This window comes from Jingyaoa shaoxingensis, from assembly GCF_014385005.1.
In the GTDB taxonomy this organism is placed as follows: Bacteria; Bacillota; Clostridia; order Lachnospirales; family Lachnospiraceae; genus Marvinbryantia; species Marvinbryantia shaoxingensis.
The window spans coordinates 1-100,683 of record NZ_JACRSZ010000014.1; the positions used below are offsets into that span (position 1 = coordinate 1).

Sequence of the window (100,683 nt, forward strand, 5' to 3'; positions counted from 1 at the left end):
AATAAATCCCTTAATTTCTGTGAGTTCCTATTCATGCGATTTCCTCCTTGTAAATAGATGTTTTCTAATTACAAGGGCCGCTTTAGCTACTGAGAACTTTGAGAAGTAGCTAAAGCGGCTGCATTTTATGACTGATTTGTCAATAGTTTATTAAAAAAAATCCCACACCACATTTCTGTGATGTGAGATTTTCTTAACTTAATGCCATTGAGTATAACCTTCGGTCTTTTCTCTCTGACTGTATTCTGTTATCAGTTTTCCAGATTCAGTACTTTCACCACGTTGGCTTTTTCCAGCACCAGTCCAATTGCGTAAAATATTACCATACCAATGACGCCTTCCAATGTCAGTCCCGGCACCTGTGTCCATCCGGTATAGATACTGCCATTCATGATGGCTCCTGCTGCAAAGTATCCAAAGATCATAATGACAATGCCTGCCACTGATCCGAGAAATGTTCTGACAGATACCATGTGAAGATTGTTTCCTTTTTTATATGCAATTGCTCCGATCGCAAATCCCATAATGCTTTTGATAATCAGTGTCGGAATGATCCACTGTGCATATCCGGTAAGCATATCTGCCAGTGCGGATCCGATGCCGCCTGCCAGCAGCCCTGTAACTGGTCCGAACAATGCCGCTACCAGAAGTATGCAGGTATTTCCCAGATGCATATATCCCAGTGGAATCGGGATCTGAATTGCCATGGTTGCAATACAGACTAATGCAATTGAAAGTGCATTGACAGTAACATTTTTTGCTGTATTCTTTTTCATAATGCCTCTCCTTCCGGTCAGCTCTGGCTGACCCTGTGCAGTTCTTTTTGCATTCGCTTTATAATAGAAGAAATAACATTATTTTTAAAGAACCAGTTTCTTATTTTTTTCAAATGTCAGTTTTTTTCTCTGGTCTGTTATCGCCTTCCTCTGCGATCTTCCTTTTACTGTCTTCTCTTACCTGATCACGGAGCTGGGTAAGATATTCGGAAAATGTCACTTTGTCATTGCCATAGGTCATCTGAAGATCATATTCCAGAGGAATCCAGGTGCTGAGGTCGGATTCGTTATGAGAAATCAATGCTTCCAGATTGTCCAGTGCCTTGTATATGCGTGCTTCCAGTGTCTGCCGTTCTTCCATCTCATGATACAGTGCTGTCATCTCGGATGCAAACGGCTCCGGTAGTAAGCCGGTCCACTCATATAGTAATTCTGCTTCCTGTTTTTCATTCGCCTGGGTCTTTTCAAAGCTTGGTATATCCCCGGTGAATGCTTCGCCCAGATCATGAATCAGACACATCTTGAATAATTTCTCCAGATTAGCCTCAGGGAATTCATCACTCACCCAGTATGCCATCAGGGTCATACGCCAGGAATGTTCTGCCACACTCTCATGTCTGCCACCGGATGTATAGCAGTGCCTGGTGGCATCCTTCAATCTTTCTGCCACTGCAAGATTCTGTATCAAAGTTTTTGGATTCATAATTGCTTCTCCTTCATGTGTTTCTTCTGTATATTTTAACACATAAAAGGAGCCCGATCGATTCTTTTTTCTCTCGACCGGGCTCTTAATGAATTTCCTGTAATTTCATTGTCTACACCTTCAACTTTCATTGTCTGTGAATTTGGTACCTTATGTTCCTTTTGGACTATACCTCCTGTCTTAGTATTTTTCTTCTGTGTCCATTCGTTATGGATCTCTGCCTTTCATCTTCATCATCTTCCTTCAGATATTCTTCTTATTCTGTAAGGTTCCCATTGGCTAAAGATTCTTATCTCATTGGACTGTACCTCTTTCTTGGATTTTCTTTTTTATTTGTCTTTTCTTTTGATAATTGTATAATATCATAATATTTTTTATTTGTCAACTTTATTTCTGATCTTTTTTATATTTTCATCAAATTGTCAGAATAGTTAGTTTATCATACTTTTTCTGCTTATTGAAAAGGCATTGGCAAGATGGTACGATAGATATAACATTTTTTTATTTAAGGAGATTATTATGAACGATTACAGAATGGGTACCAAATGTGTCCAGGCAGGATATACCCCTGGCAACGGTGAACCGAGACAGATCCCGATTGTACAGTCTACAACTTTCAAGTACAGCACCAGCGAAGATATGGGTAAGCTTTTTGACCTGGAGGCTTCCGGATACTTTTATTCCAGACTCCAGAACCCTACCAATGACCATGTTGCAGCCAAGATCGCCGCTATGGAAGGTGGTACTGCTGCCATGCTCACATCTTCCGGACAGGCTGCCAACTTCTTTGCATTGTTTAATATTTGTGAATGCGGAGATCACATCGTAGCATCTTCTTCTATCTATGGTGGAACTTTTAATCTGATTGCCGTCACTTTGAAAAAGATGGGAATCTCTGCTACATTTGTTTCTCCTGATGCTACAGAAGAGGAACTGAATGCCGCATTCCAGCCAAATACTAAGTTGATGTTTGGTGAGACCATTGCCAATCCTGCTCTTACTGTTCTGGATATTGAGTTATTTGCCAGAGTTGCCCATGCACATGGCGTTCCGCTGATCGTGGACAATACCTTCCCGACTCCGGTAAACTGCCGTCCTTTTGAATGGGGTGCCGATATCGTGACTCATTCCACTACCAAATATATGGATGGCCATGGAGCTGCTCTGGGCGGAGCTATCGTAGACAGCGGACGCTTTGACTGGATGGCTTATGCAGATAAGTATCCGGGACTGTGCACGCCGGATGAGAGCTATCATGGTATCACTTATGCTGAGAAATTCGGCAAAGAAGGTGCTTTCATTACCAAATGTACCTCACAGCTGATGCGTGATCTGGGCTGTATGCAGTCTCCACAGAATGCATTTATCCTGAATCTTGGTCTGGAATCTCTTCATGTCCGTATGCCAAAACACGTGGAAAACGGACAGGCTGTAGCTGAATTCCTGGAAGCGCATCCAAAGGTTGCTTATGTGAATTATTCAGGACTTCCATCCAGCAAATATTACGCCCGCGCCCAGAAGTATCTGCCAAATGGGGGCTGCGGTGTCGTATCTTTCGGACTAAAGGGTGGACGTGAAGCGGCTTCTGTATTTATGCAGAATCTGAAGCTGGGTGCCATTGAGACACATGTGGCTGATGCCCGTACCTGCTGCCTGAATCCTGCCACCTCCACACACCGCCAGATGACAGATGAACAGCTGATTGAAGCAGGTGTACCTGCCGAACTGATCCGCATCAGTCTGGGACTGGAAGACAAAGAGGATCTGATTGCAGATATCTCCAACGCTCTGGATGCAATCAAATAAACAGGACACAAAAAGGAAGAGGATCACTGCGCTGTCAGATGACAGACAGATCTCTCTTCCTTTTCCATTCTTCTTTTTGTTCATTATGACTCAAAAAATAATTGTGATACCTATCAATGATGTTTTTTCTTCCACGCACACGAATCGGTACTGTGGTATCATCGGCCAGAATAAAATCATCCTGTGCATCACGAATATAATCCATGTTCACAAGATAACTCTGATGACAATGCAGGAATCTGTTGTCTCCAATTCGTTTCTTCAGATCTCCCAGCTTCTCCTGCGTAATAATCTCGGTGCCATCCTTCATATGGAGTGTCACCATATGGCGGTCACTGTCAATATACATAATATCATCTATGTATGGATAACGGTACTGGCGCTTGCTTTTGACTGCTATCCGTCTCTTGCTGTCATCCTTCAGAAGTCTGGCTGTCAGTTCCTTGATCTTCTCTGCATCGTAGGGCTTCAGCAGATAGCCGGATGCCTGTACTTCATAACTCTCTATGGCAAAATCCGGAGACGCAGTTAAAAATACAATCGGTCCTTTTCGTTTCATTTCTCTTAACCTTCTGGCGGTCTCCATGCCATTCATATTCTTCATAAAAATATCCAGAAATAACAGGTCCGCTTCCAGAAGACCTTCTTCCACATCTGTAATCAGTGCTTCACCTGATTCGTATTCAATAACTGAGATCTCCTCTCCCATTTCTTCAAAATATAACGTTAATAACTCTTTCAGAATCTGCCGTTCCAATTCCACATCATCACATAGGACAATTCTCTTCATCTAAGATCCTCTTATTGCTCATTTGTTGCTTTTGTCTTTTTTATAGTCTACATTTTAACATGACAGGTTTTTTCCCGCAAGTTCAAAAAGCCGGACGGTCAAAATAATTTCTGATGCTTATGAAATAATTTTGTGTCAATTTTGTCCACATTTTGGTAAACTATCTCTATAGACCATTCCTGTTACAGAGCAGACAGGATTCTGAATTTATGTTGTATGGGAGGATATTTCATGAAAAAGAAAAACCCTGTCTATATCACCGGGCACCGGCATCCGGATACAGATTCCATTGCTTCTTCCATTGCCTATGCATTTTTTAAGAAATCTATGGGAATTCCGACGATTCCATGCCGCCTGGGTTCTCTGAATGCAGAGACCAGTTATCTGCTGGATCGTTTTGGTTTTGAAGCCCCGATGCTGCTGCAGGATGCCCGGATGAAGTTGTCCGAGATCGAGATGGATTCACCGGTATCCATTACTCCGGATACTACTATTTATGAGACTTTGCAGATCATGCAGCAAAACAACCGCGCCTACTGCGGCGTGGTAGATGAGGAGAAGCATCTGCTGGGAATGGTCACAAAGTCCGATGTAGCTGTCGTTGGTCTGGATGACACAGCCAGATCCATTGATATTCTGGCGCATACTTCCTCTGAAAATATCCGTAAGACATTAAACGGCCAGATTCTCTATGACGACGCTGACGCTGTGATCAACGGTAAAGTAAGCATCATTGCCATGACTATGCCGGAACGTCTGGACCGCTATGATGTGGAAAAACGAATTGTCATCGTAGGTGCCGATACCATGGCACAGAAGAAGTGTATCCAGCTCGGTGCCGGCATGCTGATCATTGTATGGGCTGATAAGGTGGATGAAAGTGTCATTGAAGAGGCAAAGGCACACCATTGTCCGATTATTCTTTCCGGTCATGGTACTATGAATACGTCACGTTACCTGTATTTTGCCCCGTCTGTGGAGCGAATTATGAAACGCAATCCTATATTCTTCCACAATCATGAGCTTGCGGAGGACGTCGGTGTCAAAATGCTCCGCAATCGTTACCGCGCTTATCCTGTAGTAGATCAGAATGATCAGCTGGTGGGCTATATCTCCAGATACCACATCATGGATGCCCCGAAGCGGAAGCTGATTCTGGTGGACCACAATGAATTTTCCCAGTCTGTGAATGCCATCGAAAAATCCCAGGTTCTGGAAGTTATTGACCATCACCGGATTAACGATTTTTCCACTTCGCAGCCGGTAGCATTCCGTAATGAGATTGTAGGATCTACTGCTACAATTGTGGCAACCATCTTCCGGGAAAACCAGATCCCGATCCCGCCAAATCTGGCAGGCCTTTTGCTTGGGGCGGTGCTGTCTGATACCATGGACTTCCATTCTCCGACTACAACGGAGAAAGATATCAGTACTGCCAATATTCTGGCGGCTATTGCTGATCTGGATATTGAGGAGTTTGCTCAGGAGATGTTCTCCATTACTTCCAACCAGGATAAGGTCAGCTTCCCGGATATGATCAATCAGGATCTGAAGATCTATGATATCCATTCCTGTAAGTTGTCCATATCTCAGGTAATTGTGCCATCTGCCAGAGATACCCAGAGAGATGCCAAAGAGATCACAGCCGCTCTGGACCGTTTTGCCCAGAAAAAATATATCGATCTGGCTGTGCTGGTCTTCACCAGTATCCTGGAAAATGGATCTGTGATCTATGCCGGTGGAACCCGTGCTCCGTGGGCAGCGGAAGCTTTTCCAAATGCAGATGGACGAGAACATTCTTTCCAGGAGAATCTGCTTTCCAGAAAACAGCAGATTCTCCCGGCACTCACTTCTGTAATTAGCGAATATATCGGCGGATAAACCAATGGGGACGTATAAAAGTGGCTTTGAAAGCCACTTTTATACGTCCCCGGATAGCTATGCTTCCAGTAAAATGATGCGGGATACGCCCTCGCCCTGTGGCTGCTCTGACCACCGGACACCACAGGCCCAGTCTGACACATCCAGACCGATCTGCATCAGTTCATCACCATAAGCACTATATGTTCTGTCACTGATATGATACTGCATATCTTCTGACAACCCTTCCAGTTTTATTCTCTGATATCCCACATTGACAGGCTGATGAAGCCGGTAATATGCCAGCAGTGCCTGTTTTTTATCCTGGGATACTACCATCCATGCCGCATCCTGTACCTGATCTGCATTCTTCCGGAATGGACTCTTTAACCGATAAAATATACCATTATGAATCAGCCGTCGATATTTTTTCATAAACCGAATCTGTTCTTTTACTTCATTCTGTTCTTCTGAATTTAGGGTATTCAGATCCAGTTCATATCCAAAGGTTCCAAAGTACGCCACATCTCCACGCATCTTCAGAGGCAGACTGCGGAAGGTCTGATGATTGGGGCATGCTGATACGTGACTTCCGATGGAGCTTAACGGATAGACATAGGAACTGCCATACTGAATGAGTACCCGCTGGGATGCATCGGTATCATCTGATGCCCACGCCTGCGGTGCATAATGCAGCATTCCCGGATCAAAACGTCCGCCGCCGCTGGCACAGGATTCAAACAGAACCTGTGGAAACTTCTGAATCAACCGTTCATACAGCCGGTAAATCCCCAGAATCTGTCTGTGATAAATGGTTCCCTGCTGCAGAGGATCGGTTCCTCTGGAATACAGATCGGAAATACTGCGGTTCATATCCCACTTCACATAGGAGATCGGACCGGATGAAAGAATGGCTTCCATCTTATCTCCGATGTAATCCACCACTTCTTCTTTGGAAAAATCCAGTACATACTGATGTCTGCCGCTGCAAATATGGCGGTCAGGGCTTCCGAGAATCCAGTCAGGATGCTCTCGGAACAGATCACTGTCTCGACTGGCCATCTCCGGTTCAAACCACAGTCCAAACAGCATTCCCATATCCTGGATCTTCTGTGCCAGTCCTGCTATGCCGGAAGGCAGCTTGTCCGGATTTACATCCCAGTCTCCCAGCGAACTGGTATCATCGTTCCTCTTGCCAAACCATCCATCATCCAGAACAAACAGTTCAATCCCCAGTTCCCTGGCTTTTTCTGCAATGGACAGGATCTTTTCTTCATCAAAGTTCATGTAAGTGGCTTCCCAGTTATTAATCAGAATTGGGCGCTCACGATCTCTCCAGTACCCTCTGGCAAGCCTTTCCCGGTAAAGTGTGTGATATGTCTGACTCATTCCGTTCAGTCCCTGATCTGACCAGACTAATATGGCTTCCGGTGTCTGAAATCCTTCCCCCGGTGCCAGTGGCCAGGAAAAACCTGTTGGATGAATCCCCATCATCACCCTTGTGGTTCCCATGGTATCGACCTCTGTCTGTCCCAGGAAGTTGCCACTGTATACCAGGCTGAATCCGTAGACTTCGCCCTTCTTTTCTCCCGCATCCAGGCGTTTTAATGCAAGGAACGGATTGAACTGGTGGCTGCTGTGTCCTCTCAGGCTGTGAATATCCTGTATTCCCTGATGCAGCGGCTGTATCTGTGGATGCCGTTCTCTTAAGGATGCTCCTGACAGATAAAACATTTCATAATCGCAGTCTGGAAAATCCACACTGACACTCATGGCTTTTTCCAGATTCACACTCTGTTCCCCTTCATTCTGAATCCATGCATTCCGGGCAATCACCGGGAAATCTCTGAAAATCGTATAGGAAAGCACCAGTTTCAGGCCTTTTACCGTATCCTTCAGTACAACCTTCAGAGTCTCTGCCTCCTGATCCTCTTCCACATAAACCGCAGGAAGTCCGTCAAGCTTCGGTTTGCCCTGCTGCACTTCCACATGATCGTAAAGGAACTCTGTTACACGGCTGCCATCTGCACACCGGATCTCTACTGCCGGGTATCGCATGTCTCCGGTTCCAAACCCCGGATATTCTTGCTTTAGATGCTCCATGGAAAAGGTTGTCTCTCCGTCAAATACACATGGTGCCATATCTCGATGTCCCAGTTCCACCAGATGATCATATTCTGTGCAGTCATGAAGTCTTCTGCCAAAATAGATCTGACCAAGCTGCCCGTTTCGCAGCACTTTCATGATATAGCTGATGTTCTGATTTTGAAGATGAAAAATTCCCTCTTTTTCATTGATTAAAATACTCATCCTGTTAAGACTCCTTTTCCATTTTCCAGATTACGCCCTCATATGGACGAAGCATATCCACACTGTGACCGGATGGATAATTTCCGAGTACCTGCCTCCAATTAGCTTTTCCCTGTGCCTCTGTCTGCTGTCTCAGCTTCAGCGTATTTGTAGACTGTTCTTTTTCACTGAAATTACAGAGAATCAGATACGTCTCTTCTCCCATTGTCCGAAAATACGCCAGTAGCTGCTTATGTTCTTTCCCGATCATCCGGTAGCTGCCCCGTAAAACTGCCGGTGCAGACTTTCGAAATGCCAACAGCTGCTGATAAAAAGTAAAGACAGAATCTGTACGCCCGGTCTGTTCCTCTGCATTCAGATACGTATAGTTCGTATTTACCGGAAGCCACGGTGTGCCATGGGTAAATCCGGCATTTTCTTCTGTATCCCACTGCATTGGTGTCCTGGAATTGTCCCTTCCGGCACAGTTCACATACTTCAGCATTTCTTCCGGGGAGACCTCCCCTGCATTCACATAGAACTGATAAGCATTTTTGCTCTCCACATCCTGCAATTCATCAATGGAAGAAGCATGGTAATTGGTCATCCCCAGTTCCTGTCCCTGGTAGATATATGGGGTTCCCTTCATCATATACAGTGCAATCGCCAGCATCTTTGCAGACAATTCCCGATATTCTTCTCTGTCATCTGCAAATGTGGATACCGATCTTGCATAGTCATGATTCTCCACAAACAGACTGTTCCACGCCTTTCCTTCCAGATCTGTCTGCCAGCGGTCCAGGATCTCTTTTACCCTGAGAAAATCCGGTTTCTGGTCTGTCCATTTTCCCAGAGGTCCCTTTGCCTGCTCCACATGTTCAAACTGAAACATCATGTTCAGTTCCTTTCTGTCAAATCCGGCATAGAGACAGGCTTCTCTGGTATCCACTCCAACACCTTCTCCTACCGTCATCCAGTCAAAGTTCTGAATCACTTCCCGGTTCATCTCCTGCAGGAACTCATGTACTCTCGGACCGTTTATATACATGGAAGATCCATCACCGAACTGTTCATGCTCTCCCACCGGTCCATCTGCATAAGACTGATCCTTGGAGATCATAGAAATGACGTCCATGCGGAATCCATCGATTCCTTTCTTTCCCCACCAGTTCATCATTTTGTATACATCCCTGCGGACAGCTTCGTTTTCCCAGTTCAGATCTGGCTGCTTCACTGTATAGATGTGCAGGTAATATTGTCCTCTTTTTTCATCATAAGTCCAGGCACTTCCCTGAAAACGTGATTTCCAGTTATTTGGTCTGTCCTTCCAGATATAATAGTCATCATAAGATGTCTCTTCTGCCGAACTGCTTTTCCGGAACCATGGATGTTCATCTGATGTATGATTCACAACCAGGTCCATAATCAGCTTCATGCCATGCTCATGCACCTCCTGCAGCAGCCGGTCAAAGTCTTCCATCGTTCCAAAATCAGGATGAATATCCTGATAATCACTGATATCGTATCCATTGTCCGCATTTGGGGACTTGTAAACCGGACACAGCCAGATCACGTCCACACCCAGATTTTTCAGATAATCCAAATGCATCCGGATCCCATTGATATCACCGATTCCGTCTCCGTTACTGTCCTGAAAGCTCCTTGGATAGATCTGGTACACTACTGCATCTTTCCACCATTCCTGTTTCATCTTTTCTCCTTCCCGCATTTGAAGCCCCTTCTTCTTATGCCTTTTTCTTCTCAGACAAGGATAGCAGAGGGTGTTCCTCTGCTATCTGTTATTTATTCTCTATGCCTGATGTAAACGATAGGTCTTAATCTCATATGGTTTGATGCTGTCTTCCAGTACTCCATTCTCAAATGACACTTTAGCCAGCGGACGTTCCATCAGATCACATTCGATTACTTCTGAGACTGGCAGATTCACTGCAATGTGGATCTTCGATCTCTTATTTTTATTCTCGTAAATACGGAGAATATATCCGTCACCATCCTCGGCACGTTTGATGGTCTCGAAGAAACAGTGATCCTCTGCTATGGCTATCATGGAACTCTCTGTGCGGATATCTGCCCCTTCCACTATACTGGTATGCAGCGGTATGTTCAGGTCATATGCCATCTCTATGGTTCTTGCATCCTGCCATCTTTCTGCATGCGGATAGATCGCATAAGTGAATTCATGATGACCGATATCTGCATTTTCATTTGGATACACGCCAGACTTGATCAGGGTCAGACCCATCTCGCCGTCCCGCACACTGTGTCCGTACTTGCAGTCATTTAACAGGCTGATTCCCAGTCCCTGCTCTGAAAGATCTGACCATTTATGGGCACATACCTCAAATTTGGCAGTATCCCAGCTCTGGTTGTGCGTCGTCTCACGTTCCACATTACCAAACTGGATCTCATAGGATGCCTTCGTACTGTTCACATCTACCAGAAACAGTGTCCGAAGCAGTACATGATGATCCTGCCAGTCTGCGGATGTTTTAAAGTCGATACGCGGCAATTCCGGATACAAAATCACATCCTGATCGACAATGGAATCTGCAAACCTTCTGCGGATCCGCACTACGGTCCGCACCGGTCCTGCTTCCATCAGTTCCGGCGCAGATACTTCATCTGCCTCATAGGGTTTCTTCTTATAGAACATATCCAGATCCCAGTTATCCCAGTTCATTGGACGGTCTTCGTAAGTCACAAGCCGGTTGCCTGTGGTTCCTTCTTTGATAAATTCATGTTCTGTTTCTTTTTCTACCAGTGAGGTGATCCTCATCTGATCATCAAACTGCACACGGTAATATGCATTTTCAAAACTGCCGTCCCAGATCTTCTTCTGTTCTGCGTCCGGTTCTCCCATCACCGGTACAAAAGACTTGTATCCTACTGACGGTATTGCCTGTGCGAAGAACAGCAGATCTCCATTGGCTGCATACTGAACCGGAGACAGATTACCTTCTGCATCCACCATGGCTGTGACATGCCGATTCCAGCCTTTCACTTTTTCTGCATCTATGCACACCACATCGTCTCTGTCGTATCCCTGTGTGTTATACACAAAAATCGTCGTTTCTTCCCCATTTTGTGTATCTTCCCCATGAATCTTTTCTGCGATACCATCCGTAAGCTGACTCAGTGCACGCATACCGTCCTGTCGGATCTGCACGTATTCCACATCTGTCTGGTCATATACCGCTTCAATGGCACTTCCAGGAATAATATCATGGAAATGATTCAGTAAAATGATATCCCATCCAGATTTCAGAATTTCTGCCGGATATTCCTGCCCGTATGCTTCTCCCATAACCCCCAGCGTCTCAAGCTGTTCATAGAGGATCTCACTCTTACGGTTATTACGTTTGTTCTTTCCCATGGAGGTCAATGTCCCCCGATGGTATTCAAAGTACAGCTCGCCATTCCATTCCGGCATATCCGGTCTGGATGCAATCTCTTCATGTATCCGGTCAAAAAATACACGCTCCGGTTCCTGCACCAGCCTTGGAATCCCCGGCATGCCGTATTTCAGACGTTCTGCCTCTTCCAGCATCTCTCTGGTCGGACCACCGCCGCCGTCCCCGAATCCAAACAGCATCAGTGTATTTTCTGTCAGGTCACGGTTCTGGAAACGCTTGAACGTCCCCAGTGTCATATTTGGATTCACAATGCCGGTGTATGTGGTGGTATTTCTGGTGTCGGTAAAGGAAATATTCAGTCCAAGGGTCTTATCAAAGTCACAGGTCGTCGGCATGAAAACAAAGACATCACTGCCATCGATTCCCTTCCAGATAAAGGTATCATTTGGAAGCTGATTAAACTGATTCCATGCGATCTTAGTCGTCAGAAAATATGGTACACCACTTTTTTTCAGGATTTGCGGAATGGCTGCAGAATATCCGAATACATCAGGCAGCCAAAGGCATTTGCTCGGAATGCCAAATTCTTCCATGAAGAACTGTTCGCCCTTCATCACCTGTCTGACCAGAGATTCTCCTGCCGGGAGGTTACAGTCAGATTCCAGCCACATGGCTCCGTCTGTCTCCCATCGTCCTTCCCGGATCTTTTCTCTGATCTTCTCATATAATTCCGGCTCCTGTTCTTTTACAAACTGGTACAGAATCGGCTGACTGGACATGAAACGGTAATTCGGATACTGATCCATCAGTTCCAGCACCGTGGAGAAACTGCGTACTGCTTTTTCTCTTGTCACACCAACGGTCCACAGCCATGCAATATCAATATGCGTATGACCGATGGCACTGACTACCGGTGCATTTTCATCTACTTTTGTATAAAATTCTTCTTTCAGAATGTCTCTCATCCTGTGAAGAGAAGCGTAATATCTTTCCGTATATGGCTGGCGCAGGTCAAGAATATCTGCCGCCGGAGCCAGTCGGGTGAGAATTCTTCTGTAATTCTCGTAATCACTGTTTTTTAATAAACGGGCGGTCTGTACCGGAACCAGAAAATCATAATATGCCTGCTCGGTTTCCCAGTCTACGGTAATCAGATCCGTGCGGATAATCAAATCACCCGGCACACTTCCGGTAAATACCAGAAATGCAATGTCTATACAGGTGCCTGCCTTTGCCTTTTCTTCCAGCAATACCTGACGATGGTTCACATCAATGCCCTGTACCGGTCTGCCATTCACATAAAAAAGCATCTGTGGATTGGTGGCATCCCACTGTCCTTCTCTTCCGGTGATAAAACGGAATTCCACACGTTTTCCACCCATCTCTTCCGGGATCTGTACCCTGGTACGATACCAGCGATATTCACACAGCTCTGACCACGGTTCGCTGATGCAGCACGGTGTCCACCCTTCTGTATCACAGATGGCACCGTCTTCCTGTTTTCCTTCTTTTCTCAGGTAGTCTGTTACCGGAATCTGACCGGATATCCGCAGCAGATCCAGGTCTGCTGCCAGACGCTCCATTCTCTCTACTTCAAACTGAATACTCATTCGCTGCTCCTTATCCTTTGACGGAACCGGCTGTCAGGCCCTCGATCATATACTTCTGGCAGAAACCAAAGAGGATCATGGTCGGAATCAGTGACATAATCGTACCTGCCGCCATCTCTCCCCATTTAATATCGTATTTCAGGATCAGGGCGTTCAATCCTACCGGTATGGTTTTGTATTTGTCCACATCAATAAACATGACTGCCATGAACAGTTCATTCCAGGAGTTGATAAATGCAAAAATAAAGGTAGATGCCAGACCTGGTTTGATCACCGGGACTACTACGCGGAACAGAGAGGACAAATATCCACATCCGTCAATCCATGCGGCTTCTTCCAGTGAAGTCGGAACTGCATCATAGAATCCTGCCAGTGTTACCACTGAAAAAGGTATCATCATGTTGGTGTATAACAACGCCAGTGTGGTACGTCTGTTCAGCATACCTGCGGAAGCCAGCATCTGGTACAGCGGAGCCAGCATGATGAAGGTCGGGAACATCTGAGTTACCAGAAAAAACATCATCACCAAATTCTTGTGTTTCAGATGGAAACGGCTGATGACGTATGCGGAAAGAACCGCAATCAGTACTGCACAGGTTGCTGCAATTGCTGAAACAAACAGTGAGTTCAGCATATAAGTGCCGAAGCTTCCTTTCCAGAGCATGGATGCGTAGTTTACAAAGGATACCGGATTCGGAAGATATTTTACCGGGAAGGCATAGATCTCACCCTGGGATCCCTTTAAGGATGTAAGCAGCATCCATACAAACGGAAACATGACGATAACCAGAAACAGTGCAAGTACAATAAATTTCAGAACACTGTAAATACTTCTTTTATGTTTTGCTGTCATAATTTAGTTCTCCTCTGTATATTTTGTCACAGCCAGATAGATTCCCGCAAATATAACAAGGAAGAGAATGCAGAGAACTCCGACTGCTGATGCCATGCCGTAATCCAGACTCTGTACCAACTGCATCATGTAAGATGTAATGATGTTGGAAGATCCTGCCGGTCCGCCCTGAGTCAGTGAGTAAATCAGGTCCGGGAAGTTGAAGATCCAGATGACACGAAGAAGTACGGTCAGTAACAAAACAGACTTGATACTTGGCACTGTAATGTGGATGAACTTCTGAAGGGCGTTGGCACCGTCTACAGATGCCGCGCCATACAGATCTTCGGATACACCACGAAGTGCCGCAGTAATCATTATTGTAAAGTATGGAATACCATACCAAATATTCGCAATAATACATGCATATAATGCAATGTGTTTGTCAGCAAGCCATCCGACAGGCTGGCTGAGAATGTGAAGTTTATTAACCAGAATGTCGTTGAACACACCAGATGTTCCGTTATACATCCAGCGCCACATAATACCAATGATGAAACCGGATACTGCCCATGGGAAAAAGATCAGTCCCTGATAGATATTGGAACCTTTGAATTTCTTCTTGAGCAAAAGTGCCATTGCAAAACCGATGGTAAACTGGAAAAACAGAGAAATCACAACCCATTTTACTGTGTTCATAACCGTAAGCGGGAAGGAGTTCGCAATACTTGGTTTTAACAGATTTTTAAAGTTATCAAGACCTATCCACTGTACATTTTTGAGGTTCATCAGATTATAATTCTGAAATGCCATCATGGAACCACGAACCATAGGATAGTATGTAAATATCAGTGGAAAAATAATGGATGGCAGCAGCATCAGTATGACGAACCTGCGCCTCTTTTTTGCTAGTTTGGATTTACTTTTCATTCGTGTCTCCTTTCAAAGAAACACGCCATCGGCGCCATTATAAGGAACCGATGGCATGCTTTTTATTCTGTTACATCCATTTCTGATAAAACTTCTTACCAGAGCTGGCCTTCTTCTGCATAAGCAGTTGTCCAGAAGTCATCTAACCACTGAAGCAGTTCATCATCTGTGATCTCGTCAGTCAGGAATTTCTGATACATGGTATCCACTTCTGTCTTGTATGTTGCAAATGCTTCGTACATCTGAGGGTATGCAGCATGGCAATAAGTTTCAGGTTCTGCAGCCATGTCCATGTACATGGAGAATGCACCTTCTGAGAAGTATGAATCGCTGTCAGCAGCATCCGTATGGATTGGAATCGTAGAATAATTCTTTGCAAAATATGTATTATTTTCGGAATTGGATAAGTAAAGCAGGAAGTCTGCTGTCTCTTCCGGGTGCTCTGTGAAGGATGTCATACCCCAGCCTGCGAAACCGTTCGGGAATACTGCCTGTCCGGAAGGTCCCTTAGGGAATGGGATCAGTGCCCAGGATCCATCTTCCATATCGCTTGTGCAGGTTGCAATAACTTCCGGGTCCTGAATCAGCATAGCGGTAGTTCCACCGACAAATCCCTGAACCATTTCTGAGAATGCCCATGCGATGGAGTCAGATGGTGATGCTTTCTGATACAGTTCTTTGTAGAAGTTCAGTGCTTCTTTTGCCTCCGGAAGTGTGAAAATAGTCGCGCCATCTCCGTCTTTCAGGAAATATGCAGCATTTGGATCCGCAATTTTATCCATTCCGATCCAGCTCCAGTAAATGGTATCTGCATACTGATATCCGCTGGAACCACCACGGAAGGAATATCCGTATCTGTTTGCGGACTCGTCTGTCAATGCTTCACCGGATTCCAGAAGTTCCTCCCATGTAGTCGGAAGTTCCAGTCCTTTTTCTTCGAACCAGTCTTTTCGTACATACAGACCTCTCTGATAGAATCCATAAGGGATCATGTATGCGGTATCTTTGTAATAGTGGATAACTTCATCTGCGGACTCGGAAAGTGTATCTTTCTCATCCCATGCATCGATGTAAGACTGCAGATCTGCCAGCCATTCATTGGATGCGTACTGTGTGATCGTTGAGTCACGTACTTCAACGATATCGGCTCCGCTTCCATTCATCAGCATCTGTGTGATCTTGGTGTCAGCATTTTCCAGTGGCGGAGATACGATCTCGATGGTAACATCCGGATGGTCAGCCTGATAGTTATCTGCAATTTCGCGAAGAATTGCTGTTCTCTCCGGGCTTGTCAGAGATTCTACCATTGTGATAGTAACCTGATCATCAGCAAGTGCCATGATGGATGACATGCTGCATGCAGCCAGTGTTGCCATTGCAAAAGCAGTGATTTTTTTCTTGTTCATGTGTAATGTCCTCCCTTTTTAAAATAAATATGTAGTTTCAGGTGCTTTGACACCCATTTTGATTACAAGGATTCCCAGTCCGGTTGTAATCAATATATTCGCTCTAAAGCCGATCTCAGATCTGAAATCAGGCTTTCAGTGCCCTCAAGTCCGCAGTGAATTCGTACAATTCTCTGGGATGCTCCCAGTTCCTCGCATGTCTGGTCGTCCAGTCTCATATGTGGCAGGAATACCAGACTCTCGAATCCACCCCAAGAAACACCGATCTTAAATATCTTCAGACTTTCTGCAAATCTTACTGCCTGCTCCAGTGTTCCCTTTAATTCAAAGGATAATAATCCACAGTTACCGGTCTGCTGCTGCTTCATCAGTTCATACTGTGGATGAGAAGGCAGTCCCGGATAATATACTTTTTCTACCATTGGCTGTTCTTCCAGGAACTTCGCTACTTCCATAGCCGTCTTCTGGTGCTGTTCCAGTCTCGCTGCCATGGTACGCAGTCCTCTGATCATCAGCCATGCTTCCATCGGGCCGACGATTCCGCCAAACAATTCTCTGTTATGGAGAAGCTTTGCAAACAGTTCCGGATCCTTTGTCACCAGCATTCCACCGATCACATCACTGTGTCCTCCGATATATTTGGATGTGGTATGCATGACAATATCAGCGCCCATATCCAGTGGCTTCTGATATAACGGTGTACAGTAGGTATTGTCAATATAGACCTTTGCCTGATGTGCATGTGCAATCTCGGATACTTTGCGGATATCCTGCAGGGAAAATACCAGTGATGACGGACTTTCCAGTACAACCAGATCGGTCTTATCTGTAATAACTGCTTCAAATTCAGATACTTCTACGCCTTTTACAAAGGTAGTCTCCACATTCATGTGTTCCCTGCAGTACCCGGTCAGCAGATCCTTTAACGGACCGTATGCATTCTTCAGGCAGACCACGTGACTTCCTGCTTTGATGGTGCTGAATACCGCAGTCGATGCTGCCGCCATACCGGATGCCAGTGCCAGTGCCCCGCATCCATGTTCCAGTGCTGCGATCTTGTCTTCCAGTATCCTTACTGTCGGGTTCTGTACTCTTCCGTAGCAGTATTTGTGTCTGTCCGTCCGGTCAAAGTCATAATAATCATCCAGTGTCTCAAACACATTCAGTGAGTTCATAAACACCGGCGGCACTATGGCATTGTAATAATGCTCATATTCTTCGCCATAATGTGCAGCAATCAGGCTGTCACTTTTCAGATATTCTTTCTGGTCTGTCATAGTTTCTCCCTTCAACCTGTAAGCTATCATATAGGTTACAGAATTTTAAAAAGCAGATGCAACTCTGCTTTCTTTTCTAGTATTTCTGGCTGATCTCATATTCAACCTCATCCAACAGCTTCTCATTGATGGACTGTGCCTTCTTCACATTCTTTTCCCGGATAGCGAAATATAACTTCTCATGTAAAGGAATACTTTTGAGAAATGGATCTTCCAGATCCAGCGGATACTCCCAGAAGTTAACCATCGTTGTCTCCAGAGATGTGATCAACTGGTACAGTGCGTCATTGTGTGCCAGACGATAGATGGTGTTATGGAACTTGTGATCTACATGGTTCTGCTGCTTTCCCTCATGAAATAACTGCATCAGCAGACGGGTTGTCTCTCCCAGATCATCCAATTCTTCTTCCGTCGCACGGTGAATTACCAGCCGTACGATCTCTTTCTCCAGAATCCGGCGAACTTCCAGTACATCCAGTACATTCTGCTTCTCCTTCGTGAAATTCAGAAGCGATATCATATTCTGATCTCCGGTGGATGTGACAAATATTCCCTTGCCATTCACTGCTTTTAACACGCCTCTGGTTTCCAGAACCTTCATTGCCTCCCGCAGAGTAGGGCGGCTTACACCGATCATCTCCTGCAGCTTCTGCTGGGACGGTAACTTATCTCCCGACTGAAGCCGATTCTCCTCTATATAGTTTTTAATATACTCTATAACTTCTGTCTGAAGTGATGTTCTCTTGATATTCTTCATATAGGCTCGTTTTCTGTAACTTTTTTATAATTCTATGATATAGGCTCAACATTTTTTTGTCAATATAGAATTATATTTTCTTTTACAGAAACCATATGGATGTGCAAAATGTATAGTTTTCGCAGACAGTTCTGTCATTTTGTATAACTGTTGCGGGGGGAAACAAAAAAAGCAAGGGACTCTTTTAAGCCTCCTTGCTCTTGTGGTTGATTGTAAGTGATCGTTGCCCGAATGTCAATACATTTTTACATGGAAATCCATCCCAATGCATTTGCTACGGAACTGAACAGTATGATTGCCGCAAAGATCGGGCACAAATACTGTATCATAAAATCGAATATTTTCTTTCTGCGGAAGGTTCCATTCTCCAGCAGCATTTCTTTTTCTACTTTCTGAATTCCCATTACTTTCGATACCAGCAGACAGGTTGCAATTGCTGCAATTGGCATCATCACAGAGTTTGTAAGGAAATCAAAGAAATCCAGGAACTGCATTCCCATGATCTTCACGAAGTCCAGTGGACCGTATCCCAGAGAGGACAGACTTCCCAGCAGTAACATAATAACTGCCACAATCACAGTTGCTTTTTTTCTGCTCCAGCCAAGTTCATCCTGAAATGTGGACACAGCACTTTCTGTCAGGGCAATGGAACTGGTCACTGCTGCACAGAGTACTAATAGGAAAAACAGGATTCCCACAAAAGTTCCCATTCCCATGCTGGCGAATACTTTTGGGATTGTGATAAACATCAGTGACGGTCCCGCCTGCAATGTATCCGGATCCCCACCGGAAAAGGCAAACACCGCCGGAATGATCATCAGTCCTGCCATGATGGCAATGGCAGTATCAAAGATCTCCACATTCTTCGTGGATGCCTCAATCGGTACGTCTTTTTTCATGTATGAACCGAATGTCACCAGAATTCCCATGGCAATGGACAGGGAATAGAACATCTGTCCCATGGCTGCCACAACGGTCATCCAGGAAAAGTTCGCCGGATTCGGAATCAGGAAGTATTTTACACCTTCCAATGCGCCCGGTCTGGTAATGGAATATACCGAAATCACGATGGATAATACTACCAGAATCGGCATCATGAACTTGGATACTCGTTCTACTCCATTCTGCACACCTGCATAGATGATTGCTACAGTGAACAGCGTAAAGACTGCAAAACAGGCTTCTGTGGATACCCCATTAGAAATAAAAGCCCCAAAATATCCATCTGACGCCAGTGCCTGTCCGTGTCCCATCACATATTCCACCAGATATTTAATGACCCAGCCGCCGATAACGGAATAATACGGTACAATCAGTACCGGTATGATGGCATTGATCCAGCCGCCAAAGGACAGCCATCCAGATTTTCCAAAGGAATGGTAGGCTCCCACCGGACTTTTCCTGGTCATACGTCCCAGCACCGTCTCTGCTACGATCATGGTATATCCAAAGGTCAGCGCCAGTATAATATAAATCAGCAGAAAGATTCCTCCGCCATATTTTGCTGCCAGATACGGGAATCTCCAGATATTCCCCAGGCCTACGGATGCGCCTGCTGCTGAAAGTACGAATCCCAGCTTACCGGAAAAGGTACTTCGTTTTTCATGATGTTCCATTGTTCTTCCCCCTGTTATGTTAAATTTTGCGTTCTTTTCAGTTAATTCACCTGAAATGCCAATATTCGTGTCCAATGATGTATATTTTATCAAAACATGTGAGAATTTAACAGACCTATTTTGAAATAATTTGATTTTCATAGGCCATACGGATTTTCTCATTTACATCCTGAAGCCGGTCATCTATATCCCCAATCTTATCATACAGGTTATCCAGTCTGTCCTGCACGAAGTTCCCTGAAAATCCGGGGATGGTGTTATTCTGCCGCAGCTTCTTCACAAATCCGTTGCGATTAAGATATTTGTTTTGCTCACGTCCTGCCATTGTCTGTATGCGGATATTTTCTCGCTCAGTCTCTGCCACCGCAGACAACACGGAAATCATCAGTTTACCGGCATCCTTTTTATATGATATAATTAGAAAAATGAAAAAACAGGACAGGCTGCTTGTAAAGCCTGTTAAATCTGCCATTTCACTTATGCCAGACGCAAATTATGAATTGCCTTATGAAGGTGCAAAAGAAATGCTGTTGGTTAATGATGTCGATAACAAGGATTTTCTGACAAAGCTATTTCATGCGATGGTGGCATTTGAATAATGAAGGAGTAAGATATATGGAGCAATTACTGATTGTTGAAGATGATATCGGTTTGAATCAAGGCTTATGCAAAGCACTGAAAGCAGATGACCGTCAGATTATATCCTGCCAAGACCTAAAAACGGCGAAGGAACAGCTGCTTTGCGGCAGTGTATCCCTGATTCTGTTGGATATCAATCTGCCGGATGGCAGTGGGCTTGAGCTGCTCCGGGAGGTCAAGGAAAACATGCCCGGAGTTCCTGTTATTCTGCTGACTGCCAATGACACCGATCTGGACATCGTAGACGGACTGGAGAGGGGCGCTGATGATTACATTACCAAGCCCTTTTCTCTTTCGGTTTTGCGGGCAAGGGTGAATACCCAACTGCGAAAGCAAGCGTCAAACCATAAAAATGCGCCGATCCATATTGATCTATTTCATTTTGACTTTGAGGCTATGACCTTTTATGTGGGAGATTCAAAAGTGGAATTGAGTAAAACAGAACAAAAATTACTGCGTCTGCTTGTTGAAAATCGTGGTCGAACCATGACCCGCGGAGACCTTGTCGACCGGATCTGGACAGATGGCGCAGAATATGTGGATGAAAATGCTTTGTCTGTTACGATCAAGCGTCTGAGGGATAAGCTTGGCGCACAGAAATACATAAAAACTGTCTATGGAATCGGTTATAGCTGGGTAACAAAAGATGAATAAAACCGGCATTGTGATCATACTGCTATGTTTTCTGGCGACGATAGCTGTTGTATTATGGGAGCGGAGAAAGGTCAGAAAAACGATGAAAGAAATCGAAAGGATGCTGGACGCTGCCATGACCGGCTCCTTTTCTGAAACCAATTTTGATGAAAGCCAGCTGTCTGCATTGGAAACGAAGTTTGCGCACTATCTTTCTGCAGCAGAAGCATCTTCTCGAAATGTAGCACAGGAGAAAGATAGAATTAAGTCCTTGATTGCGGACATCTCCCACCAGACGAAAACGCCGATTGCAAATCTGCTGTTATACAGCGAGCTTTTGATGGAGGAAACTCTGCCTGTATCGGCGAAGGCAAATGTGGAGGCGCTGTACAAACAATCGGAAAAGCTGCGATTTTTGATCGATTCTCTCGTAAAGCTTTCCAGACTGGAAAACGGGATCATTTCACTCTCCCCTCAGCAAGCAGCGCTACAGCCGCTGCTTGAAAGCGTAGTAGAACAATATGCCGCCAAGGCTTCTGAAAAAGGATTGTCTTTGCAAATGCAGGATACCGATGCTTTTGCTGTATTCGACTTCAAATGGACAGCGGAAGCGCTGGCTAATATCGTAGACAATGCCATCAAATATACAGAGCATGGCACCATTACTATTTCTGCTGTAAGCTATGAAATGTTTGCAAGGATTGATATATCGGATACCGGTTCAGGCATTTCGGAAACAGAACAGGCAAAGATCTTTGCCCGTTTTTATCGTTCAAAGGCAGTTCAGGAGCAGAAAGGGGTCGGCATCGGCTTATACCTTGCCCGACAGATCATATCCGGCGAGGGCGGTTATATCAAGGTTGCTTCCGTTCCGGGAAAAGGAAGTACGTTTTCCATATTTCTGCCGAAATAACAACAATTCTATCAAAACTGTTAGATTTCATTTTCCGCCGGAAAGAATGTGGAAAGATTCCTATGCGATAATCTGTATGTATCAAAGGATCATTTCCTTTCATACATACAGATTTTTTCATGGAGGTACTCATTTATGGAAGTTTTACAGGCAAAAAACCTGAAAAAGATTTATGGCTCCGGCAATAACGCAGTTCATGCGTTGGATGGAGTTGATTTAAGTGTAAAGAAGGGCGAATTTGTTGCAATTGTCGGCACATCCGGCTCCGGCAAATCCACGCTGCTGCACATGCTGGGCGGGCTGGATCGCCCTACAAGTGGCACGGTCATGGTGGACGGACAGGATATTTTCTCCCTGAAGGAGGAAGCGCTGACCATCTTCCGCCGCAGGAAAATCGGCTTTGTGTTCCAAGCATATAATCTTGTTCCGGTGCTGAATGTGTATGAAAATATTGTTCTACCCATTGAGCTGGACGGTGGCAATGTCAATAAGGATTTTGTACAGCAGATTGTACAGACCCTTGGGCTGGATGAGCGTCTGGATGCGCTGCCCAATCAACTCTCCGGCGGTCAGCAACAGCGGGTAGCCATTGCCCGTGCGCTGGCGGCAGCACCCGCTATCATTCTGGCAGATGAACCCACCGGCAATCTGGATTCCAAAACCAGCCAGGATGTATTGAGCCTTTTGAAAGTCACCAGTCAAAAGTTCGCCCAGACAATCGTAATGATCACTCACAACGAAGAAATTGCGCAGATGGCAGACCGCATTATCCGTATCGAAGATGGTCGGATCGTCTCCCATAACTAACGGGAGGTGGCTACGATGAATGTCAAAAATCGAAAATGTATTCGAAAACTCAGCTTAAAATCTCTTTATGCGAACCGTCGCCGCAATCTGATCGCTATTTTTGCCATTGCGCTGACAACGCTGCTATTTACGTCCATGTTCACCATTGTCTTGTCGTTGAACGCCAGCTATGAAACCTACCAGTTTCGGCAGGTAGGCGGCTATGCACACGGCACTTTTAAGGATGTTTCCCCCGAGCAGGCGGAACGCATCGCTGCCCACCCAAAGGTGAAGGCTGCGGGGGTACGGAAGGTAATCGGTATCACTGCGGAGGGGGTCTTTGCCAAAATACCGGCAGAGATCAGCTACATGGATGCCAACTGCACTAAATGGAGCTATGCAACCCCTACTACCGGACGGATGCCCGAAAGCGGCAAAGAGGTAGCCATGGATACGGCAGCGTTGCAGCTACTTGGCGTAACGCCGGAGCTGGGCGCCGAGGTCACGGTTTCCTATTCCATTACGGACAAGGATCAAACCGCCTTTACTGTAACAGATACCTTTACGCTGGTGGGCTATTGGGACTATGATGAACTAATGCCTGTTCATTACATCAACATCAGCCGTGATTACGCAGATGACATCGAAGCGCAGGCAGTGAAAACAGGTTTACAGCCTTTCCGCACCGATTTGAATGTCATGCTGGCCTCCGGCACAAACATTCAAGGGCAGATGGAGCAGGTGGATACCGATCTTGGCTACACATGGGACAGCTATACCGATCCCAACAGCGTCCGGATCGGCGTCAACTGGGGATATACCTCATCCCAGCTGGAGTCGAAGCTTGATCCGGAACTTGTGATCGCCATAGCGGCTTTTTTGCTGCTGGTGATTTTCACGGGGTATCTTATCATCTATAACATTTTCCAGATCTCTGTTGTAGGGGATATCCGGTTTTACGGACTTCTGAAAACCATTGGCACAACGCCCCGGCAGCTCAAACGTATCATTCGCCAGCAGGCACTTCTGCTTTGTCTGATCGGCATTCCGGCAGGGCTGCTGCTGGGCTACGGCATCGGCGCTGTTCTGGTGCCTGTTGTCTTGCGCTCCACCCAGTTGGATGCAGGCATCACCACCATCAGCACATCGCCTGTGATCTTCCTTGGTTCTATGTTATTCGCCTTGCTGACAGTGCTCTTGTCCTGTTCCAAGCCCGGAAAAATGGCAGCTAAGGTCTCTCCGGTGGAGGCTACCAAATATACGGATGCAATGCAGACCAAGAAAAAACAGCGCAGCACCCGGGGAGCGAAGCTCCATCAGATGGCCTTTGCCAATTTGGGACGAAACAAGAAAAAGACGGTACTGGTGGTGGTGTCTCTGGCACTGTCGGTGACACTGTTCAATGCGCTGTGTACCTTTGTAGGCGGCTTCAGCATGGAGAAGTATGTATCCGCCAAGACCTGCGCCGATTTTATCGTCAGCACGCCCGACTATTTCCGTTACAACTCAGCAGATGAATTCATCACGCCAGAACAGATCGGAGAGATCGCAGCAAACACAAAGGCCAGTCTTTCCGGCACGGGATATGCTGTGCGAAAACCCGCATATCTGTGGATGACGGAGGATGCTCTGCGGCAGGACTATGCAAGCTACGAAAGCGCCGAGCAGTTGGACAGCCATATGAGCCGTCTGGAGCACCGGGGCAATATGGTGATGGGAAAGACCAGAATTGAGGCTCTGGATAACAGTCTGTTTGACAAGCTGCAAGTGTTCGACGGAGATATTTCTCCCATGTTGGAGCCGGACAATAACGCCATTGCCATTGCGGTTTCCTTAGATGACTACGGTAATCTGCCCAATCTTGAATACTACCCCAAGGTGGGAGACACGATCACCGCTACCTATGCGGACGATGTGAAATATATCGACAGCCGCACCGGGGAACTCTGCACCGAAGATACACCGGAGGAGTACCTTCAGGAAAAACTGTATGGAGCCAGAGATGTAGCGTACACGGTCTGCGCCTTGGTAGAGCTTCCGTATTCCATGAGTTATCGTTATGATGGTATTGGATATGAGACAGTTTTGTCTGTGGATACCGCACAGCGGGACAGCGGTGGTGCGGCCATTCCGCTGCTCTACCTGTTCGACACAGCGGACGAAGCGGACGAGGCCGAAGCAGAGCAATATCTATCGAAGCTCACTGCCGGTGAGTTTTCGCCCTTGATGTATGAAAGCAAGGCCACGGCTCGCTCTGAATTTGCTCAGTTCCGGCAGATGTTCCTTCTGATAGGTGGTATCCTCTGTGCTATCATTGGGCTGGTGGGACTCTTAAATTTCTTCAACGCCATGATGACCGGTATTCTTTCCCGCCGCCGTGAATTTGCTGTGCTTCAGGCTGTAGGAATGACGAACCGGCAGCTCAAAACCATGCTGATCTACGAGGGGTTGTTTTACGCAATGTCTTCTGTAGCGGCGGCCTTTATTCTGTCGCTGGCGGTGGGACCTCTTGCAGGAAAAATGCTGGGCAGTATGTTCTGGTTCTTTGAGTATCGATTCACCATTCTGCCTGTCCTGCTGACAATTCCGGTATTTCTTCTGCTGGGGTGGCTGATCCCCTGCATGATGTATGACAACGCAGCAAAATGCAGCGTTGTAGAGCAATTAAGGGATGCGCAATAACTGTTAAGCAAAACCTTTTCTCATGTATTCTTTTAAAATCCCAGTTGCCCAGATTCTGAACGGTGTTCCTCGTTTTGATTTTACACGATAGCCAACAGAAATAATAACATCAAGATTGTAATAATCTACATTGTAAACTTTTCCATCAGTAGCAGTGTAGGCAAATTTTGCCTACACTGACTCTTTTTCTAACTCTCTCTCTTTAAAAATATTTCTGACATGTTTTCCAATTTATTTCATCTTTTTTCTTTTTCAAACAGGAGGATCTCCTTTGTCTTCCGAGAGACCTTGATGACACATCTGCTTCTTTATGGAAATGCCGTAGTCAAAGCCCTCAATCAACTGCTCGGTGACAACAGCAACTATCAGGCACAGCTCCAGCTTAATATTGCTGCAGTCATCCGAGCTTCACAGGCAACAGCTATAGACGCCTTTTATAAATGAAGCGGCAAATGCGTCCAGTGTATTATTCTGTCGTTTTTTCTTTTTATATCCATGCTGGTTCAGCCATGCAGCAAGCGCAGAGATTCCCATATTGGTATGAATAAATTTATCATAGATCAGACGAATAATTTCCACTTCATCCTCTGCAATCTGCAATTCTCCATTTACCCCTGAAAAAACGAATGCCTTATCTCCTACAGCCTCTTTGCAATTTCATTAAACGTATTAATACAGATTTCTCCGACTTCCGTCAGATCATAGGCGTCAAACGCCGCCGGAAAATTACTGGAAAATAAAATCTGTGAAGATGCCGGAAATTCTTCATCACCTTCCCAAAAAAGGAATTTCAGATAAAGATTTTCGAATATCTCCAGTTCATACCCCTTATCAGCCATATGAACCTGCGCAGCGCCAAGAGTATCCATAATATGTTCTATTGTTTCCAGCCTGTTCCCATATTTACGGTTCAATCGAAAAACGCATCTTCCCTGAAACTGCCGATAATACAATTCTCCCGATGGAAGTTCACGATACGCACAAAAATCCCCGTTGTGTGGAAATACGTTGGCGTTCAGAAGATACCGCAAAACCAATATTTTCGCATAAATATCTTCTTCCAGCGGATAAAAACACATTTTCGATTCTTCATGACTTACCCGAAAATCCGGATAGGAAACATGGTAATTAACACCCATAAAAAATATGGCGAACTCCGATTTCTGAACGTCATATGCAATACCCAGTCGATTACTGATCTCTATGGGATCGGCCTGCCGGTATTTCTCTATATAAAACTCATACGGTCTTCTCTCCATATTGTCTTTTGCATAATCAAACGGCAATTTTTCATCCTCCTAACTTTCAGCTCTCTTTCTTACGATCTGTTACCTTCAATATCGCTTCCTACGCCGCCTTTTCCTGCAACTGCTATGATATATCCCATTTTGTTACCCCTTTTTCCATTTTATACATCATGTTCTTTTTCTGAACATAGTGTTGATTTTTAACGTCTGACTTATTATAATAAACCTATCCGATAATTCAATCGTCAATATTTTCACATTGATAGGTTTCTGAACAGAATCCGAAAATTGTATATAAATTACAGGAGAGCCTTATGGATAAAACACATAAAACCGACCGGCGCACCAGATACACACGCCAAGCCATTAAAGATATTCTGCTGGATGAACTGAAAACCAAGCCCTACAGTAAAATTACCGTGACAGAAATATGTAAAAAAGCAGAAATGAATCGGGGTACCTTCTATCTTCATTATTACGACATTGATGACGTTCTAAATGATATATTAGAGGATTTTCTTTCAGATACATCAAGCGTTCTGGATCATGTACTCTGCCCTTACAAGTTAAACTGCACCTATCCGTTCTGTGAAAAAATACGTTCCTCATCTCATTACCAGATACTTTTCTTTGACGATATTACTTCCTCCCGGATACTGGAAAAACTGGCGGATCTCGGCAAGGAGGATTTCATTACACGCCTGATGAAAAACAGCCTCCTGACCTTTGAACAAGCTGAAGCTGTTTTCTATTTCCAAATGAACGGATGCCTTGCGATCAACCGCATAATGCTCAAAAATCATTGCAACGACTGGACGAAAATACAGCAGACCATTGATCAATTTATCAAGGGGGGATTGGAAACCTTCCTGATACATGACCAGCGAGAAGAGACTCTGTAGGTTTTTTACGTTCTTTTTGACAATGACCCGGCTTCTTTGATGTGTTCATCAAGCGGTTTGTTCCTGTATTTTTAGTTTTGATAAAAAAACTTCTCCAACTGTAACCGCATCCTCCATACTCAGATAGTGGTCAGCACTTCTGCTAAGATAGAGCTTCCCGGACGCTTCAAACTCTTCATCCGCAAACCATATCTTCAGCCAGACCGGATAGTTTGGCAGAAAGTGAAATACTGCACACAGATCGGCATTGCTGTCTGCAAATTCTGCCCCAAGTGCTTTGCAAATTTTCCGAATGCAATCCGGTGTTTTTCCATTCAGGAATCTCTGAAGTTCCTTTTCCATGTCATGGTCAAACTTCGTCCCTCTGATAAGGCCATCCTTCAAGCCTCCAAACGTAATGACCTGATCAGAAACCGCAGTCCCGTCTGCCAGAGCCAAATAATGAAGAATCACCAGTTGATGCCATTCCTCAAGCCTGGGAGAAAATGTATATTCAGGAACTGTAATCCGAACTGTTTGGTTCAGGCTTTGTAACTCCAATACTCCATCACTTTTGTGAAAGACTGCTCCGCTTCTTTGAGCTATGTTATCCGGGGACAGATGTTTTACCTGTTCCTTTGCAGGACGGAGCATCTCGCTAAAGGCCCTGTTGTGCGGAAGCGTATCTTTAAAAAAGCTGTCCATTTTTTCACATCCCTTCTGCAGCATCTTTCAGCACCTTTGCAATATCTCCCTTAATGACCATTCCTTTTTCCTCTATGTCTTTGGGCAGGAAATCATATTGTGCGTTTACGGCAATATAATAGGCATCCGGAAGGTTCAGCGTCAGGTTCCAGAAAGGTTCCTGTATAAACATCGGCGTCATTCTCCCCACCCCCAGTTCCAGGAAGAGTATCTTTTTCTCTTTGTTGTTCATGATATACTTTGAGATTTTCTGATATTGTTCATCGTATTCTCTTCCCTGCAGGAAATTACCGTAACCGCGCACCCACGGAAACGCCTCCGCACCGCAGACCGGACAGCGTGGGATCAGTTCTTCGGGAATCCTTGTACTGTCTCCCATAGCCTCTATCATTTTTTCTACCGGCTTTACTGCATCCCATATCCGGTCACAGCACTGTTTGGAACATTGGAAAAAGCGGTGATCCCCCTGAATCTGTGCCACCTTCTCCTCCGGATAAATCTTGACAAACTGTGTGTCCTGATTCGTAGTCAGAATAAAGAAATCTTTTCCCTGCAAAATGGCGTCCAAATCCAGATAGGGTTCCCTAATGGGCGCAGTCTGCGTCGTATGCAGGAAGGTAGCCAGATAAGCCCAGAATTCTCCGCGGGTTTTATACGGATGTCCCATACCTGCAAATGCTCCCTGAAACCCGTATTTTTCTGCAAACTTCCCAAAATAACGGCGAAAGGACGGCGTATCCTCATAGTAAAAATCCCCGCCTCCCGCGGCGGACAATCCGGAAGCTCCTCCAACTACAATGCAATCTGCTTCTTTTATTTTTTCGCTCATTTTCTCAATCTGCTTTTCGTAAGGCAACGGCTTTCTATCGCTTAATCTGACCGGCGTTTTTCCGGCGGCATACCTTCCATAATATTTGGAATAATTCATCTGCGTCTGCATAACCAGATTTTCATACATACTCATTTTCATTTCCTCCATTCTTCGTTTCTTTCTTCCGTCGCCTTCTTCAGCCGTTCCAATATCTCTGTCATGTCTCCGTCAAGACCATAAGATTTTGCCGCAATCTCATCCGGAATATAGATCTCGCCTTTATTGATCGTAATATAAGTAGCGTAAGGCTCCTCCTGAACCAAATTCATCATCGGCGCCTTGATCAGTTGATTTCTCCAACCGATTCCCAGCTCCAGAACAACCATCTTTTTCCCATGATATTTCTGAACAAAATTCTGAAACCGCCTCTGTATTTTCCTGTCTGCTACCGTCATATACCTTTGGGGAGAATGTCCAATCATAGTCCCGCCGCATTTCGGGCACCTGGGCACAAGTTCCGATGGGATTTTCATATTCTTCTCGGACGCTGCCATTTCTGGAATCAGAGGGAATAAGGGATACAGGGTATCATGGCAGCCCTGCTCGCACTGCATTTCCTTCCAGCTTCCCTCAATCTCCCAGATGCAGTCCGGGGAAAATCCGGCAAGTTCAAAATGATTTTCTCCGTTGGAAGTCACAAAGAAATACGGCTTGTCTCCGATGAGCGTTTTTAATGCTTCTGTATTTGGACTGCCCGTATAGCCAATACTATAATAATGGATCAGCCTGCTTAAGAATGCCCATTTCACTTCTTCAGATGGCCAGTTGGCAAAAAAACCCGAAAGTATATTACGAATCCCGTAGATCCTTTTAAAATCTCCGAAAACCTCTTCAAAAACTTCATTATCCGCAAAAATATGAAGTCCCTCCGAGATGGAAAATCCATTACTTGCACCGATCAGAATTGCATCTGCCTCTTTCAATTTCGCTGCTATTTCTTTATATACGCCCACAAAATAATCTCCTTTCCATGTGTCATTTTCTTGACACTCTGTATTGAAATGATTATACTGTATATAACCTTGAAACTCCTATCCAACATCATGTGGGTAGGAACAGTTCTTTACAAATGATCGTTTTTTGTATAGCACTTTTATGGAGAAAATCAAATTGACACGAAGAAAAACAGACCGAAGAACCATCATAACCAAAGGTATCATTAAGGATGCGCTTCTGGAGCTGCTCAAGAAAATACCCTATGAAAAGATAACCGTTACCGCCCTGTGCAAACAATCCGAGATTACCAGAGCCACTTTTTACCTGCATTATAATAATATCGACGATGTATTAGATGAACTGTTGGATGACGCCCTCCGACTTACAGAACTTGACGCCATCCAACCGTTCTCCTCTTCCATCTTCAATCGGAACATAGAAAACGAAAAAAGCATCGAAGAAATGAATCCTGATCCCGACGCCCTGCTTCCTGCCTGTCAGCGCGCCGCCAGCAACCCCAAATATCGAATCCTTTTTCTAGACGAAAGCTTATCCCACCATATGCTCAGAAAGCTGTATCAAATACAAAAACCGCAGCGTATTCCAGAAATTATGAGAACCTATCATGTTAACGAATGGGAGGCAGAAAAAATTTTCCTTTATATACTCCATGGAAATTTTGCCGTAAATAAATCTCTTGGGTGGGAAAAAAATGAAGACTGGTACCATATACAGAAAGTCATAAAAAGGCTCTTAAAACCCTAGCAAGTCACTGTAAATCTTGCTGATATTTTCTTCCCTGTTCTTCACCGCATCCCGGTAGCCATAGGGATCAACCATTTTGGAAAACACTGATTACAAAATCGTTTAACTAAGATGGAAGAAGCTATATGTTCCCCGGAAACATGACCTGAAGGGCATTCAACGTTACCCCATTATTCTTTGTTATCTGTTCCATCCTGACAACTGTATCTGCATACTTTTCAGGAAGATACCCTTTGATCTCTTCTGCTATTTTTGCCTGAAATTCCTGATAATCCATCTATTTCTCGCCTATTAATAATTAATCCTATAAAAGCAAAAAACGCCATGCGCAAGCATAACGTCTTCAGGAACTCCTTCTACACATGGCAGATGAGCTAATATTAAAAAACACCTGCGTTACCGCAAGTGCCTTTCCACCAGAATACATCTGGTTATCTCTGTATTAATATATTACTATGGATGAAAAAATATTACAATAGGATCCGGAAAATTTCCCAAATTTTTAATATGTATCAAACTTATGATGCATGGATTCCATGATTTTCAAGATACTTTGTAATTCCATTTGCACCCAAATCCGTATTTACATATTGGTCAAATATCATTCTGATGGCAACTGCTTCTTCCTCATTGACTTCCAGTTTTCCATCAATGAGAGAATATCCATATGGTGCAAAACCACCGTTCCATTTACCTTCCCTGGCTTTCTGCATCCTTCCTTCCATTGTCTGAACACGAATGTTCTCACGTTCAATCTCTGCCACTGCTGACAGAACAGATATCATAAGCTTCCCGGCATCTTTGGATGAATCTATTCCGTCCTCCACACAAATCAGATTCACTCCAAAATCCTGCATTACTTGTAATGTTGCAAGTACATCTGCCGCATTTCTTCCAAATCTGGAAAGTTTAAATACAAGCACATAAGATACTCCATCTTTTCCTGACTTAATATCCTCCATCATCTGATTAAATGAAACTCTTCCCTCTATTGATTTGCCGGATTTTCCAGCATCCTCATACTCACCGGCAATTTCATATTCATTATAGTCGCAGAACGCTTTTATTTTTGTTTTCTGTGCATCCAGAGAATAGCCATCTATCTGCATGGTTGTCGAGACACGGGTGTATAAATATACTTTGATTTTCTCTTTCTTCAATTTACATATCACCTCCAGGAAGTGCCGAAACTGCCGACAGATTGATACTGACTAATGTATCCATCTGCCTGATTGCCAAATTTCTAAGCAATATAAGTCTTTCTGATTGAGATTTCCCCTGCTCAATTAAAATAGCATTATAACTTTCCATATTTGCCAACACCAACAACTGATTTAAATTTGCATCATCACGCACATTCCCCTTTTTACCTGGATTATTATTTTTCCATTGCTTTGCAGTCTGACCAAATAAAGCAACATTTAAAAGATCTGCTTCACTGGCATATGTATAAGCAATCTGTTCCGGTGTGAGCTTTGGTGGAATCAAATTTTCCTTCACCGCATCCGTGTGAATACGGTAGTTCACCTTTGATAAAGCCCTGTTCAAGTTCCAGTCCAATGAAAATCGACTATTTTCATCTTGTTTTAACCTGCGGTAATCTTTCATAATATACAGTTGAAATTCCGGAGAAATCCATGTAGCAAATGCCATTGCAATATCGCTATGTGCATAAGTTCCTCCACCATATCTGCCTGCTTTTGACACTATTCCAATAGCATTGGTCTGTTCAATCCATTTGGTTGGCGTCATAACAAACCTGTTTAATCCTGCCTCACTTCTAACCGCCTCGAATTGCACACGGTTAAAATCTGGATTATGAAGTTCTTCCCAAACAGCCAAAAACTCAACTGTATTTCTGTTTCGCATCCAGTTCTGAATGACAAATCTGGGATCATTATCATTTCTATATTTTGCAATATCTGTCAACGAAATATATTCATTTTCAAAATCTTTCGTGTAAATCCCAATATCAATTCCTTTTGCGTGAATAATTTCCCTAACTATTTTATTTGCCATCTCTATTCCTCCACTATGTTCTCCATCTGTTCCAACTTCTGCAAGGCTTTCATATACGCCATCAATCTTTTATACTGCGCATCTCCAAGGCTGTGAATCTGCTTTAAAATCTTAATATCCGACCTGGTAACTTCATAATCCATGTCTGCATCTTTATATTCCGGATCAATTCCTTTTCCAGTCAAAAGCTGTTCGGGAGTAATCTCCAATGCATCACATATAGACAACAGACAGTCCGCTTTGGGATTCGTCTTTTTCTTCTTCCAGTCACTGATGTTACTTGTTGCAATCCCGGTCCTTCTTGAGAGTTCCAACTGCGTTATGTTCTTCTGCTCCATCACACAAAAAATTCTTTCACTGATAATCATGATTTTTCCTCCATCAACATTCCGTACATATCCGTATTTATAAATTTATTCATCCGTCTATGCGGTTATAGTATCATGCTGCAACTTTTCTTTCAATAGAGATTTTTGCATACTGATTGAGATTATTACTAATCCTTGAATGCAAGGATATTACCTGATTCAAATCCGGCCACTCAGGAATAATCACATATCCGTTCAATGCCATCTTTCTGATATATGCACTCATGTTTTGAACTCCAGCTTCCTTCATTCGATTATGCAGTATCTCCACCTCTTCCGGTTTGAATTTTACATAAATTCCTTTTGAATACTCTTTCACTTTTCTTTTCCTCCATTTCTTTTCAAATTTGTAATTTTTAGAAATCATTCTTCCGGGGGGCAATCGACATTTTCTAAAATTGGGCAACAAAAAAGCAACCGATATTACTCGATTGCCACTCTGTTACTCTTGCGAAACTATTCCTTTTTCAAAAAATTTGTAAATATTGCCTAAATGCTTTTGTGAACTTTTTCCTTCAAAAAACATTACAAATTGATAATTGACTTTTTGAAAATTATTGTTCTCAAGTTTCTATCAAAATTAGAAAAAGCCCAAACCACAAGGGTTTGAGCTTCATTTGCGCATTCACGTTTTCTGTTTTTGGGTATAGAATCTCCACTGCTAAATATAGAGTATTGGTTTGATTTTGTCAAGTCTTAGTTCTTAATGTATATTCTTCTTTTTCTTTTCCGGCAATTCTTCCCACATACTCTCAACCAGTTCACACAAAAACTGCCGATCATCTACATTATCAACCAAAATCATTTCTTTAGCACCATGATACGGCTGTTCCATCTCGGCATCCGGCATCAGCCTCAATGCCATCGGAACCGGCTTCACCAAAAGTCTGTCATCATATACTCCACCAAAAATCCTTCCACGGTAATAAAGGATGTATTCGCCCATCATTGCCCTGCTGCTGATTTCATCCAATCCTGATAATTGTTCCATAACAAAATCCAAATACTCTTTTGTTGATGCCATATTATTTCCCTCCACACCCTTAGGCTCTCTTTATCGGATGCCTAATTGCAGTCTTCAACTTCTCCGGCGCTACTTTCCTCGCATCGCTCAGATAAATCTCGTGGTGCATTCTCCGATCCGTTATATCCAATGCGTATCCCTGTTCTTCCATAAACCTGTGCATTGCATCTACCGTAACAGGCTCATCGTCATACGCTCCGATATGCATACACTGTACACACAGACCTTCCTCATAGGAAAAAAACTCAGCCTTAGAAAAATCCTGCTTTTTCTTTGCCGTAGCTTTCCTGACAGCCCAGACGAAATCTTCCCTGGTAACAAAATCCGGCAATCGAATAACAGAGATCCACTTAAAATCTTCCTTACGAGCATAATCAATTCCGGATACTCCATCCTGCCACCAGAATCCCTCTAATGGCGGCACGACATAATCGAAATATCCATCAATCTGATGATCTTCCTTTTTGCTCATTTTAATCGTAAATGCAATTCCATACAGAAGTCCGATAGCCTGCTTGTATTCTCCGTCTGCATCATTTGGATTGCCGCTTCCCCTTACCGCTATATAGTTCATTTTCGGAACAGTTACGATAGACGGTGTGCCTTTCGGCATATAAAATTCTTTATATTCCTTCTTGTAGTCAAAAGCCATATCCTTTACACCCCCTCTAAGTCCTTCTCTTCATAAGGCTTATTCCAGAAACCAATCTCTATCAGATTTCCTTCCGGATCAGCAATATAGCAGGTTCTCTGTCCCCAAGGTTCAAGTTCCGGTTCAAGCACAGATGTTGCACCATTTTCCACAGCCTTCTTGTATGCCTCGTCCACCTCTTCAAAAGTATCAACATATAGAGCTATTTCAGAATGACCATTCAGACCCTTGATATACTCATATCGCCGGTTTGTCATCTTCTCAAAATCATTCCGTCCATACAGTAAAAAAGTGTTCCGTCTTTTACAAGATAAACATTGGAAGTATTCTCTCCTTAATTTCAAATCCGAGAACATCCTTGTAAAAACGAATCATCTTTGCCATATCATCAACAAACAACCCAAAACCGTCTAATCTCATTTTCATAATCCTCCATAGATTTTTAATATTTCCTCTGCATTCCTGCGAATAATGTTCCGTACTTCTTCGGGCTCAAGCACCTCTACTTTTGCTCCAAATGTCATAAGCCATGTCACAAGGTTTTCCATATCCGTATAGTCTGCTGAAAAGAGCAGCCTTCCATCATCCGTTTCTGTAAAGCAGTTCGGTCCAAATTCTTCAACCAGCCGCCACTTCATATTCGGTGTGAAAAGAGCTTTTACCTTTATCCCACCCGGAAATATCTTCTCATTTGACAAATCCGGCATTGGTACATCTCTACGCAGGAATCCACGGTCTGTTTCAACAACACAATCCATACGATTCAGTTTGAACAGCCTGTAATCTCTACGTTCTAAACACCACCCCCATACATACCAGCTCGACCACCGGAAAACCAGATAATATGGTTCTCCCCTTCGGTTGCTCTCTCCGGACGGAGCATAATACTTAAATCGTATGATGCGCCTGTTTTCTATTGCACTCTGTATTACCTCGATCTTTGGAGCAAGAGAACCCTTATACCATGAAGATAAGTCAATCAGCATAGAGTCTCTTCCACTGATGAACTCTGATGATCCGGTCTGGATTTTCTCCATCAGTTGACTGTAGTACCTGCTTCCGCTCACACTGTCAAGACTCCGCAAACCCGCAAGAATCATCTGCATATCTTTGGAACTCAAAATCGTCCTGTCCATACGATATCCATCCATAATACTGATACCACCACCGGTACCCTGTGCAGTTTTTATAGGAATACCTGCTTTACAAAGGTCTTCAATATCCCGATTTATTGTCCTTCGAGATACCTCAAATCTTTCTGCCAGTTCAGGAGCCGTTGTCTTTTCTTCCTGCAGTAAGATTGACAATATACCGATAAGTCTATCTATTTTCATCGTTTCTTACACTCCATACATATTATACCTGATTCAACACGACAGCTATATGTCATGTTTATTATATCTGCGAAAAATTTTTCTGTATACAATAGAATGCACGCTCCGCAAACATTCTATTGTCATGAACAAAAAGCCTACGAACATCAGATTTTGTTCCCAATGTCCGAAGGCTCAATAACATTAGTTGAATTTTCTCCATCCGATAAGCCAAGTTAGCCTATGATTCACTTGGAATCATCTGAAAATACTTCAACGCTTCTTCAATCGCTATTTCTTTTTCTTTTGGGCATTCCGGCTGTCCGCCCTTCTCAGATTTTGGCTTATTATAGTTCTCTCTTTCTATAATTCCATGCTTCTGCTTTATCTGTGCGATATACAGATTAGATACCTTCATCCCATCATTATGCTTTGTCACATACTTCTTTATCTCCTCATAAGTAGCCTGTCTACGCTCCGCTTCGGTCCGCGCTGGGCAAAGGTCCCCTGGACCTTTAGCGCCTCTCAGCCGCCGTTAAATCCATCTCGTCCATGTCAAGTGTCACATTCACATGATGCTTCGCTTCGTGGAGTTTGGACAATAAACATACTGTCTCAACGGTACTTTCGTTGTCCCAACAAAGTTCCTGTATTTCCCTGTCTCCAAAATACACCGGGAAGCGGAACTTTATGTGCTTCAGGAATCTGCCATCTGGCTGCTCCTGCTCGTAAATGTCCACCTGTTCTACAAAACTGTTAAGAAATTCTTTCTTCTCCAGGTCGGTGAACTTATCATATAGTTTATCAAAATATAAAAGAAATTGATAGACGTTTTCTTCTGATATTTTCTGTTGCCGGATATTCAGCAGGCGATTCTTAACTTCTTCTATACTGTTCTCCACGCCTTCAATTTCATCATATAAACGATATAAGCGTGTCTCCATATCCTGATATTTCTTTTCATAAAATTTATCCATGATGTCCAGGCTGTCCATCTGCTGTCCAAGTCTTGCTTTTGCTCCGGTCAGCTGCCTGTGCTGTTTTTCCAGTCTTTCAATCTCTTTTTCTATTTCTTCTGTATCTATTCTTGAACCGATTTTATTCAGAATTGCTTCTTCAAATTTAGGATTCTTCACCAGCTTCCGAATAACTTCTTCCACTGCATTGTTAACCTTCTCCTCGCTCCATTGTTTACGATATCCACATTTATGACCATCTACCAGACGACGATGTTTGCAGGCATAATAGAAATAATCCTTATATAAGGTTCCGTCTTTCTTTTTCTTTCGGTTCACGTTCCCATACATACCGCTTCCACATAACGGGCATCTCAATATTCCAGATAAGATATGCTCATGATCGAGACTATGTGTCTTTTCATATTTCACACCTGTTTTTTCCCGTTTTTGATGAGCCAGCTCCCAGTCTGTTTCCGAAATAATCCCTTCATGGATACCATCGTGCAGCATATAATTTTCCTGCTTTACAATACGGTATTCATTTCTTGTACCAGATACTTTCTCGTTCTTCCTTCGTCCATAAGCCAGCTTTCCACAGTATACCGGATTATCCAGAACGCCTTTTATAAATGAAGCGGCAAATGCGTCCAAAGTGTTATTCTGTCGTTTTTTCTTTTTATATCCATGCTGGTTCAGCCATGCAGCAATCGCAGAGATTCCCATATTGGTATGAATAAATTTATCATAGATCAGACGAATAATCTCTGCTTCGTCTTCTGCGATCTGCAATTCTCCATTTACCAGCTCATAGCCATATGGAGCAAACCCACCGTTCCATTTTCCTTCCCTGGCTTTCTGCTTACGTCCTTCCATTGTCTGAACAAGGATATTCTCCCGTTCAATCTCTGCCACCGCAGACAGAACAGAAATCATCAGCTTTCCACTATCTTTTGAGCTGTCAATCCCATCTTCTACACAGATCAGATTCACTCCAAAATCCTGCATCCTCTGCAAAGAATTTAAAACATCTGCCGCATTACGACCGAATCTGGAAAGCTTAAACACCAATACAAACTGTACCTTATCTGTTCCATTCTCAATATTATCCAACATTCTCTGAAATTCCGGTCTGCCCTCTACGCTCTTTCCAGATTTACCTTCATCAGAATACTCATTTACGATTTCCATGTTCTGAAATTCCGCATAACTTTTCAGTTTTTCTTTCTGAGCATCCAGACTGTAGCCATCCACCTGCATGGTTGTGGATACTCTGGTATAGATATCACATTTTATCTTTTTATTCTTCATAATTTTCCTCGCAATATAATTCTGTTTTATTGTCCCAACTTTATTTCAGTACTCATTCCAACTATTTTCAATACTTATTTTCTTATTGACTCATTTCTTTGTCAATCCTATAATTAATACAAAAAATCCTCTAAGACAATAAGTGTTTCACTATCTCTTAGAGGATTTTTCTTTAATTTAAATGGTATCTGGTAATATTCTTCCAATTTTTCGGGAAACCCATTTTATTCAATAATTCAGTTTCGCTTATATGCTCTACCTCTCTGTTTACTCGGTCAATCTCTTTTATAAGCTTTCTTTTAAATTCCAGAAAATCTTTTCCAGGTAATAGATATCTAAAAGCAATCACCACAGCAAACAGATCCTGTTTTCCTTTTTCATACTGATTACCGCTCTGTGGTAATGAAAGTTTTTTATGAAGCGGTGTATCCGCAATAGCATCTACTGTTCTGTATGTAAACAGTCGTTCCCCATGGGCACATACATTCCTATACTTAGTGAGAACAGATAGAAACTGCTCCATCTGATGCTGATTCAAAGGTTCAAAGTTTTTTGATACTTTTGATTTTAAAGATTGAGGAAATACTCGGAACATTTTTGATAAGTTTCCAAACGTAAGTACATTTGCCAAAACCCATAATGGAATTTCACCATATGTCTTGCGGTAATAGTTGATATATGTATAATCTGTGGTCGTTGTTGCTCGTTTCAAGGTCGCTATCAACTTTACGATTGTTGCATGATTTCTTTTTGTATTATTATAATTATTAGCGTCCAGGTACTGCTTCTGCTCTGCTCCATACATTTCAGTAAAATAGTATGACATCAAAGAACGCATCTGTCGCTCAATCTGCAGTAAATATTTAAAGAACAACTCTCTAAGCTCTGCATCAAACTTATACAGACTGACTATTTCTTCAAAACTTGTTCCTGCTTTATATTTCTTTGTATTCGATATTCTAAAAAGATGTTTATATCCTCCCATAAGAGGAAAATATCCTATTTGCCGTAACATCTCTTCCGCATATTCTCTGTCTTTTATTCTTATTCCCTTTTCATCACTGATCCAGGAAACCTGGTCACTAAAAGAAGAGAATTTTTTCGGTGTCTGCATATCATTTCTCCTTAAAACAAAAGAGGGAGAGACCCGCAGGCTCTCCCCCGCCTGTAGGCTTCGCAAGTTTCTACAGAACGATCACTGAGCTTAGTATACGTCATTTTAAATGTCCTGTCAATACGCCAAAACATTCTTAGCCATACCCGCTCAGAAGTATTCTATGCTGTTTTTTCTTCCTTATTCTGTTTTTTTCCTCCAACTCCCGGAGGACTTCTTCGCCGTACTTATCAATCATCCGTACCAGAAAATCAATGCACCGCTCAAATTCAATATTCTGTTGCATAAGCTCCTCCTGTTATTGTTTTGATCTGAGCTTATTTTACAGAACCTGCCGGAAAACCACATTGAATAGAATTTGATTGTAAATTGACACAATCACTTTAAAAATATCCGCTTACTATTCCAAGCCATCCAATCAGGAAAAATTAGCTCATACTATCCACCAGAATCTTCTTCCACTGATGTCTGACTGTAATATGGCTATACAAGATATTTACACTTTATTCATTCAGGATGACAGCATCTCAGATGCGAAAAAGAAAAAGTATTGGCACCTACTCTGACCGGGCATTATTACTGGATTTTCAGGCAACTCTTGAAACCAAACCTGAAAAAGCAATAAAACTAGAAAAGGATGCACTTGCCCAGATAGAAACTATCACTGCTGACAATGCTCGCCTTGTTTCCAACCTTCATGCCAATCTCGGTGGACTTTACCGCATGAACGCTCATCCCGATCTTGCAAGAGAACACATGGAAAAAAGTATCTCACTGCTTGACCAATTTAACCTGCTTCATATAAATGACAGCATACCTCAGATTGCCAATTATGCAATGTTCCTGACAAAACAGCAGGAACCCGAAAGAGGAATCTCCGAATTACAAAAATTATCCGGCATCATCAAGGAATACCATTCCGATGACTGTCTGGATTATGCCAAAGTACAGGAAACCCTTGGAACCATTTATCTGATGACTGCCAATCTTCCGCAAGCCAAAACACATTTTAAAAGAGCTTTCAAAATATATGAAAAGATCTGGGCTGATGAACCAGAAATGCTTGAAGCAAAATATCGGGAGATTCAAGAGTTATATCCACAGATTGGATTTTCCATTGGAAAAACTCTATCCGGTCTTTTAACAAAATAAGTACAATTTACGGCGGGCAACTTGCCCGCCGTAAATCTTTAAATTATGCTTTGATTTTCCAGAAAATACTTTGTTTTTCATGAGTATGAATACAATTTTTACTTATTTCCGTATCTGCGAAAACTCTTATAAATAAAAAGCAGTAAGGCTATTGCCATCACTGTATACATTACCATTACAAGCGGAATTTGTCGAAATACACAATTCCCAATCTGATAAATAAGTGGGACTTTTACACTTGCCTGTACATTTGTCAAAATTGTTGGTACCAAATTGAAAAGCGTTGTATACCCAGAAAGTGCCCGTCCTATAAATGGCAATAAGCAATATAAAAAGAACGGAATGCAAACAGCGACACTAATTGTATGCATTTTAGCCGCTACTAACATAGACACTGAAGCCGCCAGCATACTGGCTATAAATCCACATACAACTGTCAACAAATAGTATTGTCCATATGACATAATGTAAATACTATATGCCTGATACATTTGATAGGGTGTATTCATACCACTGGTTCCCATAATTCCAAAACAAATCACACTAAGTAATATAATTCCCATACAATAAATCATAACTGTCGTAGCTATTCCTGCCAGTATTTTTGTTTTAACAGCTTTTGTACGTCCATACTTTGTAGAGAAAAATACTGCATCTGCTTTTGTCTGAAAATCATCTGCAAATATTCCAGCACAAATAAAACCAACTATGATTGCCAGAATAATGGAATACGTTTCTACATACATAATCATAGTATCCCACGAACTATAAGATTCGTATTCTACTGGTAATTTTATTTCATTATATTTCTTTTCCAAGTATTTTTTCTGAACAGAAGTCTTTCCATATTCTTCTGCCATCTTTTCCATATTTTTATGATAAGTGTCATAGAACTCTTGTATATTTTCTTCTGTAATTTGATTTAGAACACTTTCATCATATTCTGCATCCGGTGTTAATACCGATATTATAAAACCCCTAATATCATCTATCGGTTGTAATGTCGTTCCATAAATCGCATTTTCTTCTGAGGATTGTGTCACCGCATTTTTATTTTGTTCTATAACCTTTCCAAGTTCATCTTCTGTCAATGTACCTTTCCATGCTCGTCTGTTATCTGTAAGTTTTCTTGTTGCCATAATTCCAGTACTAGCATTTCCATTCTCATCCACATAGCGATTACTTGTAACTGCAAATCCGCAAAAAATGACAGCAAGTATCAATGCCAATCCGATTGCAAATACATTAATTTTCTTTGAAAAAATTCGTTTTAATTCTAATTTAAGCATCTTGTTTTTCCTCCGATTTTTCTCCAAAATAAAATAGAAATGCATCTTCCAGATTTTTTTCTACAGCCACAGCATCTTCTGTTGGCTTTTCTATTGAAATAATTCTAAGCTCTGCTCCGGTTTTTGTTGTTTTTATATTTCCAACCAAATATTCATTCATATATTTGTCTATCATACTTCTCGAAACATTACATTGCCATACCTTTTCTTTCATAGAAGATACTAAATCTTCCGCAGTACCTGCATAAAAAAGTTCTCCATCTTTCATTAACATAATGTTATTCGCAATGTACTCAATATCCGATACAATATGTGTAGACAAGAGCACCAAACGTTCTTCCGACAATTCACTAATTAAATTACGAAAACGTATTCTTTCATTCGGGTCTAATCCAGCGGTAGGTTCGTCCAGGACAAGAATTTGCGGATCGTTTAACATCGCCTGTGCTATTCCTACACGTCTAACCATTCCTCCAGACAAATTCTTCATTTTTCTTTTACTAAATTTTTCCATTCCTACTTGATTTAATAATTGCTTCACTTTTTTTCTGGCAAACGACATTTTTAACCCTTTTATAGAAGAAATGTACATCATATAATCATATACGGTCAAATCTGGATAATATCCAAAATCCTGTGGTAAATATCCCAGAACGTCTCGGTATTCACCTCCTAGTTTCCATATATCTTTACCATTCCATAATATTTGTCCTTCTGATGGTTGAACAATCGTACAAAGCATACGCATTAATGTGGTCTTTCCTGCTCCATTTACTCCAAGCAGTCCATAAATTCCTTTTTCCATAACACAATTCACTTTATTAACAGCATTTACTTCTCCGTATTGTTTTGTTACATTTTTAAATTCTAATTTCATACGTGTAATCCTCCAAAATTTTTTCATCAAATACTAATGACTTCTGAACACAAAAAACAAAATATACAAAAGTCAATATCAGCATAGCCACCCATACCGGAGTTACAATTTTCTGATAAATAACATCATTTGCAACAATCATCATCCATAAACCAACCCATACCAGACAGGAAAGCACTGCTATATATTCTGATTTTTCCCATCTGCTGTACAATACACGAAAACATATACAACATGAAACATTTACTGGAAGCAAAAAATTAACCACCAAATCACTTAACGAGAGTATTGTTGTTTGATATGTAATTGCCAAAAACACCATAACAATCACCAGATCCACTACTCCAAACATTAACATTCTTGCTGTACAAATCTGACGCAGTGTGTAATAAGACGCCTGCTCAATTTCAATCGCACCATTTCTTCTGTTTTTCCAAATTTCCGGGACAATCAGAACCACAAATATTGTGGCAGATATTCCCATAATCCTCATCATATCTTTTATGTCTGACGTATAATTACTCAACCATATCCATAGACACATAAGAATACAACCTTGTAAAATCCACCATCTTTTTTTTATGAATTTTGTCTGCTCATACAAAAATTCAAAATAAGATGTTCTATGCGATTGTTTCGATAAAATTGACTCTGACAAAATATTCTGACATGCTTTTACTGTTCTGTTTTCTGCTTCAATCCTTACATATTTTTTTTCAATCTCCTCTTTATATTCCTTTATTTGTTGCTTATATTTCATCATAGTTTTTCACCTCCAACTCTTTCATCAAAAGTTCTTTTGCTCTTCCAATTCGATATTTTACAAGCGAAAGTTTTATATGAAGTAATTCTGCAATTTCCCTTTGTTTCAATTCTTGAAAAAAATATAAAACTGCCGTTTCTCTAATTTCTTCCGGTAACTTTCTCACTGCCTGTTCAATAGTTAATCGGACTCCTAGCTCTTCTACATGATTTTTACTACAGTCCTCTGATTTTAGCAGTTCCTCTGATGGAATATCTTTTTTCTTTTTGTAATAATTTTTAACGGTATTTCCGGCAATTGTATAAAGATAATTCTTAACTTTTCCATATTCTTTATATCTATATAAATTGGAAAAGAAACGTGTAAATACTTCTTGTGTCAAATCCTCTGCCTCATAGGGATCATTGATATGTAGCAAACAATATTGATATATACTTGAGTAATATTTTTTGACCAGTTTTTCACAAGCATCTTCATCTCCTGCTCTTGCTAGATGTACTAACAAAGAATCAGTTTTGTATTCCATTCGCAAATTTGCCTCCCTCTGTTTTCTAAATAATATAACAATCCTACTATAAAAAAAGTTAGGATTTTCTTTTGTTTTTATTTATATTTTTCTAAATATTCTTCCAAACATAAATTTTCTTCTTTCATTATTTTAGCGACAGTCGTTCCAACATAACGGTAATGCCATGGTTCATTACTAATTCCTGTTATATACTCGTAAAATATTCTTTCTTCTACGATTGCTGTATCTTCTTTTGTTCATTTTCTCTCCCACACTTTCATTATCAAAATATTTCTACTTTTAATATAATTAACAACCAAAACGACAAAAGAGTTAGTATCTAAACTTATTTATCAATAAAAAGTTTATTTTTTCTCAATTCCAGCTCAATTTCCCCTCAATGCCTTTTTCCTCCGATTTTCGTATGCTTATCCCACAGCAGAGCAGTACCACACCGGTACGACCTGCTGAATCAATCAATACGAAAAAAGGAGGGGATAAACCATGCAGAACAATATCTGCAACACAAACCTGCGTTTTAATCTGGACAAAGAACAGCAACGGAGAGCCTGGGAATATTTACAGACGATGGACAGGCAGGAAATGTATCTGCTTTGACTTTTCCATATGACAGATATAAAAACAGCAGTTAGGCATTTTGTTTGATTAACAACGATTTAATTAAAATATTTTCCAACCTCTAAAACATCAAAAAATCCTATTGACGTTACTACATAAAACACCTATACTGTACTTATCGAATAAGTACGATTATTACGATAAGTACACACAGTGAGGTGAGAAAGTGGAGATTATCATAAGTAATAGCAGTGATAAGCCTATCTACGAACAAATCTGTATGCAAGTAAAAAGTTTTATTATGGACGGCACATTATCCGCTGGCGAAGCGCTACCTTCTATGAGAGCTTTAGCAAAAGATTTGCATATAAGTGTTATTACCGTTCAGAGAGCATACGAGGATTTAACAAGAGATGGATTTATAGAAACTGTATCTGGAAAAGGCAGTTTTGTAGCATCACAGAATAGGGAATTTATTCAAGAGGAACAGTTACGAATTGCTGAAGAACTTTTACAAAAAGTCGCAGAAATTGGTCGATCACATGGCATTAGTCTTGAGCAAATGACGAATATCCTAAAACTATTTTACGAGGAATAACGAGAGGTGACAGGTATGGATAACAACATTTTGGTGCAGAATTTATGCAAGCAATTTGAAGATTTTTCTTTGGACAATGTTTCGTTCAAAGTCCCTAAAGGCAGGATTGTAGGCTTTATTGGCGAGAATGGTGCAGGAAAAAGCACTACTATCAATCTGATATTAAATGAACTAAACAAAGATAGCGGACAGATACAAGTCTTTGGAATAGACCATACAATTCCAACTGTCAAAGAAAATATTGGCGTTGTTTTTGATGAATGTAATTTTCATGATGTGTTTACAACCGCAGATATTGAAAAAATCTTGAAAGGAGTTTATAAGACATGGGATAGTGACCTTTTCTCGCGATACTTGAAAAAATTCAAAATCCCGACCAAGAAAACGATTGGCACATTTTCTAAAGGCATGAAAATGAAGTTGTCTATCATTTGTGCTATAGCACATAGACCTAAACTGTTGATTTTGGACGAAGCAACAACAGGTCTCGATCCCGTTGTGCGTGATGAAGTATTAGACCTATTTTTGGAATTTATCCAAGATGAAGATTGCTCTATCTTCTTTTCGTCGCATATTACTTCGGACATACAAAAAATTGCAGACTATGTGATTTTAATTCATCGGGGCAAAATTGTTTTTGAGGAACAAAAGGACAATCTTGTTTACAATTATGGTGTATCCAAGTGTGGAAAAGAAAAATTTGCACAGTTTTCCGCTGATGATTATATCATACACCGAACTACAAATATGAGCGTGGAGTGTCTTGTCCGTGACAAGGAAGTGTTCAAAAAGAAATATAAGAATATTATTGTGGATAATGCCACATTAGAAGATATTATGCTTTTCTATGTGAAAGGAGGTACATCATGCGAGGATTGATTTATAAAGATACATCCATTTTCTTCAAAAGCATTGACAAGAAACTTATTCTGATTGCAGTAGCGGCTATTGTTCTGCTTATCTTCAACGCAGGAATTTATGCTGGCTTATTTGCTTCTGTTATGTTTGCAATGACAATCGGTATGCAAAATATTATGAGTTTCGCAAGTGATGAAAAGGCGAGCTGGAAAAAATATCAATTAACTATGCCGATAAGCAGTTTTACTGTTGTTGCGAGTAAATATGTTTCCGTACTATATACTGTTGCAATCAGCATTTTAGGCAGTATTGCGTTCAACGGTTTATCCAGTGTGATTTTTCAAAACTTTGATATGCTTATCTGGCTATTTTCGATTGTTGCAGCAGTTATTATCCCATTGATATGGACAGGAATTTGCTTGCCATTAACTTATTGGTTTGGTTTTCGTTCTGCACAAACTATGGGATTGATTGTGGTAATCCCCATGTTTTACTTTGTAAAATATTTTGAAGATGGACCGGGAATATCTGCAATGTTGAACTCTGCTTACTCATATATGATAGTTGCCGCTATTGTTTCAGTAATAATTTTCGGAATTTCATTAGTAGTAAGTACCATTGGATATAGCCAAAAGAATTAGAAAAGAAATATCCATAAATAATCAATCAAAGGGCGACAGTCAAAATGCTGCCGCCCTCTTTTTTAAGTATAAATCAATTCTTTTAACACAATCTCTTCTGCTGCATTTTGGATATTATTTACAGCTCCACCCCATGCCATCTGATCACGAGCTTTCAATTCTTCCGTAATGCCCTGCTGCTCCATCATCTGACGCATCAGAATATCCATTCGCTCCTGCGCTTCATCGTCCACCGCATTCAGATGTTCTGTCAATCTGTCTTCCAACATATACAGAGAATACATTGCCGGACGATGCTCTTTCAGATACGTTTTCCGCATCATTCCATATTTCCCATAATGCGGTTCTTCATCTGTACTGACAAGATTCGGATAGTAAATTCCGTCTGCTCCCAGTGTGTAGGTTCCACCCATTTTTTCAAATGTGCTTTTCATGTGTTATTCCTCCTTGAAATCAGCGATATCCTTAAATCATCGCAAAATATTTCAGGGCAGCCTTGATAGCATCTTCTTTCTCTTTCGGACACTGTGGCACTTTTGGATTTTCTGTCTTTGGCAGATTATAGTTCTCTCCTACTTCGATTCCACATTTCCTTTTGATTTGAGAAATATATAAATTTGAAACCTTCAAGCCAAATTCTTTCAGCACATAATCTTTGATTTCCTGATAGGTCGCTTTCGTCTCTGCACTGGTTGCATCCAGCTCATCTAAGTCTAAGTCGATCTCTATCGTGTCATCTGGTTTTTGTTGGGACAAAAGAACAACCGTCTCAACATGCACACTCATCGGGAACTGGTCAACCGCTCTGCAGCGTTCCAGCTTATACCCCTGACTACACAGGAACTTCAGATCTCTTGCCAGTGTTGCGCTGTCGCAGCTTACATAGACCACTCTCTTCGGGGCGATCTGCAGAATGGTGGACAGAAGTGCCTCGTCGCAGCCTTTTCTTGGCGGATCAACTACGATTACATCTGCAAAAGCACCTTCATCCCTGTATTTCTGTGGCAGAATTTCTTCGGACTTTCCTACGTAAAATTCTGCATTGGTGATGCCATTGATTCTGGCATTGTTCCTTGCATCATCGATAGCCTGTGGAATAATCTCTACACCATAGACCTGTTTTGCTTTCTGTGCCAGGAAGAGAGAAATGGTTCCAATCCCGCAGTACAGATCCCAGACGGTCTCCTCTCCCTTCAGATCTGCATATTCCAGTGCCAGACTATACAGTTTTTCCGTCTGCACAGGATTTACCTGAAAGAAAGACAACGGAGAAATCTGATATTTTACGTTGCCGATATAATCTTCGATATAGCTTTGTCCCCACAGGGTCTTCACTTTGTTTCCCAAAATGACATTGGTCTTCTCCCGGTTGATATTCAGAGAAATACTGGTCATGCCCGGAACATGGCTCAGTGTCTCACACAACACTTCCGTATACGGGATCTGGGCACCGTTGCACACCAGACAGACCATGATCTCTTTTGTAGTAAAGCCATAACGGATCAACACATGGCGCATCAGCCCTTTCCCGGTCACTTCATCATATGGATCGATATCATACTGCTCCATATGTGCGATCACGATATCCAGAATCTCCCTATTCTCTTCCACGCCAAGGTAACAGTTCCGGTTGCTGATAATGCTGTGGGTTCTGCCTGCATAAAATCCTGCCACAATGTTCCCATTCTTATCTCTCCCAATGGGAAACTGTGCCTTATTGCGGTATCTCCAAGGATCGTCCATACCCACTACCGGTTCCATAGGGATCTCTTTTTCTGCAAATCCACCGATCCGCATCAGATTATTTTTCACTTTATTTTCCTTAAAGGCAAGCTGCTCTGCGTAGTCCATCTCCTGAATCTGGCATCCTCCGCACTGCTTCGCCACCGGACATTTCGGCGTCACACGATAAGGGGACGGCTGCAGTACTTTCATCAGTCTGGCAAAACCATAAGTCTTTTTCATCTTCATCACTTTTGCTTCTACCAAATCGCCAATGATGGTATCCTTCACAAAAAGTGTCATGCCGTCTACTTTTCCGATTCCCTGTCCGTCCGAACCGATATCTTCTATCTGTACCTGTAACAAATCGTCTTTTTTCATCTTCACTCCGCTAGTTATTCATTACTGCTTTTTCGCAGATTACTTTCAAACAGTCTGTTATATCCAAGCCATCCGTCATTGTCCTTCGCAGATTTTAATACCTCACGGAAGGATTCCAGCCTGGCATCGGTATTGTCTGCCAGATTTAGCGCAACTGCTTCCATCAGAGCCGGCTTCTTCGGGGAACCATATTCCAGTTCTCCGTGATGCGCCAGAATGCAGTGGCACAGTTCACTGGACAGCTTTTTCGGGAATTCCGGAATTCGACGGATGCTTGCACGGATCAGCTCAGTTCCCATATAGATATGTCCCAGAAGCTGACCATCATCTGTATAATCATTTTCCGGAAAAGTAGACAGTTCCTTCATCTTTCCCACATCATGAAATGCTGCTGCCGTCAACAGGAGATCACGGTTCATCTCCGGATAGCAGGTGCAATAATAATCACAGAATTTTACCACGCTTAAGGTATGCTCCAAAAGGCCACCCACAAATCCATGATGAACAGACTTGGCTGCAGAATGGAACTTAAATGCTTTTTCAAACGATTCATTATTGCGGAAATACATGTCATTTAACTGGGTCAGATACGGATTCTTCACCGTTGCCAGAATATTCAGCAGCTCCTGATACATCACATCTACATCCTTTTCTGTCACAGGGAGATAGTCAGCCGGATCATATTCCCCTTCCTGTGCCTTGCGTACCCGCTTGATGGATACCTGCAGGGAACCCTGGAAATTGCTCACATCTCCTACTACATCGATATAATCCAATACATCAAAATCATCGATACCACTGGAATTCGGATCCCAGATCTTGGCATCGATGGTGCCTGTTCTGTCCTGTAAAATTACATTCTCATAGGACTTTCCATTCTTTGTCACAGCTGCCTGTCTGTGCTTACAAAGATAAATATCATTGATACGGTCTCCCTCATGGAGCTGTCCGATAAACTTCATACTATTCCTCTTTTCATTCTTTCTGTCTATTATAAATGATACCTTGCGGATTGCTACATGCTGCGCACTCTCGCAATCCTCCTCACGATATTCGTATATCGTGGTGGGTCATAAAACCACTCCTGTGCAAGCACATCGTAGTTTCAGACTTTTGACTCTGGTATCATTTATCTTACAACATCTTCTATGGGAATTTCAATGTTTTTGTGGTATACTTAACACACCAAATAATTGTTTTAGGAGATTTACATGAACAGCAAGGTTTTTAAAACTTTAGAATATGAAAAAATCATTGAGCAGCTGGTGAATTGTGCCGGTTCTCTCCTTGGAAAGGAATTGTGTAAGAACCTGGTTCCTTCCTCAGATATTGAAGAAATCCGCACCATGCAGCATGAAACTTCCCTGGCACTGGCAAGAATCTATCAGAAGGGCAGCCTGTCCTTTTCCGGTGTCCGAGATATCCGCGGTTCTCTGAAGCGTCTGGAGGTGGGCAGCATCCTCAGTACACAGGAGCTGCTTCACATCAGCAAAATGTTGGATGTATGTAGCCGTGCCAAGTCTTATGACCGTAAGGATAACGATGAGACAGAACCCGATGCACTGGATGTGATGTTTCAGGCACTGCAGCCACTGGCACCTCTTGCTGGTGAGATCCGCCGCTGCATCTTATCCGAAGATGAGATCAGTGACGATGCCAGTCCTGCATTGAAGAGTATCCGCCGCTCCATCGGCCAGATGAATGACAAAGTCCATGCACAGCTGAATTCCATGGTGAATGGCTCTGCCCGGACTTATCTGCAGGATGCGGTAATCACCATGCGAAACGGCCGCTACTGTCTTCCGGTAAAAGCAGAATACCGTGGTCAGGTACAGGGTATGATTCATGACCAGTCCTCCACTGGTTCTACTTTATTTATTGAGCCAATGGCTGTGTTGAAGCTGAACAATGAACTACATGAGCTGGAGCTGCGTGAGGAAAAAGAAATAGAAGTGATTCTGTCCACCCTGAGCAGCCGTGCCGCTGCTGAACTGGAACCTCTGGAGACAAATCTGGAGCTTCTGACCCGTCTGGACTTTATTTTTGCTCGCGCTCAGCTTTCCCGCTCTTACAACGGAAGTGAACCGGTATTTAACCAGAAGGGCATTATTAATATCAAAAAAGGCCGTCATCCTCTTCTGGATAAGAAAAAAGCTGTACCGATCGACATCCGTCTGGGAAAAGAATTCGAGCTTCTGATTATCACCGGACCAAATACCGGTGGTAAAACCGTTTCTCTGAAGACTGTGGGACTTTTCACTCTGATGGGACAATCCGGTCTTCATATTCCGGCGTTTGACCAGTCTGAGCTGTCCGTATTTGACGAGGTCTTTGCCGATATCGGAGATGAACAAAGCATTGAGCAGAGTCTCAGTACCTTCTCTTCCCACATGACCAATATTGTAAATATTCTGGCAAAAGCCACACCACACTCTCTGGTTCTATTTGATGAGCTGTGTGCCGGTACAGACCCGACAGAAGGTGCCGCTCTTGCCATTGCGATTTTATCCAATCTGCACCGCCAGGGTATCCGTACCATGGCGACCACACACTACAGTGAACTGAAGGTCTTCGCCCTGACGACACCGGGAGTGGAAAACGGCTGCTGTGAGTTCAACGTAGAGACACTGAGCCCGACCTATCATCTGCTCATCGGTATTCCGGGAAAAAGTAATGCTTTCGCAATCTCCTCTAAGCTGGGGCTGGATGATTACATTATTGAAGAAGCCAAAGGCAACTTAAGCCAGCAGGATGAAGACTTCGAATCTCTCCTTGCTGATCTGGAAAACAGCCGTGTTACCATCGCAAAAGAGCAGGATGAGATCAATCATTACAAACAGGAGATCGAGCAGTTGAAGAACCGTCTGGAACACAAACAGGAGTCTCTGGATGCCAGCCGTGAAAAGATTCTGCGGGATGCCAATGAACAGGCGCATAAAATCCTGCGGGATGCGAAAGAATATGCCGATACTACAATTAAGAACTTTAACAAGTTCGGAAAAGCCAGCATTGATTCCCGTGCTATGGAACAGGAACGTAACCGTCTCCGTGAAAAGATGTCTTCCGTGGAGAAGAATCTGACCATCAAACCGACGAAAAAAACAGCCTCATCCAAACAGTTACAGGCAAAGGATATCCACCTGGGTGACAGCGTCCGTGTGCTCAGCATGAACCTGAAGGGCACGGTCAGCTCCCTTCCAAATGCCAAAGGAGATCTCTTTGTACAGATGGGTATTATGCGTTCTCAGGTAAACTTACGCGACCTGGAACTGATTCCCGATGTGGAGACGGTTAATCCAAGAACGACCCGCACCGGAACCGGTAAGATCAAGATGTCTAAGTCTGCTTCTGTCAGCACTGAGATCAATCTTCTGGGTAAAACCGTGGATGAAGCGCTTGCAGAACTGGACAAGTATCTGGATGACGCCTATCTCTCCCATATGCCAAGTGTCCGTGTGGTACACGGAAAAGGAACCGGAGCCCTGCGAAAAGCAGTGCAGAACTATCTGCGTAGGCAAAAACACGTTGCCTCCTACCGCCTGGGAGAATTCGGTGAAGGCGATGCCGGGGTTACCATTGTAACGTTTAAATAGCATTTCAAACCGTAAGATTACAGCCAATGTTTTTTACAGCACAGAAAGGATTCTTACATTGAAACAGAAAATCATGATTATCGAAGACAATATGATCACAGCCAAACAGGTATCCGCTTTTCTGAATAACGACGGATATGAGACGAAGGTTTATCTGGACGGAGAATCTGCCCTGGCAGATTTCCAGTCTTATCTGCCCCATCTGGTTCTGCTGGACTACTTCCTGCCGGGAATGAACGCTCCGGATGTGTGTGCCGGTCTTCGTAAGCTTTCACTTACACCGATCATTGTCCTCTCCGCTAACACCAGGACGCAGGATAAGATCCAGATGCTGGAACTGGGCGCCGATGACTATGTGGAAAAGCCTTTTGACCAGGGGGAATTAAAGGCGCGCATTCATGCCGTCCTGCGCCGCTACCATCCAGAGATGAATTATGACGCACCGGATGATGCCGTGGGTGATTATGTGGAATATCCTGGACTTTTTATCAGCCAGACCAGCTATACTGTCCGTCTGGACGGAGAACCTCTTACCCTTCCGCCTAAAGAACTGGAACTTCTCTATTGTCTGGCATCTTCCCCCAACCGGGTCTTTACCAGAGAACAGCTTCTGGATTATGTCTGGGGCTACGACTATCTGGGTGACCCCCGTACCGTAGATGTGCATATTAAGCGACTTCGCGAAAAAATAAAAGACCATGAAACATGGTCTTTATCCACCGTCTGGGGTGTTGGCTATAAATTTGCCGTTACCACATGAGATGATTACAGTGTCACAAGGTCTGAGCCCGCCTGTACTTGCATAATGGTGAGGAATGACCTTGGGGCGTTTTGACTATTTCCAGTCATATTTTGTCAGATGTCCTTCTAACTGCATCTGGGAAAACTGATTCTGACGCAATGCTTCATACAGAACAATTGCTACAGAATTCCCCAGATTCAGGGAGCGAATCTCTTCCATCATAGGAATCCGTACCGCAGTCTCCTGATTCTCCAGAAGGATTTCTTCCGGAATTCCGCCACTTTCTTTTCCAAACATAATATAGCAGTCCGGTTCATACTGCACTTCTGTATAACATCTCGGTGCCTTGGTACTTGCCATATAGATCTTAGCTCCCGGATTCTTTGCCAGAAAATCCTCATAATTAATATATCTGGTCACATCCAGGTGCTCCCAGTAATCCATGCCGGCACGTTTCACAGACTTTTCATTCAGACGAAAGCCCAGCGGCTCAATCAGATGCAGTCTGGTTCCCGTTGCCACGCAGGTTCTTCCGATATTTCCTGTATTTGCCGGAATCTCCGGCTCAAATAACACAATATTCAGCTTTGCCATCTTCTTCTCTTCCTCCGTCAGAATTTTAGCTTCTCAATCTCATCCTGCGCAGGTTTGTCGAGAAAACGCATCTCTTCTCCATTCCGCAGAACTTTTTCTTTCTTTGCTGTTGTTCTTCCAATCACTTTTGCACAGATCCCGGATGCTTCCAGATGGTCTGTAACCTTCTGTCCATCCGGTACTGCCATAAGGATGCATCCGCCACTCAGGAGCTGATACGGATTCCAGCCATAGATCTCACAGATTTCGATTGTCTCCTGCCGGATCGGAATCTTACGAAGATCCGCATCCATGCCGGTTCCATTACTCTCCAGGAACTCCCACAGTGCTCCAAACACACCGCCCTGGGATACATCATGCATTGCTGCAGCTCCACATTCCCAGCCGATTCTGACAGCCTCCTGCCTGCACAGATCCCTGTCAAACTCCATGGCATTCTCAACCAGTTCCAACGGAAATCTTTTCTTCAACTCTTCTTCTTTTTCCCTTGCCAGTAATGCTGTTCCTTCCATACCAGGGAAGCCTGCCATTACCAGTTCCAGATCTGTCCTCACATCTGCCGTCCTGTGAAACTCTTTTAAGGCAAATCCCTGTGCTGTTACGGTGATCACCGGCTGCTGTACTGCTGCCGATACTTCTGTATGTCCACCTGCCAGCTGAACCCCGCATTCCTGGCAAGCAGCATCTGCGCTGTCCATAACTGCCCGCAGGCAGTCTTCTTCTCTGTCTTCCGGAAGCATCACTGCCAGCATCACAGAAACCGCTTCTGCTCCTGCACAGCAAAGATTATTCACGCCGTCTATGACTGCATATCTTATTTTCTCCATGCGTTCTGCTGTGAAAGTCTGTGTATGCATGACTGTAAATGTGCTTCCCTCTGAGCGGATAATGGCGCAGTCCTGACCGACTGCCGGTCCCTGCGCCACTTCCTCTCTTCTGGACTTACATCTTTTCAAAACAGAACGCTTTAATACATTCTCTGATATCTTGCCAGTTCTCATTTATTTACTTCCTTTACCATTCTGCCACTCCGTCATCTGAAGTCACAGAATCATCTGTTGTTCCGTTATCAACCCAGACCTCCCCATCCGTAGTATCTGTATAGATGCCGCCTGTAGCGTTATTGGCATCATCATTTGTTACATCATTCGTTACATCATTTGTCACATCATTCGTGGTGTCGTCTGTGGTTGTCTGTCCGTCTGTCTGAGCAGTGGATTCACTCTGCTGGGTACCATCTGACGTCTCTGTCTGAATCGTCACTGTTCCGGTTGCCGCAAGCTGTGCCGCTGCCAGATCTCCCACAGCAATGGCCTGAAGCAGTGCATCCGATGCCCCTATGGTTCCCACTTCGTAAATATTCGAAGATGCCTCATAGGTACTGGAATTGATCTGTTCCTCTGTGGTTTCTCCATTGTATGTCACATACTTATAGCATACAGCTGTACTTCCCGGTGCAGCTGACTGTACCTGGTTAAAATATCCCACATTCTGCTCATCATCTGCATACAAAAGTGTAGTAGTCGGTGCCGGGATCGTACTGGTCTCCACGCCTTCATAGGATACATAACGATCCTCCGGACGATACTCCTTCCCCCATACGGTAAAGGTCAGTTCACCGCCATAGGCATATCCGGATATAAAAATCGGTGTATCCAGATTGTTGGTAAATACCAGATCCATACTGCCTTCTGCAATCGCCGCATCCATAGATGGTGGTACATAATGAACGCTCATGGTATGGTTATGTCGCTCATCAATTTCGATCTCTGCCAGAAGCAGAGCGTTATACAATGTGGTGGATACCTGACAGATACCACCGCCATACTCCTGTACTACACGGCCATTCTCATACGCACCGCCCAGTTCATAACCATTCTCGGCACTGAACGGAACCAGATGGTCACATACAGAAAAGCTCTCTCCAGGACGGATCAGATGTCCGTTGATCAGTTCAGCTCCACGCTCTACGTTGGTATTTCTTCCATAAGTGGAACCATAATAAGTAGTGTAAGTACCCAGAACATCGGTAATCGTCTCCAGATCTTCCTCGCTTGCACTCGGCTTCTGTACCTGCACGGACAACTCCACACTGGAATCTGCCGCTCCGGTCCACTCATTGGCTATGTAATCTTCCAGAATCTGTACCGATTCATCCACATTCACTACAATTCCGTCCTGACCCGGCTGCATATTGATGCCGCCGCCTCCGTCAGATTCAATGGATGCCTCCACAGGATCCTGATCATATTGTTTGCATTTTTCCACAAATGTCTTTACCGCTTCATCATTCACCGTAAATTCCAGCTGCAGATCCTTCTTCTCCTGTCCCAGATCCTTGCTGTCCTTATATCTTTTGATGGCATTGCCGGAATTGCCGATCTCAATGGCTTTCTTTGTCACATCCCTGTTCTTCCACTGCAGCCCGAAGTCTACTGCAGTTGCTTCCACGCTCTGGTCATCAATCTTCACTTCAATCGTAGAATTCTGCATATCAGACACCTTCGCCTGCACTGCTGCCTGTGCCTCTTCATAAGTCATGCCGGACACATCAATGCCTTCAATAGAAACACCCTGACCGATCCGGTCTTCTGCCTGCACCATCTGTACTTTCCCCACAGTACTGATGCAGACCGCAACGGCTGCCGCCGTCAGGATTTTTCTCCCAAAAATCATATTTACCTCCCGATATTCCCCAGGCTGCCCTGATTACATGAATGCTCCGATAATCATAGTTGCAACCATGGCAATAATAAGAACAATTGCTACTACCGCCGCAATAGTACGTTTTGTTTTTGTATTTCTCATATCTAACATATCTTTCACCTCATTCTTTCTCTGGAATACCCTGCATTTTCCAATATACTCTTATCTATTCTATGTCATTTTCCTGTATCTATCAAGTGAACTTTTCATGAAAAATTATGGTCATTTTTCTTAATAAAGTAAATACCTGCATTCTGATCCAGTGCACTGCGGTTCCGGTAATCAAATAATACCCAGCATGTGTCTCTGTCAGCCATCTCCCCCGTAGTCCAGCCGCAGATCTGTGCCATCTGAATGCTGAACCGCTCCAGATGTACCATATTCATCATCTGCTTGGCGCTGTATCCTTCATAACCTTTTAATATACTGTGCTGCTCTGCCTCGATCTTAAACCAGTCCAGGAACTGCTTCTTTTCTGCCTGCAGATCTGCTGCCCACTTCGGACGGCTCTTACTATTCTCCCTCAGATACAGATCCAGCAGCAGCAGTTCATCATATACCGGATCTTCGCTGACGGAATGAATGAATCCACGCAGCATTTCAAAACGCTGCATTCTGGAATGGCTCTGTCCCCACCAGCCCTGTTCGCCATAATATTCTCCAAGGCTCTGATACATGGTAAACGGATCGGGAAATTCTGTTTCCAGATGCCGCATGGTATTCGTGAACTGACCGCTGTTGTAATAGACTTCCACTATCTCTTCGATCTCTTTCAGTTTCAGAATCTCCTGATAGGAAATCCAGTTGGTGTAAAATACCTCATACACCGGCTGTGAATGATAAATAATACCATATTCCTCTGCCTTTTCCTGCATCTTGGATCCTTTCAGAACCTTCAGGAATCCAAGCTGGAACTGATCCGGATACAGATGATATACATCATTAAATGACTGCCGGAAACTCTCGTAATTTTCCCATGGAAGCCCTGCAATCAGATCCAGGTGCTGATGAATATTTTTTCCTGCCTGAATCCGCTTCACCACTTTACTCAGATGGGAAAAATCCATCACACGGTCGATTGCCTCAATCGTGCGAAGATTAGTGGACTGTACACCGATCTCCAGCTGTACCAGCCCCGGTCTCATGGTATTCAGGAGGGATAATTCCTCTTCATTCAGTAGATCCGCCGCTATCTCAAAATGAAAATTCGTGATTCCATTGTCATGCTCTCTGATATAATTCCAGATTGTCAGCGCATGACTGTGCCGGCAGTTAAAAGTCCGGTCCACAAACTTTACCTGTGGCACCTTCCGATCCAGGAAAAACTGCAGTTCCTTTACCACCGTCTGCGCATCTCGGAAACGGACGCTTTTATCTATGGAAGACAGACAGTAGCTGCAGGAAAACGGGCATCCCCTGCTGCTTTCATAATAAATGATCCGGTGTTCAAAATCCTCCAGATCGTCATACAAAAACGGAATCCGGTTCATATCCAAAAGTGGACGCCCCGGATTTACCACAATCTTCTGTTCTATATCCCGGTAAGTAATCCCCCGGATCTCTCTCAGCGTTTTCTGTCCATGGTAGTAAGACACCAGTTCCAGAAACGTCTCTTCTCCTTCTCCGGTCATCACGCCTGTCATGCACGGATGCTTTTTCAGAAAATCCGGTGCATCATAACTGACCTCCGGTCCTCCCGCCCAGATCTGCACATCCGGTAGAATCTTCGGCAGATCTTCCAGTACTTTTTCAATCATCTGCAGATTCCAGATATAACAGGAAAATGCCACCACATCCGGCTTTCTGCGATAGATCTCCTGCAAAATATCATCTGCATAATGGTTGATAGTGAACTCTGCCAGTTCGATATCCTTCTTATACTCCGGCGCATACTCTGCGGTAAACTTCTGCAGGCTGTAAACCGCCGGATTTGAATGAATGTATTTTGCATTCACTGCTGTCAGTAAAATCTTCATATATCTCCTTTTTGTATCTGTTCAGTACCTTCACAGCGCGGGACAGTGAATTCTGAACAGTTACTCTCTTTTACATCAGATCCTTCAGGAGACGACTGTAAATCTGTGAACTTTTCTTTTTCCAGTTATCACACAACTTGATTGCCTGTCTCTCATCCGGCACAACCAGCTTCAGATCCACAATATAAGCTTCCTTTTCCTTGATCTGAAGTGTCACCCTGAAGCCACCTTCTTCCAGATTGCTGTAGTCTGCCAGTACTGCATTCTCATCCCGCAGCTTCATTTTGTTTTCCTTCAGGTAGACTTCGATATCCTTACGAATCGCCGTGGAGATGTCATCCTTGAAATAACTTAATGTTTCTTTTCCGCTCTCTGTCAGACGGTAGTACGTACTGTTCCGTACAGTCTCTGTCTCCAGAAGCTTGGTCTCCACCATATCTGCAAGTGTCTCCTGCACCGTAAAATAATCAGTGTACTGTTCCTCTGCCACAAATGCACAGATCTGTCCATTCGTCAGTGGAAACTCCACTCTGTTCAGCAGATATAACAAAATCAGTTTATAAAGTGTATGAACTTCTTTCATAATGTACTCCTTTCATACCTTTTTCCCTGCCAGGCATCTCTTTTTTTCAGTTCCTTGTGTATCTCATTTAAAACGGTCCGCTTTCTGGTACTCCACATAGGTGCCAGGAGAAGCTCCTTCGGCCCGTCTCCCGTTAAGCGGTGTATGGTAATCTCCGGCGACAGATGTTCTACACAGTCTATTACCAGATCAATATATGCTTCCATCGTCATAGGGGATATGAATTCCTTTCCTTCTTTCTGTTCCAGATAGATCTGCCCCAGCTGCGTTCCTTTTAAAATATGCAAAAGCTGCAGCTTTATCCCCTGAATATCCATATGATTGAGATAATCTATGGTCTGAAGCACCTCTTTTCTCCCCTCGCCCGGAAGTCCGAGAATGGTATGGACAATCACATCCATCTCTCTGCTTCGCAGTCCACTGACTGCCCGTTCAAAGCATGCCAGATCGTAGCCTCTGTGTATGATCTGTGCACTCTCTTCGTGCATTGTCTGAAGTCCAAGTTCTACCCAAACGGGCTTTTGCTGATTCAACCGTGCCAGAAGATCCAGCACATCCTCAGGCAGACAATCCGGTCTGGTTGCAATGGATAAAATCACTACTTCCGGATCCTCTATGGCTTCTGTAAAAATCCGTTCCAGATAATCTACCGGTGCATAGGTATTCGTGTACGCCTGAAAATAAGCAATGTATTTCCTGGCTGGCTTCTTGTCTCTTAAGGATTCCTTCTGTATGGCAATCTGTTCCTTCACCGACAGATGGCCATCGGCTGCAAAATCACCACTTCCACCTTCACTGCAGAAAATGCATCCGCCACGCCCCACCTTACCATCCCGGTTGGGGCAGCTCATACCGCCATTCAAAGCAAGCTTATAGACTTTTTCACCGAACTGCGTCTTCAATTGCCAGTCCAGGGAACGATACGGCTTCTCACCCCAGATTTTCTGCATAAATACTCTCCTTATATAGAACGCTGCAAAAGTATATTTTGTCTTAGAACACGCTTAATTTCTATGACTCGTGCGCATCCATTAGTGACTGCTCTGCTAAACTCGCCGCTTACGCGGCTCAAACAGGCTCCACAACCACAATTAGCGCACTGCGTCACTATTTTGAGTATATAGTATTTGAACCTTTCTTGCAAGCGTGATATAGTACTATAGAATTTGAAAAGCAATCTTATTGTATTTTCGATATTGAAACAAACAGCAGATATTATTGATCATCCAATTAAATTGGTAGGATGATTTTCGTAGCATCTGCAAGTCTAGTGACAGCCTCATTGCTGCAATGCTTCTATCGCAGAATGAGGCTGTCCCATAGACGACGCAGCAGATGCAGAAAATCGACGTAATTTAATTGGATGTCATATCATATCTGCGTTCGTTTAAAAATATATCATTTGAAAGAAGGTGCCCCTTTGAAGAATTACCAAATTACTGAATTTTGTCACCATTTCCTTGAGCAGCATGTCCACCCTGGGGATTTTTGTATTGATGCCACTGCCGGCAAGGGGAATGACACTGCTTTTTTGTGTCAGCTTGTGGGGAGTCGTGGCCGTGTTCTTGCCTTTGACATTCAGCAGTCTGCGGTGGATGCAACGAATGAACGTCTCTTTGCTGAGGGTCTCTCTGATATCGGCACTGCCATTCTGGAGAGTCATGCCAATATGCATTTATATGCGGAAGCCGAAACGGTTGATTGCATCATGTTTAACTTCGGTTATCTGCCAGGCGGTGACCACAGTCTCTGTACTCATGCAGATACCAGTATCGCTGCCATCCGTGATGGGCTTTCTCTGTTAAAAAAACAGGGTATGATGAGCCTGTGCATCTATAGTGGCGGGGATACCGGATTTGAAGAGCGGGATGCGATTTTGGATTATCTGAAGCAGTTGGATCCAACACAGTATATGGTTCTGCTGTCCTGTTATTATAACCGTCCAAACAATCCACCGATTCCGGTGTTTATCCTGAGACTCCACTAACCAGCGGGGACGGGGAAAAGTGACCTAAAAGCCACTTTTCCCCGTCCCCATTGGCTCATTCTGAATGCAGCCATTCCATATGTTTTTTGATCTGTTTTTCGTACCCGTTATCGGATGCCCGGTAGAAGACTTTGTCTTTGATCTCATCCGGCAGATATTGCTGTCTGGAGAAATGTTTCGGGAAATCATGGGCATATTCATAACCAATGCCATGTCCCAGTTTTGCTGCTCCTTTATAATGGGAATCCTGCAGATGTACCGGCACGGTTGCCTTGTATTCCCGCACTGCCTGTGTTGCTTCGAAGATGGCGTTGGTTGCAGAATTGCTCTTTGGTGCAGTTGCCACGTAGATTACTGCCTGGGACAAGATAATCTGTGCCTCCGGCATGCCTACCCGTTCTACTGCCTGGGCTGCTGCCACTGCCACCTGCAGTGCCTGTGGATCTGCATTTCCCACATCTTCTGCGGCACAAATCATAATTCGACGACTGATAAAGGTCACACTTTCTCCTGCATACAGCATACGTGCCAGATAATAAACTGCCGCATCCGGGTCGGAGCCACGCATGCTTTTGATAAACGCAGAAATGGTATCGTAATGGTTGTCTCCGGTTTTATCGTAACGCACCACTCGTTTCTGAATGCATTCCGCCGCCACATCTATGGTCAGATGTATTTTTCCGTCCGCACTGCGCTCTGTGGTAAGTACGCCCAGTTCTACAGCATTTAATGCAGATCTGGCATCTCCATCCGCCATATCTGCCAGGAAGTCTGCTGCATCCTCATCAATCACTGCATCATAAGAACCCATCCCCCGTTCCATATCGTAAACAGCACGATGAATCAGGATCTTGATATCCTCTTTGGATAACGGTTTTAATTCAAACACTACGGATCTGGAAATCAACGCTCCGTTGACTTCAAAATATGGATTTTCTGTGGTGGCGCCGATCAGAATCAGCGTACCGTCTTCCACAAACGGAAGCAGGTAATCCTGCTGTCCTTTATTGAAGCGGTGAATCTCATCTACAAACAGAATCGTGCGTTTTCCATACATTCCCATGCTGTCTTTCGCCTTCTGTACCACTTCCTCCATATCTTTTTTGCCGGCTACTGTGGCATTGATCTGTGTAAATTCCGCACTGGTGGTATTGGCAATCACCTTTGCCAGTGTGGTCTTCCCTGTTCCAGGTGGTCCGTAGAAAATGACAGAGCCCAGTTTGTCGGCTTTGATGGCACGGTAAAGCAGCTTGCCCTCTCCGATGATCTCCTGCTGCCCCACCACTTCTTCCAATGTACGCGGACGAAGCCTGGACGCAAGCGGAGCCTCCTTTTCCATTGTGTTGCTTCGCATATAATCAAATAAATCCATGGGTACCTCTCTCCCTTCTCATTCGAGAATCTCTGTTACTGGTCCACTCCATGACAGCCTGTTCCATTCATGTATTATTCCAAAATCAGATCTTCCACTGTCACAAATTCATATCCTTCTTGCTGCAGTCTGTCAACAATCTGCAATGCCGCTTCCACAGATGTCTCATAATAGTCATGCATCAATATAATATCATGATCGGATATCTGCTGCATCACTTTCCCGATAATCTCCGTCACATTTTTACTTTTCCAGTCCAGTGTATCAATGGTCCATTTTACAGAGATCATAGTCACCCGGCAGTCCATGGTATCCTTCCAGTTGCCAAACGGCGGACGGACATAAGCTGTTCCATGCCCGGTAATCTCTTTTACCAGATCACTGGTTTTCTGCAGTTCCCGGCAGTTCTCCTCGTCACTCAGTTTACTGATATCAGCATGATTATATGTATGATTCCCGATCAGATGGCCATCCGCTTCCATCTGCCGAATCAGATCTTCATTGCCTGGGATATTCTCTCCGACTACAAAAAACGTGGCTTTTACACCACGTTCTCTTAATCCATCCAGAAGATTTTTCGTATAAATCCGATGGGGACCATCATCAAATGTAAGTGCCACTCTCGGCGGGAGTTCTTCTTCCTGCTCCAGCTCTGACTTCTCCTCCGCCTGCTCTGACACCGCATTCTGGCTGTTCACTGCCTGAATACGGTCTGATTTCTTTTTCAGGAAAAGTCCCATCAGAATCAGTACTGCCAGAAAAATACAATATATAATCTGTCTGTTTCTTTTTTTCTTCATGCGGCAATCCCAACACAATCCCTTGCTTCATGGTATGCCACAGCCAATGTACTTATTCACAGATACCTCGGATTCTTCTGACAATACAACACGGCTCTTTTATTCCTCTTTGGTTCAAGAATGCCTCGGCATTCTTGCTGCGAGATGGGAGTCATTTCACATCTGATGTATCTTCTTCATCCTGCTCAGGAAGCGTGGCCTGCTCCTGTTCCTCTACAGATGTTTCTTCTGCCCCATTGTCATCTTCCCCGCTCTCAGCTTCCGGGTCAATATGTCCATAGAAAATCTGCTGGTTCTGACGCTTTGGCTTCATCACTACTACATATACTACTGCACCGAGAATCCCACTGTTACTTCCTGATGAGCTTCCGCCCACTCCAAACAGGAAACATGCAATTCCTGCGAATCCAACCAGATCCAGCAGGATATATTTGACATAGGCTTCCTTCTGTGCCTGGGTAATACCATCAAAACGGTGCACGGCAAATGGTTCTGCAATATCTTCCAGTAACCAGTACAGTACCAGTGCAGCGCCCATGATAACGTTGCAGGTAGTTCCTGTCATATGACCTTTCAGCAATCCATATGCCACAACAGCCAGGGCACCTGCCAGTTCTCCGATAGAGATGACTGTAAATACCCAGCTTAATTTCTTATTAATCTCTCTTTTCTGTTCCATTTACCTTCTCCTACAGTACCAGGCAGCATGTAATTGCCAGTGCTCCATATCCGATATGGCAGGATACACTTAAGGAAAGTGGATCCATATGGACGTCCATGCCCGGGAATTCTTCTTCGATCTCTTTTTTCCATTCTGCAGCTTCCTCCGGATTGCCGGCATAAGCTGCCTGAATCGCCATTCTTCCTTCCTTCCACTCTTCTGAAAAACGATTCTCAATATCCTTATGGATGGCTTCCAACATGATCTTCTTTGCCTTCATCTTACCTCTGGACTTGGCATAAGCATCCAGCTTCTCTCCCTGAATCTGTAATACCGGCTTCAGATTCAGAATCGTACCAACTGCTGCAGCTGCCGGTGTAATACGACCACCCTTTTTCAGATATTTTAATGTTTCTACTGTAATATAAATACTGGCTGCTAATTTTGTCTTCTCCAGAATCTCTTTTATTTCTGCAGCATCTTTGCCTTCCTGAATCAGCTTCTGTGCATCCAGTACCGACTGTCTTTGGGTAACGGAAATACGCTGGTTATCCACTACAAATACTTTTCCTTCGTAGTCTCTTGCCAGAGCCATAGCTGTCTCACATGAGTTACTTAATCCACTGGACATCGGTATGTAAACAAGTTCATCATATTCTTTCAACACCTTATCCCACAGTTCTGTCACATCCAGTGGTGTCGGCTGAGATGTGCTGATATCTGCATCTTCCTTCAGCTTCTTATAGAATTCTTCCTGTGTCAGTGTAATATCTTCCAGGAATAATTCTTCATTAATATAAAAAGGCATCGGCAATACAAAAACTCCAAGTTCTTTTGCCGCGCTCTGGGTAATTCCACTGTTACTGTCTGTTACTACTGCTATTTTTTTCATATCGTCTGACCTCTCATGTCTCTTTTTCGCGAATCTGTCCGACTCTGAATATTTCTATTTTAAAATAAATTCACAGATAATACAAGCAGAAAAGAATCTCGCTTGCAGCGGATCACTTTTCATTTCACAAGATACAATTTCCTATGAAACAGGAAAAGGCAGTACCACACACGGTATTGCCTTTTCCTGTTTCATCTTATGCTTCCTGTCCGTCCTCTGCAGGTACATCCTGTGCTGCCTCTTCCTGTGGAGCTGCATCTTCCTGCGGTACTTCTTCCTGATTCTCATCTACGGTTTCATCAGAAGCTGCCTGCTGGTCTTCGCTGCCGTCAGAAGTGCTTTCACCTGTATAATCATATACTGCTGTCATCTTTGCAGTTGTCGGATCGTCACCCTGATACTCTGCAATGACATAAGTTCCATAATTCAGACCACTACGGTATACCAGTCTGGCACTGGAAGTGTCCAGTGTAAATTCTTCTTCATTCTCTGTCATAATGGTGATCGTTGTCGGACTGCAGTCTGTCATAGATCCGCCGATGTAGGAATAATCTTCTCCTTCTGATCCACCATAAGGTACTTTATCTGTCTCTTCCTGCGCATCGGTAATGGCTGTCGCATCTACCAGATCCGGTCCGTAAATATCACCATTGTAAGATACCGTTACGTAATTACCTACCTGTGTACCGTTTTTCAGATTCATATCTGCTTCGTAAATAGAGAAGTAGTAGGAATCTCCGTCATTGGCAAGGATTACGATTCTTTCTGCATTGATATCAGCAATCGTTCCTTCCAGTGTACCTGCGCCTGCTTCCGGATTAGCTTCTTCTGCCTCAGTCATCTGTTCCCCTTCTGTTACCGGAGTCTCACCATCGGCCAGATTCTTTACCATAAGTACTTTTGCATTGCTGGTGTCTGTGTCTTCTACAGAACCCTTGTACAGCACTGTGACATTGCTGCCCGCTGTGATTCCGCCTGTTACCTGAATATCTGCTCCGGTCAGGTTGAATTCCAGCTTCTTACCTCTCTCTGTCTGAATGGTCAGCTTACTTGCATCAGAGGATACTACCAGTCCCTTCAGAGATCTGGTACGATTCATGCTGTCTTCTTTTTCTGTCTCCGTCTCTGTCTGTGCTTCTGTCTGAGTCTCTGTCTCAGTCTGCGCTTCCGTTGTCACAGCTTCTGTAGGTGCCTCGGTTGGTGCTTCGGTCTCAGCCGCCTTCTTGCCGCAACCTGTAAAAATCACACATGCCAGAAGTGCCGGTATGATGAAACTTTTCTTCTTCATATAGTTACCTCCTGTTATCTATATTCCCCGATTTTACTTATATTATTACACGGATTGCTTCGTGTCTCCCGCAATCCTTTTCACAGATTATATCTTTTACCTCAAAAGAAATCAATACTGTTAAGTAAATCCTAAGATTCTTATGAACTCTCTCCCCGATCTGTGATCTTTTCTTTCCTTATCCGATTACATCCTGCATATCATAAAGACCTGCCGGTTTTCCTGCCAGATATTTGGCAGCTTCTACCGCACCTTTTCCAAATACTGCCTTGGAATATGCTCTGTGGCTGAAGGTAATCACTTCGTCCGGACCTGCAAAGATGACATCATGATCTCCCACAATCGTTCCCCCTCTGACTGCGGAAATACCGATCTCTTTGTCATCACGCTGCTGATGTACCTGGCTTCTGTCATATACATAATGATACTGATTGTCCATTGCTTCATTCAGAGAATCTGCCAGTGCCAGAGCTGTACCGCTCGGTGCATCACATTTCAGCCTGTGGTGCTTTTCTACGATCTCCATGTCAAATCCGGCTGTAGCCAGTACTTTTGCCGCATCCTGCAGCAGCTTCAGCAGAGTATTGATGCCCAGAGACATATTGGCGGACTTCAGAATTGCCACCTTTTGGCTGCATTCCTTCATCTTGTCCAACTGTTCTTCTGTCAGACCTGTGGTACACAGTACCAGTGGGAGCTGTCTTTCGACACAATAATCCAGCACACCGTCTGTTGCTTTGAAGGATGAGAAGTCAATCATCACATCTGCTTCCACCTGGCATGCCTTAATATCTGTAAATACCGGATATCCGTTGTCTCTGCAGTCTGCCATATCAATTCCTGCCACGATCTGTGCATTCTCATCCTTTACAATCAGATCTGTAATCACCTGTCCCATATGGCCATTGCAGCCATGCATAATTACTTTTACCATCTTTTTATCCTTTCTTATTCTAAAAAGGCAGCGTGACCCTCGCAGGTTTCGCCGCCTTTGTTGTTACCTCAAAATGGGAACTGCCTCCCACCTGTTCTGTTATTCTTCGCAGCACTTAATTCCAAAATCTTTCATTGCCTGAATCAGCTTCTGTCTGTTCGCTTCTTCCATCTCACACATAGGACCACGGAATGCGCCTGCGTTCATTCCCATGATATTCAGTGCAGTCTTAACCGGAATCGGATTTACTTCGCAGAACAGTGCATCTACCAGCGGAATTGCCTTCAGCTGGATCTTGCGGCTGGTCTCCACATCACCGTTCAGATAAGACATTACCATGTCATGTGTCTCCTTTGGTGCAATGTTAGAAAGAACGGAGATAACTCCCAGACCGCCAAGAGACAGTGCCGGAACTACCTGACCGTCTTCTCCTGAATACAGATCAATACATCCGTCAGCCAGACTCATCAGCTTGGCAACCTGTGCAATATTACCGGATGCTTCCTTGATTGCTACGATATTCTTTACATTCTTTGCCAGATAAACGGCTGTCTCCGGCTGGATATTACATCCTGTTCTGCCCGGTACATTATACAGAATGATCGGAATATTTACAGCTTCTGCAACTGCTGTAAAATGACGGATCAGACCTTTCTGTGTTGCCTTGTTATAATATGGTGTTACCTGAAGCAGCGCATCTGCGCCTCTCTTCTCTGCTTCTACTGACAGATAAATGGCTGTCTCGGTACAGTTAGAACCGGTTCCCGCAATAACCGGAACTCTCTTTGCCACTTTATCTACTGCATATTTGATCACATCCAGATGTTCATCATGTGTCAGTGTAGATGCTTCGCCTGTGGTACCACAGATAATGATCGCATCGGTACTGTTCGCAATCTGGTATTCCAGAAGTTCACCAAGTTTGTCATAATTAACCTCACCATTGTCAAACATTGGCGTAACAATTGCCACACCTGCTCCTTTAAAAATAGCCATAACATCCTCCTTGTTGTTCGTAATATCCTGATGACTTTTTTCGTATCTGTTCAGTACCTTCACAGATACGAAGTGGATTCTGAACAGTTACCTTTTTTCTATAAAATAAATGAAAAAGAAAAATGGAGCCAGGCCCACCGACCTTGCCCCAGCTTTCTCTCATCATATCATTATTGATTTTTCTTGTCAAACCATTTATGATACTATGATCTTTTTTTCTCCATAACTGTCACTTCATCTGCCTGATCCCACAGTTCCCTCGCCTGATACAATCCAGTCAGAATCAGATCCATATCTTCATTTTTCAGAGTCATCAGTTCCCGGATATCTTCTACCGATACGATCTCTGTATCCAAAAGTCCCAGCACTTCATCCAGAACCAGCACGTCACAGCCCTGGGTGCTCAACACCTTTCTGGCAAAATTCAGTCCGTTACGGATATTCAGTTTTTCTTCTTCCCGCTCTTCCTCATCCATATCCAGATAGCACTTTTCTGAACGTTCGAAACGGAACATCTTAATCTCCGGTTCCAGACGCCGGAAAAATTCTATGTTCTCGTCCCCTCTTTCCTTTAAGAACTGAATTATCATCACACTCTTTCCGCAACTGGCTGCCAGAACTGCTTTTCCCAGAGCGGCCATACTCTTTCCTTTTCCCTCTCCGCAAAACAGCATTGTATGACCTTTTATCATTTGTACTTCTCTTAGCTCCCTCGTCTTATGCTCATTTTTATAACTTTTTAACCCAGGTGTGAAGCCCTTTGGCTGTCACAGTACTCATATTGTACCTAAGTTGTCCAGTCACTCTATCACATTTTCTGCAGAAATGCAAGCCAGAAATATCTCAGGCCCGCAGCCATTCCAGTTTACTGACCGATACTTCATAAGCGGTACGTCTTTCCGCATACTCTCCTTCGATCTTTTTCACATATTCACGGCTCTGAATCCTTCCCCAGATCTGGATATGATTTCCTACCTCAAATCCGGCTGTGAATCTTGCATTTCTCCCCCAGCAGATACACGGAATATAATCAGATTTTCCATATGGACGGTTTACCGCAATCAGCATATCGGATATCTCCCGTCCCAGAGGTGTCTTCCGGTAAACCGGTACTTTGCAGATATAGCCATCCAGGAAAATCTGATTGGTCTTTACTTTGTCTGTCTCCTCCTCCGTAAAACAGATTTCTCTGGCGAATACGGACAGCACCAGTCTGTTCCGTTTTTCTTCGTGCCGGTTGTAGGAACGGAACTGTCCTGTTACCTTCACGAATTCCCCTCTGTAATCTTCATTTACGTCAATCAGCCGCTCGGATACCATAACCGGGATCCGGTCGCAGGACTCACTGAGTCTCTTTACCTGTACATCCACAAGATAAAATCCTTCTCCGAATACTTCATGGCTGAATACGAATTCAGACACGATTTCTCCTATGATTGATACCTGGTTATTCTCAATAATTTTGTCAGACATATGTATGCATTCTCCCTTCTTCATCGCAAAGTATTTTTTCGTATTGCGTTACATACATATGTTTATTCCCTCATGTAGACCTTTAGAACGCTGCAGCACCTGATTTTATCAGGAAAATATCGCAGAATCCGGCATTTTTCGGGTATTTTTTATGCTTATCTGACAAAATTCTTCTTATTAAATGGTGTGAGGCATAAAAAATCTTGTAAAATGAATAAAATGTGGTAGAATAATTCGGAGAATGAAGGAAAGAAGGTACTGTATGAATCGAGAAAAAATCCGTAATATTGCGATTATCGCACACGTTGACCACGGTAAGACGACTCTCGTTGATGAATTATTGAAGCAAAGCGGTGTATTCCGTGCCAATCAGGAAGTAGCAGAACGTGTCATGGACTCCAATGATATCGAACGTGAACGCGGAATCACTATTTTATCTAAAAACACAGCTGTTTATTATAAAGATTATAAGATCAATATCGTAGACACCCCTGGACATGCTGACTTCGGCGGAGAAGTAGAACGTGTCCTGAAGATGGTAGACGGTGTTATCCTTGTAGTAGATGCCTTTGAAGGCTCCATGCCTCAGACAAAGTTCGTTTTAAGAAAAGCTCTGGATCTGGATCTTCCGGTTATTGTATGTATCAATAAGATTGACCGTCCGGAAGCACGCCCTTCTGAAGTAATTGATGAGATTCTGGAACTGTTTATTGATCTGGACGCTTCTGATGAACAGCTTGACTGCCCATTTATCTATGCATCTGCCAAGGCAGGATATGCGGTTATGGAATTGACAGATGAGCACAAGGATATGACTCCTCTGTTTGAGACCATTATCAATTATATCCCGGCTCCACAGGGCGATGAGGAAGCTCCGCTTCAGGTTCTGATCAGTACTATTGATTATAATGAATACGTTGGACGAATCGGTGTCGGTAAGGTAGATAATGGTTCTATCCGTGTGAATCAGGATGTAGTGCTGGTGAACCACCACGATCCGGACAAACGCCAGAAGGTAAAAATCAGTAAATTATATGAATTTGACGGACTGAATAAAGTAGAAGTCAACGAAGCCGGAACCGGTTCTATCGTAGCCATCTCCGGTATCGCAGATCTGCACATCGGTGATACTCTGTGCGCACCGGAAAAGGTAGAGGCTATTCCATTCCAGAAGATCTCTGAGCCGACGATCTCTATGCAGTTCCGTGTGAATGACAGCCCACTGGCAGGACGTGAAGGTAAGTTCGTTACCTCCCGTCATCTGCGTGACCGTCTGTTCCGTGAGCTGAACACAGACGTCAGCCTGCGTGTGGAAGAGACAGACGATATGGACTGCTTCAAGGTATCCGGACGTGGAGAACTTCACCTGTCTGTCCTGATTGAGAACATGCGCCGTGAAGGCTATGAATTCGCAGTCAGCAAAGCAGAAGTTATCTACAAAGAAGACGAACGCGGCAAGAAGCTGGAGCCAATGGAGATTGCTTATGTAGACGTTCCGGATGAATTCTCCGGCACGGTTATCAACAAACTGAGCATCCGTAAGGGTGAGCTTCAGGGAATGAGCCAGACCAGCGGTGGTTATACCAGACTGGAGTTCTCCATTCCATCCCGTGGTCTGATCGGTTATCGTGGAGATTTCCTGACGGACACCAAGGGAAATGGTATCCTGAATACCACATTTGACGGTTATGGACCATTCAAGGGCGAGATCCAATACCGTAAACAGGGATCTCTGATCTCCTTCGAAACTGGTGAATCTGTTACTTACGGTCTGTTCAATGCACAGGAACGTGGTACTCTGTTCATCGGACCTGGTGAAGCTGTTTATTCCGGAATGGTAATCGGTATGAATGGTAAGACAGACGATATCGAGCTGAATGTCTGCAAGACCAAGCATCTGACCAATACCCGTGCTTCAGGATCTGACGATGCACTGAAGCTGACCGTACCGAAGATCCTTAGTCTGGAAGAAGCACTGGACTTTATCGATACCGATGAACTTCTGGAAGTTACTCCAAAGTCCTTACGTATCCGTAAGAAGATTCTGGATCCAACTATGAGAAAACGTGCTGCTTTTGCAAGAAAGAATGCACAGTAAGCAGCGGCTTTTGACCTCAACATTTTAATAGATCTATATAAAAAAGGATTTCACCGGAAGGTATATTTTTCACTTCACCGGGAAATCCTTTTTCTTATTCTTTCACCATTTTCTTTTCCATATCATTTAGAATCTTTTCCATTTTTATTGAAATAATAAAACATATGATTCCAGGCAAAGCAAAGGCTATCCCTAAAGCCTGCGGTATCATAACAATTAGCAATATTGTCCCATAAATTAAAATACAAAATAATATCGTATTCAGAAAATACTTGATCGACAAATAGTAAGACAAAATAAAATATTCTTTTATCGAAAATGTAAATCTTGAAATTAATGGAAATATGTATGGAAAAATAATAAATAACGGAATGAATAATGCTCCTATAATAAATCTATATAATTGTAACGATCCAGTCTGTTTACTCAATACTGTACTGAAATATGTTCCTCCTCCTATAATGACCGCATAACCTATCATAATTGCCACGGCTAAAAACGAATCTTTAAAATTGTTCCGAAAAGATCTAAAATATGTTTTTATGATATCACCGTTTTCCTGTACAACCGATTTTTGAATTGTATCATATAACGAGGTCAATGCCGGACCTGCCGGTATCAGAAAAAGACACAAAATAAATGTCAGCACACCAATTAAAATAACCAATACCGTCTTATAAATGAACTGAAATATCGGCAATTCCTGATTGAAATATTGATTCATTTCTTTTTCCTCACTTTCTTCCGTATGCTATTTCGATTATTTCATCAAATTTTGTATATATTTTTCATCTTTTTTATAATCCATCTCATTTAATTTATCAAACGTATCCCTGGAACGAATACATATCCAGTAATCATTTAATACTGCTTTATCAAACTCCATTCCCTTATCTTTTTCTGCGATTTCCGACATAGCAATCACATTTTCAAAGAATTTATCATTATAATGCTCCAGCAATTTCAATATTTTCGTATCAAGAATATACACATTTCTTTCTAACACTTTTATCTCAGTCATCATTTTTAATAACTGTATTCCATCTTCATAACTGTTTGCAACTTCTCCTGTTTTCATATCAGTCTGAACGCTTAAACGATCTAAGGCCACCTCTACTTTTCCATCTCCATCCTGATCAATTCCAAACTTCTGAAAAAACTCTTCCAGCTTTCTGTATGTTTCATCATAAAATTTATCAGATGTTGCTATCACAAAAGTATAATCTGCATTATTTTTTGTCCGAGCATCCTGAATAACCAGTGCACAAAGAATGACGCATCCGATTAACAGTATTATCCACTTCTTTTTATTCTTCATTCTGATTCCTGCTCTTTGTTATCGTTTTTGGTTCTACCCCATAAAATTGTTTAAATTTTTTGCTGAAATACTGGGAGGAATTTAATCCTACCATATATGCTACCTCATAAACTTTTAAGTCTTCCCGTTCCTTTAAAAGTTCCATTGCTCTCTTCATTCTTATCTCGTCCAGTAATTTACTAAAACTTGTCTGCTTATTTTTTAGTAACGTCTGTACATAACTGGTGCTAATAAACAATGCTTCGGCAGTTCCTTTCAAACTCAATTCTGGATCTTGATAATTTTGTCTGATAAAAGAAATCACACGGTCTGTAATATTCTCGCTCTTTTTCTCATCAAAATCTGTTTCTTTTTTTTCCGGTTTTTCCCATTTTTTAATAATTTTCTCAACAACAGATTTCACGTCATCGTTGTTAAATGGTTTAGTCAAATAATCTACCACCTGATATTTTATTGCCTGTCTGGCATATTCAAATTCTTTATATGCTGTCAACATAATCACTTTCGTATCCGGGTGTTCCTGATTTATAATGCCTGCCAGCTCTATTCCATTTATAAATGGCATATTTATATCCAGTATTACAATATCTGGCAATTTTTCCCTAAACATCTTCAAAGCTTCTTCGCCATCTAAAGCCACGCCTATCACTTCTGCATTTATACTTTTCCAGTCAATCATTTTCTTTAAACATGTTCCAATTATTTCTTCATCATCAGCAATTAATATTTTGTACATTTCATCACCTAAACCGTATAATAATTAGAATCAGGAATTATAAGTATCACTCTTGTGTATTCTCCTTCGACACTGTCTATTTGAATGCCATACTCATCTCCAAAACGCAGCTGAATTCTTTTATTTACATTCACCAGGCCAATATGACTATTCTTCTCTTTTTCACTTATCTCTGATAATGCATTTTGTAAACTCTTAAGGTACTCTTCTTTAATTCCCGTTCCATTATCCACAATTTCTATCTGAACCTTTCGATTCTTTCTATATACATTGATCTCTATATATCCCAAGCCATGTTTTTGCTGGATTCCGTGTATAATCGCATTTTCCACCACTGGCTGAAGAGACAATTTTAAAGCTATATTATTCATCAGTTCGTCTGAGACATTAATCTTATAATCCATCTTTTTTCTGTATCTTAATTTCATAATTTTCAGATAACTCTGAACATGGTAAATTTCGTCTCCCATACGAGTTACATCATCCCCATCAATTAATGCCCCTTTATAAAAATCACCAATTGCACCAGCCATCTCTTCTGCTTTTTCATCTTGCATAATAATAAGACATTTTAAAGTCTCTAAAGTATTATATAGAAAATGTGGATTGATTTGCATTTGAAGCATTTGTAAATACATCGCATTTCTAAGATGCTGCTCTTTTTCAATTCTTTCACAATCATCCTGCACTTTCTCAATTAATTTGTTATAACACGATACCAGCGAAGATACTTCATCATTTGACTTTGGAGTAAAAGAAACAGGCATCAGTTTTCCAGTCTCAACAGTCTGAATGATATCTTTCGTAACACGATTAATTGGATTGGTCACTTCTTTTACAATAACCAAGTTTATACAGAACATTCCTATTCCAAAAACAAAAATCAGTATAAGTACACTGGATATACTTTCAAAACTATTCTTATTTATTTGTCTTTTGGGATAAATCAAAGATAGTTTCCAATCTGTTGTTTCTATTTTTTCTGTAAATATGTAGTAATCCGATGTATTTACAAAATTATCTCTATCTATACTTTCCAATAATTGATAAAGATCCTCCTGTGTAAATCTGGATGTATCCTGTACACTGGATATCATATTATTCTGATTTAACTGCAGAACCAAATATTCATTTTCCTGTGCATTTTCTATAAAATTTTCTAACTCTTCAGCATATATATTTACTACAAAAAGTGCCTCTGTTTTATAATTAATCTTTATTTCCAGTATCTCACTTACTATTTTTTTGTTTGAATCTGTATCTAAATAGAAATTTTCTCCAAGTTCTGTACTCCAGGTAATTATCTTATTCGGATCTGCCATTTCTAACGTTTTTGCATACAGATCCTCTTGTAAAAAATTTCCTGCAACGTTTGTTGACTGATAGTATTCCTCTCCGTCTTTCGTAAATAGCATCATTGAATGAATGTATCGATAACTACGCATTGCCTTTATTAACATTGGATAATACTGCGCAAAATATATAGAAAAAGCTCTATGATTGTTTAATATGTCTTTTGACACCCCTATTTTTTTCTGTATATCTGAATATATATCCAAGGTATCTTCTGCAATCTGATTTAAAATCAGACTGATATTACGATCTATCTGAACGAGTCTCTCTCCATTACCAGAAATTGTTTCTTTTTGCATATTTCGATAAACCGTTGCCTGCATAAAAAGAACCATTGAGAAAAGAATTACAACCATATTACCTAAAACGACTGTCATGATTTTTTTCTGAAGCGATAGTCCTTTTGTCCACTGTCTCAACATATATTTCTCCTTCTATTTCTCAACGGTTCTTTTTTATTCTATACCTTTTTATTCATTCATTACTATCATTGTTTTTATACTGCTCTCTTGATGGGAAAGTGTATATTCAAATGCACTTTGAATATCATCAAACTCGAATTTTTTTGTTATCATTTTATCTGTGATAACTCCAGCATTCAACCATTCCACGACCGTTGGAAACTGATTACAGTTCATTCTTGATCCAACCAGAGTCAATTCCTTTTTTGTAATATGTACAATTGGTATATCTGCTGGTCTTGCATCAAATCCAATGACAGCTATTCTCGTCAATGGTGGTGCAAGTTCAACTGCCATTTTAATTAATGCAGAGTTTCCAACCGCATCAATGATAATATCAACGCCTTCCGGTGCAAAACTGTTCAATGCATCTTCCAGGCTTTCTGTTTTAGTATTTACTATTGCATCTGCACCAAATTGTTTTGCATATTCCAATTTTGAATCAAACACATCACTTACCAGAACTTCTGCCCCAAGTCCTTTTGCTGCCTGAACAATTCCAAGTCCAATTGTGCCCGCCCCGATGACAAGAACTTTCTCTCCGCTCTTTGCGTTTGTTCGGGAAAGAATATTGGAAGCAATCGAGAACGGTTCACCTAGCGCTGCTATTTCAAAAGGAACGTTTTCATTATATGCAAAAACTTTTGAAGAATCTACCGCAATATATTCCTGGAACCCTCCGTCGCATTGTACTCCAAAGCATTTCACATCTGCACATACATTTCCATGACCTCTTAAACAAATTTTACAAGTTCCACAAGAAATAACCGGATCAAGGATAACATGATCTCCTACTTTTACATTTATGACATTTGAGCCGATTTCTTCTACTACCCCTGATAACTCATGACCCATGATTCTTGGCAAGGCAACATCATTGCGCCCTTCCTTAAATACATGAAGATCCGTCCCACAAAGTCCTACTGCCTTTACTTTTATTAACACTTCTTGGTCCGTACAGATCTTTGGTTTCTCTACCTGCTCAACTACAATCTTTCCAACTTCAACCAACTTTGCTGCTTTCATCTTTTTCTCCTGTTCTTAGAAAAACAGGGTGCGTAAAACGTCCCCTGTTTTCCAGTTCTAACTAGTTCATAAATTCAATATGCTTGATTACGCCCATTTTTCTCATTAATTCCAGATCTGGCTCCAAGCCTGCTCCCGGAAGTTCATCCAAAATAAACTTTCCATCTTTTTCTTCTGGAACACGTTTCATATATTTAGCCAAAGGTGCAATAATTGGTGCAAGATATTCCACCATATCTGTTTCTTTTCCAGATGCAATATACGAAGCCGTTAATTGAGATATTCCACCAGAAGTAAATTCAATATCATTATCATATGCCAGTTGTCTTCCTCTCCACCAATCCTTTACTGCACACAAATTCGTTGGAATCGGCTGAAGCTGACCTACACCACAATGTACATATTCTTCCAGCATGTAATAATTCTTAACAGATTCTCCCATTCCTATTGGTACCGGACACATCTGTGTTATTTTTGCAAGTTCTCTGAAATCATGCGAATGAACCGGTTCTTCATACCATGCAATATTGAATTTTGCTATTTTGTCATAAAATGCCATGGCCTCATTGGCTTTCCATATCTGGTTTACATCTACAGCCAGCCTCTTATCTTCTCCTATTTCAGATCGGATTACACGGATTTTTTCAATATCTGCATCAATCGTTGTTCCAAAATTTGTACCAACTTTAATTTTGAAACAGTCATATCCTTTATCCAGGAAATTGTCAACTTCTACAATGCATTCGTCCAATGTTAAATTTGTGCCACAGCCGCTCGCATACACCTTTGCCCAGTTTCTTGTAGCTCCCAAAAACTTATGTAATGGAAGTTCTGCCCTTTTCGCCATTAAATCATGCAAAGCAAGATCTAACCGTCCAAGTTCATTCGCTACGCCACTGGAAAATCCGTCATTTCGGATCGCCCAATAACATTTCTCATACCATTCTTCATATGATTTCTTTTCTCCTGTCATAATCAATGGTAGAATTCTTTTTTCCATAATCGGACCACATGGTGCCTGTCCCACAATTCCAAATTCATCTTTCAAAAACAGCCAGCAGTCAACCGGAACAACATCAAATGGTCCACCTGACGCATCATAAAAGGATTTTGGAGCTTTCATTGGATTAAAATAATATATCACAGCCTCTTTGAATGCAAATGGAATCTTGCACTGTTCTCTATATACTTCTGGAAATGTCTTTTCTACTTTCATATTCTGCTCTTTCTGGCAAATGATAGTGCCAACTGATTACTATTTTTCAATGGATTCAAGATAACTTTTCTGCGCATTTGTCAGGAAATCTGCCCATTCTTTCAAAACTTCTTCGGATGTTCTTTCTTTCAAAAGCACAGCCTGCCATCCTGGTGCTACATAAGATGAAGTAAAGTCTGAAAATTCATTTAACCAGAACGGATAGGTTAACCATTTCACGTTTTCGTCGGTAGTCATTTCTGAATACACCAGATTGTATGGATCATTCTTAAACCAATCTGATTCGTAGACTAATTCGTTCATCGGCACTCTACCTTCTGTTGCACAGATAAACTCATCATTTTCTGCATTTGCTACAAACTCAACAAATGCTGCTGCTGCATCCTGATGTTCTGTTGAATTCATAATTGCAAGACCTACTGCTGATAAAGCTTTTGTAACAACTGTGCCCTCATCATTTGCCAGCGGTTTTACATTTTTAAAATTTCCTTCTCCAAGGTTTGCCAAATGCTGTGCATATGAGGAAGAATTATGCATAATGAACATTGATGTTCCTGAACCGAATTCTGCAACCATCTCTGTAAATCCATTTGTTAACGAGTCTGATGAAGTCCAACCATTCCAATAAATTGATGCATACTTATCTAAAGCTTCAGCAAAAATTGGCTGTGATAATACACAAGTGCCATCCTCTTCAAACATATGATCTACATTTGCATATGTAAATATAAAATCAAAAATATTTTCTGTACATCCACTTCCACCTCGTAATGAGAAGAAGTATTTGTTATTATCAGGATCTGCATACTTTTCACAATCTTCCAGTAATTCTTCCTGTGTAGTTGGAATTTCTATTCCCTTTTCATCCATTAATGCGGTGTCTGCCCAGCAAATATTTAACGTTGAGTAAATTGGAAGACAATATAATCCACCATCATTAGCAAAAGATCTTGTAACATCAAGCCCAGCCTGATTATAATGAGCAGCTTCTTCAAATCCTGAAACAATATCTGTCAGTTCTGTTACACATCCCATTCCAACCATCGTGGCAATATCTGTATCTCGCAAGTCTACAACATCCGGCGCCGTTCCAGTTGCAACTGCTGTTGTATATTTTGTCATAGAAGATTCTACAGGCAAACCTGTGTAATTTACCTTGTATTCTGGATATTTTTCTTCAAATTTTGCAATAATCTCCTGCCAGTACGCATTAGAGACATCATTTCCATCGTGATACCAGAAATCAATTGTTGTTACATCCTCTCCAAATACTGGAACCGCCATACATGTTGCTGCCACGATTGCCGCAATTCCCATTCCATACATTTTTTTCTTCATCTCTCATTCTCCTTCTTCTTTTATTTATTTTTTAGGGACTGTCTCCCATATTTACTTTGGTTGTTTTCCGATATATGCCAAAATTCCGCCATCTACGTATAATACCTGTCCATTAACAAAGTCTGACGCATCCGATGCAAGGAAAATGGCCGGACCCATAAGATCTTCTGGTGTTCCCCATCTGGCTGCCGGTGTTTTTGAGACAATAAATGAATCAAACGGATGACGTGATCCATCTGGCTGACGTTCACGCAATGGTGCTGTCTGTGGAGTTGCTATATAGCCTGGTCCAATTGCATTACACTGAATATTTGCTTCTCCATATTCTGAACAAATATTACGTGTTAACATTTTCAAGCCACCTTTGGCAGAAGCATAAGCCGATACTGTTTCTCTTCCCAGTTCACTCATCATGGAACAAATATTGATGATTTTTCCATGTCCTTTCTGAAGCATTCCCGGAATAACCGCTTTAGAGACAATAAATGGCGCTGTCAAATCAATGTCTATCACTTCTTTAAAATCATCTACCGACATTTCGCACATTGGAATACGTTTTATAATACCTGCATTATTTACAAGGATATCGATTGTTCCAAACTTCTGTTCAATTTCTTTTACCAATTTATGAACTTCTTCTTCTTTCGTTACATCACACAGGTATCCATATGCTGTGATTCCATCTTTTTTGTAATCTTCCAGTGCTTTTTGTATATGTTCTTCTTTTCTTGCATTGAAAATTACTGTTGCTCCTGCCTGCGAATAAGCTTTTGCTATCGCATATCCAATTCCATAACAACCGCCTGTTACCCAGGCTACTTTTCCTTCTAACGAAAAACTGTTCAAGATACTGCTCATTTATATTTCCTCCTCATATATTTCTTCATCCTTTTACTGCTCCAGACATACCTGCTACCAGATACTTTTGAATATATGCAAAAATTAAAAGAACCGGTATCAGCGCTATAATTGTCCCTGCTGCAATTCCTCCATAATTAACTGTAAATTCTCCCTGCATCATACTTAATGCTACCGGAATTGTAAATTTAGAAGAGGTATTAATAAAATTCAATGCATATACAAATTCATTCCAGCTATTTACAAATGCGAATGCACCGCATGTTACAATCCCAGGTAAAATTGCCGGAACAACAATTTTAAACAAGGCTTGAATCGTTGTACATCCATCAATTTGCGCCGCTTCCTCAAGCGTAATCGGAACTCCTGCATAAAATCCACAACACATAATCATGCAAAACGGCAGGTTGGTGGTCGCATTAACAATAATTAATGATAATAAGTTGTCATAAATTTTCAATTTTACGAATACGCTGAATAATGGAATCAATAAAATAATTCCCGGAAACATCTGCGTCAGTAAAAGCAGTAACATCACGCCACTCTTTGCCTTAAACTGATATCTTGACATTGCATAACCTCCAAAAATAGATAATGCAATAATTACCAGTGTTGTCATTGTCGCTACAATCAGACTGTTCTTAAAATTTTGAGCAAAATCCATCGCTGTCAAAATCTTCTTGTAGTTATCAAAAGTAAAAAAATGAGGATAGTAGTATACAGGTAATTTCATAATCATTGAATTATCTGTCAATGAAATATTTATAAACCAATAATATGGAAAAATAGTAATGAGAATCCACATAATCACAGGCAGATAACAGGTTAATGCCTTTCTCATTTTCTTTTTAGATTTAATAGACATCAGTAAATTGTCTCCTTTCCATACTTCGATACATTCAAATATATAATTGAGAATATCAGTAATGCTCCTACTAACAAGACTGCCATTGCTGAGCAATATCCACTATCTAAAGTAGCTGTGAATTTCTGCATAATATATACCGGTAAAGTAATTGTTGAATTATTTGGTCCTCCATTTGTCATACTGTATATAATATCAACAATATTCAGTGTCCATATTGTTCTTAATAAAGTAGTTAACACTATTGTATCTTTTATCATTGGAAGTGTAATCTGAAAAAACCTTCTGACTACTCCGGCACCATCTACTTGTGCGGATTCATAAATTTCTTCTGGAATATTTTGTAATGCTGCCAAAATACTAATTGCAAAAAAAGGAATTCCTCTCCATGTATTAGCGACAATCATTGTGCCGAGAGCTGAAGTTGCTGTTGAGAACCAGGCAACTCTGGTTTCTGTAATCCCTAATTTCAAAAGAATATCACCAAAAACGCCAACGCTTCCATTAAACAAAAAGCGGAAAATTAAAGCAACTATCATTCCACCTACTGCCCATGGTGTAAATGCAAGAGCTCTTGCCAATCCTCTTCCTTTAAAATTTTGATTTAGCAAAAGTGCAATTAGCGTTCCCAGAACTAATTGCGGAATAATATTTTCCAATACCCATGGTATTGTATGTTTTACTGCTTTTATAAAAATAGGATCTTTCATAAGCTTTGAAAAATTCTCCAGTCCTATAAAAGCTTTTTTACCGCCCATTATGCTATATTCATGAAAACTCAGCCAGACTGTATCTAGCATTGGGTATAACATAAAAACAGCTATAAGAGCTAATGTTGGAAGTAACATTACATAGGGTATTGCACTTCTTCTTGCAAGCATTTTCATTCTCTTTTTCCTCCCTGAATTTCTTATGTATTTACTATATCATTTCGCCCCTCTTCTTTTCGTTCAATTTCACTTTTAAAAAGTGTAATTTCGCACAATTAATGTGTATTTTTTATAGTTTTGTTTTGTATTGTTCATTATTTTACATATCCTTTTTTTATTTCATCATTTATTTTTATACATTTTAGACAAGTATTCATAAATAAAACTTTGAAAATGATATTCCACACTTTCTTTTCCCCATGTATAAGTATTTTTCTTATATTCTCCAGTACAATCCGGAAATAATATTTGCGGAAATGCAAACGTCTCTATCGCTACAAATAAAGCAATTGTAATCCATAACTTTTTCATATATTCTGTCTCCTGTCCCGTTATCTTTTCCCAGTATTGCCTTTTTGTAAAAATCCATACAATATACATTTTTCTCTTGACAAATCTATAAAATATGACTATACTAATATCAATAACAGTAATAGTTATTATTTTTATGTTTCAGAAAGGACGGATCTCATGAATTACAGTCGTCAGCGAGAATCTATCAAAGAATTCTTGAGCACACGCAAAGATCATCCTACTGCTGATACCATTTATATGAATATTCGAAAACAATTTCCGAATATCAGCCTTGGAACGATTTACCGTAATCTGAACCTCCTGTCTGATATCGGGGAAATTACCAGATTGACCACCGGAGACGGATGTGACCACTATGACTTCAATACTGCCCCGCATAATCACTTTGTATGCACCAGATGTCACAGCGTACTTGATCTGGAGATGGACAGCATTGATGATATTATAAATGTAGCAAGGAAGAATTTTCCGGGAAGAATTGACCGGCACTGCACATATTTTTACGGTATCTGTGCAGACTGCATGGAAGAATCAGAAGAAGCAAGTTAAAAATAAGAATAATTATTATTTTTCTTGACAAAGTCGCAGAGATGTGGTAGTCTTAAATCAGTAATAATTACTGATTTGTAAATAAAACTAAATATAAACTCAAAGAAAAGGAGAACAAAACAATGGCAAAATTTGTATGTAAAGTATGTGGTTATATCTATGAAGGCGAAGCAGCACCGGCTGAATGTCCAGTCTGTCATGCAAAATCCGATATGTTCCAGGAAGTTCAGGGTGAACTGGTTCTGGCTGCTGAACATGAATACGGCATCTACGCTAAAACTGTAAAAGACAACAAAGACATCAGCGACGAAGACAAGAATTTCATCTTCGAACAGTTAAAAGCTAACTTCAACGGCGAATGCTCAGAAGTAGGTATGTACCTGTGCATGGCTCGTATCGCTCACCGCGAAGGATATCCGGAAATCGGTCTCTACTGGGAAAAAGCAGCTTACGAAGAAGCTGAACATGCAGCAAAATTCGCTGAGATGCTGGGCGAAGACCTTGAACCAAACATGAAAGCTACTACAAAAGACAACCTGAAATGGAGAGTTGACTGCGAATTCGGTGCTACTCAGGGTAAATTCGATCTTGCAAAATGCGCAAAGAAAAACAACCTGGATGCAATCCATGATACCGTACACGAAATGGCTAAAGATGAAGCCCGTCACGGACGCGCACTCAAAGGTCTCTTAGAAAGATACTTTGGCTAAGCTACAAGCCATGCAAAATAGTGAAAATAAGGCTCTGCGAGTTTACTCGTAAGAGCCTTTATTTTTGCTATTTTATACGGCGACAGCCGTCCATGAAATAGCCCGTAGGGCTATGAATGGTGCATGGCGTTAAGCCGGGCGACAGCCCACCAGCAAGAAGCAACGAAGTGGATTCGAGCTGGCTCGGGGGAACATTTTTACAGTATACTTATCCAAAATATTTCCTCCGAAGTTTTCCCAATGCCTCACGGGCATCTAATAGCTCTGCACCTTTTTCTACATCACTTACCCATCTCATCCGATCATCCTTTCTTTGTTCTATGTATTTCTATTTTAGTCATATTCTATCTTTGTATCAATCTCTTTTTGTATATATTATTTATCTTTTTGTTTTATGACTCATAAAAATAAGATGGACAAAACCTGTTTCCAGGCTTTGTCCACCTTATTTTCAAAGAATTTTGTTCCCAGATTACTTGTTCTTTACTGTCACAACTACGGTTCTGGTGATTCCGTTTTCACTTCCATGCTGAATCTCTGACCGAATAACCTCCAGATCCGCATTTTGTTTCCTGCTGCTTTAAAGCTGGCTTTTACCCAGAAGTTTCCATAACTGTTCCAGCTTGACCGGATCCTGATAAGATAGGTTCCCTTTTCCAGTCAGGCACCCTTCTGATAAGTGTCAGGAGCAGAATCTGAGCCATGGAGCAAACCTCCGTGAATTACTGTCGTGGTCAGATCTTCATCATATACATACATTTCACAGCCATCAAAAAATGCATTTACATTAACAGTCAGATATCCACTTTCCTAATGGCAGATCACTGTAGGACGCCGACGCCTGTACCTTTCCTCTCTACGTTTACTTGTGTTATTTTCCATTCTACATGATTTGTCAGAAAAACATAAACAAACTTTTCTATATTTATTCACATTTGTGAATTTTAAGTATATTGGTAACTATTCAGAACCCACTGTTCCAGAAGGCAGCATTTTCTACTGTCTTTTCCATGAAAATGCATATCCGCCGGTTGCGTTTTTATCTTTTCTGCTTACTTTTATATAATAAGTTCCAGGTTTTACTTTTAATACCTTTTTCGTCTTTGCATTGCGTACATAATAGATTCCTTCGTCTTCACTTTCCATCGCAGTCAGTGTGTATCCCTTTTTCACACTTGGTCCATAGATCTGAAAATGAATGCGCCCTGTACTGCCATTTTTTATATTGATGCAAAGTTTTCCTTTTTTCTTTACTTTCAGCTTAAACCAGTCTGCTTTACTGCTCTTCTCACCTACCGGCATCAGACCTTTTACCACTTTCTTCTGTGCCGTGTTATATGCTTTGGATTTGGAGCACCCACCTTTATCCGCCCATTTTTCAAATGTTACACCAAGAATATACGACGAATTACCACTGGTTTTCAGGTAGTATGTGCCCTTCTTCAGTCCATACCATATCAGATCGCCGCAATCTGAATTCACTGCATCTTTCCTGCGGATCTCTTTTTTTCTGCTGTTACATAAAGTGATATTCAAATTTTTGAAAGTATAGAGCTGATCCGCATTTCCATAAACCACTACTACACTGTCTGAAGGCAGCACAAACTTATGATACACCGTTCCTTTAAAACCAGACACCTGGCTATACGTATAATATGTTTTACTCACCTTCTTCATCGTAACCGTTTTGCTGGCTGCCACGACATTCACGCCGAAAAGCATACATAATAACACTACAGTGATCAGAATCCGCACAATAGGGTAGCTTCTTCGATTTTTCTTTTTCATAGTCTTTCCCTCCCTGAAAATTTTCTGCTTCTGTTCAGAAATCCTGATGATAAGTTACTTTTATGTGGGTTCTGCCAAAAATGCCCCGCAGATACACCTGCAGGGCATTTCTCAGGTGAATCGTGAAACGGTTCGCCTTTTCTCTTTTCTGTTATTTCAGTTTACACCGAAAACTGTAGACACCGGTTGCGCTCTTTGCTGCACGGCTTACTTTGATGTAATAAGTACCGGCTTTTAATCCGATTGGCTTTCTTGTTCTCGCATTGCCAATGTAGTAGGTTCCTTCACTGTTGGCGAGAGTTGCGATTGTGCATCCGTTTCTTGCGCTCGGTCCATAGAGCTGGAAGCGAATCTTACCACTGCATTTGGAATCAATATCCACATAAAGCTTTTTATTTCTTCCGATCTTGATCTTGAACCAGTCTGCTTTATTGGAACTCTCCCCTATCGGGATTACACCGGTGATGATCTTCTTCTGGGAAATAGCATATGCTTTTGATTTGGAAGCAGCACCTCTGTCAGCCATTTTCTGGAATCCTGCTGCTAAGATATAGGAAGCATTGCCACTGGTTTTCAGATAATAGGTTCCCTTCTGGATTCCGTAAGTAAGATACCGGTCACCGGATGCATTTACAGACTCTCTGTAGGTCAGTGCCTTTTTCTTACTGTTGCATACCGTAACATCCATGCTGCCTCTTCCCCATGAATACACTTTATTTCCGGAAACAGCCAGTACTCCTGATGTAGGTACTGTAAATTTGTGATAAATAGTGCCTGTATAGCCCCTGTTCTGCTGATATACATAGGCTCCTGAGCTTTTCTTCATGGTAACGGTCTTGCTGGCTGCCATCGCATTCATGCCAAACAGAACACTCAGCAACATGGTCAGCAACAACAGTGGCATCAGGCGACGTCTGATCTTCTTTTCCTGTCTCATAACTTTTCCCTCCTGGACATATTTTTGTTATCTTTATTCTATCTAATTTTCCTTAGAAGTACAAGTATTCTTTTTCACATTTTGGACACACTTTTTGTCTTATCATTACATCAGGTTTGCTTCATCCGGCAGACGGAAGCCTTCTCCAATGACTTCATTGGATTCCACTACGATCACAAAGGCACGTTCATCAATTTCATGTACCCGCTTACGGATCAGATACATCTCCTTGCCGCTGCTGGCACACATGACAACTTCCTTTTTCTCACCGGTATAGCCGCCATATCCCTGCAGAATGGTAGAACCTCGATCCACCAGTTTATCAATCTCATCCACAATTTCCTGCGTATGATCCGATATAATCAACGTTAATTTTCCGGAATTTGTTCCACTGATCAGTTTATCCAGTACAATCGAATACAGATAATTCAACAGCAGCCCATAGATCATACTGTCGATACCACTTCCGATCGCAATGACACTGGAAAGAATTACCATCGCATCCATTACAAATGCTATTTTTCCCAAAGACAGATGTGGGCGATAGTATTTTACAGCCATCATAATAAAATCAAATCCACCGGTGGATGAACCTCTCATAAAAATAATGGCATATCCGATACCAAGTAAAACACCGGTACAAATGGCCGCCAAAATCAAGTCTCCCTGATACAGCGGCAGGTGCGGTCCAAGGATATCCATAACTGCAGATGTAATCAACGTAGATCTCAGGGATTTCAGGTAAAACTGTTTTCCCAGAGTCTTATAACAGCAGATAATGATCGGAATGTTCAGAATCACTGTCAGCGCACCTACCGGCAGCCCGAATAACTGATAGAAGATCAGCGCCACTCCGGATACTCCTGTCATTGGGAAATCTGCCGGTACTGCAAAGCTATAGGTTGCAATCGTCAGTAAAATTCCACCCAGAATATCCACCAGCACATCCACGCTGATTCTTTTTACATTTTCCTTCATGTTGTCCTCCATATCGCATGTCTTTATATTCTTTCAATCTGAATTCGTTTTTCCAGACGTCTGATTTCATCCCGGTGTGCCGTCCCATAGGTAAATGCCGTTGCCGTTCCTGCTGCAGCCGCCAGTCTGAGTGCTTCTTCATAAGAATGTTCCGGCTCCCAGCCTGCCAGAAAACCTGCTACCGAAGAATCCCCGGCGCCAACAGTATTGGCTACTTTTCCTTTCACGCCTTTTGCATAGAGGGCAGTCTTCTCTTCCGTCAACAGCAGCATGCCTTCCGCGCCCATAGATACTAGTACATTAGCAGCTCCCATATGCTGCAGTTCTCTTGCATAGTATCGCACTTCTCCCAGTGTTTTTATACGGATCGTAAACAAGTCCTCCAGTTCTTCCAGATTCGGTTTGATAAGAAATGGGTGAAACGGCAATGTTTTCAACAATTCTTTTCCTGTTACATCCAACACCGGACGAACCTGTAAGTCTGACAGACTCTTCAGGATATATTCATAGGCTCCCTTCACACCGGATGGTACATTTCCTGACAGCACCAGCGTATTCAGATCCGGCAGCTCCCGCAGTTTACTGCAAAGCCGGTCCAGATCTGCAAAAGTTAAAACCGGACCTATACCGTTGATCTCTGTTTCTTCCTGTGAGCTGACCTTGGTATTGATTCTGGTAAATCCATTGTCTACAAACAGGAAATGGTCTTTCAGCTTCTGTTCTGCCAGCATAGCTTCGTATGCCTTTCCAGTTGTCCCTGCCAGAAATCCGCTGACACAGGTATCCACATCCAGTTCTGCCAGTACAAGGGACACATTTACCCCTTTTCCTCCCGGGAAAACAGCCTCTTCTGATACCCGGTTCAGGCAGCCTGTCCTGAACTCCTCTACCTTTACCACACAGTCAATTGCCGGATTTAATGTTACCGTTGCGATCATGTTATCACCCCTTCTCAGAACAGTAATTCAGCCACATTGCTCAGATAAAACAGCCTGGTTGCCCGGATCAGATAGCAGGTATCCTTCACGCCTGCCGTCTCATAGACCGAATGCATGGCAAGCTGTGGCAAACCGATATCCACTGTATTCATCGGTGTCTGCGTATTGGCAATGTTGCCAAGTGTGGAACCGCCCAGCATGTCGGACCGGTTAAAAAAGTCCTGCACCGGTACGCCTGCTGCCTCGCAAATGGTACGGTAAACAGCTGCTGATACGGCATCCGTGGTATATTTCTGGTTGGCACTGTGCTTGATCACAATGCCCTCATTCACATATGGACGATTGGTCGGGTCTGTCTTATCTGCGTAATTTGGATGCAGTGCATGAGCATTATCCGCAGATACCATAAAACTTCCCGCCAGCATCTGAAGATAGGTTTCCTCGTTTCCGCCTGTTGCCAGATTGATTCTCGTAAGAATGTCTTTCAAAAATGTAGATGCGGCTCCCTGCTTGGTTCCACTTCCCACTTCCTCGTTATCCAGCATACAATATACCGGAACTGTGCTGGCTTTTTTCTCTTCCGCTCCTGCCTGTGACACCTCTTCCATCTCACAGTGACCGGCTTCCAGGAAACCTTTCAGTCCTGCAAAGGCACACTGCAGGTCATCCAGGCGTCCGCAGGATACGAATTCATCCTGTGCTCCCCAGATACTTGCCTGGGAACGGCTGTAAAGGAACAGATCCTGTGCCAGAATATCTTCTTCTTTCACTCCGGCAGCCTGTGCGACAATCGCCTTAAACTGACCTTTTTCGCAACCGCATGCCATCAGAGGAAGCATATCTTTCTGTGCGTTGTAACGGTATCCCTCATTCACTTCCCGGTTCATATGAATGGCAAGGCTTGGAATCATCAGCAGATCCCGATCCACATTTACCAGCCTGGATACGATCTTCTTCTTTCCGTCTGCTGTGGTCTCTTTTACCATAATTCTGCCTGCCACGGAAAGCGGGCGATCAAACCACGGTGCCATCAGCATACCGCCGTATTTCTCCACATTTAATTTCACATAATGGTTATCCACCACCATCTCCGGATTTTCCTTAATCTTAAAGGAAGGGGAATCACTGTGGCTTGCCATCACCTGATATCCTGAAAATTCCCCTTCAGGAATCCGGAATGCAATCACTGCAGAGTCGTTCCTGGTTACATAATAGCCTTTTCCACTCTCCAGCTTCCAGCTTTTTCTCTCTGTTAATTCCTCATATCCTTCTTCCTTCAACCGTGCAGTGACTGCTGCCGCTGCATGGAACGCATCCGGGCTTTCTTTGATAAACTGTATCAGTTCCTCTGCTGTCTTCTTCATGTTCTTATCCTCTTTTCGCTGCTGATGCTCCTTGTTATTTATCCAGTTTTATTCCTGCCAGTGCCTGTGCAAATGCATTGTTCACTGGCTCCTGTGCTTCTTTTTTCTGTTTATTCAGATAGCGCTGTACATCCTTCTTGCTGACTCCTGCGCCCTCTTTTTCTCTTCTCGCCTGAAATGCTGACAGGCGTTCCTTGTATCCACATTTACAGATAAATGTCTTCTCTCCGCCTTTTTCATACATCTCCATCTTCTTATGGCAGTTCGGGCAGCGCGCATTGGTAACTCTGGAAATCACTTCCCGGTGTCCACATTCACGATCCTGACATACCAGCATCTTCGCCTGCTTGCCATTTACTGCCAGCATACGTTTTCCACACACCGGGCACTTATGACTGGTCAGATTATCATGACGGAATACCCCGTCATCTGCCTTGATCTCCTCCACAATCTCTCTGGTGTAAGCATCGATCTCCTTCATAAAAACATCCCGCTTCATTTCTCCTTTGGCGATTCTGGACAGTTTCATCTCCCAGTCTGCGGTCAGCTCCGGCTTCTTCAGATCTTCCGGCACCAGTGATAGGAGCTGTCTTGCTTTCCCCGTAAGATGGATCTCGTTTCCACGCTTCTCCATCAGAAAGCTGTTGAAAAGCTTCTCAATAATATCTGCACGGGTCGCCACTGTTCCAAGACCGCCGGTTTCTCCCAGAGTTTTTACCATCTGTGCATCCCGGCTGTCCATATATTTGACCGGATTTTCCATGGCTGAAAGAAGTGTTGCCTCTGTGAAGTATGCCGGAGGCTTGGTTTTTCCCCTGGTCAGTTCTGCTTTCAGGATCTCTCTGTGATCTCCCTTCTTTATAGATGGCAGGTTCTGTTCCTTTAATCCATCTTCTCTGTCGTCTTCCTCTTCCTGCTGACGGTCATAGACCACTCTCCAGCCCTGATCCAGCATCACTTTTCCCTTAGCTGCAAAGTTCTGTCCTGCTGCCTCGCCTTTTAATGAGGTCTGCATATAGATGCACGGTGGATACAGAACACTTAAGAAACGGCGTACTACCAGATCATAAATCCGGCGTTCTTCTGTACTCATCTTCTCCATCTGCACAAACTGCTCTGTAGGAATGATTGCATGATGGTCACTGACTTTTTTATCATCCACAAAACTCTTGTTTAACCGCAGTGGCTGCATAATCAGGCTTCCTGCCAGCTTCTTATACGGTCCGATGCTGATGGCCCGGAGACGTTCTTTTATGGTCTCTGCCACGTCTTTTGATATATATCGGGAATCGGTACGCGGATAAGTCAGAACCTTATGACGCTCATATAACTGTTGCATAATATTCAGGGTCTGCTTTGCAGAATAGCCAAACATGCGGCTGGCATCTCTCTGCAACTCTGTCAGATCATACAGCCCCGGAGAGAGCACGCTGCTCTTATTCTCTTTTACTTCTGTTACAGTAAGCTGTCTGCATTTCAGATCTCCCAGCAGCTTTTCTGCACGGTCTCTGGCAAATGTACGATAGCTCCCGCTTTTTTCATCCTGCCATGTCCAGCGGATCTGTTCGTCCTGAATCTGAACACCATAGTATTCCTGTGCCTGGAAGGCGCGGATCTGTTGCTCCCTTCTGGCAATCATGGCAATGGTCGGTGTCTGAACTCTTCCACAGGATAACTGGGCATTATGTTTACAGGTCAGTGCTCTGGTTCCGTTCATTCCCACCAGCCAGTCTGCCTCTGCACGGCAGACCGCCGCGTCATACAGATGCTGGTATTTTCTTCCGTCAGACAAATGTGCAAATCCTTCTTTGATGGCCTTGTCTGTGACAGATGAAATCCACAGCCGCTTTATCGGCTTATGGCAGCCGGCTTTTTCCAGAATCCATCTGGCTACAAGTTCCCCTTCTCTTCCCGCATCAGTGGCAATAATCACTTCCCCGATGTCCTTCCGGTACAGTTGGGTCTTCACCGTCTGATACTGTCTGGCAGTCTGGCGGATCACCACCAGCTGCATCTTCTCCGGCATCATCGGCAGTGTTGCCATATCCCATTTCTGATACTTTTTGTCATATTCTTCCGGGTCAGCCAGAGTCACCAGATGTCCCAGTGCCCAGGTAACCACGTATTTGTCTCCTTCCAGTGCTCCTCCGGAAGGCTTGCTGCAATGCAGTACTCTTGCGATATCCCGTCCTACCGACGGTTTTTCTGCTATGACCAGTGATTTCATTATATTCTCCTATGATTTGTAGCTGTTCAGCGCCTTCACATTGGGTCTGAATAGTTACATCATTTTTTTAATTTATGACAGAAAGGCTGCTACAGAAAATAATGCAGCAGCCTTTTGGTTTTTTATGATACCAGAGTTCCCATCTTGAAAGACTCGATTGCCAGTTCCACTACCTGTGGATTGCATTCCCGGTATTTAAAATAATAAAACAGCAAATTTATGTATTCGTCCAACCTGGACTGATTCTCACTTCCTACAAATCTCTTTTCTCCACACAGGAGACATTCATTCAGCATCAGGAATGTGGCAAACCGCTCATTTACATAAATATCTTTTTCATCTTCTGTATAGTGCAGGAACTGGAGTGGTTTTCTTCTCACAATCCATGCAATCAGATAGGCAAAACTCTTTTCTGTGCGGATCCATTCAATGCCGTGAAAGTCCTTCAGCCGAAACAGATCTGCATAATAATCCAGAATCAGGCTGAATAAGATACGCTCATTGCATTCCACGTTCCCCTGATAGCCTGCTTCTTCTATAAAGTGATTGGCGGAAGCCAGCACTTCTGTATATTTCTCATGCAGTCTGTCTTCTCCGATCTTTTCTATCATATCTTCGTAACTGTATTCGCAGTTCATTCTTGTGCTTCCCTTTTCCATTCTTTTAATAACTTCAGTTCGTCAAGCTGCTCATGGTGATTCATTACCATCACACTCATATCAGATTCCATGTTATAACGCATATTGGAATAATAAACTGCCTGCCGCTCTTCCGCGAAATCGTACGCCGGACTTGGCAGCTTCTCCATGTGATACTCCCCGCTCATCGCCTCTGTCAGCAGTTCCCGAAAATGGCTCTGACGCCCCTGACTCTTTCTACTTTGCATACTTTTTTTCCCTTCGAAGTATCACGGAATTCAGATATGCAGATGCATCAATTACCGTATCCCGGCTCTTCTCACGCTGTATTTTTTCTTCTTTCCGCTCCGAGGTATCCGGCTGGGAAATATGGCGCCAGTCCGCATAAGTATCTCCGCTGTAGTACTGTGCACAGTTTTCCCATCCCTGCTCTCCCATTTCAAAACAGGTAGAGATAATCTCGTCTATGGAATCTGCCAGCTGTGCTACCGTATTCGTATAGCGCAGCAGAAAATGATTCTCGTTGCGGTAAGGATATTTGACTCTGTGGTCGAATTCTCCATATACTTCCTCTGCCAGTGTCCGTACCTGCACCTCACAGAAATATTTTTCAAAACGAATAATGTAATGCTGGGAACGGTATCCCCGGTCGGTATGTTCCCGGTATATCTTATCCCCGAATATATCTCTGTCACCGTATCTTGTATAGGCCACCGGTGGCTCTGCCAGATAACATTCATCTGTGGCATTAGTCTGGAACCGTTCCGTGATCCAGTCAAATACACCTTCCCACTCTTCTTTTGCCAGAATTAATACACGTGCGCCGACCAGATCCTGTACAATATCCAGATAATTATCCACGTTAATATTCAGGTACTTTTTGTTCTGGTACTTACCTCGTTTTCGAATAATCTTCTCAATCAGATGCTTTGGTTCTTTGGCTCTGGTACGGATAGAATGAATCGGCATCTTCATTCCATCCAGGAAATACTCTGCGAACCTGCCACAGTACTCTTCCACCTCCGGCTGGCGCCTGCAGTAATCATCATAGATCTCTTCCAGTACTTCCCACTTCAGCCCGGAACATAAGAATTCCTGTTCTACCTTATACTCTTTAAAAAACTCTTCTTTATCAAGCATACTATCCGTCCTTCTCACTCCATATTCTGGCAGGACGACCATGCAGGTCAGATGAAGTTCTCTTCACACCTGCTGTTATTCTACCGTCACACTCTTCGCCAGGTTTCTCGGCTTATCCACATCCAGACCTTTGGAAACACTGACATAATATCCCATCAACTGTAATGGAATGACTGCCAGCGATGTTGCAAAATGTGTATCTGTCTTTGGAATGTAGGTTACAAAATCTGCTGTATCTTCTATGCTATAGTTGCCGTAGCTGGTCACGGCACACAGATATGCGCCACGGCTCTTGCATTCTACCATATTGGACAGTGTCTTCTCATAGAGATCTGACTGCGTCAGCACCCCGATCACCAGTGTATTATCTTCCAGAAGTGAGATCGTTCCATGCTTCAGTTCTCCTGCTGCATAGGCTTCGGAATGAATGTAGCTTATCTCCTTCATCTTCAGACTGCCTTCCAGTGAAATTGCATAATCCAGTCCACGGCCGATAAAGAAAATATCTCTCGCATTTGCCTGTTTTGCTGCAAACCACTGAATGCGTTCTTTATCATCCAGTACTTTTCTGATCTTGTCAGGAAGTGTCTGCATCTCTGTAATCAGCTCAGTATAGTATTCTTCTGTAATTTCTTCCCTTACCAGTGCAAACTGTACTGCCAGGCAGTAAGCTGCAATAAGCTGGGTGCTGTATGCCTTGGTGGTTGCCACAGAAATCTCCGGTCCCGCCAGTGTATAAAATACATTATCTGCCTCTCTGGCAATGGATGATCCTACTACATTGACGATTGCCAGCGTACGGATTCCTTTGCTCTTGGCCTCACGCAGTGCAGCCAGGCTGTCTGCCGTTTCTCCTGACTGGCTGATGATAATCACCAGTCCGTTCGGATCCAGAATTGGCTTACGGTAACGGAATTCGGATGCCAGCTCTACGCGAACCGGAATCCTTGCCAGATCCTCTATTACATACTGGGCAGCCACACCTACATGATAGGCTGAGCCACATGCTACAATGTAGATCTGAGAAACATCTCGGATCTGCTCTTCTTCCAGTCCCACTTCAGCGAGGTCGATCTTATTCTCATGGATCACAGAATTCAGAGTATCCTGTACAGCCTTCGGCTGTTCCTGAATCTCCTTCATCATAAAGTGTTCATAACCGGCCTTCTCGGCAGCCTCTGCATCCCACTTAATCTCTGTCAGTTCTTTTTCAATCTCATCTCCGTCCAGATTGTAGAAAGTAATCTTTCCTTTCTCCAGACGGCCGATTTCCAGATTGCCAATATAGTATACCTTTCTGGTATATTTGAGAATTGCCGGAACATCAGATGCCAGATAGGATTCTCCCTCACCCAGTCCCAGAATCATCGGACTGTCTTTTCTGGCCACATAGATCTCTTCCGGATAGTCTTTAAACATTACGGCAAGAGCGTAAGATCCTCGAATACGGATCATGGCATGGTTCAGTGCATCCACCGGTGTTCCTACATACTTTTTATAATAATAGTCAATCAGCTTTACTGCTACTTCTGTATCCGTTGCTGAATAGAACTGATACCCCTTGCGGGTCAGTTTATCTTTTAATTCCTGATAGTTCTCAATAATTCCGTTATGAACGGCTACTACATTGCCATCATCACTGCAATGTGGATGGGCATTCTCTACAGATGGCTCTCCATGGGTTGCCCATCTGGTATGACCGATACCACAATCGCCCAGCAATGTCTTACCATCATTGGTCTTCTCTGCCAGTACCTTCAGTCTTCCCTTTGCTTTCACAATCTCGGCCGCTGCTGCTCCATTACGGACAGACATACCCGCTGAATCGTATCCACGATATTCCAGCTTGGAAAGTCCATCCAGTAATATCGGTGCCGCCTGGCGGTCACCTACATATCCTACTATTCCGCACATATTGTTCTCCAATCTTCTTCATTCCGTATCCGTTCAGTTCCTTCACAGATGTGATGGATTCTGAGCCGTTACTTCATTTCTTATTTTATGCTTCCTTCTCCAATACAGAAGTACAATGCGGGCATCGTGTTGCCTTTATGGATATCTCACTCTGGCAGAATGGGCAGATCTTGGTAACCGGTTCTTCTTCCTCTTTTTCTTTCATTCTGACTTCTGACAGTTTATTCATTGCCTTTACCACCATAAAAATCACAAATGCAATAATCAGGAAATTCAATACAGCTGTTATAAAATTACCATATGCAAATACAGCGACTCCTGCAGCCTGGGCTTCTGCCAGTGTTGCATATTTTTCTCCGCTGAATTGAATAAACAGATTGGAAAAATCAAGTCCTCCGGTAATCAGGCTGATCAATGGCATAATCACATCGTTTACCAGCGAATTGATAATTGCCTGAAAAGCACCACCGATGATAACACCGACTGCCAGATCCATTACATTGCCACGCATAATAAACTTCTTAAATTCTTCTATAAAATTCTTCATCTTCCCATTCCCTTGTATGTTTTCACATCACCGTCAAATATTATAAACTTGACACTCTTTACTGTCAATCTGCGAATGATCGTCAAATTCTTCCTCTATTCGCCATGTGAATTTCTTATTTTCGGATCTCCAGAAGCTTCTGTTTTAATTCATTTTCCATTTTTACCATATCTGCTTCTGCCTGCAGACGCTTCTGGCGTCCTTCGCTCTGGATCTGCAGTACTTCATCGAAGGTCTTTACCAGTTCTGCATTGGTCTGGGTCAGTGTTTCAATATCTACAATTCCTCTCTCAGATGCCTTTGCAGTGGAAACCGTTGCTTCATGAAGTGCATTTGCATTCTTCTTCAGCAGTTCGTTGGTCATATCTGTCACTGCATTCTGTGCTTTGGCAGCCCGCTGCGCATGTTCCAGCCCAAGCGCAATGACCATCTGATTCTTCCACAGTGGAATCGTATTCACCAGTGTGGACTGAATCTTCTCCACCATCATGGTGTTGTTATTCTGAATCAGGCGGATCTGTGGTGCTGTCTGCATGGAGATCATACGGCTCAGTTCCAGGTCATGCAGTTTCTTCTCGAAACGGTCACAATAACTGGCAAGATCCTTGGCTTCCTGTGCCAGCACCTGATCATCTCCTGCCTGTGCTTTTTCCATCAGTTCTTTTAACTGTGTATTTCTTACCTCTTCCAGCTTCTGCTTTCCTGCCGCAATATACATAGACAGTTCCTTATAATAAGTAAGATTCAACGCATACATCTGATCCAGCATGGCTGTATCCTTCAGGAGACGTACCTGATGTTCTTCCAGGACATCACAGATCTTGTCCACATTCACAGCGGTCTTATCATATTTTGCCTTCATGGTCTCCAGCTTGTTCTCACCCTTGTGAAACAGACCCAGAAATCCTTTTTTTTCATTATCCACGTCAAAATTCTTCAACTCGGCCACCACATCTGTCAGCATATTACCGACTTCACCCAGATCCTGTGACTTTACATTCTCCAACGCTTTTTCAGAGAAATCTGCCAGCTTCTGCTGTGCACCGGCACCGTACTGGAGAATCATATTGCTGTCAGATATATTGATCTGCTGTGCAAATGCCTGAATCTGCTGCTGTTCTTCCGGTGTAAAATGGGATTCTTCCTCCATCTTCTCTTTTACTTCTTCCACTTCCTGTTCTTCTGTCTTCTGTGGCAGTTCCTCCTTCTCCGGGAACGGTGTCAGAGTTAAAGTTGGCGCGGTTCCCGCCAGTTTTTCAAATTCATCACTCATCTTGCTTCTCCTTTCACTGCTTCATTTTGCTGTTATTCATGCCACTGCCGGCAAGCATTTTACTACATCTGATGTTTTACTTTACATCTTTCATGGCATCTTTGATCTCTTCTCCTGTCAGTCCTTCCTGTGCAAGAAGTGTATGCAATACTGAGATGTCTGCTGTAATGTCCATGGAAGTATCCTGATACAGATTATCAAATAACTTTGCAAATGCCATGTTCAAAGTATCCAGTGTATCCTCGATCTCTTTCCTGGACTTTGCAATATTGGCCAGCTGGTCCGGATGCTGTCCCTCCAGTTCTTCTTCTGTCAGCTTCTCATAGGAATCCAGCAGCTTTATCGTCGTCGGCAGATAATACTTCATCAGTTTCTTGGTATCATCGGCACATTCAGGATGTGCCTTTACGTAATCAAAAATCTTCCGTGTCACAGCTTCCAGATCATATAGTTTTCTGGAAACTGCTTCATCACTGATAGCATCGTTACTTTTACGGATCTTCTCGATATATGCATTTCCGTCTGTAATGAGTTTTCGTACTTCCGGTGGCAGTTCCTGTGTTTCCCGCTCCAGTTTTTCCCGTGCTTCTTTCTCCCGGTTCTGCTGTTCCAGTCTCTGAGTCTTTTCCTGTAAAAAATTCTGGTATCCCTGATCTGTCACATACAGTGTCTTGCTCTCCTGATCCAGATGTCCCTGCAGGAACATATTCTCCTGCAGCATATCCTGAATATCTTTTAAGACTTCCTTCTCATTTCTTCCACTGGATGATGTCAGTTCTTCTATGGAAATATGATCTCGTTTTCCGATCTTCTTCACATAATTCTTAAATTTCTTGATCTGTTTCAGGGTTCCACTGCCTTTTATGCTCAAAGCGCCAAAACCGACAGCCACGATAAACAGAATCACTTCCGGCACGGTCAGTGCCACACCTGTGATCTTACTGGCAATTGCCAGAGTCAGCAGTCCTGCCGCACATCCAAGCACACCTGCAATCCCCATGGTAAACATAAAATATCCCTTCAGTCGTCCGCTTCCTCCTGGGGAATAGCGTCCCTGCTCAGCTACAGAGGCAGACTCTGCAGTCTTCTGCACAGGCTTTGACTGACTCTTCCACGGATTTTGTGCCACCTCCATCTTATGCTGCGCATTTTTCATATAATCAGGTCTGCGGTCAGGCTGTGGTTCGTCGATCACGGATGAAACCACGGTATCCACTACTGTGTTCGCTACCTGACTGACTGAATTCTGTATTGTTGTACTTAACTGGCTGAAATCCTGACTGTCTATGGCCTTCTGCACCATATCACTGATTTCACTGCCAAGATTGCTGTATTTTGAATCTGACATATTTTCCCACCTTTTCTTTTTATTCCTTTATCCCCAAGTATATCGCAAAACCAAACATCTTTCAAGAATACAACGCCTGACAGGCTCTTCTGGATTGTCCTAAAATTTCTGTATCTGTACAGTACCTTTACAGACACGAAGCAAAAATTTCATTAATATTTATTTTCCCCTTGCATTTCTTCGTGAAAAGATATATTATCTGTATATGATATGACATAGTTTTTAATACTACATGTGATAGTTTTTAATATTTTGGAGGCTTTACTATGAAAGAAATAACTGTAAGTTCTATCGGACATTCTGTTACTCAGAATCCGATACACAAGATGACAATCAAGGATCCCGGAAGTTCCATTACCCATTTTATTGGATTGATCATGGCTGCTCTTGGCACTGCACCTCTTCTCGTTCGTGCAAGTCGTCATGGCAGTCCGATTTATATGATTTCCATGGCTGTATTCATGGCGAGCATGATTCTGCTCTATGCAGCCAGCACCACTTATCATACTTTTGACATTTCACCATCTGTCAACAAATTATTGAAAAAAGTGGATCATATGATGATATCTGTCTTAATTGCCGGCAGCTACACTCCGGTGTGTCTTCTGGTTCTGAACGGACGTCTCGGTCTGATCATTCTGGGGATCGTCTGGGGACTTGCTATTACCAGTATTCTGATCAAGGCCTTCTGGATCTATTGTCCAAAATGGTTCTCTTCTATATTATATATCGGCATGGGATGGACCTGCATCCTGGCATTCGGTCCAATCGTACGCTCCCTGACACCGGGTGCATTTTTCTGGCTGCTGACCGGCGGCATTATCTACACCATTGGCGGTGTGATCTATGCACTGAAGCTGCCGATCTTTAATTCGAAGCATCCGTACTTCGGCTCCCATGAGATCTTCCATCTGTTTGTGATGGGCGGAAGTCTCTGCCACTATATCTTTATGTTCTGTTATTTAGCCTGATGAACGTACAACAAATTGCTGAACAAATACGTATATTTTTCTAAAGTCATAGGTTTTTCGACCTATGACTTTTTCTTTTGTATTACTACACAATTTGAACAAAATAACGTATAATAGATCAGACATTAAAATTGCAATCGTCTGTATCCCACATGCTTCATTCAGAATCTGATTCTCCATCCGGTTCTACTGTTAATGTACCGCAACGCCGATTGCTTGATCTGATAGATTTCAGGAGCCTGCTATGAACTATACTTATATTGTAAAATGCAGCGACGGTACTTATTATACCGGCTGGACCAACAATCTGGAAAAACGTATCCAATCACATAATTCAGGGACGGGTGCCAAATACACCCGTCCCCGTCTTCCGGTTACCCTTGTTTATTATGAAACTTTTGTTACCAAACAGGAAGCTATGCGCCGTGAATATGCGATTAAGCAATTAAATCGTCAACAAAAAGATTTCCTTATACGTTCCTTTGCTTCTGATCACACTTAATTTAGAAATATTTTTCAAGTAAATTTCTTTATTGTCCATTCCCTTTAACTTCAAAAATTGCATAAAAAAAAGATCTGAAAACAATGTGCTTCAGACCTTTTAGAGGCGCAGACCGGATTTGAACCGGTGGATACTGGTGTTGCAGACCATTGCCTTACCACTTGGCTACTGCGCCTTAACAAATATATTATAGCAGGTACTGCTATGTTTGTCAATCTATTTTCATAGATCGATGACTCCAAGGGGATTTGAACCCCTGTTACCGCCGTGAAAGGGCGGTGTCTTAACCGCTTGACCATGGAGCCAAAATAACTATTTCATATAGCTTTATATGAAAAAACTCCCCGAGTTGGGCTCGAACCAACAACCCCTCGGTTAACAGCCGAGTGCTCTACCATTGAGCTATCGAGGAATATGAAGATTGTACCTTCAAAACCGCATACGGTAAATACTTTTCATCCGTGTTTCCCAAACCTTTTGGAAGTTCTGTTCGCTTCGCTCCCAGAACGACCTTCCTGCTAAGTTCTGCCTTCGTCTTCC

94 protein-coding genes, 3 tRNA genes and 7 pseudogenes are annotated in these 100,683 nt (G+C 42.6%); 22 read left to right on the forward strand and 82 right to left on the reverse strand.

The genetic code is table 11. From position 1 onward, the window contains the following. Nucleotides 1-251: 251 nt before the first annotated feature. On the reverse strand, nt 252-776 hold the full coding sequence (locus H8716_RS12730; RefSeq protein WP_249309358.1) for an ECF transporter S component: 525 nt from the start codon (nt 774-776) through the stop codon (nt 252-254). Between the two features lie 109 nt (nt 777-885). Beyond that, nucleotides 886-1,479, reverse strand: a complete 594-nt coding sequence (locus H8716_RS12735; protein WP_249309359.1) for an HD domain-containing protein — start codon at nt 1,477-1,479, stop codon at nt 886-888. Nucleotides 1,480-1,998: 519 nt separating this feature from the next. Between H8716_RS12735 and H8716_RS12740 the strand changes: the two genes are divergently transcribed. Next, nucleotides 1,999-3,285, forward strand: a complete 1,287-nt coding sequence (locus H8716_RS12740; RefSeq protein WP_249309360.1) for an O-acetylhomoserine aminocarboxypropyltransferase/cysteine synthase family protein — start codon at nt 1,999-2,001, stop codon at nt 3,283-3,285. Between the two features lie 34 nt (nt 3,286-3,319). Here the strand turns inward: H8716_RS12740 and H8716_RS12745 are convergent, their stop codons facing one another. Next, nucleotides 3,320-4,075 carry a LytR/AlgR family response regulator transcription factor gene (locus H8716_RS12745; protein ID WP_249309361.1) on the reverse strand — a complete coding sequence of 252 codons (756 nt, stop codon included), beginning with the start codon at nt 4,073-4,075 and terminating at the stop codon, nt 3,320-3,322. 231 nt (nt 4,076-4,306) lie between these two features. Here H8716_RS12745 and H8716_RS12750 point away from each other — a divergent pair, with 231 nt between their 5' ends. Next, complete coding sequence (locus H8716_RS12750) at nt 4,307-5,956, forward strand: putative manganese-dependent inorganic diphosphatase (protein ID WP_249309363.1); 1,650 nt, start codon at nt 4,307-4,309, stop codon at nt 5,954-5,956. 57 nt (nt 5,957-6,013) lie between these two features. Here H8716_RS12750 and H8716_RS12755 read toward each other — a convergent pair whose 3' ends face one another. The 10 genes and pseudogenes from H8716_RS12755 to H8716_RS12800 form a co-directional block, all read right to left on the reverse strand. Beyond that, on the reverse strand, nt 6,014-8,245 hold the full coding sequence (locus tag H8716_RS12755) for an alpha-galactosidase (RefSeq protein ID WP_249309365.1): 2,232 nt from the start codon (nt 8,243-8,245) through the stop codon (nt 6,014-6,016). Between the two features lie 4 nt (nt 8,246-8,249). Further along, nucleotides 8,250-9,935, reverse strand: coding sequence for a glycoside hydrolase family 13 protein (locus tag H8716_RS12760; protein WP_249309367.1), 1,686 nt, complete (start codon nt 9,933-9,935; stop codon nt 8,250-8,252). Between the two features lie 99 nt (nt 9,936-10,034). Continuing rightward, entirely contained in the window at nt 10,035-13,208 is a 3,174-nt protein-coding gene (locus H8716_RS12765) for an alpha-mannosidase (protein ID WP_249309369.1), read from the reverse strand. 10 nt (nt 13,209-13,218) lie between these two features. Continuing rightward, nucleotides 13,219-14,061 (reverse strand): carbohydrate ABC transporter permease, encoded by an 843-nt coding sequence (locus tag H8716_RS12770; RefSeq protein WP_249309371.1) that lies wholly within the window; start codon nt 14,059-14,061, stop codon nt 13,219-13,221. A 3-nt stretch (nt 14,062-14,064) separates the two neighbouring features. Further along, complete coding sequence (locus tag H8716_RS12775; protein ID WP_249309372.1) at nt 14,065-14,970, reverse strand: carbohydrate ABC transporter permease; 906 nt, start codon at nt 14,968-14,970, stop codon at nt 14,065-14,067. Nucleotides 14,971-15,065: 95 nt separating this feature from the next. After that, the gene (locus H8716_RS12780) at nt 15,066-16,346 is read right to left on the reverse strand and encodes an ABC transporter substrate-binding protein (RefSeq protein ID WP_408610894.1); all 1,281 of its coding nucleotides are present in this window, start codon (nt 16,344-16,346) and stop codon (nt 15,066-15,068) included. A gap of 119 nt (nt 16,347-16,465) precedes the next feature. Continuing rightward, entirely contained in the window at nt 16,466-17,653 is a 1,188-nt protein-coding gene (locus tag H8716_RS12785; RefSeq protein ID WP_249309376.1) for a trans-sulfuration enzyme family protein, read from the reverse strand. Between the two features lie 76 nt (nt 17,654-17,729). Next, the gene (locus H8716_RS12790; protein ID WP_249309378.1) at nt 17,730-18,410 is read right to left on the reverse strand and encodes a FadR/GntR family transcriptional regulator; all 681 of its coding nucleotides are present in this window, start codon (nt 18,408-18,410) and stop codon (nt 17,730-17,732) included. Nucleotides 18,411-18,655: 245 nt separating this feature from the next. After that, nucleotides 18,656-20,026 (reverse strand): sodium-dependent transporter, encoded by a 1,371-nt coding sequence (locus H8716_RS12795; protein WP_249309380.1) that lies wholly within the window; start codon nt 20,024-20,026, stop codon nt 18,656-18,658. A gap of 208 nt (nt 20,027-20,234) precedes the next feature. Further along, nucleotides 20,235-20,441 (reverse strand): annotated as a pseudogene (locus tag H8716_RS12800) (recombinase family protein); the annotation flags it as partial. Between the two features lie 22 nt (nt 20,442-20,463). Between H8716_RS12800 and H8716_RS12805 the strand changes: the two are divergent. The 5 genes and pseudogenes from H8716_RS12805 to H8716_RS12825 form a co-directional block, all read left to right on the forward strand. Next, nucleotides 20,464-20,625, forward strand: a pseudogene (locus tag H8716_RS12805) (TfoX/Sxy family protein); the annotation flags it as partial. A gap of 16 nt (nt 20,626-20,641) precedes the next feature. Further along, the gene (locus tag H8716_RS12810) at nt 20,642-21,319 is read left to right on the forward strand and encodes a response regulator transcription factor (protein WP_249309384.1); all 678 of its coding nucleotides are present in this window, start codon (nt 20,642-20,644) and stop codon (nt 21,317-21,319) included. Between the two features lie 82 nt (nt 21,320-21,401). Next, nucleotides 21,402-22,211 carry a sensor histidine kinase gene (locus tag H8716_RS12815; RefSeq protein ID WP_249309386.1) on the forward strand — a complete coding sequence of 270 codons (810 nt, stop codon included), beginning with the start codon at nt 21,402-21,404 and terminating at the stop codon, nt 22,209-22,211. Nucleotides 22,212-22,346: 135 nt separating this feature from the next. Then, a complete protein-coding gene (locus tag H8716_RS12820) occupies nt 22,347-23,018 on the forward strand; it encodes an ABC transporter ATP-binding protein (RefSeq protein ID WP_249309388.1) in 672 nt (223 codons plus the stop codon). A 15-nt stretch (nt 23,019-23,033) separates the two neighbouring features. Next, nucleotides 23,034-25,679: an ABC transporter permease gene (locus tag H8716_RS12825; protein ID WP_249309389.1), complete on the forward strand. Its 2,646-nt coding sequence runs from the start codon at nt 23,034-23,036 to the stop codon at nt 25,677-25,679. A gap of 3 nt (nt 25,680-25,682) precedes the next feature. On the opposite strand, the pseudogene rhuM reads toward H8716_RS12825, so the two are convergent. From rhuM to H8716_RS12840, 3 genes and pseudogenes are all read right to left on the reverse strand, one after another. Continuing rightward, nucleotides 25,683-25,835: pseudogene (gene rhuM, locus H8716_RS17900) on the reverse strand (RhuM family protein); the annotation flags it as partial. Between the two features lie 270 nt (nt 25,836-26,105). Beyond that, nucleotides 26,106-26,291 (reverse strand): annotated as a pseudogene (locus tag H8716_RS12835) (recombinase family protein); the annotation flags it as partial. Nucleotides 26,292-26,317: 26 nt separating this feature from the next. Further along, nucleotides 26,318-26,965 carry a DUF3786 domain-containing protein gene (locus tag H8716_RS12840; protein WP_249309391.1) on the reverse strand — a complete coding sequence of 216 codons (648 nt, stop codon included), beginning with the start codon at nt 26,963-26,965 and terminating at the stop codon, nt 26,318-26,320. A gap of 275 nt (nt 26,966-27,240) precedes the next feature. Here H8716_RS12840 and H8716_RS12845 point away from each other — a divergent pair, with 275 nt between their 5' ends. Further along, nucleotides 27,241-27,828 (forward strand): TetR/AcrR family transcriptional regulator, encoded by a 588-nt coding sequence (locus H8716_RS12845; protein WP_249309393.1) that lies wholly within the window; start codon nt 27,241-27,243, stop codon nt 27,826-27,828. A 48-nt stretch (nt 27,829-27,876) separates the two neighbouring features. On the opposite strand, the gene H8716_RS12850 is transcribed toward H8716_RS12845, so the two are convergent. The 3 genes from H8716_RS12850 to H8716_RS12860 are packed head-to-tail and all read right to left on the reverse strand — an operon-like array spanning nt 27,877 to nt 30,336. Beyond that, on the reverse strand, nt 27,877-28,512 hold the full coding sequence (locus H8716_RS12850) for a DUF3786 domain-containing protein (protein WP_249309395.1): 636 nt from the start codon (nt 28,510-28,512) through the stop codon (nt 27,877-27,879). 4 nt (nt 28,513-28,516) lie between these two features. Continuing rightward, entirely contained in the window at nt 28,517-29,476 is a 960-nt protein-coding gene (locus H8716_RS12855; RefSeq protein ID WP_249309397.1) for an SIR2 family NAD-dependent protein deacylase, read from the reverse strand. A 2-nt stretch (nt 29,477-29,478) separates the two neighbouring features. Next, a complete protein-coding gene (locus H8716_RS12860; RefSeq protein WP_249309398.1) occupies nt 29,479-30,336 on the reverse strand; it encodes an SIR2 family NAD-dependent protein deacylase in 858 nt (285 codons plus the stop codon). Nucleotides 30,337-30,493: 157 nt separating this feature from the next. On the opposite strand from H8716_RS12860, the gene H8716_RS12865 reads away from it, so the two are divergent. Then, nucleotides 30,494-31,084, forward strand: a complete 591-nt coding sequence (locus H8716_RS12865) for a TetR/AcrR family transcriptional regulator (protein WP_249309399.1) — start codon at nt 30,494-30,496, stop codon at nt 31,082-31,084. Between the two features lie 121 nt (nt 31,085-31,205). On the opposite strand, the gene H8716_RS12870 is transcribed toward H8716_RS12865, so the two are convergent. The 14 genes and pseudogenes from H8716_RS12870 to H8716_RS12930 all read right to left on the reverse strand — a co-directional run bounded on the left by H8716_RS12870 (nt 31,206) and on the right by H8716_RS12930 (nt 40,127). Then, the gene (locus H8716_RS12870; protein ID WP_249309401.1) at nt 31,206-31,361 is read right to left on the reverse strand and encodes a hypothetical protein; all 156 of its coding nucleotides are present in this window, start codon (nt 31,359-31,361) and stop codon (nt 31,206-31,208) included. A gap of 256 nt (nt 31,362-31,617) precedes the next feature. Continuing rightward, nucleotides 31,618-32,244, reverse strand: a pseudogene (locus H8716_RS12875) (recombinase family protein); the annotation flags it as partial. Between the two features lies 1 nt (nt 32,245). Beyond that, nucleotides 32,246-33,103 (reverse strand): KilA-N domain-containing protein, encoded by an 858-nt coding sequence (locus tag H8716_RS12880; RefSeq protein ID WP_249309404.1) that lies wholly within the window; start codon nt 33,101-33,103, stop codon nt 32,246-32,248. Between the two features lie 2 nt (nt 33,104-33,105). After that, nucleotides 33,106-33,471: a helix-turn-helix domain-containing protein gene (locus tag H8716_RS12885; RefSeq protein WP_249309405.1), complete on the reverse strand. Its 366-nt coding sequence runs from the start codon at nt 33,469-33,471 to the stop codon at nt 33,106-33,108. A gap of 73 nt (nt 33,472-33,544) precedes the next feature. Next, a complete protein-coding gene (locus H8716_RS12890) occupies nt 33,545-33,838 on the reverse strand; it encodes a plasmid mobilization protein (protein WP_249309407.1) in 294 nt (97 codons plus the stop codon). A gap of 336 nt (nt 33,839-34,174) precedes the next feature. Then, a complete protein-coding gene (locus tag H8716_RS12895) occupies nt 34,175-34,495 on the reverse strand; it encodes a TfoX/Sxy family protein (protein ID WP_249309409.1) in 321 nt (106 codons plus the stop codon). Nucleotides 34,496-34,514: 19 nt separating this feature from the next. After that, the gene (locus H8716_RS12900; RefSeq protein WP_249309410.1) at nt 34,515-35,147 is read right to left on the reverse strand and encodes a GyrI-like domain-containing protein; all 633 of its coding nucleotides are present in this window, start codon (nt 35,145-35,147) and stop codon (nt 34,515-34,517) included. 5 nt (nt 35,148-35,152) lie between these two features. Next, complete coding sequence (locus H8716_RS18140) at nt 35,153-35,404, reverse strand: VOC family protein (RefSeq protein ID WP_330606621.1); 252 nt, start codon at nt 35,402-35,404, stop codon at nt 35,153-35,155. A gap of 46 nt (nt 35,405-35,450) precedes the next feature. Then, on the reverse strand, nt 35,451-35,567 hold the full coding sequence (locus H8716_RS18145) for a VOC family protein (RefSeq protein ID WP_330606623.1): 117 nt from the start codon (nt 35,565-35,567) through the stop codon (nt 35,451-35,453). A 2-nt stretch (nt 35,568-35,569) separates the two neighbouring features. Then, complete coding sequence (locus tag H8716_RS12910) at nt 35,570-36,481, reverse strand: helix-turn-helix transcriptional regulator (protein ID WP_249309411.1); 912 nt, start codon at nt 36,479-36,481, stop codon at nt 35,570-35,572. 220 nt (nt 36,482-36,701) lie between these two features. After that, nucleotides 36,702-36,899, reverse strand: coding sequence for an RNA methyltransferase (locus tag H8716_RS12915; protein WP_249309412.1), 198 nt, complete (start codon nt 36,897-36,899; stop codon nt 36,702-36,704). Between the two features lie 76 nt (nt 36,900-36,975). After that, the gene (locus H8716_RS12920) at nt 36,976-38,727 is read right to left on the reverse strand and encodes a recombinase family protein (protein ID WP_249309414.1); all 1,752 of its coding nucleotides are present in this window, start codon (nt 38,725-38,727) and stop codon (nt 36,976-36,978) included. Between the two features lie 172 nt (nt 38,728-38,899). Beyond that, entirely contained in the window at nt 38,900-39,841 is a 942-nt protein-coding gene (locus tag H8716_RS12925) for an Abi family protein (protein ID WP_249309415.1), read from the reverse strand. 136 nt (nt 39,842-39,977) lie between these two features. Further along, nucleotides 39,978-40,127: a hypothetical protein gene (locus H8716_RS12930; RefSeq protein WP_249309417.1), complete on the reverse strand. Its 150-nt coding sequence runs from the start codon at nt 40,125-40,127 to the stop codon at nt 39,978-39,980. 251 nt (nt 40,128-40,378) lie between these two features. Between H8716_RS12930 and H8716_RS12935 the strand changes: the two are divergent. Continuing rightward, nucleotides 40,379-40,993, forward strand: a pseudogene (locus H8716_RS12935) (tetratricopeptide repeat protein); the annotation flags it as partial. A 98-nt stretch (nt 40,994-41,091) separates the two neighbouring features. On the opposite strand, the gene H8716_RS12940 reads toward H8716_RS12935, so the two are convergent. From H8716_RS12940 to H8716_RS12955, 4 genes are read right to left on the reverse strand one after another with little or no spacing between them, the layout of a single operon-like run. Then, entirely contained in the window at nt 41,092-42,282 is a 1,191-nt protein-coding gene (locus H8716_RS12940; RefSeq protein WP_249309420.1) for an ABC-2 family transporter permease, read from the reverse strand. Further along, nucleotides 42,275-43,159: an ABC transporter ATP-binding protein gene (locus tag H8716_RS12945; protein WP_249309423.1), complete on the reverse strand. Its 885-nt coding sequence runs from the start codon at nt 43,157-43,159 to the stop codon at nt 42,275-42,277. Before H8716_RS12945 ends, H8716_RS12940 begins: the two co-directional genes overlap by 8 nt. Further along, nucleotides 43,143-43,922 carry a hypothetical protein gene (locus H8716_RS12950; protein ID WP_072521456.1) on the reverse strand — a complete coding sequence of 260 codons (780 nt, stop codon included), beginning with the start codon at nt 43,920-43,922 and terminating at the stop codon, nt 43,143-43,145. The genes H8716_RS12945 and H8716_RS12950 overlap by 17 nt, the downstream gene beginning before the upstream one ends. After that, entirely contained in the window at nt 43,909-44,448 is a 540-nt protein-coding gene (locus H8716_RS12955; RefSeq protein ID WP_005335535.1) for an RNA polymerase sigma factor, read from the reverse strand. The genes H8716_RS12950 and H8716_RS12955 overlap by 14 nt, the downstream gene beginning before the upstream one ends. A 486-nt stretch (nt 44,449-44,934) precedes the next feature. On the opposite strand from H8716_RS12955, the pseudogene H8716_RS17915 reads away from it, so the two are divergent. From H8716_RS17915 to H8716_RS12980, 4 genes and pseudogenes are all read left to right on the forward strand, one after another. Further along, a pseudogene (locus H8716_RS17915) lies at nt 44,935-45,033 on the forward strand (adenylate cyclase); the annotation flags it as partial. Between the two features lie 202 nt (nt 45,034-45,235). Beyond that, nucleotides 45,236-45,607 carry a GntR family transcriptional regulator gene (locus H8716_RS12970; RefSeq protein WP_118452358.1) on the forward strand — a complete coding sequence of 124 codons (372 nt, stop codon included), beginning with the start codon at nt 45,236-45,238 and terminating at the stop codon, nt 45,605-45,607. 15 nt (nt 45,608-45,622) lie between these two features. Further along, nucleotides 45,623-46,486 (forward strand): ABC transporter ATP-binding protein, encoded by an 864-nt coding sequence (locus tag H8716_RS12975; protein WP_249309425.1) that lies wholly within the window; start codon nt 45,623-45,625, stop codon nt 46,484-46,486. Beyond that, nucleotides 46,474-47,106, forward strand: coding sequence for an ABC-2 transporter permease (locus H8716_RS12980; protein ID WP_249309427.1), 633 nt, complete (start codon nt 46,474-46,476; stop codon nt 47,104-47,106). The genes H8716_RS12975 and H8716_RS12980 overlap by 13 nt, the downstream gene beginning before the upstream one ends. Before the next feature lie 62 nt (nt 47,107-47,168). On the opposite strand, the gene H8716_RS12985 is transcribed toward H8716_RS12980, so the two are convergent. Genes H8716_RS12985 through H8716_RS12995 form a run of 3 tightly spaced genes read right to left on the reverse strand, consistent with a single transcriptional unit; the run spans nt 47,169 to nt 50,171 of the window. Next, nucleotides 47,169-47,540: a TnpV protein gene (locus H8716_RS12985; RefSeq protein WP_249309429.1), complete on the reverse strand. Its 372-nt coding sequence runs from the start codon at nt 47,538-47,540 to the stop codon at nt 47,169-47,171. 31 nt (nt 47,541-47,571) lie between these two features. Beyond that, nucleotides 47,572-49,209 (reverse strand): 23S rRNA (uracil(1939)-C(5))-methyltransferase RlmD, encoded by a 1,638-nt coding sequence (gene rlmD, locus H8716_RS12990; RefSeq protein WP_249309431.1) that lies wholly within the window; start codon nt 49,207-49,209, stop codon nt 47,572-47,574. Nucleotides 49,210-49,223: 14 nt separating this feature from the next. Next, nucleotides 49,224-50,171 (reverse strand): 3'-5' exoribonuclease YhaM family protein, encoded by a 948-nt coding sequence (locus tag H8716_RS12995; RefSeq protein WP_249309433.1) that lies wholly within the window; start codon nt 50,169-50,171, stop codon nt 49,224-49,226. A 249-nt stretch (nt 50,172-50,420) separates the two neighbouring features. Here H8716_RS12995 and H8716_RS13000 point away from each other — a divergent pair, with 249 nt between their 5' ends. Next, the gene (locus H8716_RS13000; RefSeq protein WP_249309434.1) at nt 50,421-52,802 is read left to right on the forward strand and encodes an endonuclease MutS2; all 2,382 of its coding nucleotides are present in this window, start codon (nt 50,421-50,423) and stop codon (nt 52,800-52,802) included. Nucleotides 52,803-52,875: 73 nt separating this feature from the next. Further along, the gene (locus tag H8716_RS13005) at nt 52,876-53,562 is read left to right on the forward strand and encodes a response regulator transcription factor (RefSeq protein ID WP_249309506.1); all 687 of its coding nucleotides are present in this window, start codon (nt 52,876-52,878) and stop codon (nt 53,560-53,562) included. A 75-nt stretch (nt 53,563-53,637) separates the two neighbouring features. Here the strand turns inward: H8716_RS13005 and H8716_RS13010 are convergent, their stop codons facing one another. From H8716_RS13010 to H8716_RS13035, 6 genes are all read right to left on the reverse strand, one after another. Then, nucleotides 53,638-54,138 carry a tRNA (cytidine(34)-2'-O)-methyltransferase gene (locus tag H8716_RS13010; RefSeq protein WP_249309436.1) on the reverse strand — a complete coding sequence of 167 codons (501 nt, stop codon included), beginning with the start codon at nt 54,136-54,138 and terminating at the stop codon, nt 53,638-53,640. A 17-nt stretch (nt 54,139-54,155) separates the two neighbouring features. Next, entirely contained in the window at nt 54,156-55,139 is a 984-nt protein-coding gene (locus tag H8716_RS13015; protein WP_249309437.1) for an AIR synthase-related protein, read from the reverse strand. Between the two features lie 13 nt (nt 55,140-55,152). Then, nucleotides 55,153-56,814: a VanW family protein gene (locus H8716_RS13020; RefSeq protein WP_249309439.1), complete on the reverse strand. Its 1,662-nt coding sequence runs from the start codon at nt 56,812-56,814 to the stop codon at nt 55,153-55,155. Nucleotides 56,815-57,050: 236 nt separating this feature from the next. Beyond that, nucleotides 57,051-58,820: a B12-binding domain-containing radical SAM protein gene (locus H8716_RS13025; RefSeq protein ID WP_249309441.1), complete on the reverse strand. Its 1,770-nt coding sequence runs from the start codon at nt 58,818-58,820 to the stop codon at nt 57,051-57,053. A 70-nt stretch (nt 58,821-58,890) separates the two neighbouring features. Then, on the reverse strand, nt 58,891-59,403 hold the full coding sequence (locus H8716_RS13030) for a DUF4364 family protein (RefSeq protein ID WP_249309443.1): 513 nt from the start codon (nt 59,401-59,403) through the stop codon (nt 58,891-58,893). Next, nucleotides 59,400-60,353, reverse strand: a complete 954-nt coding sequence (locus tag H8716_RS13035) for a TIGR01212 family radical SAM protein (RefSeq protein WP_249309444.1) — start codon at nt 60,351-60,353, stop codon at nt 59,400-59,402. The genes H8716_RS13030 and H8716_RS13035 overlap by 4 nt, the downstream gene beginning before the upstream one ends. Nucleotides 60,354-60,823: 470 nt before the next feature. On the opposite strand from H8716_RS13035, the gene H8716_RS13040 reads away from it, so the two are divergent. Further along, entirely contained in the window at nt 60,824-61,390 is a 567-nt protein-coding gene (locus H8716_RS13040) for a class I SAM-dependent methyltransferase (protein ID WP_249309445.1), read from the forward strand. Between the two features lie 55 nt (nt 61,391-61,445). On the opposite strand, the gene H8716_RS13045 is transcribed toward H8716_RS13040, so the two are convergent. From H8716_RS13045 to H8716_RS13085, 9 genes are all read right to left on the reverse strand, one after another. Beyond that, nucleotides 61,446-62,762 (reverse strand): replication-associated recombination protein A, encoded by a 1,317-nt coding sequence (locus H8716_RS13045; protein WP_249309446.1) that lies wholly within the window; start codon nt 62,760-62,762, stop codon nt 61,446-61,448. Nucleotides 62,763-62,836: 74 nt separating this feature from the next. After that, nucleotides 62,837-63,562, reverse strand: a complete 726-nt coding sequence (locus H8716_RS13050; protein WP_249309448.1) for a polysaccharide deacetylase family protein — start codon at nt 63,560-63,562, stop codon at nt 62,837-62,839. 151 nt (nt 63,563-63,713) lie between these two features. Further along, complete coding sequence (locus tag H8716_RS13055) at nt 63,714-64,241, reverse strand: hypothetical protein (RefSeq protein WP_249309450.1); 528 nt, start codon at nt 64,239-64,241, stop codon at nt 63,714-63,716. A gap of 10 nt (nt 64,242-64,251) precedes the next feature. Next, nucleotides 64,252-65,115, reverse strand: coding sequence for a DegV family protein (locus tag H8716_RS13060; protein WP_249309451.1), 864 nt, complete (start codon nt 65,113-65,115; stop codon nt 64,252-64,254). Nucleotides 65,116-65,311: 196 nt separating this feature from the next. Then, entirely contained in the window at nt 65,312-66,403 is a 1,092-nt protein-coding gene (locus H8716_RS13065) for a hypothetical protein (protein ID WP_249309452.1), read from the reverse strand. A gap of 178 nt (nt 66,404-66,581) precedes the next feature. Further along, nucleotides 66,582-67,337: a 4-hydroxy-tetrahydrodipicolinate reductase gene (gene dapB, locus H8716_RS13070; RefSeq protein ID WP_249309453.1), complete on the reverse strand. Its 756-nt coding sequence runs from the start codon at nt 67,335-67,337 to the stop codon at nt 66,582-66,584. Nucleotides 67,338-67,436: 99 nt separating this feature from the next. Next, nucleotides 67,437-68,333, reverse strand: coding sequence for a 4-hydroxy-tetrahydrodipicolinate synthase (gene dapA, locus H8716_RS13075; RefSeq protein WP_249309454.1), 897 nt, complete (start codon nt 68,331-68,333; stop codon nt 67,437-67,439). A gap of 203 nt (nt 68,334-68,536) precedes the next feature. Then, nucleotides 68,537-69,025: a cob(I)yrinic acid a,c-diamide adenosyltransferase gene (locus tag H8716_RS13080; RefSeq protein ID WP_249309456.1), complete on the reverse strand. Its 489-nt coding sequence runs from the start codon at nt 69,023-69,025 to the stop codon at nt 68,537-68,539. 151 nt (nt 69,026-69,176) lie between these two features. Beyond that, entirely contained in the window at nt 69,177-69,806 is a 630-nt protein-coding gene (locus H8716_RS13085; protein ID WP_249309457.1) for a single-stranded DNA-binding protein, read from the reverse strand. 262 nt (nt 69,807-70,068) lie between these two features. Between H8716_RS13085 and typA the strand changes: the two genes are divergently transcribed. Beyond that, the gene (gene typA, locus H8716_RS13090) at nt 70,069-71,904 is read left to right on the forward strand and encodes a translational GTPase TypA (RefSeq protein ID WP_249309459.1); all 1,836 of its coding nucleotides are present in this window, start codon (nt 70,069-70,071) and stop codon (nt 71,902-71,904) included. Between the two features lie 94 nt (nt 71,905-71,998). Here the strand turns inward: typA and H8716_RS13095 are convergent, their stop codons facing one another. The 11 genes from H8716_RS13095 to H8716_RS13145 form a co-directional block, all read right to left on the reverse strand. Further along, nucleotides 71,999-72,628 carry a DUF624 domain-containing protein gene (locus H8716_RS13095; protein WP_249309461.1) on the reverse strand — a complete coding sequence of 210 codons (630 nt, stop codon included), beginning with the start codon at nt 72,626-72,628 and terminating at the stop codon, nt 71,999-72,001. Between the two features lie 36 nt (nt 72,629-72,664). After that, nucleotides 72,665-73,222, reverse strand: a complete 558-nt coding sequence (locus H8716_RS13100) for a hypothetical protein (RefSeq protein ID WP_249309463.1) — start codon at nt 73,220-73,222, stop codon at nt 72,665-72,667. Continuing rightward, complete coding sequence (locus H8716_RS13105; RefSeq protein WP_249309465.1) at nt 73,212-73,958, reverse strand: response regulator transcription factor; 747 nt, start codon at nt 73,956-73,958, stop codon at nt 73,212-73,214. The genes H8716_RS13100 and H8716_RS13105 overlap by 11 nt, the downstream gene beginning before the upstream one ends. An 8-nt stretch (nt 73,959-73,966) precedes the next feature. Further along, nucleotides 73,967-75,733: a sensor histidine kinase gene (locus H8716_RS13110; protein ID WP_249309467.1), complete on the reverse strand. Its 1,767-nt coding sequence runs from the start codon at nt 75,731-75,733 to the stop codon at nt 73,967-73,969. 48 nt (nt 75,734-75,781) lie between these two features. Then, a complete protein-coding gene (locus H8716_RS13115; protein ID WP_249309468.1) occupies nt 75,782-76,798 on the reverse strand; it encodes an alcohol dehydrogenase catalytic domain-containing protein in 1,017 nt (338 codons plus the stop codon). Between the two features lie 61 nt (nt 76,799-76,859). Next, nucleotides 76,860-78,014 (reverse strand): enolase C-terminal domain-like protein, encoded by a 1,155-nt coding sequence (locus H8716_RS13120; RefSeq protein WP_249309470.1) that lies wholly within the window; start codon nt 78,012-78,014, stop codon nt 76,860-76,862. A 39-nt stretch (nt 78,015-78,053) separates the two neighbouring features. After that, complete coding sequence (locus tag H8716_RS13125) at nt 78,054-79,352, reverse strand: ABC transporter substrate-binding protein (protein WP_249309473.1); 1,299 nt, start codon at nt 79,350-79,352, stop codon at nt 78,054-78,056. 51 nt (nt 79,353-79,403) lie between these two features. Beyond that, complete coding sequence (locus tag H8716_RS13130; RefSeq protein ID WP_249309475.1) at nt 79,404-80,210, reverse strand: gluconate 5-dehydrogenase; 807 nt, start codon at nt 80,208-80,210, stop codon at nt 79,404-79,406. A 25-nt stretch (nt 80,211-80,235) separates the two neighbouring features. Then, nucleotides 80,236-81,075: a carbohydrate ABC transporter permease gene (locus H8716_RS13135; RefSeq protein WP_249309477.1), complete on the reverse strand. Its 840-nt coding sequence runs from the start codon at nt 81,073-81,075 to the stop codon at nt 80,236-80,238. Further along, nucleotides 81,075-81,962, reverse strand: a complete 888-nt coding sequence (locus H8716_RS13140) for a carbohydrate ABC transporter permease (RefSeq protein ID WP_249309479.1) — start codon at nt 81,960-81,962, stop codon at nt 81,075-81,077. The genes H8716_RS13135 and H8716_RS13140 overlap by 1 nt, the downstream gene beginning before the upstream one ends. Nucleotides 81,963-82,127: 165 nt before the next feature. Continuing rightward, on the reverse strand, nt 82,128-82,316 hold the full coding sequence (locus tag H8716_RS13145; protein WP_249309481.1) for a hypothetical protein: 189 nt from the start codon (nt 82,314-82,316) through the stop codon (nt 82,128-82,130). 159 nt (nt 82,317-82,475) lie between these two features. On the opposite strand from H8716_RS13145, the gene H8716_RS13150 reads away from it, so the two are divergent. Together H8716_RS13150 and H8716_RS13155 are read left to right on the forward strand one after the other, a co-directional pair. Continuing rightward, nucleotides 82,476-82,868, forward strand: coding sequence for a Fur family transcriptional regulator (locus tag H8716_RS13150; RefSeq protein ID WP_249309483.1), 393 nt, complete (start codon nt 82,476-82,478; stop codon nt 82,866-82,868). A 122-nt stretch (nt 82,869-82,990) separates the two neighbouring features. Next, nucleotides 82,991-83,578: an NADH peroxidase gene (locus tag H8716_RS13155; protein ID WP_249309484.1), complete on the forward strand. Its 588-nt coding sequence runs from the start codon at nt 82,991-82,993 to the stop codon at nt 83,576-83,578. A 996-nt stretch (nt 83,579-84,574) separates the two neighbouring features. Here the strand turns inward: H8716_RS13155 and H8716_RS13160 are convergent. The 13 genes from H8716_RS13160 to H8716_RS13220 form a co-directional block, all read right to left on the reverse strand. Further along, nucleotides 84,575-85,366: a hypothetical protein gene (locus H8716_RS13160; protein WP_249309485.1), complete on the reverse strand. Its 792-nt coding sequence runs from the start codon at nt 85,364-85,366 to the stop codon at nt 84,575-84,577. Between the two features lie 151 nt (nt 85,367-85,517). Further along, nucleotides 85,518-86,303 (reverse strand): hypothetical protein, encoded by a 786-nt coding sequence (locus H8716_RS13165; RefSeq protein WP_249309486.1) that lies wholly within the window; start codon nt 86,301-86,303, stop codon nt 85,518-85,520. Between the two features lie 105 nt (nt 86,304-86,408). Continuing rightward, on the reverse strand, nt 86,409-87,281 hold the full coding sequence (locus H8716_RS13170; protein ID WP_249309487.1) for a YitT family protein: 873 nt from the start codon (nt 87,279-87,281) through the stop codon (nt 86,409-86,411). A 23-nt stretch (nt 87,282-87,304) separates the two neighbouring features. Continuing rightward, nucleotides 87,305-88,219: a 1-phosphofructokinase gene (gene pfkB / locus H8716_RS13175; RefSeq protein WP_249309488.1), complete on the reverse strand. Its 915-nt coding sequence runs from the start codon at nt 88,217-88,219 to the stop codon at nt 87,305-87,307. A 14-nt stretch (nt 88,220-88,233) separates the two neighbouring features. Beyond that, the gene (locus tag H8716_RS13180; RefSeq protein ID WP_249309490.1) at nt 88,234-89,583 is read right to left on the reverse strand and encodes a M18 family aminopeptidase; all 1,350 of its coding nucleotides are present in this window, start codon (nt 89,581-89,583) and stop codon (nt 88,234-88,236) included. Nucleotides 89,584-89,617: 34 nt separating this feature from the next. After that, nucleotides 89,618-91,810, reverse strand: coding sequence for a DNA topoisomerase III (locus H8716_RS13185; RefSeq protein WP_283243138.1), 2,193 nt, complete (start codon nt 91,808-91,810; stop codon nt 89,618-89,620). A gap of 122 nt (nt 91,811-91,932) precedes the next feature. After that, on the reverse strand, nt 91,933-92,448 hold the full coding sequence (locus H8716_RS13190) for a hypothetical protein (RefSeq protein ID WP_249309492.1): 516 nt from the start codon (nt 92,446-92,448) through the stop codon (nt 91,933-91,935). Next, nucleotides 92,445-92,696, reverse strand: a complete 252-nt coding sequence (locus H8716_RS13195; RefSeq protein ID WP_249309495.1) for a transcriptional regulator — start codon at nt 92,694-92,696, stop codon at nt 92,445-92,447. Before H8716_RS13195 ends, H8716_RS13190 begins: the two co-directional genes overlap by 4 nt. Continuing rightward, complete coding sequence (locus tag H8716_RS13200; protein ID WP_249309497.1) at nt 92,686-93,588, reverse strand: hypothetical protein; 903 nt, start codon at nt 93,586-93,588, stop codon at nt 92,686-92,688. The genes H8716_RS13195 and H8716_RS13200 overlap by 11 nt, the downstream gene beginning before the upstream one ends. Before the next feature lie 75 nt (nt 93,589-93,663). Continuing rightward, nucleotides 93,664-95,502, reverse strand: coding sequence for a glutamine--fructose-6-phosphate transaminase (isomerizing) (gene glmS / locus H8716_RS13205; protein WP_249309498.1), 1,839 nt, complete (start codon nt 95,500-95,502; stop codon nt 93,664-93,666). An 85-nt stretch (nt 95,503-95,587) separates the two neighbouring features. Then, complete coding sequence (gene mscL / locus H8716_RS13210; protein ID WP_249309500.1) at nt 95,588-96,049, reverse strand: large conductance mechanosensitive channel protein MscL; 462 nt, start codon at nt 96,047-96,049, stop codon at nt 95,588-95,590. Between the two features lie 115 nt (nt 96,050-96,164). Then, nucleotides 96,165-97,322 (reverse strand): toxic anion resistance protein, encoded by a 1,158-nt coding sequence (locus H8716_RS13215; RefSeq protein ID WP_249309502.1) that lies wholly within the window; start codon nt 97,320-97,322, stop codon nt 96,165-96,167. A 76-nt stretch (nt 97,323-97,398) separates the two neighbouring features. Continuing rightward, a complete protein-coding gene (locus H8716_RS13220; RefSeq protein WP_249309504.1) occupies nt 97,399-98,670 on the reverse strand; it encodes a 5-bromo-4-chloroindolyl phosphate hydrolysis family protein in 1,272 nt (423 codons plus the stop codon). 326 nt (nt 98,671-98,996) lie between these two features. On the opposite strand from H8716_RS13220, the gene trhA reads away from it, so the two are divergent. Together trhA and H8716_RS13230 are read left to right on the forward strand one after the other, a co-directional pair. Next, nucleotides 98,997-99,641 (forward strand): PAQR family membrane homeostasis protein TrhA, encoded by a 645-nt coding sequence (trhA, locus tag H8716_RS13225; RefSeq protein WP_249309511.1) that lies wholly within the window; start codon nt 98,997-98,999, stop codon nt 99,639-99,641. Between the two features lie 244 nt (nt 99,642-99,885). Continuing rightward, nucleotides 99,886-100,143 carry a GIY-YIG nuclease family protein gene (locus tag H8716_RS13230; protein WP_249309505.1) on the forward strand — a complete coding sequence of 86 codons (258 nt, stop codon included), beginning with the start codon at nt 99,886-99,888 and terminating at the stop codon, nt 100,141-100,143. Between the two features lie 103 nt (nt 100,144-100,246). Here H8716_RS13230 and H8716_RS13235 read toward each other — a convergent pair. The 3 genes from H8716_RS13235 to H8716_RS13245 form a co-directional block, all read right to left on the reverse strand. Continuing rightward, nucleotides 100,247-100,318 (reverse strand) — tRNA-Cys (locus tag H8716_RS13235). 58 nt (nt 100,319-100,376) lie between these two features. Continuing rightward, nucleotides 100,377-100,448: transfer RNA gene (locus H8716_RS13240), tRNA-Glu, on the reverse strand. A gap of 35 nt (nt 100,449-100,483) precedes the next feature. Then, a tRNA-Asn gene (locus H8716_RS13245) sits at nt 100,484-100,555 on the reverse strand. Between the last annotated feature and the right edge of the window lie 128 nt (nt 100,556-100,683).

Excerpts from the sequence above, each read along its gene's own strand:
- H8716_RS12730 (WP_249309358.1), bottom strand. The coding sequence starts at position 776 with ATGAAAAAGAATACAGCAAAAAATGTTACTGTCAATGCACTTTCAATT.
- H8716_RS12735 (WP_249309359.1), bottom strand. The coding sequence starts at position 1,479 with ATGAATCCAAAAACTTTGATACAGAATCTTGCAGTGGCAGAAAGATTG.
- H8716_RS12740 (WP_249309360.1), top strand. The coding sequence starts at position 1,999 with ATGAACGATTACAGAATGGGTACCAAATGTGTCCAGGCAGGATATACC.
- H8716_RS12745 (WP_249309361.1), bottom strand. The coding sequence starts at position 4,075 with ATGAAGAGAATTGTCCTATGTGATGATGTGGAATTGGAACGGCAGATT.
- H8716_RS12750 (WP_249309363.1), top strand. The coding sequence starts at position 4,307 with ATGAAAAAGAAAAACCCTGTCTATATCACCGGGCACCGGCATCCGGAT.
- H8716_RS12755 (WP_249309365.1), bottom strand. The coding sequence starts at position 8,245 with ATGAGTATTTTAATCAATGAAAAAGAGGGAATTTTTCATCTTCAAAAT.
- H8716_RS12760 (WP_249309367.1), bottom strand. The coding sequence starts at position 9,935 with ATGAAACAGGAATGGTGGAAAGATGCAGTAGTGTACCAGATCTATCCA.
- H8716_RS12765 (WP_249309369.1), bottom strand. The coding sequence starts at position 13,208 with ATGAGTATTCAGTTTGAAGTAGAGAGAATGGAGCGTCTGGCAGCAGAC.
- H8716_RS12770 (WP_249309371.1), bottom strand. The coding sequence starts at position 14,061 with ATGACAGCAAAACATAAAAGAAGTATTTACAGTGTTCTGAAATTTATT.
- H8716_RS12775 (WP_249309372.1), bottom strand. The coding sequence starts at position 14,970 with ATGAAAAGTAAATCCAAACTAGCAAAAAAGAGGCGCAGGTTCGTCATA.
- H8716_RS12780 (WP_408610894.1), bottom strand. The coding sequence starts at position 16,346 with ATGGCAACACTGGCTGCATGCAGCATGTCATCCATCATGGCACTTGCT.
- H8716_RS12785 (WP_249309376.1), bottom strand. The coding sequence starts at position 17,653 with ATGACAGACCAGAAAGAATATCTGAAAAGTGACAGCCTGATTGCTGCA.
- H8716_RS12790 (WP_249309378.1), bottom strand. The coding sequence starts at position 18,410 with ATGAAGAATATCAAGAGAACATCACTTCAGACAGAAGTTATAGAGTAT.
- H8716_RS12795 (WP_249309380.1), bottom strand. The coding sequence starts at position 20,026 with ATGGAACATCATGAAAAACGAAGTACCTTTTCCGGTAAGCTGGGATTC.
- H8716_RS12810 (WP_249309384.1), top strand. The coding sequence starts at position 20,642 with ATGGAGCAATTACTGATTGTTGAAGATGATATCGGTTTGAATCAAGGC.
- H8716_RS12815 (WP_249309386.1), top strand. The coding sequence starts at position 21,402 with ATGAAAGAAATCGAAAGGATGCTGGACGCTGCCATGACCGGCTCCTTT.
- H8716_RS12820 (WP_249309388.1), top strand. The coding sequence starts at position 22,347 with ATGGAAGTTTTACAGGCAAAAAACCTGAAAAAGATTTATGGCTCCGGC.
- H8716_RS12825 (WP_249309389.1), top strand. The coding sequence starts at position 23,034 with ATGAATGTCAAAAATCGAAAATGTATTCGAAAACTCAGCTTAAAATCT.
- H8716_RS12845 (WP_249309393.1), top strand. The coding sequence starts at position 27,241 with ATGGATAAAACACATAAAACCGACCGGCGCACCAGATACACACGCCAA.
- H8716_RS12850 (WP_249309395.1), bottom strand. The coding sequence starts at position 28,512 with ATGGACAGCTTTTTTAAAGATACGCTTCCGCACAACAGGGCCTTTAGC.
- H8716_RS12855 (WP_249309397.1), bottom strand. The coding sequence starts at position 29,476 with ATGAGTATGTATGAAAATCTGGTTATGCAGACGCAGATGAATTATTCC.
- H8716_RS12870 (WP_249309401.1), bottom strand. The coding sequence starts at position 31,361 with ATGGATTATCAGGAATTTCAGGCAAAAATAGCAGAAGAGATCAAAGGG.
- H8716_RS12880 (WP_249309404.1), bottom strand. The coding sequence starts at position 33,103 with ATGGCAAATAAAATAGTTAGGGAAATTATTCACGCAAAAGGAATTGAT.
- H8716_RS12885 (WP_249309405.1), bottom strand. The coding sequence starts at position 33,471 with ATGATTATCAGTGAAAGAATTTTTTGTGTGATGGAGCAGAAGAACATA.
- H8716_RS12890 (WP_249309407.1), bottom strand. The coding sequence starts at position 33,838 with ATGATTTCTAAAAATTACAAATTTGAAAAGAAATGGAGGAAAAGAAAA.
- H8716_RS12895 (WP_249309409.1), bottom strand. The coding sequence starts at position 34,495 with ATGGCATCAACAAAAGAGTATTTGGATTTTGTTATGGAACAATTATCA.
- H8716_RS12900 (WP_249309410.1), bottom strand. The coding sequence starts at position 35,147 with ATGGCTTTTGACTACAAGAAGGAATATAAAGAATTTTATATGCCGAAA.
- H8716_RS18140 (WP_330606621.1), bottom strand. The coding sequence starts at position 35,404 with ATGACAAACCGGCGATATGAGTATATCAAGGGTCTGAATGGTCATTCT.
- H8716_RS18145 (WP_330606623.1), bottom strand. The coding sequence starts at position 35,567 with ATGAGATTAGACGGTTTTGGGTTGTTTGTTGATGATATGGCAAAGATG.
- H8716_RS12910 (WP_249309411.1), bottom strand. The coding sequence starts at position 36,481 with ATGAAAATAGATAGACTTATCGGTATATTGTCAATCTTACTGCAGGAA.
- H8716_RS12920 (WP_249309414.1), bottom strand. The coding sequence starts at position 38,727 with ATGAAGAATAAAAAGATAAAATGTGATATCTATACCAGAGTATCCACA.
- H8716_RS12925 (WP_249309415.1), bottom strand. The coding sequence starts at position 39,841 with ATGCAGACACCGAAAAAATTCTCTTCTTTTAGTGACCAGGTTTCCTGG.
- H8716_RS12930 (WP_249309417.1), bottom strand. The coding sequence starts at position 40,127 with ATGCAACAGAATATTGAATTTGAGCGGTGCATTGATTTTCTGGTACGG.
- H8716_RS12940 (WP_249309420.1), bottom strand. The coding sequence starts at position 42,282 with ATGCTTAAATTAGAATTAAAACGAATTTTTTCAAAGAAAATTAATGTA.
- H8716_RS12945 (WP_249309423.1), bottom strand. The coding sequence starts at position 43,159 with ATGAAATTAGAATTTAAAAATGTAACAAAACAATACGGAGAAGTAAAT.
- H8716_RS12950 (WP_072521456.1), bottom strand. The coding sequence starts at position 43,922 with ATGATGAAATATAAGCAACAAATAAAGGAATATAAAGAGGAGATTGAA.
- H8716_RS12955 (WP_005335535.1), bottom strand. The coding sequence starts at position 44,448 with ATGGAATACAAAACTGATTCTTTGTTAGTACATCTAGCAAGAGCAGGA.
- H8716_RS12975 (WP_249309425.1), top strand. The coding sequence starts at position 45,623 with ATGGATAACAACATTTTGGTGCAGAATTTATGCAAGCAATTTGAAGAT.
- H8716_RS12980 (WP_249309427.1), top strand. The coding sequence starts at position 46,474 with ATGCGAGGATTGATTTATAAAGATACATCCATTTTCTTCAAAAGCATT.
- H8716_RS12985 (WP_249309429.1), bottom strand. The coding sequence starts at position 47,540 with ATGAAAAGCACATTTGAAAAAATGGGTGGAACCTACACACTGGGAGCA.
- rlmD (WP_249309431.1), bottom strand. The coding sequence starts at position 49,209 with ATGAAAAAAGACGATTTGTTACAGGTACAGATAGAAGATATCGGTTCG.
- H8716_RS12995 (WP_249309433.1), bottom strand. The coding sequence starts at position 50,171 with ATGAAGTTTATCGGACAGCTCCATGAGGGAGACCGTATCAATGATATT.
- H8716_RS13000 (WP_249309434.1), top strand. The coding sequence starts at position 50,421 with ATGAACAGCAAGGTTTTTAAAACTTTAGAATATGAAAAAATCATTGAG.
- H8716_RS13005 (WP_249309506.1), top strand. The coding sequence starts at position 52,876 with ATGATTATCGAAGACAATATGATCACAGCCAAACAGGTATCCGCTTTT.
- H8716_RS13010 (WP_249309436.1), bottom strand. The coding sequence starts at position 54,138 with ATGGCAAAGCTGAATATTGTGTTATTTGAGCCGGAGATTCCGGCAAAT.
- H8716_RS13015 (WP_249309437.1), bottom strand. The coding sequence starts at position 55,139 with ATGAGAACTGGCAAGATATCAGAGAATGTATTAAAGCGTTCTGTTTTG.
- H8716_RS13020 (WP_249309439.1), bottom strand. The coding sequence starts at position 56,814 with ATGATTTTTGGGAGAAAAATCCTGACGGCGGCAGCCGTTGCGGTCTGC.
- H8716_RS13025 (WP_249309441.1), bottom strand. The coding sequence starts at position 58,820 with ATGAAGATTTTACTGACAGCAGTGAATGCAAAATACATTCATTCAAAT.
- H8716_RS13030 (WP_249309443.1), bottom strand. The coding sequence starts at position 59,403 with ATGAAAGAAGTTCATACACTTTATAAACTGATTTTGTTATATCTGCTG.
- H8716_RS13035 (WP_249309444.1), bottom strand. The coding sequence starts at position 60,353 with ATGCAGAAAATCTGGGGTGAGAAGCCGTATCGTTCCCTGGACTGGCAA.
- H8716_RS13045 (WP_249309446.1), bottom strand. The coding sequence starts at position 62,762 with ATGGATTTATTTGATTATATGCGAAGCAACACAATGGAAAAGGAGGCT.
- H8716_RS13050 (WP_249309448.1), bottom strand. The coding sequence starts at position 63,562 with ATGAAGAAAAAAAGAAACAGACAGATTATATATTGTATTTTTCTGGCA.
- H8716_RS13055 (WP_249309450.1), bottom strand. The coding sequence starts at position 64,241 with ATGGAACAGAAAAGAGAGATTAATAAGAAATTAAGCTGGGTATTTACA.
- H8716_RS13060 (WP_249309451.1), bottom strand. The coding sequence starts at position 65,115 with ATGAAAAAAATAGCAGTAGTAACAGACAGTAACAGTGGAATTACCCAG.
- H8716_RS13065 (WP_249309452.1), bottom strand. The coding sequence starts at position 66,403 with ATGAAGAAGAAAAGTTTCATCATACCGGCACTTCTGGCATGTGTGATT.
- dapB (WP_249309453.1), bottom strand. The coding sequence starts at position 67,337 with ATGGTAAAAGTAATTATGCATGGCTGCAATGGCCATATGGGACAGGTG.
- dapA (WP_249309454.1), bottom strand. The coding sequence starts at position 68,333 with ATGGCTATTTTTAAAGGAGCAGGTGTGGCAATTGTTACGCCAATGTTT.
- H8716_RS13080 (WP_249309456.1), bottom strand. The coding sequence starts at position 69,025 with ATGATAAAAGGTCATACAATGCTGTTTTGCGGAGAGGGAAAAGGAAAG.
- H8716_RS13085 (WP_249309457.1), bottom strand. The coding sequence starts at position 69,806 with ATGTCTGACAAAATTATTGAGAATAACCAGGTATCAATCATAGGAGAA.
- typA (WP_249309459.1), top strand. The coding sequence starts at position 70,069 with ATGAATCGAGAAAAAATCCGTAATATTGCGATTATCGCACACGTTGAC.
- H8716_RS13095 (WP_249309461.1), bottom strand. The coding sequence starts at position 72,628 with ATGAATCAATATTTCAATCAGGAATTGCCGATATTTCAGTTCATTTAT.
- H8716_RS13100 (WP_249309463.1), bottom strand. The coding sequence starts at position 73,222 with ATGAAGAATAAAAAGAAGTGGATAATACTGTTAATCGGATGCGTCATT.
- H8716_RS13105 (WP_249309465.1), bottom strand. The coding sequence starts at position 73,958 with ATGTACAAAATATTAATTGCTGATGATGAAGAAATAATTGGAACATGT.
- H8716_RS13110 (WP_249309467.1), bottom strand. The coding sequence starts at position 75,733 with ATGTTGAGACAGTGGACAAAAGGACTATCGCTTCAGAAAAAAATCATG.
- H8716_RS13115 (WP_249309468.1), bottom strand. The coding sequence starts at position 76,798 with ATGAAAGCAGCAAAGTTGGTTGAAGTTGGAAAGATTGTAGTTGAGCAG.
- H8716_RS13120 (WP_249309470.1), bottom strand. The coding sequence starts at position 78,014 with ATGAAAGTAGAAAAGACATTTCCAGAAGTATATAGAGAACAGTGCAAG.
- H8716_RS13125 (WP_249309473.1), bottom strand. The coding sequence starts at position 79,352 with ATGAAGAAAAAAATGTATGGAATGGGAATTGCGGCAATCGTGGCAGCA.
- H8716_RS13130 (WP_249309475.1), bottom strand. The coding sequence starts at position 80,210 with ATGAGCAGTATCTTGAACAGTTTTTCGTTAGAAGGAAAAGTAGCCTGG.
- H8716_RS13135 (WP_249309477.1), bottom strand. The coding sequence starts at position 81,075 with ATGTCTATTAAATCTAAAAAGAAAATGAGAAAGGCATTAACCTGTTAT.
- H8716_RS13140 (WP_249309479.1), bottom strand. The coding sequence starts at position 81,962 with ATGAAAATGCTTGCAAGAAGAAGTGCAATACCCTATGTAATGTTACTT.
- H8716_RS13145 (WP_249309481.1), bottom strand. The coding sequence starts at position 82,316 with ATGAAAAAGTTATGGATTACAATTGCTTTATTTGTAGCGATAGAGACG.
- H8716_RS13150 (WP_249309483.1), top strand. The coding sequence starts at position 82,476 with ATGAATTACAGTCGTCAGCGAGAATCTATCAAAGAATTCTTGAGCACA.
- H8716_RS13155 (WP_249309484.1), top strand. The coding sequence starts at position 82,991 with ATGGCAAAATTTGTATGTAAAGTATGTGGTTATATCTATGAAGGCGAA.
- H8716_RS13160 (WP_249309485.1), bottom strand. The coding sequence starts at position 85,366 with ATGAAAAAGAAAAATCGAAGAAGCTACCCTATTGTGCGGATTCTGATC.
- H8716_RS13165 (WP_249309486.1), bottom strand. The coding sequence starts at position 86,303 with ATGAGACAGGAAAAGAAGATCAGACGTCGCCTGATGCCACTGTTGTTG.
- H8716_RS13170 (WP_249309487.1), bottom strand. The coding sequence starts at position 87,281 with ATGAAGGAAAATGTAAAAAGAATCAGCGTGGATGTGCTGGTGGATATT.
- pfkB (WP_249309488.1), bottom strand. The coding sequence starts at position 88,219 with ATGATCGCAACGGTAACATTAAATCCGGCAATTGACTGTGTGGTAAAG.
- H8716_RS13180 (WP_249309490.1), bottom strand. The coding sequence starts at position 89,583 with ATGAAGAAGACAGCAGAGGAACTGATACAGTTTATCAAAGAAAGCCCG.
- H8716_RS13185 (WP_283243138.1), bottom strand. The coding sequence starts at position 91,810 with ATGAAATCACTGGTCATAGCAGAAAAACCGTCGGTAGGACGGGATATC.
- H8716_RS13190 (WP_249309492.1), bottom strand. The coding sequence starts at position 92,448 with ATGAACTGCGAATACAGTTACGAAGATATGATAGAAAAGATCGGAGAA.
- H8716_RS13195 (WP_249309495.1), bottom strand. The coding sequence starts at position 92,696 with ATGCAAAGTAGAAAGAGTCAGGGGCGTCAGAGCCATTTTCGGGAACTG.
- H8716_RS13200 (WP_249309497.1), bottom strand. The coding sequence starts at position 93,588 with ATGCTTGATAAAGAAGAGTTTTTTAAAGAGTATAAGGTAGAACAGGAA.
- glmS (WP_249309498.1), bottom strand. The coding sequence starts at position 95,502 with ATGTGCGGAATAGTAGGATATGTAGGTGACCGCCAGGCGGCACCGATA.
- mscL (WP_249309500.1), bottom strand. The coding sequence starts at position 96,049 with ATGAAGAATTTTATAGAAGAATTTAAGAAGTTTATTATGCGTGGCAAT.
- H8716_RS13215 (WP_249309502.1), bottom strand. The coding sequence starts at position 97,322 with ATGAGTGATGAATTTGAAAAACTGGCGGGAACCGCGCCAACTTTAACT.
- H8716_RS13220 (WP_249309504.1), bottom strand. The coding sequence starts at position 98,670 with ATGTCAGATTCAAAATACAGCAATCTTGGCAGTGAAATCAGTGATATG.
- trhA (WP_249309511.1), top strand. The coding sequence starts at position 98,997 with ATGACAATCAAGGATCCCGGAAGTTCCATTACCCATTTTATTGGATTG.
- H8716_RS13230 (WP_249309505.1), top strand. The coding sequence starts at position 99,886 with ATGAACTATACTTATATTGTAAAATGCAGCGACGGTACTTATTATACC.